General features: G+C 72.0%; 74 protein-coding genes (1 of these 74 only partly in view). 26 read left to right on the top strand and 48 right to left on the bottom strand.

What is annotated here, in order from left to right; all coding sequences use genetic code 11:
* Positions 1-129 precede the first annotated feature (129 nt).
* The gene (locus ACFVN3_RS00760; protein WP_378229554.1) at positions 130-1290 is read left to right on the top strand and encodes a Fic family protein; all 1161 of its coding nucleotides are present in this window, start codon (positions 130-132) and stop codon (positions 1288-1290) included.
* Positions 1291-1293: 3 nt separating this feature from the next.
* On the opposite strand, the gene ACFVN3_RS00765 is transcribed toward ACFVN3_RS00760, so the two are convergent.
* A complete protein-coding gene (locus ACFVN3_RS00765) occupies positions 1294-1983 on the bottom strand; it encodes a histidine phosphatase family protein (protein WP_378229556.1) in 690 nt (229 codons plus the stop codon).
* A 91-nt stretch (positions 1984-2074) separates the two neighbouring features.
* On the opposite strand from ACFVN3_RS00765, the gene ACFVN3_RS00770 reads away from it, so the two are divergent.
* Both ACFVN3_RS00770 and ACFVN3_RS00775 read left to right on the top strand, forming a co-directional pair.
* Positions 2075-3016 (top strand): ribonuclease Z, encoded by a 942-nt coding sequence (locus tag ACFVN3_RS00770; protein WP_378229558.1) that lies wholly within the window; start codon positions 2075-2077, stop codon positions 3014-3016.
* 108 nt (positions 3017-3124) lie between these two features.
* Positions 3125-3694, top strand: coding sequence for a dihydrofolate reductase family protein (locus tag ACFVN3_RS00775; protein ID WP_378229560.1), 570 nt, complete (start codon positions 3125-3127; stop codon positions 3692-3694).
* Between the two features lie 56 nt (positions 3695-3750).
* Here the strand turns inward: ACFVN3_RS00775 and ACFVN3_RS00780 are convergent, their stop codons facing one another.
* From ACFVN3_RS00780 to ACFVN3_RS00805, 6 genes are all read right to left on the bottom strand, one after another.
* Positions 3751-4536 (bottom strand): glycerophosphodiester phosphodiesterase, encoded by a 786-nt coding sequence (locus tag ACFVN3_RS00780; RefSeq protein ID WP_378229562.1) that lies wholly within the window; start codon positions 4534-4536, stop codon positions 3751-3753.
* Positions 4533-5921 carry an ABC transporter substrate-binding protein gene (locus ACFVN3_RS00785; protein ID WP_378229564.1) on the bottom strand — a complete coding sequence of 463 codons (1389 nt, stop codon included), beginning with the start codon at positions 5919-5921 and terminating at the stop codon, positions 4533-4535. The genes ACFVN3_RS00780 and ACFVN3_RS00785 overlap by 4 nt, the downstream gene beginning before the upstream one ends.
* 158 nt (positions 5922-6079) lie before the next feature.
* Positions 6080-6988 carry a carbohydrate ABC transporter permease gene (locus tag ACFVN3_RS00790; RefSeq protein WP_378229566.1) on the bottom strand — a complete coding sequence of 303 codons (909 nt, stop codon included), beginning with the start codon at positions 6986-6988 and terminating at the stop codon, positions 6080-6082.
* Positions 6985-7884, bottom strand: a complete 900-nt coding sequence (locus tag ACFVN3_RS00795; protein ID WP_378230308.1) for a carbohydrate ABC transporter permease — start codon at positions 7882-7884, stop codon at positions 6985-6987. Before ACFVN3_RS00795 ends, ACFVN3_RS00790 begins: the two co-directional genes overlap by 4 nt.
* Before the next feature lie 447 nt (positions 7885-8331).
* Entirely contained in the window at positions 8332-10509 is a 2178-nt protein-coding gene (locus ACFVN3_RS00800; protein WP_378229568.1) for a family 43 glycosylhydrolase, read from the bottom strand.
* 233 nt (positions 10510-10742) lie between these two features.
* On the bottom strand, positions 10743-11576 hold the full coding sequence (locus ACFVN3_RS00805; protein WP_378229570.1) for a DUF4352 domain-containing protein: 834 nt from the start codon (positions 11574-11576) through the stop codon (positions 10743-10745).
* 198 nt (positions 11577-11774) lie between these two features.
* Here ACFVN3_RS00805 and ACFVN3_RS00810 point away from each other — a divergent pair, with 198 nt between their 5' ends.
* From ACFVN3_RS00810 to ACFVN3_RS00825, 4 genes are all read left to right on the top strand, one after another.
* Entirely contained in the window at positions 11775-13334 is a 1560-nt protein-coding gene (locus ACFVN3_RS00810) for a sensor histidine kinase (protein WP_378229572.1), read from the top strand.
* Positions 13335-13376: 42 nt separating this feature from the next.
* Entirely contained in the window at positions 13377-14021 is a 645-nt protein-coding gene (locus tag ACFVN3_RS00815; RefSeq protein WP_378229574.1) for a response regulator, read from the top strand.
* A 97-nt stretch (positions 14022-14118) separates the two neighbouring features.
* Entirely contained in the window at positions 14119-15471 is a 1353-nt protein-coding gene (locus ACFVN3_RS00820; protein ID WP_378229576.1) for an FAD-dependent monooxygenase, read from the top strand.
* Positions 15472-15785: 314 nt separating this feature from the next.
* Positions 15786-15965, top strand: coding sequence for a hypothetical protein (locus ACFVN3_RS00825; protein WP_378229578.1), 180 nt, complete (start codon positions 15786-15788; stop codon positions 15963-15965).
* 381 nt (positions 15966-16346) lie between these two features.
* On the opposite strand, the gene ACFVN3_RS00830 is transcribed toward ACFVN3_RS00825, so the two are convergent.
* The 5 genes from ACFVN3_RS00830 to ACFVN3_RS00850 all read right to left on the bottom strand — a co-directional run bounded on the left by ACFVN3_RS00830 (position 16347) and on the right by ACFVN3_RS00850 (position 33401).
* Positions 16347-17654, bottom strand: coding sequence for an exonuclease domain-containing protein (locus tag ACFVN3_RS00830; protein WP_378229580.1), 1308 nt, complete (start codon positions 17652-17654; stop codon positions 16347-16349).
* 57 nt (positions 17655-17711) lie between these two features.
* Positions 17712-24314: a DUF4011 domain-containing protein gene (locus ACFVN3_RS00835; protein WP_378229582.1), complete on the bottom strand. Its 6603-nt coding sequence runs from the start codon at positions 24312-24314 to the stop codon at positions 17712-17714.
* Positions 24315-24465: 151 nt separating this feature from the next.
* Positions 24466-24672, bottom strand: a complete 207-nt coding sequence (locus tag ACFVN3_RS00840; RefSeq protein ID WP_378229584.1) for a hypothetical protein — start codon at positions 24670-24672, stop codon at positions 24466-24468.
* Between the two features lie 9 nt (positions 24673-24681).
* The gene (locus ACFVN3_RS00845; protein WP_378229586.1) at positions 24682-26931 is read right to left on the bottom strand and encodes a 3'-5' exonuclease; all 2250 of its coding nucleotides are present in this window, start codon (positions 26929-26931) and stop codon (positions 24682-24684) included.
* Positions 26931-33401, bottom strand: a complete 6471-nt coding sequence (locus ACFVN3_RS00850) for a DEAD/DEAH box helicase (protein WP_378229588.1) — start codon at positions 33399-33401, stop codon at positions 26931-26933. The genes ACFVN3_RS00845 and ACFVN3_RS00850 overlap by 1 nt, the downstream gene beginning before the upstream one ends.
* 213 nt (positions 33402-33614) lie before the next feature.
* Between ACFVN3_RS00850 and ACFVN3_RS00855 the strand changes: the two genes are divergently transcribed.
* From ACFVN3_RS00855 to ACFVN3_RS00870, 4 genes are all read left to right on the top strand, one after another.
* On the top strand, positions 33615-33989 hold the full coding sequence (locus ACFVN3_RS00855) for a hypothetical protein (protein ID WP_378229590.1): 375 nt from the start codon (positions 33615-33617) through the stop codon (positions 33987-33989).
* Positions 33990-34358: 369 nt separating this feature from the next.
* The gene (locus tag ACFVN3_RS00860; protein ID WP_378229592.1) at positions 34359-35504 is read left to right on the top strand and encodes a DUF697 domain-containing protein; all 1146 of its coding nucleotides are present in this window, start codon (positions 34359-34361) and stop codon (positions 35502-35504) included.
* Positions 35505-35542: 38 nt separating this feature from the next.
* Positions 35543-36031 (top strand): hypothetical protein, encoded by a 489-nt coding sequence (locus ACFVN3_RS00865; protein WP_378229594.1) that lies wholly within the window; start codon positions 35543-35545, stop codon positions 36029-36031.
* Between the two features lie 47 nt (positions 36032-36078).
* Positions 36079-36324: a hypothetical protein gene (locus tag ACFVN3_RS00870; RefSeq protein WP_378229596.1), complete on the top strand. Its 246-nt coding sequence runs from the start codon at positions 36079-36081 to the stop codon at positions 36322-36324.
* A 27-nt stretch (positions 36325-36351) separates the two neighbouring features.
* Here ACFVN3_RS00870 and ACFVN3_RS00875 read toward each other — a convergent pair whose 3' ends face one another.
* From ACFVN3_RS00875 to ACFVN3_RS00900, 6 genes are all read right to left on the bottom strand, one after another.
* Complete coding sequence (locus ACFVN3_RS00875; RefSeq protein ID WP_378229598.1) at positions 36352-36894, bottom strand: hypothetical protein; 543 nt, start codon at positions 36892-36894, stop codon at positions 36352-36354.
* Positions 36895-36969: 75 nt separating this feature from the next.
* Positions 36970-41874 (bottom strand): class I SAM-dependent DNA methyltransferase, encoded by a 4905-nt coding sequence (locus ACFVN3_RS00880; protein WP_378229600.1) that lies wholly within the window; start codon positions 41872-41874, stop codon positions 36970-36972.
* Positions 41874-44831, bottom strand: coding sequence for a helicase-related protein (locus ACFVN3_RS00885; protein ID WP_378229602.1), 2958 nt, complete (start codon positions 44829-44831; stop codon positions 41874-41876). The genes ACFVN3_RS00880 and ACFVN3_RS00885 overlap by 1 nt, the downstream gene beginning before the upstream one ends.
* Before the next feature lie 159 nt (positions 44832-44990).
* Positions 44991-45230: a hypothetical protein gene (locus ACFVN3_RS00890; protein WP_378229604.1), complete on the bottom strand. Its 240-nt coding sequence runs from the start codon at positions 45228-45230 to the stop codon at positions 44991-44993.
* 27 nt (positions 45231-45257) lie between these two features.
* Positions 45258-50495: a DEAD/DEAH box helicase gene (locus ACFVN3_RS00895; RefSeq protein ID WP_378229606.1), complete on the bottom strand. Its 5238-nt coding sequence runs from the start codon at positions 50493-50495 to the stop codon at positions 45258-45260.
* A 6-nt stretch (positions 50496-50501) separates the two neighbouring features.
* On the bottom strand, positions 50502-53576 hold the full coding sequence (locus ACFVN3_RS00900) for a hypothetical protein (protein WP_378229608.1): 3075 nt from the start codon (positions 53574-53576) through the stop codon (positions 50502-50504).
* A 143-nt stretch (positions 53577-53719) separates the two neighbouring features.
* Between ACFVN3_RS00900 and ACFVN3_RS00905 the strand changes: the two genes are divergently transcribed.
* Positions 53720-55594, top strand: coding sequence for a DUF262 domain-containing protein (locus ACFVN3_RS00905; RefSeq protein ID WP_378229610.1), 1875 nt, complete (start codon positions 53720-53722; stop codon positions 55592-55594).
* Here the strand turns inward: ACFVN3_RS00905 and ACFVN3_RS00910 are convergent.
* Positions 55575-56072 (bottom strand): very short patch repair endonuclease, encoded by a 498-nt coding sequence (locus ACFVN3_RS00910; RefSeq protein ID WP_378229612.1) that lies wholly within the window; start codon positions 56070-56072, stop codon positions 55575-55577. The genes ACFVN3_RS00905 and ACFVN3_RS00910 overlap by 20 nt on opposite strands.
* The gene (locus tag ACFVN3_RS00915; protein WP_378229614.1) at positions 56047-57639 is read right to left on the bottom strand and encodes a DNA cytosine methyltransferase; all 1593 of its coding nucleotides are present in this window, start codon (positions 57637-57639) and stop codon (positions 56047-56049) included. The genes ACFVN3_RS00910 and ACFVN3_RS00915 overlap by 26 nt, the downstream gene beginning before the upstream one ends.
* 267 nt (positions 57640-57906) lie before the next feature.
* Here ACFVN3_RS00915 and ACFVN3_RS00920 point away from each other — a divergent pair, with 267 nt between their 5' ends.
* Genes ACFVN3_RS00920 through ACFVN3_RS00930 form a run of 3 tightly spaced genes read left to right on the top strand, consistent with a single transcriptional unit; the run spans position 57907 to position 64341 of the window.
* Positions 57907-59184, top strand: coding sequence for a DUF6361 family protein (locus tag ACFVN3_RS00920; RefSeq protein ID WP_378229616.1), 1278 nt, complete (start codon positions 57907-57909; stop codon positions 59182-59184).
* Positions 59184-61064, top strand: a complete 1881-nt coding sequence (locus ACFVN3_RS00925; RefSeq protein ID WP_378229618.1) for a phospholipase D-like domain-containing protein — start codon at positions 59184-59186, stop codon at positions 61062-61064. The genes ACFVN3_RS00920 and ACFVN3_RS00925 overlap by 1 nt, the downstream gene beginning before the upstream one ends.
* The gene (locus ACFVN3_RS00930) at positions 61054-64341 is read left to right on the top strand and encodes a helicase-related protein (protein ID WP_378229620.1); all 3288 of its coding nucleotides are present in this window, start codon (positions 61054-61056) and stop codon (positions 64339-64341) included. The genes ACFVN3_RS00925 and ACFVN3_RS00930 overlap by 11 nt, the downstream gene beginning before the upstream one ends.
* Here the strand turns inward: ACFVN3_RS00930 and ACFVN3_RS00935 are convergent.
* Positions 64322-66730 (bottom strand): DUF262 domain-containing protein, encoded by a 2409-nt coding sequence (locus tag ACFVN3_RS00935; RefSeq protein WP_378229622.1) that lies wholly within the window; start codon positions 66728-66730, stop codon positions 64322-64324. The two genes, ACFVN3_RS00930 and ACFVN3_RS00935, sit on opposite strands and share 20 nt — an antisense overlap.
* A 223-nt stretch (positions 66731-66953) precedes the next feature.
* Here ACFVN3_RS00935 and ACFVN3_RS00940 point away from each other — a divergent pair, with 223 nt between their 5' ends.
* Positions 66954-67580, top strand: coding sequence for a DUF6308 family protein (locus ACFVN3_RS00940; RefSeq protein ID WP_378229624.1), 627 nt, complete (start codon positions 66954-66956; stop codon positions 67578-67580).
* A 37-nt stretch (positions 67581-67617) separates the two neighbouring features.
* Entirely contained in the window at positions 67618-69288 is a 1671-nt protein-coding gene (locus tag ACFVN3_RS00945) for an SIR2 family protein (RefSeq protein WP_378229626.1), read from the top strand.
* A gap of 475 nt (positions 69289-69763) precedes the next feature.
* On the opposite strand, the gene ACFVN3_RS00950 is transcribed toward ACFVN3_RS00945, so the two are convergent.
* The 6 genes from ACFVN3_RS00950 to ACFVN3_RS00975 all read right to left on the bottom strand — a co-directional run bounded on the left by ACFVN3_RS00950 (position 69764) and on the right by ACFVN3_RS00975 (position 73474).
* The gene (locus tag ACFVN3_RS00950; RefSeq protein WP_378229628.1) at positions 69764-70309 is read right to left on the bottom strand and encodes a hypothetical protein; all 546 of its coding nucleotides are present in this window, start codon (positions 70307-70309) and stop codon (positions 69764-69766) included.
* 71 nt (positions 70310-70380) lie between these two features.
* Positions 70381-71496 (bottom strand): hypothetical protein, encoded by a 1116-nt coding sequence (locus ACFVN3_RS00955; RefSeq protein WP_378229630.1) that lies wholly within the window; start codon positions 71494-71496, stop codon positions 70381-70383.
* Between the two features lie 46 nt (positions 71497-71542).
* Positions 71543-71929, bottom strand: a complete 387-nt coding sequence (locus tag ACFVN3_RS00960) for a hypothetical protein (RefSeq protein ID WP_378229632.1) — start codon at positions 71927-71929, stop codon at positions 71543-71545.
* 123 nt (positions 71930-72052) lie between these two features.
* Positions 72053-72379 carry a DUF86 domain-containing protein gene (locus ACFVN3_RS00965; protein WP_378229634.1) on the bottom strand — a complete coding sequence of 109 codons (327 nt, stop codon included), beginning with the start codon at positions 72377-72379 and terminating at the stop codon, positions 72053-72055.
* Positions 72376-72909, bottom strand: coding sequence for a nucleotidyltransferase family protein (locus tag ACFVN3_RS00970; RefSeq protein WP_378229636.1), 534 nt, complete (start codon positions 72907-72909; stop codon positions 72376-72378). Before ACFVN3_RS00970 ends, ACFVN3_RS00965 begins: the two co-directional genes overlap by 4 nt.
* Before the next feature lie 46 nt (positions 72910-72955).
* Complete coding sequence (locus ACFVN3_RS00975; RefSeq protein WP_378229638.1) at positions 72956-73474, bottom strand: hypothetical protein; 519 nt, start codon at positions 73472-73474, stop codon at positions 72956-72958.
* Positions 73475-73660: 186 nt separating this feature from the next.
* Between ACFVN3_RS00975 and ACFVN3_RS00980 the strand changes: the two genes are divergently transcribed.
* The gene (locus ACFVN3_RS00980) at positions 73661-74293 is read left to right on the top strand and encodes a hypothetical protein (protein ID WP_378229640.1); all 633 of its coding nucleotides are present in this window, start codon (positions 73661-73663) and stop codon (positions 74291-74293) included.
* Between the two features lie 248 nt (positions 74294-74541).
* Here ACFVN3_RS00980 and ACFVN3_RS00985 read toward each other — a convergent pair whose 3' ends face one another.
* The 4 genes from ACFVN3_RS00985 to ACFVN3_RS01000 all read right to left on the bottom strand — a co-directional run bounded on the left by ACFVN3_RS00985 (position 74542) and on the right by ACFVN3_RS01000 (position 83905).
* Entirely contained in the window at positions 74542-77013 is a 2472-nt protein-coding gene (locus tag ACFVN3_RS00985; RefSeq protein ID WP_378229642.1) for an OmpL47-type beta-barrel domain-containing protein, read from the bottom strand.
* Between the two features lie 169 nt (positions 77014-77182).
* The gene (locus ACFVN3_RS00990) at positions 77183-81115 is read right to left on the bottom strand and encodes a ThuA domain-containing protein (RefSeq protein WP_378229644.1); all 3933 of its coding nucleotides are present in this window, start codon (positions 81113-81115) and stop codon (positions 77183-77185) included.
* Positions 81116-81299: 184 nt separating this feature from the next.
* The gene (locus ACFVN3_RS00995; RefSeq protein WP_378229646.1) at positions 81300-82463 is read right to left on the bottom strand and encodes a multicopper oxidase domain-containing protein; all 1164 of its coding nucleotides are present in this window, start codon (positions 82461-82463) and stop codon (positions 81300-81302) included.
* A gap of 575 nt (positions 82464-83038) precedes the next feature.
* Complete coding sequence (locus ACFVN3_RS01000) at positions 83039-83905, bottom strand: alpha/beta fold hydrolase (protein ID WP_378229648.1); 867 nt, start codon at positions 83903-83905, stop codon at positions 83039-83041.
* A gap of 164 nt (positions 83906-84069) precedes the next feature.
* Between ACFVN3_RS01000 and ACFVN3_RS01005 the strand changes: the two genes are divergently transcribed.
* Together ACFVN3_RS01005 and ACFVN3_RS01010 are read left to right on the top strand one after the other, a co-directional pair.
* Complete coding sequence (locus ACFVN3_RS01005; RefSeq protein ID WP_378229650.1) at positions 84070-85290, top strand: hypothetical protein; 1221 nt, start codon at positions 84070-84072, stop codon at positions 85288-85290.
* A gap of 191 nt (positions 85291-85481) precedes the next feature.
* Positions 85482-86174: a histidine phosphatase family protein gene (locus ACFVN3_RS01010; protein ID WP_378229653.1), complete on the top strand. Its 693-nt coding sequence runs from the start codon at positions 85482-85484 to the stop codon at positions 86172-86174.
* 115 nt (positions 86175-86289) lie between these two features.
* On the opposite strand, the gene ACFVN3_RS01015 is transcribed toward ACFVN3_RS01010, so the two are convergent.
* The gene (locus ACFVN3_RS01015; RefSeq protein WP_378229655.1) at positions 86290-86748 is read right to left on the bottom strand and encodes a DUF6194 family protein; all 459 of its coding nucleotides are present in this window, start codon (positions 86746-86748) and stop codon (positions 86290-86292) included.
* A gap of 39 nt (positions 86749-86787) precedes the next feature.
* Here ACFVN3_RS01015 and ACFVN3_RS01020 point away from each other — a divergent pair, with 39 nt between their 5' ends.
* Positions 86788-87597, top strand: coding sequence for a MerR family transcriptional regulator (locus ACFVN3_RS01020; RefSeq protein ID WP_378229657.1), 810 nt, complete (start codon positions 86788-86790; stop codon positions 87595-87597).
* A gap of 192 nt (positions 87598-87789) precedes the next feature.
* The gene (locus ACFVN3_RS01025; protein WP_378229659.1) at positions 87790-89679 is read left to right on the top strand and encodes a glycerophosphodiester phosphodiesterase family protein; all 1890 of its coding nucleotides are present in this window, start codon (positions 87790-87792) and stop codon (positions 89677-89679) included.
* A 69-nt stretch (positions 89680-89748) separates the two neighbouring features.
* Here the strand turns inward: ACFVN3_RS01025 and ACFVN3_RS01030 are convergent, their stop codons facing one another.
* The 3 genes from ACFVN3_RS01030 to ACFVN3_RS01040 form a co-directional block, all read right to left on the bottom strand.
* Positions 89749-91122 carry a hypothetical protein gene (locus tag ACFVN3_RS01030; protein WP_378229661.1) on the bottom strand — a complete coding sequence of 458 codons (1374 nt, stop codon included), beginning with the start codon at positions 91120-91122 and terminating at the stop codon, positions 89749-89751.
* Positions 91123-91187: 65 nt separating this feature from the next.
* Positions 91188-91787: a dihydrofolate reductase family protein gene (locus ACFVN3_RS01035; RefSeq protein WP_378229663.1), complete on the bottom strand. Its 600-nt coding sequence runs from the start codon at positions 91785-91787 to the stop codon at positions 91188-91190.
* Between the two features lie 48 nt (positions 91788-91835).
* Complete coding sequence (locus tag ACFVN3_RS01040; RefSeq protein ID WP_378229665.1) at positions 91836-92669, bottom strand: VOC family protein; 834 nt, start codon at positions 92667-92669, stop codon at positions 91836-91838.
* Positions 92670-92899: 230 nt separating this feature from the next.
* On the opposite strand from ACFVN3_RS01040, the gene ACFVN3_RS01045 reads away from it, so the two are divergent.
* Positions 92900-94150 carry an endonuclease/exonuclease/phosphatase family protein gene (locus tag ACFVN3_RS01045; RefSeq protein WP_378230311.1) on the top strand — a complete coding sequence of 417 codons (1251 nt, stop codon included), beginning with the start codon at positions 92900-92902 and terminating at the stop codon, positions 94148-94150.
* A gap of 289 nt (positions 94151-94439) precedes the next feature.
* Positions 94440-95585 (top strand): ScyD/ScyE family protein, encoded by a 1146-nt coding sequence (locus tag ACFVN3_RS01050; protein WP_378229667.1) that lies wholly within the window; start codon positions 94440-94442, stop codon positions 95583-95585.
* 106 nt (positions 95586-95691) lie between these two features.
* On the opposite strand, the gene ACFVN3_RS01055 is transcribed toward ACFVN3_RS01050, so the two are convergent.
* Both ACFVN3_RS01055 and ACFVN3_RS01060 read right to left on the bottom strand, forming a co-directional pair.
* Entirely contained in the window at positions 95692-96234 is a 543-nt protein-coding gene (locus ACFVN3_RS01055) for a hypothetical protein (RefSeq protein WP_378229669.1), read from the bottom strand.
* Between the two features lie 62 nt (positions 96235-96296).
* On the bottom strand, positions 96297-97685 hold the full coding sequence (locus tag ACFVN3_RS01060) for a pyridoxal phosphate-dependent decarboxylase family protein (protein WP_378229671.1): 1389 nt from the start codon (positions 97683-97685) through the stop codon (positions 96297-96299).
* Positions 97686-97897: 212 nt separating this feature from the next.
* Between ACFVN3_RS01060 and ACFVN3_RS01065 the strand changes: the two genes are divergently transcribed.
* Positions 97898-99517 (top strand): asparaginase, encoded by a 1620-nt coding sequence (locus tag ACFVN3_RS01065; RefSeq protein WP_378229673.1) that lies wholly within the window; start codon positions 97898-97900, stop codon positions 99515-99517.
* A 213-nt stretch (positions 99518-99730) separates the two neighbouring features.
* The gene (locus ACFVN3_RS01070; RefSeq protein ID WP_378229675.1) at positions 99731-100417 is read left to right on the top strand and encodes a chitinase; all 687 of its coding nucleotides are present in this window, start codon (positions 99731-99733) and stop codon (positions 100415-100417) included.
* A gap of 133 nt (positions 100418-100550) precedes the next feature.
* On the opposite strand, the gene ACFVN3_RS01075 is transcribed toward ACFVN3_RS01070, so the two are convergent.
* From ACFVN3_RS01075 to ACFVN3_RS01125, 11 genes are all read right to left on the bottom strand, one after another.
* Entirely contained in the window at positions 100551-103127 is a 2577-nt protein-coding gene (locus ACFVN3_RS01075) for an alpha/beta hydrolase-fold protein (protein ID WP_378229677.1), read from the bottom strand.
* 130 nt (positions 103128-103257) lie between these two features.
* Entirely contained in the window at positions 103258-104163 is a 906-nt protein-coding gene (locus ACFVN3_RS01080; RefSeq protein ID WP_378229679.1) for an HpcH/HpaI aldolase/citrate lyase family protein, read from the bottom strand.
* The gene (locus tag ACFVN3_RS01085; protein ID WP_378229681.1) at positions 104160-105380 is read right to left on the bottom strand and encodes a CaiB/BaiF CoA transferase family protein; all 1221 of its coding nucleotides are present in this window, start codon (positions 105378-105380) and stop codon (positions 104160-104162) included. The genes ACFVN3_RS01080 and ACFVN3_RS01085 overlap by 4 nt, the downstream gene beginning before the upstream one ends.
* Positions 105377-107455 carry a formylglycine-generating enzyme family protein gene (locus ACFVN3_RS01090; protein ID WP_378229683.1) on the bottom strand — a complete coding sequence of 693 codons (2079 nt, stop codon included), beginning with the start codon at positions 107453-107455 and terminating at the stop codon, positions 105377-105379. Before ACFVN3_RS01090 ends, ACFVN3_RS01085 begins: the two co-directional genes overlap by 4 nt.
* A gap of 61 nt (positions 107456-107516) precedes the next feature.
* Entirely contained in the window at positions 107517-108503 is a 987-nt protein-coding gene (locus ACFVN3_RS01095; protein ID WP_378229685.1) for a ribokinase, read from the bottom strand.
* Positions 108500-109975: an ADP-ribosylglycohydrolase family protein gene (locus tag ACFVN3_RS01100; RefSeq protein ID WP_378229687.1), complete on the bottom strand. Its 1476-nt coding sequence runs from the start codon at positions 109973-109975 to the stop codon at positions 108500-108502. Before ACFVN3_RS01100 ends, ACFVN3_RS01095 begins: the two co-directional genes overlap by 4 nt.
* Positions 109972-111201 carry an ADP-ribosylglycohydrolase family protein gene (locus ACFVN3_RS01105; RefSeq protein ID WP_378229689.1) on the bottom strand — a complete coding sequence of 410 codons (1230 nt, stop codon included), beginning with the start codon at positions 111199-111201 and terminating at the stop codon, positions 109972-109974. Before ACFVN3_RS01105 ends, ACFVN3_RS01100 begins: the two co-directional genes overlap by 4 nt.
* Before the next feature lie 172 nt (positions 111202-111373).
* On the bottom strand, positions 111374-112663 hold the full coding sequence (locus ACFVN3_RS01110) for an ABC transporter substrate-binding protein (RefSeq protein WP_378229691.1): 1290 nt from the start codon (positions 112661-112663) through the stop codon (positions 111374-111376).
* A 65-nt stretch (positions 112664-112728) separates the two neighbouring features.
* Positions 112729-113556: a carbohydrate ABC transporter permease gene (locus ACFVN3_RS01115; RefSeq protein WP_378229693.1), complete on the bottom strand. Its 828-nt coding sequence runs from the start codon at positions 113554-113556 to the stop codon at positions 112729-112731.
* A 3-nt stretch (positions 113557-113559) separates the two neighbouring features.
* Positions 113560-114522 carry a carbohydrate ABC transporter permease gene (locus ACFVN3_RS01120; protein WP_378229695.1) on the bottom strand — a complete coding sequence of 321 codons (963 nt, stop codon included), beginning with the start codon at positions 114520-114522 and terminating at the stop codon, positions 113560-113562.
* Positions 114519-115343, bottom strand: the 3' portion of a protein-coding gene (locus ACFVN3_RS01125; RefSeq protein WP_378229696.1) for a LacI family DNA-binding transcriptional regulator. Its footprint extends 285 nt past the window's final position; the window shows 825 of its 1110 coding nt (coding positions 286-1110); its start codon lies off the right edge, out of view — the gene reads right to left on this strand; its stop codon occupies positions 114519-114521. Before ACFVN3_RS01125 ends, ACFVN3_RS01120 begins: the two co-directional genes overlap by 4 nt.

The following is a 115343-nucleotide window of genomic DNA, read 5'->3' on the forward strand; positions in this document are numbered from 1 at the left end:
GTATGTCACGAACGTGACGACCGCTAGATGCGTGCAATGCCCTGCGATGAGACAATGATCAAATCATTACGACATCCTGCTAGGGTGTGATGCAATGATTTGATCATTGCGACACTGGAGACCAGCCCGATGCTCCCGCCGATCTACCGTGCCCCCGACACCGATCTCGAGGACCTGGCCGTCATCGACGACGTCCGCTCGCTGCGGGAGTCCCTCGCGGACGTGCTGCGTGTTCCCCGCCGATGGTCGAACGGCATGCGCCGGACCACCCAGGCGCGAGCGATCCAGGGCTCGAACACGATCGAGGGTTACACCGTGTCTGACCAGGATGCCGTCGCGGCCGTCGACGACGAACCCCCGCTGACTGCGGACCAGCAGACCTGGGCCGAGATCATGGGGTACCGCCGGATGATGACCTACATCCTGCGCATGACTCCCGACCCGGAGTTCGTGCTCACGACCCAGACACTGCGCTCCCTGCACTTCATGCTGCTGGAGCACGACCTCGGAGCGGACCCGGGCCGCTTCCGCCCGGGCGCCGTGTACGTCCGGGACGAGGCGGCTGACCAGACGGTCTACGAGGGACCGCCCGCCGAGGAGGTTCCCGGGCTCGTGGAGTCCCTCGTCGCGACGATCCGGAACGACGGTGCCGACGCGATGGTGGACGCGGCGATGGCGCACCTCAACCTCGTGATGGTCCACCCTTTCAGGGACGGCAACGGGCGCATGGCACGGGCGCTCCAGACCATGGTGCTGGGACAGGACCGCGTGCTCGAGCCCACCTTCTCGAGCATCGAGGAATGGTTGGGGAGCAACACGGAGGACTACTACCGTGTCCTGGCCATCACCGGCGAGGGCGCCTGGAGGCCTCAGAACGACGCGACTCTCTGGATCAAGTTCACTCTTCGAGCGCACCACATGCAGGCACAGACCCTCCGGCGCCGCTTCCGGGAGGCGGAGACGACGTGGCGTGCGCTGGACGCGATCGTCACCGAGCACGGGGTCCCCGAACGGACCGCCGATGCGCTCTTCGACGCCGCGCTCGGCTACCGGGTCACGCGTCCGTCGTACGCCAAGCACGCTGCGGTCGAGGACCAGACCGCCACGCGTGACCTTCGGCGCCTCGTCCAGTCCGGGCTGCTCGACGCCGTCGGCAACACTCGTGGACGCTTCTACGTCGCGAGCGGCATCCTGCACTCCCTCCGTGACGACGTGCGCGCGGGGCGCGAGGCGCTCGTCGACCCGTACCCGTGGATGTCCGCGGAGCTGCGGCGACGGGCAGGTCGGTAGAGGTCAGTCGTCCGCCGCGGCGCGGCGCTCCTCCTCGGCGACGGACTCGCCCGTCGGGTCCTCGGCGACGAGGTCGTCCAGCGCGGTCCCGCCCAGCGGGCCGTCGCTCAGGCCCACGAGCCGCCAGCCCGACGACGGGTCGCCCTCGACCTCGACGAGCCCGGTGTTCGCGAGCGGGGTGCGGGCGAGCAGGTCGAGGTCGACCCCCGCGACGCGCGCGCACGCCCACGCGCGGATCGCCGCCCCGTGCGACACGACGACGGCGGTCCGCCATCCCGTGCGCACGACGCTCGCAACGGCGTCGTCGTAGCGCGCGAGGAACTCCGCGCCGTCCGGGCCCCCGGGCATGCGTCGGCCCGGCTCGCCACGCCCCCACGCGAACACCGTCTCGAGGTACGTCATGTGATCGTCGTGCTCGGCCGACATCTCCAGGTGGCCCGCGTCGACCTCACGGAACCCGTCGAGCTCGAGCGGGTCGTAGCCGTGCCGCTCGGCCAGCGGCGAGGCCGTGAGGTGTGTGCGCACGAGCGTCGACACCGCGACGCCCTCGACGACGCGGTCGGCGAGCGCGTCCGGGATCGCCGCCGCCTGGCGCGCGCCGAGCGCGGTGAGGCCCGGGCCGGGCAGGGCGGTGTCGAGCAGGCCGGCGACGTTGGACGGTGTCTGTCCGTGACGGACGAGGAGCAGGCGCATGGTTCTCCGGTTCTCGGGGTGGTCTCCTGCCACCCTACGAGCCCCCCGCCGAGCCACCCGCCGAGCAGCGGCGCCGTGGCAGGCTGGGGCCATGTCCCGCCGCGAGCTCGTCGTCCTCGGGACGGCCAGCATGGTCCCGACCCGCACGCGCAACCACAACGGCTACGTCCTCTTCTGGGACGACGAGGCGATCCTCTTCGACCCGGGCGAGGGCACGCAGCGGCAGATGTCGTTCGCGGGCGTGTCCGCGACCGACCTCACGCGCATCGCGATCACGCACCTGCACGGCGACCACAGCCTCGGCCTCGCGGGCGTCTCCCAGCGCATCAGCGGCGACGGCGTGCGGCACACGATCGGGGTGACCTACCCGGCGTCGGGCCAGCGGTGGGTGGACCACCTGCTCGACGCGAGCGCCCACTTCCGCCGCGGCCACCTGGAGCTGCAGCCCCTGACGACGGACGGCGTCGTCCCGCCCGTCACGGGCCGCCCCGAGCCGGGGTTCACGCTGCGCGCGGAACGCCTCGACCACACGCTCGAGGCCATGGGCTACCGCCTGGACGAGCCCGACGGCCGGTCGCTCGACCCCGCCCTGCTCGCGCGACACGGGCTGGCCGGGCCGGCGGTCGGCGAGCTGCAGCGGACCGGCGTCGTCACCGCCCCCGACGGCCGGACCGTCACCCTCGACGAGGTGAGCGCGCCGCGCCCCGGCCAGTCGTTCGCGTTCGTCATGGACACGCGCCTGTGCGACGCGGTGCACCGGCTCGCTGACGGCGTCGACCTGCTCGTCATCGAGTCGACGTTCCTCGACCGCGACCGGGACCAGGCCGAGCGCTGGGGCCACCTCACGGCGCGGCAGGCGGCGACCGTCGCCGCCGAGGCGGGCGTCCGGTCGCTCGTGCTCACGCACTTCTCGCAGCGCTACCCCGACCCGAGGGAGTTCTGGCGTGAGGCGCGCGAGGTGTTCGACGGCGAGCTCACGGTCGCGCAGGACCTCGACCGTGTCCGCGTCCCCCACCGGCGACGGCCCGGCTGACCGTGTCGCCGCCGTCGCCGCCGTCGCCGATGAGAAACGGCGCCCGTGGCCGTCTGACTACGGACGGCTGAACGCGGGCGCCCCGGGGCGCCTCACGAGAGGAACGAGATGAGACCGCTGCGGTACTCGATCAACGTCACGCTCGACGGCTGCTGCCACCACGAGGCGGGGCTCCCGCCGGACGAGGAGTCGATGCGCTACTGGACCGCCGAGATGGAGCGTGCCGACGCCCTCCTGTTCGGCCGGGTCACCTACGAGATGATGGAGTCGGCCTGGCGGCGGCCGGCTACGGGGGTCTGGCCCGACTGGATGGACGAGTGGGAGGTCCCGTTCGCCGAGGCCATCGACACGGCGCCGAAGCACGTCGTGTCGAGCACGTTGAGCAGTCCCGACTGGAACGCCGAGCTCGTACAGGGTGATCTGGGGCCCGCGGTCGAGCGACTCAAGCAGGAGCCGGGCGAGGGCCTGTGGGTGGGGGGCGTGACGCTCCCCCTGGCGCTGGCCGACCTGGGGCTGATCGACGAGTACGAGTTCGTCGTGCAGCCGGTCCTCGCCGGGCACGGACCGACCTTGCTCGCCGGGCTGCGCGAGCGCATCCAGCTCGAGCTCGTGGAACGCCGCGAGTTCCGCTCGGGGGCGGTCGCCGTGCGCTACCGGCCCGCAACCCCTGAGCAGTGAGACCGGGGCGGTGAGGCGGAGCCGTCCGGCTCCGCCCCACCGGCACCCGGGCCGACCTAGACGACCCGCGCCGAGAGCCAGCCCGCGAGGCGGTCCGGCCGGTCGGTGATGATCGCGTCGACCCCGAGCTCGACAGCGGCCGCCCAGTGCGCGGGCTCGTTGAGCGTCCACACCGCGACGTCGAGACCGGCGTCGTGCAGGCGCTGCACGAGGCCTGGCTCCTCCAGGAGGAGCAGCCCCATCGGGTTGCACGCCGCGACGTCGAGCTCGGCGCACCGCGCGAGCACGTCGTCGTCGAGCGACGCGACGAGCAGCCCGCGGCGCAGACCCGGGTCAGCCTCGCGCAGCGCCGCGACGGTCTCCGGCCAGAAGCTCTGCGCGACGACCCGGTCGGCGATGCCCGCGAACCGGATCGGCCCGGTGACGCGCCGCACCTGCTCGGCCGTCCACGCGCCCTTGAGCTCGAGCAGCAGGTCGGTGCCCGGCCGGCGCACGAGGAGGTCGACCACCTCCGCGAACGTCGGCACGCGCTGGCCCCCGAACGCCGGGGAGAACCACGACCCGGCGTCGAGCGCGCGGACCGCCGCGCGGTCGAGCCGCGCGACCGTGCCGCTGCCGGACGTCGTCGCGTCCACGGTGTCGTCGTGGATGACGACGGGCTCGCCGTCGGCCGTGAGCTGCACGTCGATCTCGATGCTGTGCGCTCCGGCCCGCCACGCCGCCTCGAACGCGGCGAGCGTGTTCTGCGGGGCGACCGAGCTGTTGCCGCGGTGCGCGACCACGCGCGGTAGCGCGGACCGCTCCGACCCGGCGCCCGTGGGCGCGAGCGCGGTGGCCGTCACAGGTACGGCTCCACGTTCTCGGTGTACGCGGTCTCGATGCGCGGCGTCACGGACTCGAACGCGGTCGCCGGGTCGACGCCCTCGATGACGATCTGCTCGATCGCCTCGTTGAGCAGCGCGTCGGCGCCGGGCACGAACACGCGGACGTCGTCCTGGATGCGCGCCTTGTCGGCGAGCTGGTCGACGGCCGTGCGGAACTGCGGCGTCGTCTCGTAGATGGCCTTCATCGTGTCGGACTCGACGGCCGACGTGCGCACCGGCATGTAGCCCGTGTTCTGCGAGAAGTACGCGGTGTTCTCGGTGTTCGTGAGGAACGCGAGGAACATCGCCGCGGCGAGCTGTTGCTCGGGCGACTTCGACGACGGGATCGCGAGGCCCGTGCCGCCGGTCGGGGTGCCGCCGCCGGCCGGGCCGTCGGGCAGGTAGGCCGTGCCGACCTCGAACGACGCCGCGTCGAGCGCGCCCTTGAGCGAGCCCGTCGAGCCGATGGTCGAGGCGATGAGACCCGACGAGAAATCGACCATCGCGTCGTCCGCGGAGAGCGTCGCGACGCCCTTCTCGTGGAACAGCTCGTGCAGGAACTGGCCGCCCGCGACCGACTCTTCCGAGTCGAGCGTGAGGTCGAACCCGTCGGAGTACGCGCCCCCCTGGCCCCAGATCATGTTCTCGAACCACCACGCGCCCCACGACGGGCCAGTCGACAGACCGAGCGTCGAGCCGCCGGCCGGGACGAGCGGCTTGAGGGACGCGTCCCAGGCCTCGAGCTCCTCCCACGTCTCGGGGCCGCGGTCGGGCAGGCCGGCAGCCGTCCACAGGTCCTTGTTGTAGTAGAACAGCGGCGTCGAGCGCGCGTAGGGCACGGCCCAGTGCTGGTCGTCGTACTCGTAGTCCGCGTAGAGCGCGGGCTGGAAGTCGGCGGCGTCGGCCTCGACGAACTCGAGCACGTCGTCGAGCGGCAGGATCTGGTCGTTGAGGTGGTAGCGGAACCACCAGACGTCGGACGCGATGACGACGTCGGGCAGCTCGTCGGTCTGCGAGGCGGCCTGGAAGCGCTGGGCGACCTCGTCGTAGTTCGCGCCCGCGGTGACGAGCTCGACCGAGATCCCGGACTCCTCCTCGAACCGGTCGATGAGCTCCTGCTCGATCTCCTGCGACGTGCCGGGGTGGTTGCTCCACCACGTGATCTCGGACGCGGGCTCGACGGCGGACCAGTCGACGGCCTCGGCCGTCGACTGGTCGCCCGCGGTGGCGGCGCCGTCGGCCCCGGCCACGCTCGGCCCGGCGCACGCGGTGAGCGCGAGGGCGGTGACCGCCGTGACGGCGGTGGCGGCGGCGCGGGCCCGACGGCGGCGCGCGGGCCGGCCGGGTGCGGTGCGGTGGGACACAGGTGCTCCTTCAGGTCGTGCACCGGGTCTCGGTGCGCTTCGGGGAACCCGGTCCGCTGCGGGCGGGCCGGGGAGCTCGGTGGTGGTGGGCGGGCACGCGGGTGCGCCGGTCCGCCCGGGGTGGGCGCCGTCGTCGGGCACGACGGCACGGGGGTGGGTCAGCCGGTGACCGCGCCCGCCGTGAGGCCCGCGACGAGGCGGCGCTGGAGGACGAGGAAGACGACGAGGATCGGCAGCGTCACGACGACGGTCGCGGCGAGCAGCACGCCCCAGTTCGTCATGCCGTCGGTGTTCTGCAGCAGCGTGAGGCCGACGGGGAGGGTCATCTTGTCGGGGCGGTCGATGACGAGGAACGGCCACAGGTAGTCGTTCCACTCCGTCACGACGGACACGAGCGCGACCGCGGCGAGCGTCGGCGTGCTCATCGGCACGACGAACCGCCAGAGCTTGCGCCAGTGGCCCGCGCCGTCGAGCTCGGCGGCCTCGAGGATCGAGCGGGGCAGCGTGAGGAAGTGCTGCCGGAACAGGAACGTCCCGAACGCGCTCGCCAGGCCCGGCACGAGGATGCCCTGGTAGGTGTTGAGCCACCCGAGGCTCGCGACGAGCGTGTAGTTGGGGATGATCGTGATCTGCGGCGGGATCATGAGCGTCGCGATGACGAGCCCGAACACCACCTTCTTGAACGGGAAGTCGAGGAACACGAGCGCGTACGCGCACGTGAGGCCCAGCGCGACCTTGAGCCCCGCGCCCACGACCGTGATCCCGACGCTGTTCGCGAGCAGTCGCCCGAGCGGGATCGAGTCCGCCGCCTGCGCGTAGTTGTCGAGGTTGAGGCTGCCCGGGAGCCACTGCAGCGGGACGGTGTACAGCTCGGCGGGCGTCTTCATGCTCGCGAGGACCATCCACACCAGCGGCGCGCCGAGCACGACGGTCGCGAGGACCAGGGAGAGGTAGCCGCCCGGCTGGAGGGCCCGGCGTCGGGCACGGGGTGCGCCCGGCGAGCGGGGTTCGAGGGCGGCCGGCGTGGCGGGCGCCGTCTCGGGGCGGGCGGGCGCGACGGCGCTCATGCGTAGTGGACCTTCCGCTGGACGAACCGCATCTGCACCGCGGTCACCGCGAGCAGCACGAGGAAGAGGACCGTGGCGACCGCCGACGCGTACCCGGCGCGCCCGTTGACGAAGCTCTCCTCGTAGATCGAGTACATGAGCGTCGTCGTCGAGCCGAGCGGGCCGCCCTGCGTCATCGCCTTGATGATGTCGAAGGACTGGAGCGACGCGAGGAGCATCGTCACGACGAGGAAGAACGTCGTCGGGGTGAGCAGCGGCAGCACGATCGAGCGCAGCGTCCGCGCCGACGAGGCGCCGTCGAGCGCGGCGGCGTCCCTCAGGTCCTGCGGCACCGACTGGAGGCCTGCCAGGTAGATGAGCGCGACGTACCCGAGGTTCTTCCACAGGTAGACGACGACGATCATCACGAGCGGCCACGGTCGCTGCGTGTACCACTGGGGCGACGCGACGCCGACCCAGCCGAGCACCTCCTGGACCAGCCCGTAGCGCGGGTCGAACATGAACAGCCACAGGATCCCGACCGCGAAGCCCGACAGCACGTACGGCGCGAACGCGACGGTCCGGGCGACCCCGCGGCCGCGGAGCTTCCGGTTGAGCAGCAGCGCCAGGCCCAGGCCGAGGACCATCGCCCCACCGACCGTCGCGAGCGTGAACACGAGCGTCGTCGTGACGATGCGGCCCGTCGTCGGCGCGGTGAACCACTCGACGTAGTTGCCCAGCCCGACCGGCCGCGCGACCGGCGACCCGAGGTTCCACTGGAGCGTCGAGAGGTAGAAGCTCTGCAGCAGCGGCCGGTAGACGAACACCAGCAGGAGCACGAGGTTCGGCCCCGCGAGCAGCAGCGCCCACAGCAGGTTCCGCCGACGGCGTCGCGCGCCCAGGCGGCTGCGGCGCAGCGCCTGGACCTCGCGGTCGGCGGGGCCCGCCGGCGGGCGGCCGGCGGGTGCGCCGGAGCCGTCGGGTCGTGCGGCAGCGGGGTCGGCCGCGGCGGCCGACGACGACGCGCGGGGCGCGCCGGAGGAACCCGGGGAGTCCGGGGTGAGGACGGTGGTCACAGCAAGGATCCGCTCGGACGAGGGACGTGGTCGTGGCCGGCGCAGCACCCGTCCCGCGGGTGGGCGGCCACGGCGAGCATAGGAACCTGGTGCGCCGGTTTGATCCGGGAATGTCCGAGTGCGGAGGGAGCCTTCGGGCAACGTTCACCACCCCGTGCCCGGCGTGCCATCTGACCCTGTGGAGCGGCCACGTCGTGGACACCCTGAGCCCTCTTCTACCTCGCCGCACGACGACGCCCGCGGCGCCGCTCATCGGCCGAGCGGCGCCGCGGGCGCGGCTGGGGTGCGCTACGCGCAGGTGAGCGCGTCGTACGCGACCGTCACCTCCGTCGTCGCGCCCGAGACGTCCGTGACGACGACGAGCGCCTCACCGGCGTCGAGGGCGCCACGGGCCTTGAACGACTGGTAGGCGTTCTTGCCCGGGTCGACCTGGGCGAACGACCGCTCGCCGTGCTCCGTCCGCAGGGCGATCGCGACGGTCTCGTCGCCGTCGTTCGTCGCACGGACGGCGAGATACGGGGTGCCGCCGAGGCAGCGGGGCTGCGCGGTGACGGTGACCTGCGGGTCGACGGGCTGCACCTCGGCCGGGAAGACGTCGAGCGCGTCGAGCTCGGTGTACCAGGTGAGCTTGGTCAGGGCGACGGTGTTCCAGCCCTGCTGGAGCTCGACCTCGTGCGTGACCGACTGCCAGTTGCCCCACGTGGTGTGCGGGAACGTGACGACGCCCGCGTCCGCGCCGTTCACCGTGACCGTGCTGGTCGAGGCGAGCGTGTAACCGCCGCGCTCGGAGCCGTTCGCGAACCGGACGCCCAGCGTGTAGGGCCCGGCCTCCTCGGCGTGGACCTGGAGCGCGACGGAGCTGTCGAGGAAGTCGAGCCCGCCGACCTTCTGGCCGCCGGACGCACCCGACGCGCTCCCGACCGAGCCGCGCGTGATGACGCCGTCCTCGAACTCGTACCGCGTCGCGTCGGACGGGATGACGGGCGGGGCCGACGGGCGCGGGTCGCGCGTCGCCGGGTAGACGTCGAACGCGTCGAGCTCGGTGTAGAACGTCGCGCGGGTCAGCGTGATCGTGTTGGTGCCCGCGGCCAGGTCCACGAGGTGCTCGGACGTCTGCCAGTTGCCCCACGTCGTGTGCGGGAAGACGACGGTCTTCGCGACCTCGCCGTTGACGGCCAGCATCCCGGTCGACGGGACGCGCGTCGAGCCGTCGAGCGACCCGTTGGCGAACCGGATGCCGAGCAGGGCCGGGCCGGCCTCGTCGGCGTGCACCTCGACCGTCACGGACGAGTCGGCGAAGTCCAGGCCGCCGACCTTCGCCCCGCCCGACGCCCCGCCGTCGGCCACGACGCGCGCGTTCGTGATGACGCCGTCCTCCGCCTGGTAGCGGTCGGACGCCTGCGGGACGAACGGGACGCCGTCGGCGGTCCACTCGAGGTCCGCGACGTACATCGCGCGGTAGGTGAACGCCGCGTTCCAGCCGTGGAAGACGATCGCGTCGGAGCCGTCCGGCGCGGTGACGACGTCCTGCCCGCCCGGGCCGCGCACGTCGCCCTGGAAGCGGTCGCTCGTCAGGAGCTCGGTCGTCGCCTTGGTCCACGGGCCAGCCAGGCTCGAGGCCGTCGCGTACGACGTGCGGTAGCCGCCCCCGCCGAAGTCGTTCGCCGAGTAGAAGAGGTAGTACGTGCCGTCGCGCTCGAGGAGCGTCGGGCCCTCGACCACGCGGCCCTCGTAGGCCTTGTCCACGCGGATGAGCTCGACGGGCGGGCCGGTGAGCGTCGCGCCGTCGGGCGAGAGCGGCTGGGCGAAGATGATCGCCGTCTTGCCCGTGCAGCAGTTCCCGTCGGCCTTCCACAGCAGGTACAGCTGGTCGCCGTCGACGAACGTCGCGGCGTCGATCGCACCGCCGAGGTCCTCCGTGCCGGCCTCGCCGTTGGGGCAGACGATCGGGTCGTCGCCGACTGGGACGAACGGGCCGTCCGGCGTGTCGGACAACGCCACGCCGAGGCACTGGCGCGGCGACGTCGCGTCGCGCGCCGTGTAGTACAGGGCGTAGCCGCCCTCGACCGCGGACACCTCCGGGGCCCACACGCAGCGGTCGGTCGCGCCGCCCGGCGCGAACGTGCACGACTCGCTGACCCAGGCGCCGAGGTCGGGCGCGACGTCGGACGGCGCGCTCCACGTGACGAGGTCCGTGGACGTGCGGTGCTGCACGTTCTGGCCCTGGTGGTTCGTCGCGTAGGCGTGGTAGACGCCGTCGACGAGCAGGATGTCGGGGTCGGGGAAGTTGGCGTCGACGACCGGGGAGATCGTCGGCTCGGCCACGGCGGTTGCCGCAGCCGGAACGCTCGCCGGGGCCGGCGCCGCCGTGGCGGCGGCCGCGCCCGACACCGCCAGCCCGAGCGCGACCAGCGCACTCGTGACAGCGGTGGCACGCGAGCGCGCGCGGGACAGGGAGAACTTCATGGGGTGTCCTCTCGACGGTGAGGGGGCAAGAACCCGGGACGGCGTCGACCTCGGGGTTTCGAGTGTCCCGGGCGGGCTCTCACAAGTCAACAACTTCTCGCACAATCCAACATGCCTTCGCTCCTGCGACGCCGTGACCTGGCGCCACAGTCACGCCCTCGAAGCAATCGAGGACGTGGCCGCGGCGCCCGGTGAGGACCGACCTGCTTCCATGGGACAGTTGCGAGGGGCGATCAGCCCAGCGAGACCTCGACGCCCCCGGAGAACATCGAGTCGTGCAGGGACAGCGTCGCGGGGACGGCGTCGGCCGGGATGTCGAACACGACGACTCCGTCGACCGCGTTGCCCGGGTTGATGTCCGTGAGGAAGCTGTTCGTGTCGCCGAGGTAGATCGCCGCCGTGCTGTCGCTCTCGTGCGTGCGGCCCTCGGTGTCGGTGAGCTGCTGGTTGCCGCCCGTGAACATCTGCGCCTCGTCGCCGATGTTCTTCACCGTCATGTGGACGAGCACGTACTGGCCCTGCGCCTCCTGGCTGAGGTACTGGTCACCGACGCTCGGGACGCCGGGCTCCACCGAGGTCACCGTGAACTCGAACTTCCCGTCACGGACGGGCGTCCCGATGCCGGGCGCGGCGGGCTGCTCGGGCGCGGGCTCCTCGGCGGGCGGTTCCTCGGGCTGCTCCTCCACGGGTGCCTCCGCGTCCGTACCGGTGTCCGCGGTCTCGTCAGCGCCGGCCCCTGCGACGGCTGCGGGTGCGGTCGGCTCATCGCCTCCACCACCCCCGAGGCTCGCGCCCACGATGACGAGCAGCACGACGACGCCCAGGCCCGTGAGGATCTTGTGGCGGGCGAACCACGACTTCCGGGGGGCCGGCGGAACCCCCGGCTGCCCGCCCGGAGCGGGGTACCCGGGGGTCGGGAAGCCCTGCGCGGGCTGCTGCCCGGCGTAGGGCGGCGGGCCGGGGTGGCCGCCCGGCCCCGGCTGCGGGAAGCCGCCGGGCGGCGGTGCGAACGACGACTGCCCGGTCGGCTGAGGGTGGTGGTGCGGGTTCGGGGTGGGTGCGGACATCGTCGCCTCCTGCGTCGTGGTCGACGGCGCCCGGTCGGCGACGTCGTGCTGGTCTCGACGACGAGAGTGCGGGTCGCGGTCGCCCCGGGGGATCCCCCGACCGGATCGACTCGGCCCCCCGACCGGTGGACCCCGTCCCGCCGGTCCCGGCCGAACGGTGGAGCCCCGCCGTCGGCGGGTGCCCGTAGGCTCGCGCCCATGCATCCGCCACCGCAGCAGCCCGGACCGCCTCCGGCCGGTCCGTACGGCGCCGGTGGTCCCCGCGGTGCCGGCGTCCCACCGCCACGACACCCCGTCCCGCACGCGGGCCAGCCGACCCGCCCCGCGACCTGGGCAGGCCCGCCCCCGGGCGGCACAGAATCGCCGTCGGGCCCGCCGCTCGCCGCGCACCCGTACCCGCCGCCGTACCACCGCGCCGCCGGGCCCTACCCGATCCCGTCCGCCACCGGGCCGTCGCCACTCGCCCGGGCGTGGTCCGTCCTGGCCACCGTCGCGGCGGCGACCGCGACGTTCGGCGTCGGGATCGTCAGCGCGACGTACGACAACATCGGGCTCGGCCCGGATCCCGCCGGGTGGCGTGTCGGCCTCACGCTGCTCTGGTGGGTGCTCGCGGCCGGGCTCGCGGCGGCCGTCGTCTGGCGCGACCGGCACGCCGTCGTCGTGTGCCTGGCCGCCGCCGCCGCGGGCGTCCTGACTCCCGTCGGCGCGATGGCCCCGCTCGTCGCGCTGCCTTTCGTGATCGCGCGGGAGCGGCGGTGGAAGGTCGTCGCGCTGTGCGCCGCCGCGACGACGCTCGCCGTCGGGGTCTCGTTCTGGCGCGACGCGGCACGCGACGGCGCTGCGGTGATCTTCTCCACGACACCGGTGGGGACCACCGCGACGTCCTACCTCGACCCGGTGGGGTACGTCGTGCTGACCCTGCTGTGCCTCGCCCTGTCCGTGGGGGCCGGGTTCCTGCGCCGGGCGCTCGGGCGTGCCGACGCCGCGCAGCAGGTCGCCGTCGCGGAGAACCGGCGCGCGGAGGCGCTCAGCACGCAGGCGTACGAGCTGCGCACCGAGCTGTCGCGCCAGGACGAGCGCGAGCTCATCGCGCGCGAGATGCACGACACGGTCGCGCACAACCTCTCCGTCGTCTCCCTCCAGGCGTCCGCGCTCGAGGTGACCACGAACGACCCCGGGGTGGTCGACGCCGCCCGCACCATGCGGTCCTCGGCACACCGCGCGCTCGACGAGATGCGCGCCCTCATCACGTCCCTGCGCGCCGGGTCGGAGCAGTACACCGGGTCCGCTCCCGCCCTGGGAGACCTCGCGACCCTGCTCGACGACGCCCGGACCGCGGGCGTCGACCTCGCGGCGACCGTGTTCGTCGCCGACGCCGACACCGCACCGCCCGCGCTCACGCGGGCCGTGTACCGGGTGGTGCAGGAGTCCCTGACCAACGTCATGAAGCACGCGCCGGGGGCCAGGGCCGAGGTCAACGTCCGGGCGCGGCCCGGCGACGGCGTCACCATCACCGTGCGCAACGCGCTGACGCGCGACCTCGACCCGTACACCGCCCCGCTGGTCGGTCAGCCCGGCGCCACCGTCGGCGGCACCGGCGTGCCGGGCGGCGGTGCCGGGGTCGTGGGGATGCGCGAGCGGTGCGAGGCCGTGGGCGGCACGTTCGACGCCGGTGCGGATGGCGGCCACTTCGTCGTGCGGGCCCGCCTGCCCTGGGACCCGCCGACGGAGCGGCCCGGCACCGGTCGGGGCCGCTGACCGTCGCTGCCCCGCGTGGGCGGTCACCGCTACTCTCGCGTCGTGATCCGGGTGATGGTCGTCGACGACGACGCGATGGTACGCCGACTGCTGCGCACCATCCTGCAGGCGAGCGGGCTCGACGTCGTGGCCGAGGCCGCCGACGGCGACCAGGTCGTCACCGCGGTCCAGGCCCACCACCCGGACGTCGTCCTCATGGACCTGCGGATGCCACGCGTCGACGGGGTCGTCGCGACCCGCGCGGTCCGGGCGCTCCCCGACCCGCCCGGCGTGATCGCCATGACCTCGTTCGACACCGAGCAGGTCATCCTCGACGCCGTCCGCGCCGGAGCCGACGGGTTCCTCGCCAAGGACGCCGAACCCGCGGAGATCGTCGCCGCGGTCCGCGCCGTCGCCGGGGGCGGCGGCGCGCTGTCGCCCCGCGCGGCGAAGACGATGATCACCCAGGTCGGGGCCGACACCGGTGCGGCCACCCGTCGCGTGGCCGGGGAGCGCCTGGCCGCGCTCACCGAGCGCGAGCTGGACGTCGCGCGCCTCCTCGTCGACGGGCTGTCCAACGGCGAGATCGCCGGTCGCCTCTACCTCGGCGAGGCGACCGTCAAGACGCACCTCTCCAGCGCCTGCGCCAAGGTCGGGGTGGCGAACCGCACCCAGCTCGCGATCGTCGTCGCCCAGGCCGCGGGGTAGCGGCGCAACCCGCCGGCGCTCCCCCGCGCGGGGGACGCGGCACCACCCGCTGCGCCGGTAGCGTCACGACCGTGATCCTCTGCGGTGAGATCGAGTGGTGAGCGCGCAGGTCGTCGTCATCGGTGGCGGGATCGGCGGGCTTGCGTCCGGCGTCGCGCTCGCCCGCGCCGGGTGGGACGTCACCGTCCTGGAGCGCGCGGGCGCGCTCGAACCCGTCGGGGCCGGGATCGCCGTCGCCCCCAACGCCGTCCGCGCGCTCGGTGCGCTCGGCCTCGGCGACCGGCTGCGCGACCTCGCCGCACTCCAGGGCGAGGTCGGGCTGCGCCGGCCCGACGGGCGCTGGCTCGTCCGCGCGAACGCGTCCGCCGCCAGCGCCCGGTTCGGCGACCAGACGCTCGTGCTCCACCGCGCCCAGCTCGTCGGCATGCTCGCGGACGCCCTGCCCGACGGCGCGCTCCGGCTCGGCGTCGACGCCGCCGTCGTGGACCCCGGCGACGCGGGGCGGCCCGCGCGCGTGCGGGTGCGCGACGCCGTCGGGCAGGGCCGTGACGTCAGACGGGACGGTGCCATCGGGCGGCGCGGCGCGCCGCGGCAGGGTGACGGGCGTTCGGACGGGGAGCCGTCGCCGGACCGGCTGGGCGTCGACGACCGGTCACCTGGCGATACCGAGGAGATCGAGGCGGCGCTCGTCGTCGCGGCCGACGGCATCGACTCACCGTCCCGGCGGCGCTGGTGGCCCGATGCGCTGGGGCCTGTCTCGGGCGGGTCGACGGCGTGGCGGCTCGTCGCCGAGGCGCCGCCCGGCGAGTCGGGCGGTGGGGTCGGGAGCGAGACGTGGGGTCGCGGCATCGTCGTCGGGATCGTGCCGCTCGCCGACGGGCGCGTGTACTCGTACGTGTCCGTCGCCGACGCCGCCGGGGTCCCGGCGTCGTTCGCGGAGCTCCGCGACCTGCTCGCCGACTGGCACGCGCCGATCCCCTCGCTGCTGGCCTCCGTCGATCCCGCCGCGGTGCTGTGCCACGAGCTGCGGCACCTCCCCGCTCCTCCCGCCTCGCTGGTCACCGGCCGCGTCGCGCTCGTCGGCGACGCCGCGCACGCGATGCTGCCGAACGTCGGGCAGGGCGGATGCCAGGCGCTCGAGGACGCTGTGGTGCTGGGAGTGCGGACGGGTGGGGTCGAGGGGACGGGCCGTGCCGGTGGTGGCGGGGAAGACGGTGGCGGTGTGGACGCCGCGGAGTTGCCGGAGGCGCTGCGGCGGTGGTCCGACGAGCGGCGTCCGCGCGTCGAGAAGGTCATGCGGATGTCGGCGCGGATGGCCGGGATGTCGCGCACCATCTCCCCCGTCATGACGGCGGCGCGCGACCTCGGCGCGCGCCTCGCCGGACCGTGGAGCGCCGTGCTCGGTGCGTGGACGCTGCGCGGGGTGCTCGGCTGGCGGCCACCGACCTGAGGGACGGAGCGGTCTCCACCGCGACCAGGGCGGCTCCCCCCGGGCGAGCGAGAAGCCTCGCGGGCAACCATCGGTAGGGTCGCACCGTGACCAGGGTGCGGGTCGTCGACGACGACCCAGCGCTGCGACGACTGCTGCGGACAGTCCTGCGGCCGGACGACGGTGAGGTCGTCGCTTAGCATCGGACGGCGACAAGGCGGTGACGGCTGTGCAGGCGCACCCGCCCGACGTCGTGCTCATGGACCTGCGGATGCCGCGCGTCGACGGGGTCGCGACGACGCGGTCCGTGCGGGCGCTGCCGGGACCCTCCCGGGGTGATCGCCATGACATCGTTCGACACCGAGGCCGTCACCCTCGACGCCGTCAACGCCGGTGCGCCGGCCTTCCTCGCCCAGGACTCGTCGCCGGACGAGATTGTGTCAGCGATCCGCGCTGTTGCTGCTGGAGAGGATGCACTTTCACCGCGCGCCGCGCGGACGGTCATGGCTCGGTGAGGGCGACACCCCGCGCTGCGGGACGTCGCGAGGCGGCACGAAGAGTCGCCGCGCTCACCGAACGCGAGCTCGACGACGCGCGGTTCGTCTCGGAAAGTCTGCCCAACGCTCGAATCGCGCAACGCCTGTTCCTCGGCGAAGCGACCATCAAGACCACCTCGCCGCCGCGTCGGCGAAGCTCGGATCATCAACCGCGTGCAGCTCGCGGTGGTCGTGACACAGTCGTCACCCGGTGGTGCGTGACCGCGGCCCAACCCTCGACGTGGCCGCCCAGCTCGACCACGATGTCTGTCAACGTGGCAACGTTTCCGCTGTCTTTCTGCCAGCGCACCAGAACTCAGCGCGTTGTGCATGGCCGAGCTTGGCGCGACACGGTGCCGTTCAACCGAGGGAGTCCAGCATCTTGGCGAACGCTTGCTCCGTCACGATGGGGATGCCATAGTCGACCGCCTTGCGAGCCTTGCCCGAGAGCGAGTCAGGATCGGCCGCCACGAGCAGACGGACCTTCTTCGTCACGTTCCCGTTCGGGACGACCCCGACGGCGCGCGCTCGGGCCTCCCATTCCGAGCGTGGGATGGTCATCTCCCCGGTGAGAACGACGAGGTCGCCAGGTTCGAGCCGGAACGCACCAGTGCCGGGTCGCGGATCCTCGATCGAGCTCTCGACGCCGCGGCCTGGCAGGCGCCCAGTCTCGTCGCCCGAGCCTGACTCGATGCGAGGTCGTGCTGCGTCCAGCAGTGTGACGAGCTCTGCGACCGCGATGTCGAGCAGCCCGGCGACGGCGGCCAGGTCAGCGCGCTCGTCGTCCGTCACGACGCCGTCGGCCCAGGCCGCGGTGGTCAGCTCGGAGAGATAGGAACGATGGAGCTCGTACGCAGTGCCTGCGTCGATACCCAGCTCCACCGCGGTGTCAGCAAGAGCATCGTGCTCGCGGGCAGACAGGTACCGATCGAGGAGGGCGCGGTCAAGGAGCGCCAGGTACTGCTCTCGCTCCCACGACCCAAGTGAGCTGGGCAGGCTCGACGAGAGACGCTCGAGGAAGGGCACATCACGACCGGCCGCTACACCTCGCACGACGGGCGCAACGTCGAGCACCGGGATCGAGGGCCACCGGGCGGTCTCAGCTAGCTCGTGCGCCAAGTCCCACCATGGCAGCGCCGGAGCACGTTCGCCGTCCAGCCTGTCGCGCGCCGCGATGAGTAGGTCAAGGACACCGGCGGCCGCGCGGGCGTCGGCAAGCGCCTCGTGCGCTCCGGCGTGCTCGATGCCGAGGTGCGCGCAGCAGCCCGCGAGCGAGCGCGGCGCACCCGGCAGCAGCGCCGCCGCCGTACGCATCGTGCACAGCGTCGTCGGCCACACGAGGGGGACGTCGTGGCCGCAGCTCTGGAAGGAGTGCTGAAGGAATCCCAGGTCGAACGCCGCATTGTGCGCGACGAGGACACGTCCTTCGAGCAGGCCAGCGAGCGTACCCGCGACGTCGGCGAACCGAGGCGCGTGGCGAACGTCCGCCGCGGTGATGCCGTGGACCACCTGCGGCCCCAGATCACGCTCCGGGTTGACCAGCGTCGACCACGTGCGCTCGACGCGCCCTGCTGCGTCGACGTGCACGACCGCGACCTCGACGATCCGATCGTGCCGCGACGGTCGTAGGCCCGTAGTCTCCACGTCGACGACGGCGTATCCAGCCATGGATGTCTCGTTCCTTTCGCAGTGAGCTGCCGCAAGATGCGGTCGTGCCCCGAGCCGCTATGGCACAGTGACGAAACCAGCGTGAGTCGCGAGGCGACCTTCGTTCACTGCTGCGGTCAACGCGCGTTCGAGGCGTTCGCGTACCTTCGCACCCAGGCGCAGGATGCCGAACACCCGTGCTGTCTCGCGCAGGGCGTCGTCCGTCGTCATCCCGTGCGCACCGCGCACCGTCTCGACCATCGCGTTGCGAAGCTCGTGGTACGGGATATCTGCGATCTCACGCTTCTCGCCCGGGCCCGGCACCCGATAGGTGTCGTACGAGGTTGGATCAGATCCCGGCCAAGCGATCAGGTCGCCGTTGGGAGCTCTCTTCGCGAGGCCGCGCGGCAGGCGCTGAAGGATCTGCTCACGCCGACCCTCACGCACGCGGGCCAGATCGAACCGCGCCGCCACGACACGGGCCAGCCGCTCGACGAGCACAGGGCCCTCGACTCGCACCACCTCGACGAGCTCGTCGCGCAGCTTGGCACGAGAGGCACCGGAAGCATCGTCCAACATCCACGACGCGTGCCGCACCGTCGTCGCCGCCGGCGTGAACACGGGTCGTGACGGCGCGGCCGTCGACGGAGCCGGCGCCACGATGGCGGTGCTGCGCACGGGGACGGCGTCCCCCCTGGAACGCAGGTCTTCGATCGGAGCCTCCGGGCGTTCGAGCTCGAGCTCGACCACGCGCTCGCTCGGGATGCTCGATCCGAGGGCCGGCGGAGACCCCGCTGCCGCCGCTAGCGAGGGAGCATCCGGGTGCTGCTCCCGGGCGCTCTCCGCGGCCCCGACGATCGACGCGACCACTGGTCCGGGGTCGCGCACCCAGGTAGGTAGCCAGATCCTCTCGACGCGCGACCATCCCATCCGACCCGTGAGGACGGAAGTCGGAAGACCTTCGCGGTCACCCACGCTCGTGCGCTCCGCCCAGACCGGACCGTCGAGCATGACCGCGATCCAAGCGCGGTCGTCCCCGGCACGCACTGCGAGGTCGACGGTGAAGTCAGAAAGGCCGACACCCGTGCGCACCTCGAGCCCAGCCACCCGCAGTGCGTTCCCAACGTCCTCGAGGTGACGATCACGGGCATCGGCGCGTCGGAGCCCAGCGGACTCCACGCCGTTGCGAGCAGCGAGCAGGTAGTCCTTGAGATCGGCAAGACCCTTTGCCGTCGAGTTGGTCAGGTCGAGATCGTGAGGCTCGAACGAGCAGAACACGGCGACCTTCTCCTTGGCGCGTGTCACCGCGACGTTGAGGCGACGCTCGCCACCGGCTCTGCTCAGCGGTCCCCAGTTCAGCGGGACCTTGCCGCGGGCATCCTTCGCAAAGGCGAGCGTGAAGAGGATGATGTCGCGCTCGTCACCCTGCACGTTCTCGAGATTCTTGACGAAGAGCTTCTCCTCCTCACGAGTCAGGGCGTTCTCGACGAGGGAGTCGTGCTGTCTGACCTCCTCGAGGAGGTTGAGGATCAGCTCGCGTTGTTGGGTGTTGAAGGTGACGACCCCGATGCTCCGTCCGGCGTCCTCGACGAGGAGACGCTGCACCTCGGCAACGACGGCGGCCGCCTCGGCCCGGTTGACGCGTGCGGCGCCACGGCCGCCACCCTCCCAGTCGCCAGCGACGCGGTGGAGCTCGAGCGCTGGCGGACGGCCCGCGGTCACCGGCGGCGTGGGAAAGCTCGAGAGCCGACCCTCGTAGTAGTGGCTGTTGGAGAACGCGATGAGCGTCTCGTCCTTGGAGCGGTAGTGCCAGCTCAGCAGCAGTCGCGGCAGCCGTGACTCCACACCTTCAGAGAGGATCGACTCCAGGTCAGCGGGAACCGGCAGCGCGTCGTCGACCGGCCCGTCGTCGTCCTCCATGGCGCTCGCCGGACCGAACATCGAGGTCGGGGGCATCTGCTTCGAGTCCCCGACGATGACGACCGATCGACCGCGGCCCATCGCACCGATCGCCTCGGGTACTCGAATCTGGGACGCCTCGTCGAACACGACGACGTCGAAGTCGACCGCGTCGGCCGGCAGGAACCGCGCGACCGATGTCGGGCTCATGAGGAAGCACGGCGCCACCTGCGTGACGAGGGACCCGAAGCGGTGCAGCAGCTGGCGCACGGAGAGGCCACCGCGCCTGCGGCCGAGCTGCTGACGCAGCTCGGCGACCATGCCCGTGCGCGCCGCCGGGTCGAAGGTGCGGGCACGGACGATCCGTGCGGCGAGCTCCGCGGTCATGCGCTGGCGGACGTCGTCTCCCGTGCGGACGAACCGCTCGACCAGACGCTCCCGTTCAGCGTGGTCGAACCCAGACAGGCCGGTCGAGTCGAGTCGCTCGTCGAGCACCGCACGCGCGACACCCAGCCGGACCTGGTTCTCGACGTCGGCCCCTCGGAGTGCACCCGATCGGACCGACTCTGCGATGGCTCCGAGGCCTAGGGCGTCGAGGCGCGCGAGCGCCGAGCTCACGCGGAACCACCGCTGGAGCCGGATGAACGCTCCACCCGCCGCGTCCGCCGTCCAGCTCGGGACATCGTCGGCCATCGCACGACCGCGCGTACGCCCCTCGAGCCACCGGACGATGTCAGCGTCCGCGCTGCCCAGGACACGCGTGAACCCGGCCCACGCAGCGCCGAGCCGTCGGACCGGCTCCCCGGGCAGGAGCACGTCCTGCTGAGTGGTGCGGAGCAGCTCGTCAGTCACCTGATCGACGGTCTGGCGCGCGGCCTCCGCGTTCGACCGCCCGGCACCTAGCCTCGCGCGCAGATCTGCGGCCACCTCGAGGCCGTAGACGGCTCGATCGAGGACTGCGGCCTGCGCGTCGTCCAGCGGGTTCCACCCGTAGGGCACGCTGACGCCGGGAAGCGTCGAGACGTGCTGCACGAGGCCACGAGTCGCGTCACGCACGCCCACGAGGTCCCTTAGCACCGGCGTCAGCTGCTTGAGCGGGAAAGACGCTGGACTTCGCATGACGTTCTGCAGCTCTGCGAGGATCGCGAGCCGCCGCTTCTTCTTGCCGAAGATCTTCCCGTCGGCCTCGGTCGCACGTGCCACGTACACGTCAAGATCGACGTCGATCACCGCGGGTAGGAAGGCCCCGATGCGGGGGGCGTACGTCGCGCGGAGGTGTCCGACGGCGTCGCGCGCCTGATGTGCCTGTGTCCGCCAGGCAGGGGTGACGATCCGCGAAGCCTCAGCCGTACCGCGGCCCATGCCGCCTCTGGCCGCGTCGAGCCAGGTGGCGACGGCATCAGCCTCAGTCGGTGACTGCACGAACGCGGTTGCGGCCCGGAGGACGGGCCCCACGACATCCGCATCTGCGGTGACGAACTCCTGGAGCGCGTGCGCGATCGATCCACGGTCGAGGCGCGACGGGTCGAGCGCTCCCGCAAGGCGCCACGGCGCGTCGTCTGGTCGCACCCCGAGATCCAGCAGTGCGTTGCCCAGGTCACGGGCAACGTCGTAGACCTGCGTGAGCGGCGTCTGACCCATGACAACCTCGCGCGGCACCTCGACCGTCGGGACGTCGCTCCCACCGACGGCCTCCTCGAGCTCGAGGAGAACCTGGCGCGCGTCCCAGGCGGACAGGTCGGCTGGCCCGGCCTCGTGCACCTGCTCCGGATAGCGTGCGAGCGACTCGACGAGCGTCCGGTAGCTCGACCGCAGCGCCTCCCATGTCGAAGAGGAGCCTGCCTGAACCTCGAACGCGTCGCTGATCTGCTGCCGGACGGCCGTGGCCGTCTGGTTCTTCCCGTGCAGGTCGAGGCTCAGCGATCCGAGCCCGACGCTGTCGAGACGCTTCTTCACGACGTCGAGCGCCGCCTGCTTCTCGGCGACGAACAGGACCTTCTTGCCCTCGGCGAGGCAGTGCGCGACAAGGTTGGTGATGGTCTGCGACTTCCCCGTCCCGGGAGGCCCCTCCAAGATGAACGACTTGCCGGCGGCCGCCCAGCGGACGGCCTCGATCTGCGAACCGTCGGCGGGGATCGGCAGGTACGTAGTCGCCTCCGCTGCGGACTCTGGCGCGGGAGGTTCGATGTCGTCCACGTAGGGACGTCCCGGCGTCTCGATCAGATGCTTGACCGCGGGACGTTCCATGAACCGCGGCCAGCTGTCCCGAAGGTCGCGCCACATCTCGAGCGTCGAGAACTGCAGCAGGGCGAGGCGCGAGGTCTCCTCGACCCGGAACGTCATCGCCTTGGCGCGGAGCAACGTCGTTCGTACGGCTGCGAGAGCACCCGCGACGTCGATCCCGGACTCGTCCTCGCCGGGGTCGGTGAGCTCGGGGATCTCCAGGCCCCACGCGACGCGCAGCTTCTCGACGAGGCAGAAGTTCGGCTCCAGCGTGCGGGTGTCGTCGAGCTCGAGGGTGAACGCTGTACCACCTCGCCCGCCCGTGAGCCGTACGGGCATGAGGAAGAGCGGTGCTCTGCCCTCCTTGCTGCCGGTGGGTTCCCTCCACTCGAGAGTGCCGAGGGTGAGATAGAGGCTGTCCGTCCCGGTCTCTTCGAGGCTGGCCCTCGCCTTGCGCTGCAAGCCGCGCAGCTGGGTCGTGTACTGCCGCTCACCAACTGCGACGAAGAGCGCGTCCTCCTCGTCCATGATCCGTCGCAGTGCCTCAGGATCCACGTCCGCGGCCGTCCGAGCCCCCTGAGCACGGTGGATCTGCGCCAGCTCGTCATGCGGGGCAAGGACGATCCGGTGGTTCGCCGAGACCTTGTCCTCCAGCCGTGCGAGTCCCCCGGCGGGAACGTGCACGGGAAGGCTGGACGAGTCCTTCATCTTGAGGAGCGGGTTGACATACGTCATGTCGAGCAGCGCACGCTGCCATCGTTCGACCCGCGCGGGGATCGCCGGTGCGCCCGCGGCACCGGGAACCACCTGCGGGGTCGGCGTCCGACGGAGCGGCGTGGCCACCGCCTCACGGACGACCTCGACGACCCGCACGCCGCCTTCTGTGCGGATCGACGGCAGCGGCCTGACGCGGCGGTGCGCCGCGTGGACGTCGAGAAGGCTCTCGACCTTCGCAAGATCCTCGCGCCACCAGTGGCGCACGGCCCCGCGTGCGTCGTCGAAGGAGACACGCTCGTCACGGGCGCACAGAAGGGTGGTCTCGACGGCGTCGAACAGGTCGGAGTCCGCAACCGTGACGATCCCGCTGGGCTCGCTCACCGCGACCGACGGCAGCTCGCTGTCGTCGGTGAGGTAGCCGGCGAAGGCGTGCCCGTCGACGAGGGCGAGCACGGGGTGCACGCCCGCCTGCTCGAGCGCAGCTGCGAACGTACAGGCAAGGTCGAGGCAGGTACCCCGTCGCTCCTCGAGCACCTGGGCGTGCGTGCGGATGCGCTGACCGGTTCCTTCGAACGACGACGGCGCCTCCACGTAGGTGATCCGCCGCGCTGCCATCGCGTCGTAGATCGCCTCAGCGATCTGGTGCACCCGCTCTGAGCCTGACTGGTAGCCCTCGAGCGACGGTGACCCCGTGCGTTCCGCGAGCAGCGCGCTCGCTTCCGTGAGCAGCGTGACGACAGCAGGGTCGTTGGGACGGACAAAGGCCGCGAGGCTCTCGGGGATACCGACCGCCCACCACTCCTCGGCGGTGAGCAGCCGCACGTCAGCGGAGTCGCGGACCTGGGCCGCCGGGCGCGAGGGGATGCTCGCAGCAGACCCGCCGATCGAGACCGTGAGATGGATGCCCGTGAGGACCGCCTCGTCGAGAGTCACGAACGGAGCAGGGCTCAGCCGCCAGGCGCGCTGGTGTGCGGGGATCTCGGCCTCTGCGCCAGACTCGACCGTACCCACGTCGATCGTCAGCGGCGCGGCCACAGGTGTTTCGACGAGCGAGGGCGGGGTGTCGAGCTCGAAGGCAAGGACGACCTCGTCCACCGGGTGGTCACCGCGGTTCACCACGAGGACCCCGGCGATCGCCGACACCCGGTTGTGGACGAGTGCGTAGTTGATCGCCTCGCGGAAGTAGACGACGACGTCCAGCTCGTCCACCCGGGCCGAAAGCCGCCCCATGCCGTTGGGCACGTCACCGCTGAGGGGAACCTGGACGGCGCGCCCCGGCGTAGTCGCCGAGTCAGGAGCCTCGGCCTCGGTGACTACGGTGGGGCCTTCCGCAGGGCTGAGGGTCCCTGAATGGGCACCGGCGTCCTCGCGAACTTCTGAGGCCGCCTCCGCGGTCTCCCCTGGACGATCGCCGAGAGCCTGCAGCGCCGTGAGCTGCTCCACCACCGCGTCCAGCTCCAGCGACTCCGCAAGGAGTGTCATGGTGTCAAGAGCGCGGTCCGCCTGCGGCCGCGAGACGCTCGTCGAGTGCGCCGCCCTGTTGGACGCCTGGACGAGCTCGTCGATCCACGCGCGCTGAGACGCATCGATGTCGGTGAAGACACCGCGCTCGAAACGCAGGACTCGTAGCAGCAGACGCGGGTCGGCAGCGTCAGCCCGATGCGGTCGGCCGAGGCGGACGGTCTCCTTCGCCTCGTAGAGAGGTACCCACGGCTTGCCGTGCGCCGCACGCGTCATCCGCTCGTCGATGAACGGCCGGAGCGCACGGCCGAGCTCGTCGAGCCCTCTGACCTGCCGTTCCTTGTCAGTCAGCTTGGTCGCAAGCGTGTCCACCCGGTCCATCCTGCGTTCTCCCTCGTGCCAACGGGCACCAGGGCGGCCGTTCCACCCCCTGGGTGCCCGGGCGAAGCATCCCAGAGTGCACCAGCACAGCGACACCAGGGACCGGGTGAAATCCGTATCGCTCGACCCGCCCGGGCTACGGTCCTGGTCCTCAGAGAGGCATACGTCCGGCGAGGTCGTCGAGCCGATCGAGAACCTGCTTCGCGAAAGCCAGATCCCCCACCCAGTTGAGCTCGTCGTTGGTGCTCGATACCGATGAGCTCACCGCCGACAGCTCGCTGTCGATCGATTCGAGCAGCGTGATGATGCGCTCGTTCTGGTCCAGGAGCTCTCTCAAGAGACTCTCGACCTCGCTCATCACTCCCCCTCAACCCTGCATCGTGGGAAGAAGCTCGCTGCGCTCCCCGCTCCACAGCACCGCCAGCTCGTCCCGGGCGCGCGTCGACGCCACGTACAGCAGCGACCGCTCCCGTAGGAGTGCGTCCTGCTTCTCCGCCTCCGGCAGCTTCTCGAGGTGGTGCATCCCCGGGACAGAGTCGGCGCTCAGACCGAAGAGCAGGACGCGCTTGAACTCCATGCCCTTCGACCGGTGCATCGTCATGATGACCGGCTTGCCCTTCTCGGCCGGCGCGTCGTTCGCGACGAACCGCGTCTCGACGCCGCGCTCGAGGAGTGCCCGCTGCAGCTTCTCGGCGTCCCACTTGGTGTAGACGAGGATGCCGGTCGTCTCGGGTGCACCGTCATCTGCCGTCCACCCCCTGATGATCTGCGCCGCCTTCTCGTACTCGTCGACCAGGGAGGACGCCGCTACGGCGACAGGGACTGGCCCGCTGCGCGCGGACCGATAGCCCGCGCTCGTCGCGGCCTCGGCGTCCATGTCCACGAACTCGGCATTCTGCAGCACCCCGACAGCGAACTGCAGCACCTGCGCAGTGGTGCGGTAGTTGAGGGTCAAGCGGCGAGACCGTCCTCGCACGTTGATGTCGTACTTGCTGAGGACGATCCGCTGCCCGTAGATCCGTTGCTGCGAGTCTTCGGCGAGGAACAGGTCGTTCCTGCCCGGAGCGACGAGCGCTCGGAGGAACTTCAGGCGCGTCGGACCGAGGTCCTGGCCCTCGTCGACCAGGACGTGGTCTGCGAGCCGACCTTCGCCGGAGTCAGCGCGTTCGTCCAGGTACGTCGCGGCGATCATCGCCTTCTCGTCGAAGTGCGTCGATCCCGCCGCGGCGGCGGCCGAGCGGAAGGCCTCGACGACGTCCCAGATCGCGTTGCGGCGCGCGCGGTCGAGCGCGACGCCGCGTCCCGGGCGACGGACTCGCAGGTATGCCTCACGGGTCGTCACGCGGTTGGGGAGGATCACCGTCTCGTACTCGGTCGCGAGGAACGCCTCGGTGCGCAGCTCCGCGGGCAGAGCGCTCTGGGCCGCTCCCGCCGCGGTGTCCCACGCCGCCTTCGCCGTCGGTTCGAGGACGTGCGGACTACGCTCGCCGAGCACCTTCGCCACGGCGCCCGGGCCTTGCTCCGAGCTGCCGATGCGGCTCTCGGCGGAAGCCAGCACGCGGCGCGCGAGAGCGTCGACGTTGGCGACGACGATCCCGGGCTCACCGAGCTTCTGCGCGATCGTCAGCTCAGGATCGAGCAGTCGAAGGTTCTCCTCGAGGGAAGCCGCAAGAGTCTTGTTGAACGTGGTGAGGATGATGCGGGACGTCGGGTCCTGCTTCGCGAGATGACGCGCTCGGTGGAGCAGCACGACCGTCTTCCCGGTCCCTGCACCACCGGAGAGCCGGTACGGGCCGTTCCAGTCACCGACGGCGTAGCGCCGCTGCTCGGGGTGCAGGAAGACCCGCCACCTGCCGAAGTCGGTGCTCTCGATGGCGGCTCGCAGGTCAGCGTCGTCCTCGATGAAGGCGAACTCGAGGCGTGCTGCGGGATGCTGGAGCGCCGCGAGCAGATCGTCGTCGTCCTCGCCGCTGGTCTCGGTGGTGGCACCGATCCCCAGCTTCGCACGCACCTCGTCGAGCGGCGTGCCGGTGGCGAGGTCGAGCAGCGCGAGTCCTTGCCACTCCGCGGGCGCGTGCTCGACGAGCGCCATCACCTCGTCCTCGGTGCGTGCGGTGACAGCACGACGGGCGATCCGCGGCTCGATGCCGAGGGACTCGAGCGTCTCTGCCGTGATGTCCCAGGCGGAGAGCAACGGGAACCGCTCTGCCGGTGTCTCGTCGACAGCCTTCTCCACCGACGCCGACACCTGCTCGGTCTCGACGACCGCAGGCGCCGACTGCTCGTCCGCGAGGATCAGCTCGGCGATGCCGTTCCGTGGGTTGATCTCCAGGGTGACCTTCTTGGCGAAGGCGATCGCGTCGTCGTGCGGGTACGTACCGAGGTAGACGTAGTGCGCCTCGCTCTGTTGTCCCTGGACCTTGACGAGGACGGCACGCCAGAAGTCGCTGACCCGCCCGGTACGGACGCGCGGGTCCTTGGTGCCGTTGATCGGCTCGATGTGCAGGCCCGGGACGGTGTCGTCCTGCTGAAGCTTGGCGAGGAAGGCGTAGGCCGCCTTCTGCGCTGCCCCGTCGAGCTTGGCCTGCGGCTGCGGTCCGAAGACGATCTGCGGCATCAGTCGTTACCCCTCGTCAGTGCGGTGCGGAGCGCGCCGGCGTCGGCTGCGACGACGACCCACCCCTCGGTCTCGATGTCGGCGACATCGCCATCGGTCAGATCATCGTGCATGGCGGTGACGTGCAGCTCCGGCCAGGCCAGGGACAGCGGGACGCCGTCAGCGGTCTCGTGCCCGAGCGACGGTGTGCCGACCCCGTCGCCGGCCAGGTCGGCGAGAGCGGCGAGCAGCTCTCTCTCGTGGTCGAGCGCCTCGACGTAGACCTCGTGCCACGGGTGCCCGGAGGGCACCGCGGCATGCAGGTCGGCGACCGGCACGACAGCGTCCGTCGGAGAGGGCTCAGGGCGGCCCTCGACGAGCGCGGTGCGCGACGTGATGACTGTCGCGTCGAGACGGGGTCCCAGGAGGTTCGACAGGCGGAGCCACTCGCGCCAAGCGGCCTTGTGGCTCTCGTCGGCGACAGCGTCGTCCGAGTCGTCCAGGACCACGGCGACCTCGAACGTCGACGTGGCCAGCTCGACCATGCGGACAGCCAACGCCACGGCACCGGAACGCCAGACACCACCGACGGCCGTCGTGGACGGCGAGGGCAGGCCGTCCAGGACGTCGCGCGCCGCCATGGAGAGCTGTCCGGTTGCTGGGACTGGACGATGCTGCGCGGAGGGAAGCGCAAGCATCGGCAGCCACTTGCCGAGCCGTTCCCGCGCGGTCGGCTGCGGACCCTGGAGCCAGTCGAGCAGCATCTCGAGCGGACCTGTCTCGACGAGGGCGAGCGCGGCTGGCGAGAGCTGGTCCTTGGCCTGTGCCAGCACCATCTCGCGTGCCCCGGGCATGAGCCATGGTGGCCTCGGCGACGACGCCTGCGACGAGTCCGCGGCGCCGAGGTCGGTCCACGTGAGCGCGAGCACCTGCAACCCGTGGTCGCGCAGGTTCCGCCGCTTCTGCGCGTCGTCGGCGATGCGGTTGACGGCGGGGCTCGCGTGGTAGAGCCAGCCGTCGAGAAAGATCGCCGTGTCCGGCACGTCCGGGCGCTCGCTCGTCAGGACGAAGTCTGGCTTCGCCCCGGCGACGTACTGCTGCGGTTCGAGGCGCCAACGTGCACCCCCGCCCAGGGTGATACGCCACGCGCTCCCGAGGTGCGTCGGCTGCTCGACGACGGTTGCGCCCATCGTCTTCAGGCGTTCACGCAGCACCTCGCGAAACTTCTGCTCCAGCTGAGACTCGGGATCAGGCGCAGGTGGCTCGTCGGTGGTGACGGACCAGGCGACGTCGTCGGGGATGCTCACCTGTTGCGGATCGACCGCTCCTCCCGCGCCATGGTTCCCGCTGTCACCGCTGAGGAGGATCGTCCTCAGGTGCCGCTCCGCTGCGGCCCGCGAGGTCCGCTGCACCTCGTTCCCCGACGCGAACGGCAGCAGGCAACGGTCGCACGCGAGCTTGTTCTCCTGCTGGCACGAGCAGTCTCGCAGGATCTCCCACGCGCGCCGCAGCATGTGCCACACGATCGTCGGGTCTGCGAGCTCGGTGAGGTAGCCGGTACCGCCTGGGACCCGGTCGTGGAGCAGGAGGGCGTAGTGGTTGTCGCCGCCGTCGCTGAGAGTAGGGTCGACGACGGTCGTGACGTCGAGGTGGTCCGGGGCCCCGCCGATCCGCTCCCGGAGCGCGAGCAGCAGCGCTGCGCTGAGGCTCGGCAGCGCGAAGTCGTCACCGAGCGTCACGGATGTGGGCAGGCGCATCACGAGGCCCTCTGTCCGCAGCGTCCGTGACAGCGCGATGCTCGTCGTACGCTCGGTGTCGGCCTTGCGCTGCGGGCACCAGGGGCGGTGCTCGCTCGCGCGGTTCGCCCCCGTGGCGGTGTCGAGCTTGCCGCAGACGGCGCACACGCGGAACAGCGCGGCGTCGACCGCCTCGCCGCCGATCACGTGGGTGCTCCCCCGCGCCGCGGCGCGGCCGAGGTTGAGCCACCGGATCGAGACGTCGCGCAGGTGCTTGGCTCCGAACCCGTAGCCATCGACGAACCACTGTCGCGTCACCCGGGTCGGGTCGATGTCGGCGAGCGTGAGGACGGTGAAGCGCTCACGGTTGCGCTCGTCGCGCCGGTCGTCGATCGCGGCCTCCTCGCGGCGCAGCATGGACGACACGGCCCGCAGCTCGACGACCTCGAGGCGCTGGTCCACGTCCGTGATGGCGATGCTCCCGCACCGGGGGCACGGCGGCACCGCGGCGGCCTGGACGCCGGTCTCGCCGACGTCGAGCACGTAGCCGCAGTCGTGGCAGCAGGCCCAGGTCCGCACAGCCTCGTCGTCGCGCCCCAGCTCGACGGCGTCGATCTCGATCGCGTACCCCCGCGCGTAGAACGTGGCACCGGGGGCGAAGTCGCGCAGCGCGAGGGACGAGCCGCGCTCGATGACGAGCGGCTCGTTGTGGAACTCCTGCGTGTCCGGGTCCACCCACGACAGGGCGACCTCGAGGGACACCGAGTCGTCGAGCAGGGTGTAGTTGGGGAACAGCCCGAACTCCTCCAGCACGCTCACCCAGTACTCCCCGCGCAAGTCGGAGAGCTGACGACGCGCGAGGCCCAGTGCCGCCCGGGCAGTGCGGTGCTCCCGTTCGTCGTCCTTGGTCGCGGCGGTCGAGCGGGCCTTCTGCTCGAGCTCCGGCATCACCTTCTGGATGTCCGCCACCCGGTGGTTCAGCGACTCGACCCGGCCGAGCCACGTGGCCGACGCCGCGTGGCAGCGTCGCGCGAGCCAGCTCGTCCCCGGCAGGTCGCCGTCGCGCGTCGCCCAAGCGCGCAGGCGCTCGGCAACCTGCGCTCGCAGGTTCGGGAACGCGCCGAGGAACGCGGCCAGGTGGGCGCCGGAGCTCTCCTCCGCCTCGGCGATGATCTCGCCGAGGTACGATCCCGGCTCCGTCGTGCCCAGCGCCTCTGCGGCAGTCTTCGGGTGCGGGCCCCCCGGGCGACGTGCGAGGACGTCGGCCACCGAGGCAAGGTACTGGCGCTGCAGGATCTCCTCGGCGTCCAGGTACGTCGCGGGTGGGCGCACCTGGCCGTTGACGATGCTCAGCGGCTCCGCGAAGCGCGGCAGCTGGTCGCCGCGACCGGCGACGAATGCGAGAGCGAGGGCGTTGCCCGTCAGGCGCCCTGCTCGTCCCACGCGCTGCAGGTACGACGACACGCTGCGCGGCAAGGACGCCAGCATGACGGCCGAGAGGTCACCGATGTCGATGCCCATCTCCAACGTGGGCGTGGCGACGAGGACGTTGGGGGCGTCCGCAGCCGGCTCGCTCGCCTTGAACTGCTGCTCGTAGTGCAGCCGGACGTCGTCCGGCAACAGGCTGGTGTGCTCACGTGCGACGACGCGCCGGATGTCGCTCGCCTCGTACATCCGCCGGTAGAAGTTGTCCTCCACGGCGCGACGCCGCAGCCGCCCGGTGCACCTCGCCACGAGGCACGGACAGCCCTCGAGCTGGTCGACCACCTGGACGGTTCCCGGGGTCTCGGACCGGCACACGTCGCACGCGAGGCGCAGCCGGCCAGTCTGCAGGTCGGCGAGCTCGGCGGGCTCGACGACGACCGAGGTCGGTGCGAGGTGGTACGTCGTCGCACCCGAGGACGAGATCAACGTACCGACGACGTCACGGCTCGCCAGCTTCTGGAAGAGCAGGCGCGCGAGCGTCGGCGCGTCGGCACGCTCGACCCCGAGGCACTTGGTGGCCCACCGCGCGTACCAGCCCTGCGCCGCGCCGATCGGGTCGAGGTCCGAGTCCTTGGCCGCCGGCCCGCCCCCGATCCGGGGGAAGCCGGGCGCGCTGCTGCCGCGGCCGAAGCCCGGCATGCCCTCGGCGCGCAACCGCCCGCCGGTGATCGACCAGCGGTTGCCGTCCTCCTGCCGGAACCTCGTGAACCATCCGTGGTCGATCGCGCCTCGCGTCCGCATGCGCTCGACCACTCCACGCGCCCAGGCGACGAGCTCGCGGTCCGTGGGAGCGAACACCTCGAGCACGTCCTGCACGTTGCCCTCGGCAAGCACGTCCCTGGCCGCCTGGAGCAGGATCTCCGGGGCGACCTCGACCTCGGCGACGACGCTGCCGGTGAGCTCGAGCGTGCGCCCGACGCCGGAGCGGAGGCCGAGCTCGAGCTCGATGTCGAGCAGCAGCCGCTTGGTGACACGCTTGCGCACGGCGGAGGTAGCCGGGGGAAGCGTGGCCTTCTGCCAGAACGGCGCGAACTTCTCCCGATCGGCGAGCGCCGGCGCGAGGATGCGGTAGCGCTTGTCCTGCTCGTCCCCGGCGAGCTCGACGACGGTGCGCGCGAGGCTGTCGAGGTCGGTGCGTCCGTGCCCGATCGCCTCGCGCAGCACAGCGCGGAGCGTCAGGGCGTGGGATCGCGCCTGGACGAAACCCGCGCGGTGGGCCGCGTCCTGCACGCTGTCGGTGAAGACGAGCGCCTTCTTCTCGGTCGGGCTCAGCCCTTCGGTGCCGAAGAGGCCGGAGAGCGTCACGGAGAGAAGGGTCGCGATGGCCGACCCGAGGAACCGGATGCCGTCGGGCTGCTGGCACGACGGGCAGACGTCGTCGGCAGACGCCTTGCCGGCGTCCTCGCCGCGGTGCGTGAGGACCGGAAGGACGCCGCCCTGCTCCATGCTTACGTCGTCCGGACGCTGGTGCACGAGCCGCCGCTCCTGGACGACGAGCCACGCGAGGTCGTCGACCTGCTCGCCGGCCGCAGCCCGCTGGTCCTCCTCGAGCGCGTGCACGAGAGGGCGGAACCGCTCGTCGCGGCGCAGGTGCCGCTCGCGGATCCCGCTGTCCTCGGTGTCGAGGTCGGCGCCCGTCGGCGCGAGAGCGACGCCCCAGCCGGACCGGCCGCAGTGGCGGCAGTAGATCGCGGGGAACGTCGGCGTCGCGGCGCCGTCGCCCTCGGCGCCGGCGTCGAGCACGACGCCGTCGTCGCCCCAGCGAAAGCTCGCCGTGTTCGATGCCGCGCGGTCGATCCGCGTCAGCTCGCGCACCCACAGGTGGACGTCTACCGACAGGGCGCGTCGACCGTTCACGACCCGCAGGTGGCTGAGTGCGGACAAGACCGCGGAGAGGAACGGCTCGCCGTCGTCGTCTCCCTCCACGCCGACACCGCGATCGAGGACCTCGCGCGCCAGGTCGGAGAGCGGGACGGCGTCCCGGGCGGCGTCGGCCAGGCGCTGGACGAGCGGGTGCGCCTTCGCAAGGTCGAGGAGCAACGCTCCGTCGGCCTCGCCGAGCTCGGGAAGGGGCCAGTCGGACAGCACGACGTCGGTGTCGTACGCCCCCGCCGGCGGCACCCGGTACAGGTGCCTCAGGACCTCCCTGGTGAGGTGGTCAGGATCAACGGCTCCAACCGCCTCGTCGTCGAGCGCTTCGAGGACCTGCCGCGCGACGACGTGGTCGACGGCGATCGGACGCAGGTCGCGCAGGCGGACGATCTCTGCGGCTTCCCCGACCCACTCGTCGAGCGCGAGCCGGGACTCCGTGACCACGGCGTCGGGCCCGAAGGGGACGCCGAAGACCGTCTCTGCGAAGGAGAGCATCGCTCCCGGGTCGCCCTTGTCGCCGAGGGTGGCCGAGGTCGCGACGGGAGTGACACGGCCGAGCGGACGCTCACGCTCCTCCGCGGTGAAGGGTTCGTCGTCGGACCAGTGGCTCTTGAGGGTAAGGCCGAGGCGGCGCAGGAGCATCGCGACGTCGGTTCCCTGCGCGCCGTCGTAGGTGTGGAACTCGTCGAGGACGAGGTACTGGAGACTGCGCGCGCTCTGCTGCCAGATCTTTGCGTCCTTCTCTCGCAGGAGCATCTGGTCGAGCATCTTGTAGTTGGTGAGCAGGACGTCCGGCGCGGTGTCGCGGATGGCATCGCGCGAGGTGATCAAGCCCTCGTCGTTCACCATGCTGCGCTCGGGTCCGTCCTGCCCCGTGAAGAGCGCCGCAGTCACGCCTCCGAGCGCCGGGTAGCGAGTGATGAGCCCTGCGAGGCGCTTCGCCTGGTCGTTGGCGAGGGCATTCATCGGGTAGAGGATGATCGCCTTGGTCCCACCGGCGCCCGCGCGCTTCGCGCGCAGCACGTGGTCGAGGATCGGGTAGAGGAACGCCTCCGTCTTGCCGGAGCCGGTGCCCGTAGTCACTATCGTCGGTTCCGGGCCGCGGTGGCCCGGGCCCAGGTCGAGGCTGCTGAGGCGGCGGAACGCCGCTGCCTGGTGCCCGTAGGGCGGGAAGCCCTCGTGCCACTCGAGACTGTCGCGCCAGCCGTCGTCGGCCGCGCGGAACGGCAGGCGGAGCCGGACGAACGGGCCACGGAACATCCCCGTGCTCGGCGCTGTGAGGAACTCCTCGAGGACGTCCCGCGTGTCCGGGTCCGCGAGCGAGAACGTCGTCCCGAGGTACTCGACGAGGCTGGACCGCAACGACGCGGCCTGAGACACGGGGAGGAGCTCGCTCACAGGGGACATCGTGGCAGACGACGCACCCGCCGCGGCGGGTCGGCTCACCAGGATCCCTCGACCGTGGGGCGAGATTCACCCCAGGCCGAGCGCCACGCACGGTAGTTCTGTCGGTACCCTGACCGCGCCGATCGCGCTCACGCGGAGGCCTCCGCGTGAGTCGCATCAGACAGGTGGTAGAACGTCTTGAGGAAGCTCAACACCGTTGTCCTCGTGGCGACGCTGGCGGCGGCGATGAGCAGTTGCTCGACCGGCTACGACATCGGCGACGACACGCGCCCCGAGGTCGAGCATGTCGGGCCGGACACGGGTCCCGAGGACCCCTGCGCCACCGGCGAGAACGTCCCTGAGCACTGCTACAGCGACACCGAGGGCGACGCCCCGTGGGGCGAGGCTGTCGTCGCCCCGGATCCTCGCTGGTCTTGCGGCTTCTCCGTGACCTACAACGACGACTGGCACGACGACGTCGTGTGCAGCAACGGTGTCGAGTCGGTTCGCCCCTACCTGCGGGAGTGGGACGACTTCGTGACCGAGGACGAGATCATGGAATCGGCACTCGAGTACGAGGCGTACCTCAACGGGAGCTGATCAGGTCCGAAGGTAGTCACCGACCGCCAGCTCGCCTGGCCTCATGATCACAGCCCACACGGCGGGCGGATTGGCGCTTTTCGCGTGCTCGCTGTGCCTCGAATAGCCGCAGTCTCGGTGGCGGCCGAGCGTTGCTGCGGCGAAAGCCCGCGCCCTGGACGTAGCGACGGGGGACGAGTCCGGGTGAAATACCGGTTGCCTTGTCGCGCTCAGCCCCGTATTCGACGATCGGCCCCGAAGTCCGCGGCTAGTGTGGCCACGCTCAACTTCGAAGGAGTCGGTGTGAGATCTGGCAAGGACCAAGACCAGGAAGCGACGCATTCCGGCACGAAGGGCCGCCGGAAGAGTGGGGTGGCTGAGGACCCCACGATGGATCCCACGCCCCTGCTCGACGCGGCGAGAACGGAACGGGAGCGGATCGGCCGTTTCAACCTCGCGATCGTCGGTGGAACCGGCGTCGGGAAGTCCTCCCTGCTGAATGCGATCTTTGGCGAGGACCGCGCGGAGACGGGCGTCGGCATGCCGGTCACCAAGGGCATCACCTATCACGTCGACGAAGCGCATGCCCTCGGCATCTGGGACTTCGAGGGATTCGAGATCGGCTCGCAGGTCGACCCGGCTCAGCGCATCCGGCAGAACCTGCAGACCATCGCGGCCGGACCGCCCGAGCAGCAGATCGCGGTCGTCTGGTACTGCGTGCTGTCGACGTCCAGCAGGCTCACGCAGCCCGACATCGACATGATCCGGGCGTTCGCCGCGGACGGCCTGCACGTCATCGTCGTGCTGACCAAGGTGGCGCGCGTCAAGAACCACCTGACCAACAAGTGGACGGTGTCCGACGACGCGGCGAAGATGCTCGCGTTCCTCGCCGACCCGGATGGAGCGGACGGACGAGGCGAGCCTCTCGACCTTCCCGTGGCGGCGACCGTCCTCACGGCGGCAGTCGACCAGGGCAAGTTCGGCGGACCGCAGCACGGGCTCGCTGAGCTTCTGACCACGACGCTCGACCTGTCACGGGACAGCGCGCAGGACGCCTTCAGGGTGGCGCAACAGCTCTCGCTCCCGATGAAGCGCGAGCTCGCGCGACGGGCGATCAGGACCGCGGTGGCCAGCTCTGTCACGGCTGCGATGGTGCCGATCCCTTTCGCCGACGCCGTCGCCCTGGCACCGATCCAGCTCGGCATGATGGGCAAGATCTCGGCGGTGTACGGCATTGATCTCAAGGTCGTGTTCTCCGCGCAAGCGCTCGCGCAGCTCGCGACCCAGTTCGCCGGCAGAGCCCTGGTCCGGAGTGCGCTCAAGGTCATCCCGGGGATCGGCTCGGTCATCAACGCATCGGTCGCAGGTGCGCTGACTGGGGCCTCCGGCGAGGCCTGGATGCGCCTGTGCGAGGCGATCCACACGGGCGCCATCCAGCTCGACAACATCGAGAGACTCTGGCGTGAGTACGAGCCCAGCGCCATGCAGATCCTCACGGAGTTCCTGAAGACGAAGGGCCGGTCGGCAAGCCGGTAGAGACTGCCCCGCAGATTCACGGACGACAGGACCGAAGGATGATCGCTCCTCCTCGATGGATAGTGCACGAGACGGCGGACACCCACCTCAGTGCGGCGCTCAGCCCTTTCTTCGACGACCTAGGCGACAGCGAGCTCGAGCGTTCTGGGTCGGATCAGATCGTGCGGGTTCCGCGGATCAGGTTGCGCCCGCTCCTTCCTACCTCCTTCGCCTCCGACGCGCGCGGGAGCTGGTTCGCCCATGGATCACCGGTCCAGGTCGTGCTGGGCCTCGACGACGGCGTGGTGACGGTCGCGCCGGCAGGGCGGGACGTCTGCTACTTCGACCCGGCCGATGCGGAGCTCACGGTCCAGATCAGCGCGGCGACCGGCACCCTCGAGGACGTCGCTCGTGCCATCGAGCAGATGCTCGCCGTCGAGCGCTCCCGCAGACTCTGGTGCACGGACTGCGGCAGCTTCGGAAGAGCGTCGGGCACGGTGGGGCTCTGCACGGAGTGCGAGGACGTGGCGCGCGGAGTGCTCGGGTGACGCGGCGAGCTTCGCGCCGCGGTCGCGCACGACGTGGCAGCGCCGAGGTGCTCCTTCACTCGATCGACGACGTTCGCGCTGCCGTCGGACGCGAAGACCTGCCTGGGCTCGAGGACGCGCTGCAGAGCTCGGCGGAATGGGACATCGCCATCGACATCGCAGATGACGGGCTCGTCGTCAGGATCGGACGGATCGGTACCTGGCTCGAGTACCCGTTCTCGCTGGACGATCTCTGGGCCGCGGTCACCGACGGCGACAAGTGCGCCGACTCGACGACCTCCGACGACCGCTGAGCTGCTCGGTCCGAAGCGCGGGTCCGTTCAGCAGTCGTCGAACCGCCACTGGTCGTCCTCGTGCACCCACGGTTGCAACGCGATCTCGCCGCTCATCGCACCCTCGCCGAAGCCATACGACACCACGGCTAGCGTGCCGTCGATCCGATCGACGACGACGTCCTTCGCCGTGGGACGAAGGCTCCCCTCCGGGAAGTTGATGTCCTGCGCCATAAGAGTGCCCAGGAATCCGTTGCGCGCGTCGTCGTTCGCCTTGCACCGCTCGGACCACAGCTTGGTGTAGGCAACGTCCCAGTCGCCTGCGAAGTATGCGTCCGTGTACTCGGTGACCGCTTGCACCAGCTCTACTTGAGCGTTGTCGCTCGGGGCGGGCTGGGTAGTGTCCTCCGTCGGTTCCGACTCGGCCGCCGGTTCGGCGGAAGCGGTCGTCGTCGATTGTTCGGCTGGCGCTTCGGCCCCGGACGACGGCCCCTCCTCTTCCCCGACGACGATGTTCGGAACGCAGGCGGTCAGGAACGCGAGGGAGACGACGGCGAGCGCGGGCAGTGCTGCAACGCGAGAGGGGTGCATGGAGTGCTTTCAGGCTGGAACTGATCGGAGGGGAACTGGGCAGTGGTTCCGCTGCCGGGGCGCAGCGGTGCTGACTCAGCCGACGTCGCCCGCCCTGACCGCGAGGCGGCGCTCGAACCCGGCGTACGCCTGGCGCATGTGGACCTCGCGGTCGAGAGTCTGGAACGGGAGCTCGTAGGTGTAGGCGACGCCGCTGCCCGGGTGGACGGCGGTGAGATCGTCTTCTGAGAAGCGGCCGTCGTTGCCACCCTTCTTGCGCCAGGTGGCCAGAACGCTGTTCGGGACGAGTCGGCCGTCGTCGTCGTAGTGGTCGCGGTTGCGGTCGTAGCCGTACAGAACCGGGAACTGGGTCCGGTAGATCGTGCACAGCTCGTCCGCGGTCATACCCAGCGACAGAGCCACCAGGGCGTCGATCTCCAGCAGCGCCTGGCGACGGTCCTCCGCCCGGCGCACCGGCGTCTCCGGCGTCCACTCCGGGTCAACGTCGCCGAGATCCACCCAGCCCGTGCGCTCCGGCACTCCGGTCCACGAGTCGTCTCGGAACGCCTCGTCGTAGCACTCCGACCACAGGTCGGCGTAGGCGTCGGTGACGCAGTTCAGGCGAAGGGTTCGCAACATGAGCTCGCGACCGTAGGCGTCGCCTCCGTAGGGAAGGCGCTGCACCGTGGAAAAGAGGATGTCCGACTTAGGGGTGGAACGAACGGTGAAGTCCGCGATGAGGGACTGTAAATATGACGCCGCGAGCACCGTCTTGCGGGTGTCTTTCGGTGACCCAACCGTATAGACGGTCTGGATCTCCGTGCCGTATCGCGGGATGATTGCAGGTATGAGCGTCCGCTCGCCGGTGTTGGCCGCCATACGGCGCCAGGCCAGGCGGTAGAAGGCGCGGGCGGAGACGGTCTCGGTACGGACGGTGGTGCCGTCGGCGCGCGTGGCGGTCTCGACGTGGCGGACGTACTTCGGGTCGACCGTGGGGGAGTCGTCGATGGCCTTGCCGTCCGGGCCGACGACGACGTCGCGGGTCCAATGCGTGTACGCCGCGTCGTAGGCCTTGCGGTCGCCGCGCGGCTTGTACGACGTCGCCGGGATTGCTCCTGCATCGAGTGCTTCAACATCGATCGAGGTCCAGTCGGTGTTGTGGAGCATAGTCTCGTTTGGGCGCTTGTACTGAGGCGTCGCCACACCAATATGCGAGCCCTGGAGAATCGCGACTTCCCATGACTGGGGCACGCCCCATGCAGCATCGAAGCGGCCCTTCGTCCTGTCGTTCTTCTCGTGCCAGCCCGCGGAGAACTGCAGTTCCAGGGAATCGACGCGTGGTCCCGAAGATAGCGCATCGAGCACGTCCGCCGCCGATCGGTTGACTGCATAGATCATCCGGCTTTGCCGCACCGGAACGCCACTGCTCTCGAGCACCTGCTTCCACGTGCCGAGCACTTCGTCATTGACGCTGACGATCCGAGCAGCATGCGGCCTGACGTCCCAGCGGCCCTCTAGGTCCTTAATTCCCGGCTCAGGGCCGTTGCCATCGTGAGCAAGCGACCTCTCGACTGTGTCCGGATGGTACAGCGACGCGGCTTGGATGAAACGGGGTGCGCCGGAGGGGCCGTAGATGTTGATCCCATATCGCTTTTGGTGCTGAATCTCGAAAAGTTGGTGTTCGTTAATGAATTGCCAGTGTCGGCGCAGGCGCTCGTAGGTTGCGGCGCGGAGCGCTCCGGCCCTCTCGTCTGTGAAGTGAGATTCGAGATGGATAAGGGCCGTCATCCCGAGTGGAGATTGATGACGCCAACTCTGCTCCATGAAGCAGCGGTAGAGGTCGGGCTGAAGGCCTGCCAGGAGTGGGTAGTCCTGGACCGAACTCAGGAACCGCTTGGTGACCTCGACGTCGCCGATCGCTCCGGCGACGAAGTCGACCATGTCTTCGGTGGCGAGGGCCGACTCTCGGTGCGCGGCTAGTTCCGAATGGGTCGCCTTGTTCTTGAGTTGCCACCAGGGGTCGGCCTCGGCGAGTAGCGCTTCGAGATCGACCACGGGGCGGACCCACGGCGGATTCCCGACCTGCAAGTCGAACCCGCCCCGCTCTGCGAACACCGACGAGAAGTCGAGCTCCCAGTGGAAGAATGCCTGTTGCCGGGCGACCCGTTGGCACACGACGAGCCACGGGTGCTCGCGTAGCACCCGTTCCGGCGATGCGACACCGGCGAACGAGAGCTCGAACTCCTCGGCCTCGTTGAGCTCGTCCCAGTCGGCAGTCGACCCAAGGGTCTGGTCGCCACCGGTCCACTTCCGTCCACGCCCCGAGGCTCCGGTCTCGGCGTGGACGCCGAGCACGGCTCGCAGCCCAGCGATCCATTCGTCTAGGGTCGGCGGCTCGAGGCTCTCCTCGGAACCGTCGTCCGACTTAACCCGGGTTAACCCGTCAGTCAGCGGCCAGAACCACATTGCCGACCACGCGTCCATGACGAGCCGGAGCCGCTGGTAGGCACCCTTCGCATCGGCGAGTGCCTCCTCGATCTGCTCGCGCGTGACGTCCCCGCCGACAGGCAGGTCTTCGGCGCCCCACACGTCGATGGACCGCCGGATTTGGTCTTCGGCGATACGGAGCCGCTGGTGCGCGAGGTCCCACAGCGCCTCGACGCGGTGGGCGAGGTTGACCAGCTCATTCGCCTGCTTCTTCGACGGAGCGACGAGCACCGTCTTCCGCCACGCCTTGAGGCGGGCGAGCGCCTCAGGCGCGAGCTCCTTGGCCTCCTTCGCCTCGACGGCGCTGCCCCAGCCGGCGGCGGGCAGCAGGAAGTGGTGGATCCTCCCGCCCACGTCGCCGAGCGAGCTCGACCGCCCGGCGGCGCGATCGGCGTCGGACGGCGTGAGTGGCACGTCCGCCGGCACCGCGGTGAGCCAGGCCTTCTTGGCGAGCTCGTCGCGGCGATACACCGCGCGTCGTGCGCCGATGAGGGAGTTGCCGCGCTTGAGGTGCAGACCGAACCATGGCGCTTGCAGCCCCTTGCCCATGGTGTCGAGCCACAGGGAAATCTCGGCGAGCTCGACGGCAGTGCCGTTGAGGTCCACCCCGTACACGTTGTGCAGGGCGATGTACGCCTTGACCTTCTGCAACTCTGCCGCGTACGCGTCGGGGTCGATGCGCTTGCCCGTCTCCTCCTGCTTGCGCCGCAGGTATGCGGCGGCGAGCTGGCGCACCGCCTCGATGGCGAACGCACCGGAGCCGAGCGCCGGCTCGCACACCGTGAGGTCGAGGATCTCGCGTGCTGACATCTTGCGGGGGACCTCGCGGCCCTCCCACTCGACGGAGCCTTCCTTGACCTCGTCCGGGCCGATGAGCTCGACGAGGGCCTGCGACACGGTGAATCGGGTCAGCACCTCGGGCGTGTAGTAGGAGGCCGACTGCTGCCGTTCCCGCCCCGCGAGCCGGTAGACGAACGTCCCCCGCTCGTGGACCACGGGCTTGAGCTCCTTGGTCACCGGGTCCTCGGCGCGGACGAAGTCCTTGGCAGCGATCCCCTCGGCGCGGGTCGTCGGCACGACCCACGAGCCCTTCTCCGCGTTGCCGTCTCTCGCGACCTCGTAGAGGTCCTCCTCGGCGAAGAAGCCCGTGTAGCTCATCAGGCCCTCGTACACCGCACCGAGCTGGTTGATGCCCAGCTCCGCGTAGGAGATGAACCCGCGGTCCTTTCCCTTGACCTCCTTGCTGAGCAGGAGGTGACGGAGCACCTCCTGCACCGTGCCGTTCCCCAGGTGAACCTCGTCCACCAGGGCCGTCGCCGCGGGCGCGAAGAGGTCGGCCTTGAGGGACCGGAAGGTCAGGCCCTCGGTCTCGCCGCCGCCGTCGGGCGCGGTGCCGCCCTCGTGCCCGCGGTCGACGAGTCGGCACAGGACGTGCAACGACTCGTACAGGTGCGTGCCTCGTTCGGCCGACGCGCTCGCCAGCTCGACGAGAGTCAGCTCGCGCATACGGTCGAGGCTGTACCCGCGCTCGTACGCCGGGTCGCCGACGGGTAGCACGCCGAGCTCGGGCGACGCCTCCGCGTAGAGGAGGAAGAGGATGCGGTAGAGGAACCGCAAGGACTGCTTCGCCAGCGTCTGCGCCTCAGACTGCGGGAGCGGGTCGAGGCCCTGCGCCCGGCGCCGCTCCACGACCTCGTTGGCGATGAGCTCGATCGACAGGCGCACTCCTTCGCGCAGGTCCTTCGAGACGCCGACCGTGTGCTTCACGGAGTCCTCGAGGACGCCTGACCACCAGACGTTGCCCTCAGCGTCGGGCGCGAGGGACTGCGCGGCCAGGCACGTCAGTGCGCGGTCGATCTCTCCCCCGCGCTTCGCGTCCGCGCGCTCGGCCACGAGCTGGAGGTCGACGGCGAGGTACCGGCCCTCCGCCCAGCGCGCCCTCTCCGCGACGAGCGCCGTGCCCCCGGCGAGGACGAGCGCGAAGTCGGGCGCGTCGTCGGACACGAACAGGTACGACAGGAGGCGAGCGACCGAGTGGACCTGGGTGGACTCGTCCACGTCGAACGGAACGAGCAGCGTGCGGTCCGCCGGCGACGGCTTGTGCGCATCGCCCTTGGCGAGGAGCGACTCGACGTCCTTGACGGCGACGGCCTCGACGATCGCCAGCGGGGCCGCGCCCTTCAGGCCTGTGGCGTGCACACGCAGGACCGGGCCGGAGCGCTCGGCGACGAGGCCCGCACCCTCGAACCCGAGCACCCGGCGCAACCGCTCGTACAACATGGGCAGCTCAGGGCTACGACCGCCCTCCTCGCCGAACGACGCGAAGACCGACAACAGCTCGCCGCGCGACTCCGTGAAGCGCGACCGCGTCGTCGCACGACCCTCCGCGGTCTCGGCGTCCCACTCCTTGCGGCGGTCCAGCACGCGCGCCTGGAACGACTGCTTGCCGTCCGTCGCGAAGTAGTGCTCGCTGATCCAGTCCTCGCCGACGACGATCGCGTCGCTCACCGCCATCAGTGCTGGTCCTCCTCGATCGGTGAAACCCAGGTTTCAGGACCGGCGACCTGGGGAGGGGCGCCCGACCACGTCGCCGGCACCACGACGAGGAGCGGGCGCACGAGAGTCCGGTCGGGGAGCATCGACTCCGCGAGGCGCGTCTCTTCGTCCACGCGCTCCTTGCGGCTGCGCAGCTCGTCGCGCTGCACGAGCACCTGCGACTCGAGGCGCCACTTCCGGCTGCGCTCCTGCCAGCTGCTCACCCGGCGCTCCGTCTCGGCCCGGATGGCGGCCACCTGGTCGGCGATCGGGGCGTCCGAGGCACGCACCGCCTCAGCCACGAACGGCTGCAGCTGCTCGGCGGCACGGAGTGCGCCCGTGTTGACCGCCTCGAGAGCCAGCGCCGCGATCGCCTCGGAGGCCGACGGGAACACCTGGGCGAGCGCGAACTGCGGATCGCTCTCGTCGGGGAAGATCGCATGGATGTACGACGTCGCGACGACCTGTCCCCGCTTGTTCGTCAGCGTGCCCTGCAGCAGCACGGTGACCTGGTCGACCGCGCCGCGCACCGCGAACACCTGGTCGCGACCGAGCACGGCGAGCGCCCTGTCGGCGGCCCAGTCGACGACCGGGTGCAGCGGGGCGAGGTAGTGCGCCTCGGGCCAGGTCGACGTCGACTCGCTGGTCCGCGCCTGGACCAGCTCCGCCTTGCCACGCGCCGAGGTGGTCGCCAGCTTGAGGGTCTGCGTCACGTCGCGAGCGTCCAGGTACGACTGTGGGAGGACCTCCAGCCGCTGTCGCAGGTCGCGCGGCGGGCGGAGGCTCGCCACGCCGTGGGCCGACGGCGGCGTCCACCCCACCCCGTTCGGCGGCGCCATACCCGGCGTCGGGCTGATCTCGTGCACCGCATCCGTGAGGAACGCGAGCTCGCCGTCGTACAGGCCCGACGTGCCCACGGCGGCCGGCGACCCGTTCGTCGGGACCACGGGGGCGGCGTCGGGCACCTCCGTGCCCGAACCGAGGCTGAGGAGGCGCGCGAGGAAGCCGTCGATGCCGTCGGCCGCCGCGACGTCCTCCGGGCTGCGGACCACGTCGTCCAGGTCCTTCTGCCCCCGGATGACCTCCTCGATGGCCTTCTCCTCCGCCGCGACGTCGTACGTGCCCATGAGGGACGCGGAGTCGCCGAGGGCCTTGTGGGCCTCGTGCTCGCGCTCGACGAGCCGCGTGAGCACGCGGATGTCCCCGCCGAAGCGGTCCGTCGTCGTCGGCTGCAGGAGGAGCGTGACGATCTGCGGGGCGAGCTTCTGCCCGTAGCGGTCGATGCGGCCGTTGCGCTGCTCGATCCGGATGAGGCTCCACGGGATGTCGTAGTGGATGAGGTGGTGGCATTGGCTGTGCAGGTTCACGCCCTCGGAGGCGACATCTCCCGTGACCAGCACGCGGATCGGCGACGACGCAAGCTTGAACGAGTCCACGACGTCCTGCTGCTCGACGTCGCTCAGACCCCCGTGCAGCACCTGCACCTGGTCCTTCGTCATGCCGAGATCCCGGACGAGCTTCTCCTGGAGCCAGCCGAGGGTGGCGACGCGCTCGGCGAAGACGACGGCACGAGCCGTGCTCGTGCGGGCGACGCCGATGCTGCGGAGCTCGGCGAGCAGGGCGTCGTACTTGCCTGAGCGCTGGGTCAGCGCGGCATCGGCTAGGTGCTGGAGGCGTTCCAGCGCGGAAACCTCGGCGCCGACGCCCACCTCCTGGCGCTCCCGGAGCGTGCGCAGGCGGTTGTGGACCGAGTCCGCGAGTGCCGCCGGCGAGGAGAGGAACGCCTTGGCGAGCGTCCACGGGAAGAGGGTCAAGGCCTTGCCCGAGTACGGGCTGCGGCCGGACGCCGGCCACAGCCACACCTGCTCCAGCTCGCGCGCGATCTCCTCCTCGACCGGCGAGGCCGGCACGAGCTCGTTGCGTGGCGGGAGGCGTTCCGCCCAGTCGGAACCGACGACGCTCGCGACGTCGGGCGAGTGGCGGTGCCTGCGGATGATGAGGCGCCGAACCTCTTCCTCCACGAGCGTCCCGTCCGGGCGGACGGCACTCGGCTCGAGCATGCGGACCAGCTCCGCGAACGACTCGGCGCGTCCGTTGTGGGGGGTCGCGCTCGCGAGGACCAGAGCGTCCGTGCGCTCGGCAAGGAGGTTCGCGAGGCGGTTGTTCTGCGTCGAGGTGTTCGTGACGTTGTGCGACTCGTCGATCACGACGGCGTCCCAGCGCTGCTTGCGCAGGTGCGCCACGTACTTGTCGCTCTTCAGCGTGTCGATCGAGATGATCACGCGCTTGAAGAACGCGAACGGGTTGCGGTTCGCCGGCAGCTTCTGGCGGATCCTCTGGATGCCCGTGCTGTCCAGGCGGACGAACGGCAGGGCGAAGCGCGTCCAGAGCTCGAACTGCATCTGCTCCAGGACATGCTTGGGCGTGACGACGAGGATGCGTTCCCCTCGGCCTCGGCGCGCGAGCTCGGAGAGGATCATGCCGATCTCGAGCGTCTTGCCCAGGCCGACCGCATCCGCCAGAAGGATGCGGGGGCGCAGGTTGTCCGGGTCGAGCGCCTGGCGCACCGCTGCGAGCTGGTAGTCGAGCGGGTCCGCGAGGGCACGGTGCGCCGTCGTGAGGCTCGGGTCCGCGACGGGGACCGGCGTCTTGCGGAGCATCGCCTCCAGCCACAGACGAGTTCGGCGGTACTTCGGCGACTCGTCGGCGACGACGCGGGTCGCCGAAGGGTCCACCTCCTGGACGTCGTCGATCGCTGTGCTGAACACGGCCTCCGTGTCGCGAACCAGCTCCGACAGGCCGAGGACATGGACGAAATGACCGTCTGTCGTCGGCTCGATCGACGTGACGAGCCAGGACTCGTCACGGACGATGACGGTGGAGCCTGGGGCTCCGGTGAACGTCGGCCGGGTGGACTGGTCGGTCGCCGTCGTCACGTGCTGGTACTCCTCTGCGGTGCTGCGGCAGGGAGCACCCCTGCCTGGTGGATCCTATCGGCGAGACCGGGCGCCCTCGGGGCCTTTCGGGAGTCCTCCGGGAGGACATCGCGCACCCGCCGGAGCAGTCTCATGACCGCCGCCGAACGGGCATCCTTGTCAACGCACCCCGGGGAAGACCGACTTGATGACCGCGACGAGCTCGGCAGCGCGTTCTTCGTCCAGCTGGATCGACTGGCTGATCGTGCCGACGTCCTTGCGCTCCGGCGAGCCGTAGGTGTCGAGCTGGAGGACCTGCTCTCCGTCGCGAGACGAGACCCGCCACGTGCAGTCTGACCTCGAGTGTGGTCGCCGACCCTCCAGCGGGTCCAACGGCGAGAGCGAGACGATGTAGGCCATTGCGGTAGTTCCTTCTCGGGTTCCTGGTCACGCGACGAACTGGCTGAAGACCTTGTCGGGGCGGTTGCGGAGAGTCCGCGCGTCGCTCCAACGGACGGAGAAGCTGTCGGCGCTGAGCGACTCCGCAACTCGACGCTGCACCTCCTCGAGGTGGTCGACGTCGCGTGACCACAACGGGTGACCGACAGGGACCGCGATCTTCCCTGCCGTCAGGACGGTCACGCCGTCACGCTCCTCGATCGCGATCCGTCCCGGACCGTCCTCGACCGCCTCCCCGAATCCTCGGACGAAGCCTCGCGCGGCACGCTCGGTCACCTCGCGCCAGCGGTCGGTGTCAAGAGCACGCCCGAGGGCCAGGTCTGCGACATCGAGCGCGAGGCGCCAGTCGAGCGCGCCATGCAGGTGGCGGTTGTCCCAGGAGCGCAAGCAGTCCGGGCACGAGGTGTCACACCTCGTGTGCGAAGCATCGGCCCAGGAGGTGGCGATCTGGCCGTGGAGTCGGTCCAAGACGGAACCCACGCGTCTGCGGGCCAGCTCGAGCGCATAGCCGGCGCCGTTGTCCAGCGTGTCCGCCAGATAGACGGCCGCCGTTCGGACCCCTTCGATCGTGCGTGGCTGGATGCCCACCGTGAGCTCGGCCGGGTCGATGTCGAGCTCCGACTGGCAGCCGCGACGCAACGCCTCCGCGAAGGAGAGCATCGCAGCGTTGCCGGACGGGCAGTCGCCCCGGGCCGTCGCGACTACACCGCTCTCGAGGCTGGCTCCTCGGATCAGGAGCAGTGCGGCGTCTGTCGTGCGCACCTCGCCGATCGCTGCCTCACCCACCTTGGGCATCGTCGGCGCGGAGCTGCTCTCGAGCGGGACGATGACCGACTTGTCTGAGTGCTGGTACATCGTGAAGAGCTGACCGTTGCTGTCGTTGATGGTGAGGAGCTTCGCCTGCTCCAGCATCCAGACGTCGAGCGCGCCGACTCTCTCTGCCGGCTGCCCCGGGTTCAACCACCCCAGGACCGGACGGGACGCTCCAGCAGCGCGACGATCCTCGATCTTGCCGTCCGTGCGCTCCGGGTGCGTCCTGAACCCGCTGGGCTCGTACATCGCGACCTCGCGCACGGACGAACCGCAGACGGGGCAGCTCGACCACTTCTCCGACACCGTCGAGGCAGAGCACTCCTGACACCGTGTCACCGTGAGGCGGGCCGAGAGGGGGTTGACGGAGTACGGCTTGTTGTCGAAACCTCGGCGCCACGCAACAAAGCCGTTCGCCGTGTACACCCAGCCGTCGCGCACGACCTGCGCTCCGGGTGCGAAGAGCGAGACGGCCTGGCCCAACGGGCGGTCGCTCAGCTCGTCCGCCGTCACCTTGCCGCCAGCGTCGGTGCGGTACAGGTAGCGCACCCGAGTCGGGAACCCGAACATCGGCAGCACGCCTGCGTTGGCGAGGCGTTCGCTCAGCGACGTCTGCGTGTGAGCCTCGTTCTCGACAGCGTCATCGATCTCGAGCACCAGGGTGTCCCGAACCCAGTGCGCGACGTCATCGAGGTCCGCCGCACCGACACCTGTCAGGGCACTCAGCCGACCGATGACCGGCTGAACGTCGTCACTGGTCATCAACCACTTCTCGACGCCCTCCCGGTGAGCCTCCCACTCCTTCACGTCGCCGAAGGCGCCGTGGACGTTGTCACCCCGCGGGGCGGGCGGTGTCGGGAGAGAGGCGAACGCACGCCGCAACAGCTCCGCCGCCACGACGCGGCGCAGGATGCGCACGCGGCTGGTGTCGAGGAACGGCTGTGGCGGAGCGTCACCGGTGATCCGGTGGGAGTTGGCGAAGTAGTAGTCGTCGTGCGAACGGTCCCGGCAGAGCGTCGCTGCGAACGAGAAGGCCTGGCCCGCGCGACCCGCACGACCGACACGCTGCTGGTAGTTGAACCGTTGCGGCGGCATGTTGCCCATGACCGTCGAGCGCAACGACCCGATGTCGACGCCGACCTCCATCGTGGTGGTCACGCTGAGTACGTCGAGCGGGGTCGCGCGACTGTTCTCCTTGGGTGCAGGAAGAAGTGCTCCTCGGAAGACGCGCTGCCGTCTGCGCTGCTCCTCCGGCGGTCGGGTCTGGCCTGTCAGCTCCGCGACAGCGAGCCGTTGCGGCTTCTGACCGGTGAGCCAGGCGTAGTAGTCCGACTCGCCCAGCGACGACACCGCTACGACCTCGAGCTCTCCGGCGCACCCTTCTCGTGTGCATGTACCTGCGGACGGATGCAGATGACGACGACTGCACAGGTCGCACACCCAGACGTCGTCTCCGGCGGGGACGAGATCGAGCGGAAGGTCGAGGCGGTCGAGATGGACCAGTCCGGAGTCGAGGAGCCCCGCCAGACGAGCGTCGATGCTGCCCTGCAGCTCGTCGGCATCGATGCCCGCTCGCAGGGCGACACGCTTCACGTAGTCGACCGCCGCCTTCACGCGTCCCTTGGCGTCGGACGCGCGGTCCTGAGGAAGCCAACGGTCCGCGGCGAGGATGATCCGCAGGCTCGAGCGGACCGCCTGTGCGATGACGTCCTCGTCTCCCCCGACACTGCGAGGAACGAGAGATGCGACCAGCGTCTCCTCCGAGTCCCTCTCGGCGGACCCGAGCAGCACGTCGCCCAGCGACGACGCCAGGTGGTTGCGGAAGTTCCTCTGCAGGTCCGCGCGAAGCGCGGCCGGTGCGATCGGCTCCCACTCGCCCGGCACCGGGGGCTCGAAGGCGCGGTACCACGGGCTGCCGTCGTCCAGCTTCAGCAAGGACGCTCTCGGTCCGCCAGGCGGCACGCCGAGCTCGACGAGTCGTCTGCTCACCTGGTTGACCAGGTTCGGCCACTCCCACGCCACCGCAGCGGCTTGCTCGGCCTCGAACGAGCTGATGAGCTCGCGATGAGCGTCCTGGGCCACGCCCAGGTGATCGAGCATGTAGGCCTGGTTGACCTGGGAGTGCTTGGCGACGAGCTCACCGTACCGGGCCTGCAGCGCACCCTCGAGCGTTCCTCTCACCCCAGCCCTGAGGATTGCCGCGACATCCTCCGACGGGGCCGCGAGCACCTGCTGCACCTGTTGCCGGACGAGATCGGCATAGTGGTTCATCGAGAGACCTACGGCCATGCGCGCTGCATCGTCTCGAGAGTCGGTGAACACGATCGTCCGGCTCGACTCCCTGTCGTCGCCCAGCTCGCGGAAGATCTCGGAGACCAGGAGCTGGGCGGCCTGGGTCGCACCCTGCGTGTGAGCGCGCAGCGCCGACGAGACACGGCCCGTCTCAAAGCCCCGCTGTCGCCGGTGGTGCCCGCAGCGCGGACAGTGCGAAGGCAGTGCCGGTGGCTCCCAGGAGGCGTCGGGGCCGGAGCTCGTGACCACGGTCCCCGTCGCCTCGTCAGGACCTGGCCGGAGGAATCCGGACCGAGGGTCGAACGACGCAGCGGTAAAGTTGAACTTCCACGGCTTCTTGCCGGGCCCCGTGTGCTGCCACGACATCCCGACTCCCTCTCGGCGGGGCAGGTACCAGCGGTACTCGTGCCGGCGCCGCTCGAACACGAGTCGCGCTCTCTCCGCGTCGCTCTCGCTCGGGTCGACGCCGAGGAAGGCCCCTCCGTCGTCCAGCGAGGAGAGGACATGGCCGCCGAGGCTCGCGTCGCCACAGTTCCCGCAGTAGAGCAGCTCGAGCACCCGAGAACCGCACGCGCACTGACGGGCCGGGCGGGCGAAGAGCCTTCCGACCCCGGGTACGGACCTACCTTCGCCGGGAACCTCGGTGCACTCCGGGTCGCTGCACGCCCACATGCCCCGCATCGTCCGCATGAAGTAGTGGGCCCTGAAGGGGATGGCGTTCGAGGACGGTGACTCCACGATCTTCTCGAGGGCACGGGTCACTCTCTCCAGCCCGCCCGTCCCCTCGCCGAACGCGCGCGTCTCGATGTCCTCGAGAGAGGTGGCGCGGGGAGGTGCGTCCCCGTCGCGGCACGCGCTCGCCAGGATCGCCTCGAGGCTTGCAGATGAACGGCCGGACAGGGCGTCGTCGAGACGGACAGGAAGCGTGACGTCGACTGTTCGGGGCGCGCCACTGATCTGCTCGAACGACGCTCTCGGAACGCCGAAGAACTGCTCGAGATACTCGCCCTTGTCCGCATCGAGGGAGGCGCTCGTCCCGATGACGCGCAGCTGCGGCGAGTCAGCGGCGAGCCCGATCCTGAGCAACAGGTTGCGGAGGATGAGGGCCACCTCTGAGCCCTGCGTACCCCGGTAGAGGTGCAGCTCGTCGACCACCAGGGTGAACTTTCGCGACCGGTCTGCCTCCAGCCACCGCCTCGTCGCCTCGAAGATCGGCTCCTCCATCTGCCGCATCAGCATGATGTTGAGCATCGAGTAGTTCGTCACCAGGATGTCGGGCGGTGTCCGGACCATGTCCCACCGCGTCAGGAGCTCGACGCGCCGCGGATCGGACAGGAAGTCCGTGATCGACGCATCGGCTGCCGCCAGCGAGTCGTACTCGTCGACCAGCTTGCGCATCTCCTCGGCGACTGTCGCCAGCCGCGAGTGGGTTCCCGTGGACGACGGCAGGGTCGTCCCGCCCGGAGCCGCGGAGGTGTACCGGCCGAACCACAGCGCCGGCCCTCCAGCGTCCTGGATACGACGGGCCGTCCGCCGCAGTCGCGACATCTGGTCCTCGACGAGCGCGTTCGTCGGGTACAGCACGAGCGTCCGGACCGCCGGATCTCTGGTCTCACCCGACCGCACGGCGGTCCAGCGCAGTGGCGCGCTGTCCCACCATCGAACTTCTGATCGAGGACCAGGAGCCCAGTCACGTGCCTCGATCAGCAGTCGAGCGAGGACCGGAAGGAGGAAGGACTCTGTCTTTCCCGAGCCCGTGCCCGACGTCACGACCGGGTTGGTCGTGACGACCTCACTCATCGCCACCGCTAGAGCGTCAGCCTGGTGCTGTCGCAGCATGAGGCCGTCAACGTTGTCGACGCCGAAGAGCCCCCCGAGGAGCCATCGCGCCTCGTGAGGGCGCAGGCCTGCGGCTGCGCACGCCTCGAGACCATCCTCCGTCCCGTCGTACGGGAGAACAGGCTCGAGCAGAGGGTGCGGAACGAGCGGTGTCTCCTCCGTGAGGAGCCGCCGGCGCTCGCGACGGAGCGACTCGTCACGGAGGTAGAACGCCGTGTCGATGTAGCGCAGGAGCGTCTCGCGAAGGTTGTCGCCGACGCTGACGGGGTTGGGCTGGGAGGCCATCGTTCCTCAGTTCTCGATCAGGTAGGTCAGTCGGTGCGCCACCTCACGAGACACACCGGGATAGACGAGATAGCCGCGACGTCGCTCTGGCGACCTTCCGGAGTCGAGGACGGCTGCTCGTTGGTACATCCCGGGAAGACTCGCTCCCAGTGGCACAGCGAGGTCGCCGGTCTCCTCCTGGTACGCCAGCAGAGGCTTGCCGCACAGGGCTACGGAGGCGGCGTGCTTCACGAGGTAGACGTCCGCGAGCGCCACGGTTCCGTTCGCGACGTCCGCCTCCGTGCGCAGGAGGTACAGGGAGGCGTACCTGCCGACCCGGTACGCGCCCACGCCGTCGATGCCGACGCCGTCGACCCAGGAGGAGCGCGCGGGGTCGAACGATTGGACGTCCAGGTGTCCCGCCGCTCGCGTCCGCGGGAGAGCGCCGATGACCGTGCTCAGCGCAGGAAGAAGACGAGCGAGCTCCGGTCCGGCGCGCCCGGCCACCAGGACTCCGTCGACGTCGAGCCACTCCAGCAGCTCATCGTCCGTCGCGGTGGTTGCCCAGCGGTCCGGGCCCTTGACCTGCCTGGTGGAGACGACCCGACCCCCGTTGTTCTCGATCGACGCGGTCGCGTCGTCCACCAGCGGCCTGCTCCAGAAGCCGGTGAGGACACGTTCGCTGCCCGTGTCCACGACTGTCGTCGGGCAGACCTCCCACGCGACGGGCGCGAGCGTCTCTGGCGACCGTCGCACCTCGATGTGTCCGAGCGCCTCGAGCGTGCTCGTGAACTCCTTGACGAACACGCGGCTCGGGTCGAGCTGCTGAGCGACACGCTCAAGAACGGCTATCGGGCCGCCGCCGGCGTAGCGCAACGCGTCGAGCGCGACCTCCCAGTCCTCGTCCAGGTCGCCGCCACGGTCCTCGGACGGGGGGAGCGCAGCGACATCGACACGTGCCGTCGCTGCACGAGCCTGCTGACGCTCGAACTTCTTCTTGTTCCGCCAGTAGCTCGAGGAGTATCGCTTCTGCAGTCCACAGCCCTCGCAGACACCCATCGTGGACGTGCTGAGCGGGCGGCCCTTCGAGTCGTACATCGCGGTCTCCAGCTCGAATCGGTGCATGCCCGAGTAGAAGCAGGAGTCCTGGCTCGGCCTCCGGAGGACGACCTTGGTCGCCCTCTCCCGGTCGCGTCCCGAGATCCACCAGGGCTTGCGAGGTGGCTGCGCCGTCGAAGCCTCCGGAGACGTTGGATCCGCGTCGATCACGACGCCTTGCACGACTGGCCCCCTCGCAGAAGGATCACCCGCACCGAGAAGGGAGAGGGGGGCGCTCATCGCATGCTCGATCGTCTCGGCGCGTTCCCAGAGAGAGGCCTCGGGTGTGGAAGACGACCGCAACGAGAACTGCTTGCGAGACAGCGCCGTCTCCCCGGTGCGAAGCTCGACCGCGTAGTCCCCGTCCTCGAGCTCCAGCCCGGCCAGGTCTTGGATGACCGAACCGGAGCCGCCGTCATCCCAGCGCCCAAGCTCCACCTCGTCGTCCCTGTCGTCACCCGGCGCGCCCAGATCGAGAAGACGCACCGAGAACGGCTCGCCGACATCGCTCACCGCGCGCAGCTCGGGAGGCCGTGCCGAGTGCCAACGGTTGCGGAGAGGGCCGGGAAGCGCGAGACCACCTGCGAGCTTGAGCTGGCTGCTGGTCAGCGGGACCAGGGCGCGGACGTCGGTGTGCGCCTGCTCGGCGTCCGACGGCCGCGAGAAGATCTCGACGCGCTGGAGCAAGGTCCAGCCCTCCGGCACCCCCGGCAGCTCCCGAGGCTCCCAACCCGGGCGCGACACCTCAGCCAGGATCCCCTCGACCCGCTGCCGGAGCCGATCAGCGACGAGAACGACCACGTCGTCGCCCATGAGCACCTGCTGCACCTCGACCCAGTCGCCAGTCAGGTCGTCCTTGCGGAAGACGACGAGCCCGCGAGGACGACGACGGATCGTACCGGCGAGCTCGTCCTCCACCTCGAGGACGCCCTCGAGCAGGCTCGCGGCGTCGATGATGCCCGGGTCCTGGAAGCTCATGGCTGCGGCTGAGCTTTGCACGAGAACTAACTTCTCGTCCCGCTCCCCATGGAGCACGACGCTGCGCGACTGCTCAGGGCGGGGCAGGAAGAACACAGGTCGAAGCCTCACCTGCTTACGAGGGAAGGCCGTGATGGACATCGCGAGCGACGCGCGCCCGCGCGGACCGAGACCCTCGGTCTCCGAGTCGATGCCGTCCCACTCGCTCAGCAGCGTCGCCGCGACCTCGGCTACGCGGTCCTGGAGTCCAGACCTGCTCCAGAGCGCTACGAGGTACTTCGTCGCCGGGCTCGGGTTCTGGTCGATCCACGAGCCGAGCAGCGGGGTCAGCTCTGCCGGCGGGAGCTCCGATCGGGGCGCGAGGTCGAAGTCCGAGAAGAACCGCTCGAGGCGCCGCCGATCGGCCTCCCGCACGAGCGCCTGGGAGACCGCGAGGCCGACGAACCGCATCCCCACCGAATACGCGGTCGGAAGCCCTCGTGCACCCCCCACGGTCGTGAGCCAGAGATTGAGGCTCCCCCAGAACGGTTCTGCGATCGTGCGATAGGCCTTGCCGAGAGTTTCGGCCTTACCGCCAAGAAGGGTCGCGAGGCGACCGTAGTAGTTGTTCGCCGACATACCCTCGCCGCTCGCCATGCGTTCGGCGGCAAGGCTGAAGACCGCGAGGAGCGCGATCAAGGGGTTGACGCGCTCGCGATCACCCGTCCTCCACACGGAAAGTCGCTGCCGGTGATGGTGAAAAGCGCGCGCGCTCTCGACCTCGACGGTACTCGCCACCGCGGCCGCCAGCGCCTGCACCACCCCATCTTCAGGTACCCCGATACGCGCAGCGACTCGCGAGAGAACGTCTGCCTCGAGATCCAGGTAGACCGGCGCCGGCTGCTCGGTCTCGGGGAACAGCTCGGCAGCCAGAAGATCGTTCCAACGGTCGTACCCTGCCCAGGCGTCCCTGTCTGGAATCATGCTGCTGCTCCCTGCCACGCTGCACATGTCGGTCGTCCCAACACGTGCACCGTAGTCCGTCATGTCCGTGATCTCGACCGTCGAGGGGGCGAAATCTCCCTGGCGGGTAAGCCAACGCCTCGAGCGGCTGCAGACTCCCCCTCCGTAAGTGGCTACGATCCTTGCGTCGGCGACGGAACCTGACGAGATGGCGAGACGGCGAGATCATGGATTACCTGGGTGGCGAGACTGACGCTGACGACCGTCGCGAGATCGAACGAGCGATCGCTGTAGGGCTTGCATCGTTGTCTGCGACGAGCCCGCACCCGACCGAGGTCGAGCAGTCCGAGGAGTTCACCGAGCACGACGTTCGTCTTGACGACGGCTCCTGGCTCGACCTGGTAGCAGCCGTGCAGGACTGGCTGCGTCTCGACAGCCGTCTCGATCCGATCGCGCCAACGGAGCGCCTCGCGAAGTCTCTGTTCGAGGGCCTCGGCTCCGGCACCCCGCACGAGATGTACACGGTGCACCAGGACATCGTGACGCTCACGCCGCACGGGCTCGACCTTCTCCGCACGCGGGTCGACCGAGCGCTCAACCTTCGTGACGTCTTCCTCGATGCCGTCGAGAGCGGCAGCCGTGCGAGTGCCACCACGACCTGGGTCGAGGCGTGGGACGACACCGTCGACACGACCGTCTCAGGCCCGATCCGGGCCAAGGCCGAAGTGTGGTCGATCCACGACTTCGCCTCCCGGGCAAAGTCGCGAAGGCTCGAGCTCAGTCCCTCCTACCAGCGCGGCGACGTGTGGCCCACCGGCGACTCGCAGCTCCTCATCGAGTCGATCCTCCGAGGGATCCCGCTGCCGTCCGTCATCATCCTGCGTCCAAAGTCGGCGGCGGAAGCGCCCTTCGAGGTTGTCGACGGCAAGCAGCGACTCACGTCGATCCTCCGTTTCATCGGCGCTCACCCAGCCGCGCTCGAGGTCGTCGAGTCAGCGACACGCGAGTACCCAGGGTTCGATCTCGCCCATCTCTTCCGGACCAACTATCCGCAGTTTCGAACGGCGTGGAAGAAGGCGACCGGCGAGGCCTTGACGGCCACTGCGGAGCGCTCCTACTACTTCCCCTTCAAGCTTGCTGCTGGGTCGGCAGGGCTGAGCGGCGATCTCGCCCCGTTGGCAGGCAAGTACTTTCACCAGATCGCCGACGAGTTCGTGCGGGTCGGCGGCGAGCACGTCGCGGTTCGCGACATCTTCGAGGCGACGACGGACTACAAGGTCCCCGTGATCGAGTACACAGAGGCGACGCCCCGCCAGATCCACGAGGTCTTCAGCCTCTACAACAAGCAGGGAAAGCACCTCAACGCGGAGGAGATCCGGAACGCGGTCTACCACGAACTCCTCCTGATGCGTGCCCTCGCGGTATCGGCTGGTGACGGGCCAGGAATCCGCGCCGCCGCATCGTTCCTCTCCCCGGTCTCCTCGCACGTGAGCGCGATCTCGACGTTCCTCTCCGACTCCGGGGTCCCCGACTCTCGTTACCGGCGGACGAAGGTCTTGTCCTGGCTCTTCTCCACGCTCTTCCTCGATTCTCTGAACGACGACGGCGAACCTCGCCGTCTGTCTACCGCGAACCAGATCAATGCGCTCCTGGACCGGGCTCAGCGCCCCGGCGACCCGCTCCGCGACGAAAGGGTCATCAGCGACGCGCTTCGGCTGGTCGCCACGGGCATGCGAGCCCACCGCGCCGCCGACGCGTGGTCGGACCACTTCAAGGACGGCAAGCACGGCGCGCGCTGGCACGACCTCCAGCTCGTGGCAAGTCTGGCTGGGGTCTGCCTCGCTGGCGCCGTTCTGGGCGATCAGGTCGGAGAGGAGCTGCGTCGGCACGAGGAAGAGCTGCGCGTCCGCTCGGCCGCCGAGTGGGGACGCCCCTCCAAGACGCAGACGTCCGTCCAGTGGTCACAGATCGCCAGAGTCGCGATCGGCGTGCTCGACACCTTGGGCATCGATCCTGAAGTGGCAGATCGCGCTGTCAGGGACGGGTACGGCCATTCGACGGCGCGTGCGCTCCAGCTTATCGTCAACGCTGCGGAGAGCTGACCTGCCTCTTGCGCACGCCCGAGAGGACACGCTCGATCTCGGCGGCCACGGCGGACGGCTCCTGATGCTCCCAGTAGCGGAGGACCAGCCATCCCTGCTGCTCGAGCAGCCTGTTCGTGTCCAGGTCTCGCGCGTGGTTCGCCGCGAGCTTGATCCGCCACCACTCGCTGTTCGAGCGCGGTGAGGTTCCGTGCTCCGGACAGCCGTGCCAGAAGCACCCATCGACGAACACCGCGACCCTTGGCCGCGTGAACGCGATGTCGATCGTCCGCCGACGCTGCCCCGGGACGGGAAACGCGACCCGGTACCTGAGCCCGTGCGCATGGAGCACCCTGCGCAGCGCAAGCTCAGGCTTCGTATCTCTCCTGCGCGCACGGCTCATCTTCTCCGAGACACGCGCCGAGGCTGAGCCTGGGTGTGCCGGGACACGCTGCGGACGCGCAGCGACCCCTTCAGGCAGCTCGCGGTTCGTCGTCATCGGTCGCGCCCCCGACGGGGAGCCCCTTCCTGCTGACAACGCCGTGCGCTTCGTCTCCGGCCTCCCATCGGTCGCGCCACGCGTGGCGAGCGCCCTGAAGCCGTGGATCGAGGCCCGCGATCTCTTCGAAGTGCCCGAGAAACTGGGCGAGTGCGAACGCCACCGCCCCGACGTGCACAGCATTGCCCAGCTGCTTGTAGGACGCGCTGTCGGGCTGACTCTTCGTCATGATCTGCGCGACACGATCGGGGAAGCCCTGAAGTCGAGCCGCCTCGAGCGGTGCGATCCGGCGACGCTCCTTACCCAGGATCGGGGTCTGGTTGATCGCGACGAGAGCCGGGGTGTACGTCGCCTTCTTGACCCGGATGCCCGACGGGCGGAGCTGGATCAGGCACTCGTCGAGCGACGAGGCGTCCTGCGCCTGCCACTCGAACTTCTGGCGGCTGCGCTCGAAGGAGAGGACGGTGTCGCCCAGGGTGGCATTGATCTCATGTCGGTAGTCGACGACAAAGCGCTCGTTGAGGTCCAGGAAGGCGTGCTTCCAACCGCGATCATCGGGGTCGTGCGTCGGCCGCCTGCCTTCAGCGTCAGCCCTTTCCTGGGCGAGCCAGCCCTCGTCGAGAACCCCGAGCCAGATGGGGTGCCCAGGGAGCCGCCGGCGGCCGTCGTCTCTCCTGAGCGTGCGACGCCTGACGACTTCACGGACGAAGCCGTCCCACGCCGCGATGGCCGGGCCCTCTTCGCCTACGGCGTACCGGCTGACGTCCCCTAGCCGAGCGTCGCCGACGAGAATCGGCTCACCTCCGTAGAGCGCCAGGGGTGTGGAGCGGATCCGCCACTGACCAGGGTCCCAACCGTCGTACTCGAAGGCCGCAAAGGGCGGCGCCGTCGCGAGGGATGCTCTGCTCTTCCTCGTCCACTCGATGCGCTCTGCTCCGGTCTGGAGATCGTCACCCAGCGCACTTCCGTGGATCGCCATGATGTAGATGCGTTCACGCATCTGCGGCGTACCGCCGAGCCGAGGAGAGATCCTGTGCGGTGAGATGACGGTCGGGTGGGCCGCGACGACGTACCCAAGCTCGTGAAGGGCCCGAATGATCGTCTTGAACGTGGTGTCGCGATGCTTGGGTCCAGCGAGATTCTTCACGTTCTCGAGGAAGACGACCCGAGGCCGCTTAGCGCGGACGATCCGAAGAATGTTGTAGAAGAGGGTTCCTCGGGTCTCGTCCAGCACCCCGTGCTGCTTCCCCGACTTGCTGAACGCTTGGCACGGAAATCCCGCAGCGAGCACATCGTGCTCGGGGAACTCCTTGAGGTCGTCCTGAGCCGCGGGGAGCGCGTCTTCCTCGACGTACGCCACGTCGTCATTGATGTCCTCTGCGAACGGATAGGAGTGACCCCTGCTCCGGTCCGGCTCGATCCACGCCTTCTCGTAGACCTTCCTCGCCCGAGGATCTGTCTCGCATGCGTACACGCAACGTCCACCGAGGTCAGCAAGTGCGGCGTGAAACCCCCCGATACCGGCGAACAGATCGACGAACGTGAACCCGTCCAGTGTCGAGACCAACCTTCCTCCTCCGCCCACGACGCTGCCCGGTCGCGCCGGTCCGGGCAGACCCGACGCTAGCGCGGCAAGCCCGCGGCGCATGCCCTGTCCACAACCGCCCGAGTCCTGGGCGATCACGCGCTCAAGCTACCACCGCCTGCCACACGGAGCTAGCGCACTCGCCATGCCGCGTCAGTACCGGACGCGGGTCCAACTTCACCCTTGCAAGCGTCCACAGACCGACACTTCACTCCTACGCTTCAGTAGCCAGCGTCAGAGGAGGACCACGTGGCGTCATCGTTCGGTTGGCTAGACACCGACCACGCCCAGCGTCGTCGCATGCTCGAGGTCGTCGACCTGTTCAAGGAGCAGGGCACGGTCGACGAGCTGGGGATCGGGTCGATCCGGGACACGTTCTCCGACGCGCTTTTCCCGGGGACGTCGACGCTGCTCACCCGGCTGCGGTACGTGCTGTTCGTCCCGTGGCTGGTGCAGCGTGCGGTCCGTGGCACCTCGACCGTCGACGACGCCGTGCGTCGCCTGCGCGCCGACGAGGTGCGGCTCATCGAGTCGCTGCTCGAGGGCTACCGGGACGAGGAGCGCGGCCGGAACCAGGGCATCCTCGGTCAGACCGCCCGCGCGAAGCTGAAGCGCATGCCGAGCGAGGTCTACTGGGGACCCCTCGGCCGCTGGCACCTGCGCACCTGGGACACGAGCGTCGTCGGGCATCTGCGCCGCGGCTCGGCTCTCCGTGGCGCGGGCCGTGGCCGGACCGAGACGGACGACCCGGGCGCCCGTGACAGGGCTCTGGACGCCGGCTTCGACCTCGCCGGCCTCGAACCTCCCGAGGACCTGCTGCGGTCGACGACCTTCGACCTGCGCCCCGAGGAGGCCGAGGTCCTCCTCGAACGGCTGCGCACGACGACCCACGGTTCGCTGCTCGGATGGCTCCTCGAGCACCGCGACGCCGTCGATCTCGACGCCGCCTCGGCCGCGGAGCTCTCGCTGGTCGGTGTGCCGAGCGACCTTCAATCAGTCGTCGACCACGCAACGCGGTTCAGCCTCGCGATGCACGGTGCCGCGCTCCTGTACAACCTCCTCGTCGCCGAGTCGGCTGCCATCCCGGACGTCGTCGACCACTACCGGGAGCGCCTCGACGACTGGCACGAGGAGCTCGTCGAGACGCGCGCCCTCGACGGCTGGGACCGCGGCGAGCTGTGGAGCGTCCTGACGGCACGCAACGAGCGGATCCCGCTGCCGACCCGCAGGTTCACCGACGCGTGGCTCGACGTCCTGCTCGACGGCGACCGCGTCGAGGACTCGTCGCGAGCACGCGACCTCGTCGCCCAGCGGGAGCGTGGCCTCAAGGGCGGACGCGCACGACTCACAAACAGATCGGCCCGCGAGGCGTGGAAGGGTGAGTCCGGCACCGGACTGCTCGACTACCGGTGGGGCGTGACCCGGCGGCTCCTCGACGACCTCCTGTCCGCTCTGCCCGACCCCCCGAGCACCATTCGACGTGGGCAGCCGACCGACGCGCTCCTCACTGCAAGGACCCCCGCCTGATGCTCACCCCGGATACCCGCGTCCTGCTCACCGACGCCCTCCGCCCGCCCGTCGGCCTGCGCGTCGACGCCGCGATCGCCACGACGTACTCGCTCGACCTCACCGCGCTACTGCTGGGTCCCGTGACGTTCGCGACGCTCGACGCGAGCGCCCAGGTCGATGGCGACGACCTCGCCGCGACCGATCCCATCGGCCTGCTCGAGGCCGTCCAGCGCTACAGCGAGCTCACCACGGTCTTCTGCCAGGCCGGCGGGATCAGCGTGCCGGCGTCGTACCGCTCGGTGCTCACCTTCGTCGAGGGGGCCGTGCACCAGGTCATGGCCCCGGCACCGGGTCGGTTGTTCCATCCCAAGTCGTGGACCCTGCGGTTCGTCGACGACGACGATGCGTACCGCCACCGGTTCGTCGTGCTCAGCCGCAACCTGACGTTCGACCTGTCCTGGGACACCGTGCTAGTCCTGGACGAGGACGAATCGGCCGCCGAGCCGGTCGCCCCCGCCCCGATCAGCGCTTTCCTGCGCGCTCTCCCCCACCTGGCGACGTCCCCGCTCCCCGAGGACCGCGCCGCGCAGGTGGAGTCCGTCGCCGCGTCGGTCGCGAACGCGCGGCTCGCCCCGCCCACACCGTTCCGGAGCGCCGAGGTCCTGCCCCTCGGGCTCGACGGTGTCCCGACGCCCTGGCCGTTCCCCGACGCCGCGGACCGCGTCCTCGCGGTGAGCCCGTTCCTCGACGCCGGATTGCTCCGCAGGCTCCCCGACGCGGACGACCGCACGCTCGTCTCCCGCGCGGAGACGTTCGACCGGCTGGGCACCATCCCGCTCGACTGCTGGGCGACCCGGACCCTGTCGTCAGCGGCCGAGCGCGACCCGTCCTCGGACGACGGCGCCGCCTCGTCGGGCGACCCCCGCTCGACCGCCGGTCCCGTCCGCGAGACGGATCGCGTCCGCGACGGTCTGCATGCCAAGACGGTCGTCGTGGACTCCGGTCGAGACAGCACGACGGTCACCGGAAGCGCGAACCTCACCACGGCGGCATGGGGCGGGAACGTCGAGCTGGCGGTCGCCCTGCAGGGCCGCACCGCCGACGTCGGCGTGCGCGCCACGCTCGACGGTGCGAAGGACGTCCCGGGCTTGGCGAAAGTGCTGGACGCGTTCGCGCCGCGCTCGCCCGAGCCGGTCGTCGACCCTGCCGAGTCCACCGCCCTCGACATCGACGACTTCCACCGGCGTCTCGCCGCGTCCCGACTGCGCGCAAGCCTCACCACGGACGACGCGGACGGCAGCGACGGCGATCCCACGGCGCGCCTCGTCGTCGGGACGCACGGCCTGCCCGAGCCGGTGCCCGGCGCCACCACGGTCACGTGGCCGGTGACCCTGCCGGCCGACCTGCACGCACGGCTGTTCCACGAGGGCGCGGACGTCGCGTGGGAGGGCCTGAGCCTTCGTGCCGTCACCCCGTTCCTCGCCGTGGAGACGACGGCCGGGACGGGTGACGAGCGTGCGACCCGGCGCTGCGTCGTCGTGCTCGGCCTGGACGGTGACGTCGCCGAGCGGCGGCACGCCGCGGTCCGCGACGCCCTGCGTAGCCGGGACGACGTCGCGCGCTATCTCGCCCTGCTCCTCGCCGACCCTGCGGCGGCGTCCCCGTTCGCCACCGGTCCGGTCGGCGACCCGGCCAGGGCTTCGTGGGTCGCGCCGGGCGGCCCGACGCCGGACCTGTTCGAGCCGCTCGTGCGCGCGGTCGCGCACGGCGACGAGGCTTTGGACCGCGTCGCGCAGCTCGTCGACCGGTTGACCGAGATGCCCGACGGCGACGACCTCGTCCCCGAGGGGTTCGCCGAGCTGTGGACCGTCGTCGAGGAGGCGCGCCGTGCCCGCTGACCGCCACCCGCACGAACGGCCGGACGTCGACGACGTCCTGCGCCACCTCAAGGACTTCCAGCGACGCACCGTCGACCACGTGCACGCGCGCCTGTGGGACGACACCGACCCGAGCCACCGCTTCCTCGTCGCCGACGAGGTGGGGCTCGGCAAGACGCTGGTCGCGAAGGGCGTCATCGCCAAGGCCGTCGACCAGCTGTGGGACGCGGTCGACCGGATCGACATCGTGTATATCTGCTCCAACCAGCAGATCGCCCGCCAGAACCTCGCCCGCCTCACCCTCCGCGGGCACGAGCCGCTCCACGCGGAGCGCCTCACCCTCATGCCGCTCGTCACTGGCGAGCTCGCGGGCAAGAAGCTCAACTTCGTCTCGTTCACCCCTGGGACGTCGCTCCAGGTGACGAGCGGCGGCGGGCGAACCCTCGAGCGCGTCGTCATGTACTGGATGCTCGCGCACGGGTCACAGGACCTCGACGTGCGGCCCCGACGCTGGCTCCAGTTCTTCCGCGACTCCTCCAGCCTCAAGAACTTCACCGCGGACGTCGAGCGCTTCCGACGCCACCGGATGCACGAGCTCGACCTGGACTTCGCTGCCGAGTTCGCCGAGCAGCTCTCGCGCGCCCCGGGGCCGCACGGCGGGAAGCTCCTCGACGAGCTGGTCGAGTGCGTCCAGGAGTTCAACTACCTGCGCGGGAACCCTGCGAAGGACCTCTCGCGCCGACGGTCGAGGATCATCGGCGCGATGCGCGCCACCGTCGCGCGGCTTGCGATCGAGCGGCTCGAGCCCGACCTCGTCGTCATGGACGAGTTCCAGCGCTTCAGCGAGCTCATGCGGTCAGACGCCGAGAGCGAAGCAGCAGAGCTGCTGCACTCCCTCGTCAGGTACGCGGGCACGGACGGCACCGCTGTGCGCACCCTCCTGCTGTCCGCGACGCCCTACAAGATGTACACGCTGCCCGACGAGCCCGACGGCGAGGACCACTACGGCGACTTTGTCAGCACGGTCGAGTTCCTCGCCGGTGCCGACCGCGCGGCGACGGTGCGGGCAGGGCTCGCGACGATGCGCGAGGGGATGCTCGCGCCGACCGACGAGTCCGCTGTCGCGCGGGCGGTCACGGCGCGCGACGCCGTCGAGCACGAGCTGCGGCGCGTGATCTGCAGGACGGAACGCCTGGCGGCGACGCGCGAGAAGGACGGCATGCTTCGCGAGGTCCCGCTCCCCGGCGTCGAGGTCACCGCGGGCGATCTCCTGGACCACGCGTCGCTCGACGACGTCGCCCGAGCCGTGCACGCGGCGTCGGGCGCGCAGCGCCAGGACATGCTCGAGTTCTGGCGCTCGACCCCGTACACGCTCAACCTCATGGACCGACGCGCGTACAAGGTGAAGACCCTGTTCGACGACGCCGTCGCCGCGCACGCGCCGGCCGTCACCTCGGCGCTCGCGAGCGCACGGGGACTGCTGCCGTACGACGTCGTCGAGGCGTACGAGCGCCTCGACCCGGGCAACGCCAAGATGCGCGGCCTGGTCACCGACGTGCTCGACCGCGGGGCATGGCGGCTCGCGTGGCTCCCGCCGTCGCTCCCGTACTACGAGCCCGCCGGCCCGTTCGCCGACCCGGCGCTCGCGCGGTTCACCAAGCGGCTCGCGTTCTCGGCCTGGAACGTCGCGCCCAAGGCGATCTCCGTCGTCGTGAGCTACGAGGCGGAGCGTCGTGCGGCCACCGCAGCGAGCGGCGGTCGGCGCCGGTACGGCGACCCAGCGCCCACGCCGCGCCTGCAGTACCGGATCTCCGAGGGCCGACTCGACGGCATGCCGACGTTCCTCCTCTCCTACCCGTCCGTCGCGCTCGCCGACGCGGGCGACCCGTTGCGGCACGCGCGGGCCGCAGGACGTCGACTGGCCCGCGGCGAGGTCGACGCGGCCGTGCGCGCCGAGGTGGAGTCGATGCTCGCGTCCCTGCCACCAGGTGACCCCTCGCTGCGTCCGGGTGCCGATCAGCGCTGGTACTGGGCGGCGCCGCTCCTGCTCGACGCCGCACGCGGGGCCGAGCAGGACGGCTTCTTCGACGTCCTCGGCCACGACGAGGACGCTGATGAGCCGGACGGCGCCGGGCACGCCCGGGCGTTCGAGCGGCACGTCGCGGCCGCCCGCGAGATCCGCGCGGACGAGCTCGGGGCGCGACCCCACGACCTCGTCGACGTGCTCACCGTCGCGGCGCTCGCCGCCCCTGGGACCTGCACGCTGCGCGCGCTCGGGCGCGCGGTCGGTTCCGCCTCGGACGCCACACCCGAGGGCTGGTGGGCGTCGGACGCCGACGTCCGGGAGATCGCCTTCGGGATCGGCGGCGGGTTCCGCTCGCTCTTCAACCGTCCCGAGACGCAGTCGCTCGTGGACGCGGAACGGGCCGACGCCACCCGGGACGACACCGCGTACTGGCGCTCCGTGCTGGACTACTGCGCGGACGGTGGACTCCAGGCCGTGCTCGACGAGTACGCCCACACCCTCGTGGAGTCCGAGGGGCTCGTGGACAAGACGGTGCACGAGCGCGCCGCGCGGATCGGGGAGGTGCTGCGCGGCGCACTGCAGCTGCGGACGCCGACGTCAGCCATCGACGACATCCGGGTCGCCGATGGGCAGGTCCACGTCGAGGACCGACGGGTGCGCACGCACTTCGCCGCGCGATTCGGACGCGGCACCACGGACGAGGGCGCCGAGGTCCGCGAGGAGCACGTCCGTACGGCCTTCAACTCACCGTTCTGGCCGTTCGTGCTGGCGTCCACGTCCGTCGGGCAGGAAGGGCTGGACTTCCACACGTACTCGCACGCCGTCGTGCACTGGAACCTGCCCGGCAACCCCGTCGACCTCGAGCAGCGCGAGGGACGGGTCCACCGGTACAAGGGGCACGCCGTGCGCAAGAACGTCGCGCAGCTGTACGGCTACGTCGCCTTCGCCTCGACCGACGCCGACCCCTGGGCCGCCGCGTTCGACGCGGCCTCACAAGACCGCCCCGACGGAGCGACGGAGATCTTCCCCTCGTGGGTGTGCGCCGCGCCGGGCGGAGCCGCGATCGAGCGCTACGTCCCCGCGCTGCCTCTGTCAAAGGAGGCGTCGCGCTACCGACGCCTCCGCCGGACGGTCGGGGCGTACCGCAGCGTCATCGGCCAGGCGCGCCAGGAGGACCTGCTCCGGCTCGCCGGCGACGCCGACCTGTCGTGGGCGCACATCGACCTGGCGCCGGATGCAGTGCTTCCGACGGTCAGTCGCCGCGACCCGTGAGCTCGTCACGGAGCACGCTCAACGGGACACGTCCAGTGCCACGGTCGATCCGCCAGTACGACCATCCGTTGATCGCATGCCCCGCGACGGCGATACCGGCCGCTGACAAGCTCTCATACTTCCGGTCACCCAGATCGATGAGGCCGTCGGCACCGACGCTTGCGACCACGACACCTCCTCGCGCGTACAGCCGGGCACCGGGCGCAATGAGCCCCGCGTCGAGGAGGTCGCCGAGAGTCGTCCGGCTCCCCCCACGCCGCCGGCGTGCGTCCGGGCGTCCCTCGACCGTCGCCGAGACGTTCTCAGCGTCTCCAGACCCGAGGAGATCGGGGCCGTCCGTGCCGGCGTCGTCGCTCCATCCCAGGGACATCGCGAGCTCCGCGGCACTGATGCGCTGCGCGGCGTCGGCGCGGCCGAGCGAGTCGAACCGGACGCCCTCCGTCTCCAGCAGAGCCCTGGGCGAGACGGTAGCGTCGCCGGATGGCCACCGGAAGCCCGGAGACACGGTGCCGCCTGCCTGGAGCACCCGGTAGGCGTACGGCTCGTCACCGGCCGCGAGTCGGGTGCCGAGGGGTACAGGCGCCGTACCAGCGAGGGCGGCGACGTCACCGTAGGTGGTCCACCGGCCCGCGGGAACCTCCGCGAGGATCTCGCCGAGGCGCCGCCAGATGCCGGCCGCCCGTTCCCGATCGTCCACGACGACGATGCCCTCGTCCGGTCCCGGCCAGAGCTCGATGATCTGAGCCGCCAGTGCCTCGGCCCGTCGGCGGATCTCGGTGAGGTTCCAGGCCGGTAGCGACGCGACAGCCCGGTTCATCGCAAGTCCGCTGTCGCTCAGGAGCGACCTCTTGTGCGCCCACGGACGGTTGCTGAGCTCCGAGTTGTAGCCGGTCAGCGTCAGGTTGCCGAGCGTGTGCAGAGCCGCCTCGACCTCCGGGTCGGTGCCCGAGAGCGGGATGTCCAGCGCTGTCCGCCACTCGGTGGTCAGCGATTGGGGAAGGAGGTGCTCGATCGTCAGACCCTTCGGGTCCACCATCTCCTTGCCGGCGAAGGACTCCTCGATCCAGAGCAGGACGAGCTTCTGCTGTGCCTTGCGCCCCTGCCAGTAGAAGGGCACGCTGTGGACGGCCTCCCGCACCTGGGCGTCGGTACCCCAGTGCTTGCGTCCGGTCGAGAGAGACGTCTTCAGGGCCGCGACGACATCCTCTCCCTGAGCGACGTCAGACACGGCACCGAGAAGGGCACGGTTGAGGTTTGCGGTGGCACGACCGATGACCACCCGCCGCACGAGGTAGCTCTCCACGAGTCGAAGTGCTTCCGCGACGTCGCTGCTGCTCGCCGTCGCGTCCGCGCGTCGGGCGAGGAGTTGGAGAACGACGGGGTAGACCGTCGTGGTCCCCCACGCTCGAAGTCGCTCCAGGCGTCTGCGGACGTCGCGATCCGCCTCTCGCGTCGGCTCCAGGGCGATCGCCAGCAGTGACCCCAGCCTCGCGATCCGCCGGATCTCCGCCTCGATCTCCGCTTCGCTCGTGAGGCGATCGAGACGCGTCTGCTGCCCGACATACGTATCGCTCTGTTTCGCGCTCTCGTCTCTCTGGACGAGGTCCAGCCAGAACAGGAACTCCAGTCGGTCAGGGGGCAGCGCGTCTTGCAGGGGTACCCAGACCGACTCGTAGACGGCTTCTGCCCGTGAGGGCAGGCGCATGAAGAGGTAGTTGCGCAACAGGTCGCCCTGGGTGAGCCGAAGTCCGGTGTTGTTGAGCGACTCGAAGATGCGGTGCGCGTTGTCGCCCGGCTGAGCCGTCACGACCACGAGCGCCAGGCCGCGCAACACCGCCTCTTCGATCCGGTCGAGGTCGACGGGATCCTCTGGGTCGGCGACGGTGCTGAGGCGTGAGCGGAAGAACCGGTACGCGGCACCGACGTTGTCCTCACCTCCCGCTGTGGGTGTCGCGCGGATCGCCGCGAGGTAGGCGGAACGGTCCTTCTGGGTCGGCAGGAGCTTCGTCGGTTGGTCTCTCTCGTACCGATTCACCAGGTACTGGTCGTCGATCCGCGCGCGGTGGTGGTCGCCCTCGACAGCGACGCGATGGTCACGGAGCGCCGCCAGGAGAAGCGTCAGAGTAGTCAGCCGCTGCTGTCCGTCGACGACGAGGTAGCGCTGCAATCCCACCGGCCCGGCGTCCGGGCTCGACGCGAGGACCAGCGACCCGACGAAGTGGGTCGCGGAGGGGTGCTGCGTCCGGTCCGCGGCGAGCTGCAGGATGTCGCGCCAGAGCTGATCGAGCTGGCGTTGACCCCACGAGTAGACCCGCTGGTAGAGCGGAACCTGGTACTGCCGCTTTCCCTCGAGCACGCCCTCGAGGTCGGTCTCCTTTGCGCTGACCACGTATCGCTCCGTTCAAGTGCCGGCACCGCTCGCAGCGGTCGACTGCTGCTTTGTCCAGGTGCACGCTATCGACTGGTCGAGACTCGTGGACCCACGGATGTCGACGTCGACCCGGCCATCCGCTCGTCAGCTCGGCGTGCCGGACGCCGGTCACGTCGGAGCCCCCACCGATTTCACCCGCCGGCACCCACGGAAGTGCTCACTCCGCCCCTACGCTCGCGGTGTGACGTCGACGCTCACCGTGCCAGAGATCCTGACCCCACCCTTCCGGGCTGATGCGGTCTCTCTTCTGCGCAGCTACTTCGGACCAATCTCCGGCGCCACAGGATGGACCGGGTCTCGTTTCGAACGGTTCGCCGGCGGTGGTGACGGCTCCGACGTCGCGGACAGGTTCACCGCTGCCGACCTCGTCGCCGTCACACTGCTCTCGGTCGACGTGCCGGCGCGGGGAGCGATCGATCTGCTGGAGACTCGGGCGGACGAGTTCTCTGCCCTCCTCACCGAGATACCCACGGACCTCGAGCTGGTCGACGTCGTCTCGATACCCGAGAGCTGGGCACCCACGCGCCTATGGACGGCGCTCCGCGACATCCGTGGCATCGGATGGGTTACCGCAGGAAAGCTCGTCGCGCGCAAGCGCCCGTTCCTGATCCCGGTGTACGACACCGTCGTCCAGGGTGCGGTCCGGCCCACGGGGTCGTTCTGGGAGGCGCTCCGGGTCGCGCTCCGCGCCCACGACCGCGCACTGCACCGATACCTCGTCGAGCTCCGCGACGAGGCGGAGATCGGAACGGACATCTCTCCCTTGCGCGTCTTCGACGTCGTGGTCTGGATGGCTTTCCGTCCCTGAACCTGAAGTGGACAACCCGCACCTCGAAGGGCGCACGATGCTGAGCTCGCCTGGCCACGTCTTCGTCGTCAACGGGCGGCTGGAGACTCTCGGGTGGGACGCGGTCGTCATCCCCACGGATGCGTCGTTCAGCGTCCGCGGCCAGTGGCGCCCGGCGGCAGGGCTCGACCGAACCGAGGACTGGCGCGCGCTGCGGCCCGACGGCTGGTCGCGCGGAGCTGCCGGTCCGGCTGCGCGGACGACCCTGCGGCAAGCCGACGTGTGGTTCGTCGACGTCGTCGCACACTCCCCGCACGACGCTGCACGCGCGGCGCGGCGTGCGGTGGAGGGCGTGGCGCGCCACGCATCGGAGCGGCTGCGCGCGAACGCGCACCATGCGGGACGTGACCTTCCGCTGGTCGCCGTGCCGGTCCTGGGGACCGGTGGCGGTGGGCACGGCGCCTCGCGCGGGGCCCTTCTGCACTCTCTCGTCACCGAGCTGGGCGTTGCCGCGGAGACCGAGGGTGTCGACGTCGCGATCGTCGCCGTCTCCCGGTCGGACTACTCGGCGCTGCAGCAGGTCCGCCGGGACGTCGGCGTCACCTCTGCGCTTCCCCGCGACCTGGTCGACCGAGCGCGACAGCTCGCAGTACCTGCCGCGCGCGGCGATCTGGCACTCTTCCTCGGCGCCGGGGTGAGCATGGGCGCCGGCCTTCCCTCGTGGGGTGGGCTCCTGACGAACCTGACCGCCATCCCGGAGGTGCGAGCGACCCTCGACGGCATCGACCCCACCGCGCTGTCCGCGCTGGAGCAGGCCGAGCTGCTCCAGGTCGTCCTCGACGAGCACCACGATCCGCGCGCCCTCGGTCGCCATGTCGCCGCGATCATCCAGGCGACCGACGCGCGACCGTCGCTCGCCCACGCGCTGCTCGCCGGTCTGCGGGTCCGCGAGGCGGTGACCACGAACTACGACCGCCTGTACGAGGACGCGGTCCGCGCATCGGAACCGGCACCGGAGAGCGGCGACCCGCACGACGTCCTGTCCGTCCTGCCGTGGGGTCGCGTCCACGGCGATCGGCCCTGGCTCCTCAAGATGCACGGCGACGTCCAGTACCCGGAGACCATCGTGCTGTCACGAAGCTCGTTCGTGGGCTACGACTCCCGCTGGAAGCCGGTCGGCGCGGTCCTCCAGTCGCTCATGATGACGCGGCACCTCCTCGTCGTTGGTGCGTCCATGACGGACGAGAACGTCCTGCGGTTCGCCTACGAGGTCGCCGGTCTGCGCGAGGACCTCGCACCCAAGGTGCCGGCCCACCGGCAGGCGGGGGTGCTCGGGACGGTGCTCTCGCTCGAGCACGCGCCGGCATTCGAGCGGTTGTGGCAGGGTCGCTTCACGGTCGTCCCGACTGCTCCTGACGAGGACCGACGCCCGCTCGGCACGGAGGCGACCGACGAGGAGAGGTCCGCCCGCCGCCGTCGGGCGGCCCGATCGCTCGCACTGTTCCTCGACACGCTCGCCCTGCACGCCGAGGGAGAGGCGGAGCACCTCCTCGACGGCCGCTACGCCCCTGCCCGCGGCGGAGACCAAGCCATCGTGGTCGACAGGCTGCGCGCTGCCGCCGCGGACGCACGACGACTCGCCGCCCATGACCCCGCGTGGCGGGCCGTGGCGGACTCGCTGGCACGATTCGGCGCATTCGAGGGACCTGCCGAGCACGGGCGCAGATGACACCGCCGTCCTTCCCTGAACGGCATCGAGGCAACTCCGGTCCGCGTCGATCCCGCCCGCTCGAGGTGTGCATCGAGCGGCCCGACGGGGCGGTGCCAGCAGGTATCGCTGACCGTCGCACCGCACTTCGACCTCGACGAGACCGAGGCGTCGAAGGCGATGCGGGGCGTCCTGGCGGCAACGGAGGGTTGGCGCAGCGTCGCCGCGCGTCACGGTGTGCCCGACGCCAAGGTCGACCGATTCGCGACATCCCTCGACACCGCTCGAGACCGGCTTCGCCGCATCGCCGAGTAGACATCGTCGAGCAGACACGAGCTGTCCCCTCCCCCGCCGGACGACCTCGGCGATCGGCGAGCTCGCGCTGACACGTCATCTGTGCGAGGCGCAGTCGACGTCGATATCGACGTCAAGGTGTCCGACGTCGATATCGACGTCGCACACCCCCTCGGGCACCTGGAAGCCCCGAGATCCGAGGTCAGTCGCAGCTGTCGCAGAGAAGAGTCGCCGGGAGCTGCATCGAGCAGGTCGGACACATGACGACCGGACGCTCCGCGCCGCCAGCGCGCACCGCACCGCCCGCTGCCTGCGCGAAGGTTGGCATCTCGTGGCGCCGGTAGCCGCCCTCGTCGAGGCGCACGTCGACGAACCCTCGGTTGAAGTAGGCGGAGGCCAGCCGTCCGTCCAGGTGCCCGACCCCGACGTACGACCGCGACTGCGGGGCCCAGACCTTGGTGAAGTCGACCGGACCGGCGATGTCTCGCATGAGCTGCCGGTTCTCGACGGGGAACTGCAAGGCCTCGAACGCCGCGTCGAGCGAGGCGTACTCCGTACGCCCGACACCGTGGATCTCCTTGTCGCACTCGCTGCAGAGCTCCAGATCGGCGCGGTCGCGGCCGTCCGCCTCGACGAGCTGCGACAGTTCCGTGGCCTGCAGATGGCTGCACCCGAGAACGTGCAGCTTCCCGCGGCTCTTCGTCCGGTACAGCTCCGCGCGTGCCACCAGCTCGTCCTGCTCGTTCATCGTTCTCCTCGATCGAAGTTCCGCGCGCCGGGCGAGCCGCACCCCGTGACCCACCCCGCGCCGTCGGGCACTCAGCGTGCGACGGTGAACCCGCCCAGCGGGCCGGCCACGGGCTGCACGTCGCTCGTGTAGCAGTAGAAGCCCTCGACGGGCGCGCCATCTGCGCGGAACGTCACCTTGTAGACCTTCCCGCTCTTGCTCGCGACGACCGTCCATGGCAGCGAGCCACGGGTCGTCGCGTCGACGAGCTGCTGGAGCGCGGCGCGTGTCGTGTCGGCGTTGAGCGACACCGGGACTCCGTGGACCGTCGCCCAGACCACGGCGCGTCCGCCGTAGGTTCCGACGTCAGCAAGCGTCTCCGCACCCGACGCCAGCACGGATCGCAGGTGCTGCAGCAGCGAGCGCTCGTCGAACGGGTCGTCCTTCGTGCCGCGCGGCTGCGGGACCACGGGCGGTGCGGTCGGGCCGGTCGGCGGCAGCGGAGCCGCCCCACGGGGAGCAGCGGTTCGACGTGCCGAACCTCGCGACGCGGAGCCACCGGCCGCCGCGCGGTCCGCCTCGGTGTACGCGGCGTGCTGGTCGCGCGCAGCGCCGGGTGCCGCGCCGGCCCACACGGCGCCGCGCATCGCCGCCATGCTGCGCGATGTCGCGGCGTACGCCTGGTCGACGTTGGCCGTGTCGTACGTGAGCGACCGCTCGCGCTTCACGCCGAGCGAGGCACCGACCTCGATGGCGTCCTGGTTGGCGCCCATGTAGAGGAACGTCCAGCCGAACTGCTCCTCGCGCTCGGTCACGAGCGCCTTGATCGCCGCGTGCGTGTACTCCTTGGACGCGTTCTCGAGGCCGTCGGTCATGATCCCGACGATCACGGCGCCGGGCCGCTGCTCCTCGGGGAGCTGCGCGATGCGGAGTGCGGTCGTCTGCACGAGGCGCCCGATGGAGTCGAGCAGCGCGGTCATGCCGCGCGGGCGCAGGTCGAGAGGCGGGACCTCGCGCACGTCGAGGTCGGTGTAGACCTCCTCGTACTCGTTGTCGAACTGCGCGAGCGTGACCGTGCAGCGGCCGGGCGCCTCACGCTGCTCGGTGAGGAACAGGTCGAAGCCCTGCTCGGTGGCCTGCTTGATCGACTGCATCGAGCCGGACCGGTCGAGCAGCATGGCGAGGTGGGTGAGGGTCTGGTCGGGCATGGCGGTTCCCTTCGTCGTGCTGCTGGACGGACGGCGTGGCAGGTGGTCAGGTGCGGCGGCGGAACCTCAGCGGTTCGACGGCGGTCGTCGGCTCGGGCGGCGGCGTCCCCCGCTCGCGGTCGTAGCGGGCGCGCGTGACGCCCTCGGCGGAGACGCGGCCGTCGGGGCCGGAGTAGCCCGCGAGCGCCGGGGTTCGCGCGAGGCGCGGAGGCACGGTGTTCGGCGCGACGCCGGCTGCCTCGGCGACGGACCGCATGGACGACCCGGCGAGCAGCGCCTCGGCCATCGCCTCGTCGAGCGCGACGTCGAGCAGCGCGCGTGCCCGCGACAGCGGCTCGACCGCCTCGCCCGGCGCGGCGGTCGACGCCTCGTCGAGCGCCGAGCGTGCGGCGTCGAGGCGAGGTCGAGCGTGTCGCGACGGGTCCGTGGTCATGGAGCGACGTTATGCGCAGTAACTGCACATGCGCAAGAGGTGCGCGCACATCGTGCTCGCACCCACCGCTGAAGACACAGCCCGGCGCCGGAGCACCATGCTCAGCCGGTGAGGATCGAGCGCTCAGCCCCCCGCCGCGACGCCCCTCAGGGCGGCGGCGTACCCGCCGAGATCGTTCTCGACGGTCGCGCGCACGATCTGCGGGTCGACCGTCGCATACCCGTGAGCGATCCTGTTCCGCGTCGCCCAGATCACCGGCCAGGTCGCACCGAACGCGACTGTCCGCGCTTCCTCGCTCAGGCGGGACGCCGCCTCGATCGACGCAGCAAGACGCAGACAGACCGCGTCGACGACGACCTGACGACCCCACCCGCCCTCGGCCACGTGGTGGCCGATCATCGCGAGGTGCTCGAGCGCGTCACGCGCATGGTCGGCGTCGGTCCGCCTCACAGGGGGATCGCCTGGACGGTGGCGCGCACCTCCGGCCGGAGCGATCGCTCCGGCACGACGTCCACCGCGCGACCCAGGATCTCTTCCAGCTCGAGCTGGAGGGCGGCCAATCCCATGAGACCCACCGTGTCGTCCACGTCGACGAGGAGGTCGACGTCCGACTCGGGCGTGTCGGTGCCCGTCGCGACCGACCCGAACACACGAACGTTCCCTGCTCCGTGCCGAGCAGCCGCAGAGACCACGGCGTCGCGCTTCCCTCGCAGCACGGTGTCGAGCACCGTCGTCGGCCCCGCGCTCGCCCCGGTCTTCGCCGTGGCACCGGGCTCGGCCGCCCGGTCGAGCAGTCGCTTGATCTCCGGCTGACTCCTCCCGAGGCCTGCGGCGATGCGCCGCTGGCTCCATCCGAGCTCAGCCGCCTGTCGCGCACCTCGCTCGAGCGTCGCGCTCGCCTCGTCGCGCAGGGCACGTGCCCTCGTGGCGAGCCCACCGAGATACGCCTCGAACGCAGCCTCGACCGACGACCCTTCCATCGTTCCCACCTCCGATAGCAGATGCTATCGGATCGTCGCCCGCTCGTCACCCGCTCGCGGCGTCCCGCAGGATCCGCAGGGCCCGGGGCCCGACCCCGTGCAGGGCGAGCAGGTCCGCGTCGCCCAGCCGGGCGACGTCGGACAGCGTGGCGATGCCCGCGCCGGCGAGCGCGCGCGTGGCGGGCCGACCGATGGCGGCGGGGAGGTCACCGACCGACCCCGGCTCCGCGCCGTCGGCCGCGAGGAGGGCCGCGGCCAGGCGCCGGGGCGCACGGGCGAGCCACGCGCACCGCACCCAGTGGTTGGCCTGCTGTCCGTCGAGGTCGGGGAGGGGCACGCCCGCACCGAGCACGTGGTCGCCTCGCGTCCACCGGCGCGCGGTCGGATGCTCGGCGAGGACGCACGCGACGTCGTCGTCCGTGAGGCGGAGCTGCACGACGTCGTCCCGCGTCACCGCCGCGAACCGTCGCCCGCGCACGGCGAACGTGACCGCCCCGGCGGGCGCGTCCTCCGCCGTCTCGGGCAGGGCGAGCGCGGCCGCACGGACCTGGGCGAGCGTCGTCATGGCGCCACCCTGCCACGCTTCCCCGACCCTCCGCCCGGGCGAGCATGCGGTCACGGACCTTCGACCATGGGGTTGTCGACCGGTTGCGCCACGAGACGGTCGCCAACCCCATGCTCGGCGGGAGCGTGGTGGGACGACGGCGGCGCCGTGCGCGGCACCGGTCCAAGGCCCGGCAGACTGTCCTCCGTGAGCAGCCGCCCGCCCCGTCCCCCGCACCGGCCGAGCATGGTGTGGACGGCCGTGCGCGGCGGGGTGCGCGGACGCGAGCGCCTGACGCCCGTCGTCGACTACCTCGCGGTGCTGCTCATCCTGATCGCGCTGTTCGGCGGGTCGGTGTGGTTCGCCGTGTGGCTCCTGCGGAACGACGAGGGGCTCGCGGCGGCCTTGATCGGCATCGTCGCCCTCGCCTTCGGCGGCGGGCTGGTGGCCTACGTGCGCGGACCGTCGAAGGCGGCGGTCGTGCTGCGGCCGCACGAGGTCGAGCTGCCCGTGGGCGGCGCGGAGGTGGTCCGCGTCGTCGTGCGGTGGGACGACGTCGCGGCCGTGCGGGTCGTGCCGGGCGAGCGGCGCCCGACGCTGCGAGTCGAGCTGCGCGACGGCGCGCGGGCCCGGCACGCCGAGGGCGAGGACCTGCTCCAGGTCCGCCCGGCGAACGGGCCGGACCCGGACACGGTCGACGTCGCGGACGCCGAGGCGGTCGCCCGGGTCCTCCGACACCTGCTGGACCACCCCGAGGACCGTGCGCGCCTCGCGCAGCGCGGCGGGGTGGGCATCGTCCTCGCGTTCGCGCGCCCGGTCTACGGCGACGCGCCCGCCTGACCCGGGCGCCGACGTCGGACCGCCCGCCGCCTGACGCCAGCCCGCCTAGCACGCCCTCACGCGCCGTCGAGCACGGCATGAAGGTCGCCAGACGCCCGATAACGACCTTCAGGTCGTGTTCGGCGCGGGGGGCGAGCGGTCGGCGGCACGGGTGGCCCGGGCACGACGACGGCCCGAGCCCGCACGTGGTGGGTGCGGAGTCGGGCCGTCGTCGATCGGACTGGTTCGGTCGGACCGTCAGGCGTCGGTCAGCGGCGACCGATGTCGGACAGCTCGGCCGCGGCGATAACGAGCTCGCGCTCGGCGTCGTCGAGGACGCCGTCGAGGACGAGGTCCTCGGTCACGAGGCTCACGTGCTCCACGAACTCGCGGTGCGTGGAGTACTCGTCGGTCTCGGCGACGTGGTCGTTGACCGTGCAGCCGGTGCCGTCGTCGTAGTTCTGCACCGTGCTGTCGTGGCCGTCGATGACCACGGTCGGACGGATGTCCGACCCGACGCATCGGTCGCGGACGAGCTGCAGGACCGTGAAGGTCACCTCGCCGTTCGTGACGTTGCCGACGCCGTCGACCGCGCGGTAGCGGACCACGTGCTGGCCGTCGGCCGCGAACGCGACCGGGGCCGCGTAGCGCTGCCACGCGCCGTCGTTCGCCTGGAACTCGATGCGGTCGACGCCCGACTCCTCGTCGACCGCCGTGAGCGTGACGCGCGCGCTCGCGACGAAGTCGCCGTCGCGGGTGCGGCTGCCGCTGACGCCCGCCGTGACGACGGGGCCGTCGGTGTCGCCCGGCTCCTCGCCGCCCGCGATGACGAACGAGACCGTCTGCGGGGCGGACACGTTGCCCGCGACGTCCGTCGCGCGGTAGGTCACGGTGTGCGCGCCCGGGGTCCGCACCGAGATCTGCTTCGAGTAAGGAGTCCACTCGCCGCCGTCGACCTGGTACTCGACCGAGGCGACGCCCGAGTCGGCGTCCTTCGCGAGCAGGCGGACGAAGACGGTCGAGAGGTACTCGCCGGCCTCGTTCTTCTCGCCGCCCATCACGCGGTGGTCGACCGTGGGGGCGACGGTGTCGCTCCCGTCGCCCTCGACCACGGAGAACGTGACGCTCGCGGCCTCGGAGACGTTGCCCGCCTCGTCGGTCGCGCGGTACGCGAGGGTGTGCTGGCCCGGCTCGTCGACCACGACGGCCTCGGTGTACGGGGCCCAGCCCGCGCCGTCGAGGTCGTACTCGACGGACGCGACGCCCGAGCCGTCGTCGGTCGCCGTGACGAGCACGGACGCGGAGCCCACGTAGGCACCGGACTCGTCCTGCGTGCCGCTCACCTCGTGGGCGACGGTCGGGGCCGTCGTGTCCTCGCCGGCGTCGGCGACGACGACGAACTCCGTGACGGTCTCCTCGGAGACGTTGCCCGCGGCGTCGGTAGCCCGGTAGACGAGCGTGTGCTCGCCGGGCTCCTCGACGACGATGGGCTCGGTGTACGGGGCCCAGCCGGCACCGTCGAGGTCGTACTCGACGCTCTCGACGCCGGACGCGTCGTCCGTCGCGGTGAGCGTCGCCGTGGCGGACCCGACGAACGCGCCGTTGTCGTCCTGCTCCCCCGTGACCTCGGCGGTCACGGTCGGGGCGGTCGTGTCCTCCTCGCCGCCCTCGACGACCGTGAAGGTCACCGAGCCGACCTCAGACACGTTGCCCGCGACGTCGGTCGCCCGGTAGGACACGGTGTGCTCGCCGAGGTCGGTGAACGGAACCGTCGTCGTGTAGGGCAGCCACGCGCCGCCGTCGACCTGGTACTCGACCGACGCGACGCCCGAGCCCTCGTCCGCGGCGTGGAGCATGAACGCGGCGGTGCCGACGTAGGCGCCGTTCTCGTCCTGCTGGCCCATGAGCATGGGCTCGACGGTCGGGGCGGTCGTGTCCTCCTCGACGTCGCCCTCGACGACGGTGAACGTCGCGGTCTGCGCCTCGGACGTGTTGCCCGCGACGTCGGTGGCCCGGAACTGCAGGGTGTGCGCACCGACCGCGTCGACGACGAACGGCTCGGTGTACGCCTGCCAGCCCGCGCCGTCGAGGTCGTACTCGACACCGGCCACGCCGGAGCCGTCGTCGGTGGCGGCGAGCGTCACCGTCGCGCCGCCGACGTAGGCGCCGTCGCCGTCCTGCTCGCCCGTGACCTGAGCGGTCACGGACGGGGCGGTCGTGTCCTCGCCCCCGCCGCCGTCGGTGACGACGAGCTCGCCCCACATCTCGCCGTGCCCGGGGATGGCGCAGAAGTAGCGGTACTTGCCGGGCGTGAGGTTCACCTGGACCTCGTGGCGGCCACCGTTCGCGTCGAACGGGCTCGCGAGGATGTTCACGTTGACGTCGTGGTTGTACCCGGGCGTCGAGGTGTCGAACGTGAGCGTGTGGCTCATGCCGAACGTGCTGCCGGTCGCGATGCTGTTCTCGAAGACGAACGTCGCGGGGCCGGCCTCGGCCGTGGCCGGGAAGGCCTTGTAGTCGGTCACGCTGTTGTCCGCGGTCCAGGTGAGGACCTGCGCGGCGGCGACGGTGGCGTCGGCGGCGGACACGACGGCGGACGACGCCGTCGCCGGTGCTGTGGGGGTCGCCGAGGCCGGGGCGACGGTGAGGACCGTCGTCGCGGTGAGTCCGGCGACGGTGGCGGCGAGGAACCGCCGCGCGCCGCGGCGGCGGGAGCCGCCGGGACTGGTACGTCGTTCCATGAGGGTGCACTCCTCCGGGGGTGTCTGGGGTTCTGTCGGGCTGGTCGGGCTGGTCGGGCGCGGGTCGGGCGGGCCGTGCGGCCCGCCCCGAGGGCCGCCGTCGTGCTGCACGACGGCGGCCCCGGGATGGGCGGGGACGGCCGGCTGGGCTCTCCCCGCCCGGGGCGTGCTACAGGTCCGCCACCCGGATGTCACGGAACTCGATGAGGTCCGAGTTGCCGTGGTTCTGCAGCCCGATGAACCCGCTGTCGAACTGGCGCAGGTCCGTGGGCGGGTCGCCGGCCCGGGACGACTGCTGTCCCGGCGAGTTCTCGAACTCGTTGATGACGACGCCGTTGCGGATCATCGTGTAGTGCTGCCCGACGACCCGGATCTCGTACTCGTTCCACTCGCCCTTGGGCTTCTCGCCACCGGTGTTCAGGCCGAGCGGGTCGAAGTTGTAGACCGAGCCGGTCTTCTGGGGCTCGCCCGTCGGGCCGTCGTAGATCTGGATCTCGTGACCGCAGGAGATCGCGACCCACGCGGGTGACTGGTTGTTCGCGCACTGCGCGTCACCCGGGTCGTTCGGGTTCGGGAACCGGGTGAACACGCCGCTGTTCGCGTAGTGGTCGCCCGCCGAGACGTCGCGGTACAGGAGCTTCACGGAGAAGTCCCCGAGCTCCTCGCCCGCGTACCAGAGCATCCCCAGGCCGCCGCTCGACTTGAGCGAGCCGCCCGGCTCGAGCGTGAACTTGCCGCCCGGTGCCTGGAACCAGTCGTACAGCGACGCCTCGGTGCCGTCGAAGATCGTGCGGTACCCACCGGGGTACGCGCCGATCTGGGACCGGGCCGCCGCGTCGACGAGGCGAGCACGCTCGCGGTCGCTGATGCGGCTGTCGTCGTACAGGCTCTTCGCCACCGACTCGACGTGCGACAGGAACCGGGCGTGGGTGCGCCACTCCTTCTCGTCCTGGAACAGGTCGGCGATGTTGCAGGCGCCCAGGTCGCGGTTCTCGACCGTGGAGTCCACGTCGCCGAAGAACACGGTCTCGCGCTCGTCCGGCAGGGTGCACGACGGCGAACCGTCGGTCGTGACCGTGGCCTTCGAGCCGTCGGCGTACGTGACGGTGAGCTTGGCCTCGTAGGTCCCGACGCGCGGGTACTTGTGCTTCGGGTTGGCCTGACGCGAGGTCGAGCCGTCGCCGAACTCCCAGAGGTAGGAGACGCCACCGGAACGCGCACCGGTGAACTGCACCGTCAGCGGGTCGCCCTGGATGCTCGTCGCGGACGCCGCCGGAGCCGGGGTCGGAGCCCCGCCCTGGTACGTGATCCGCATGAGCTTCTGGTTCGGGTCGAGGCTGAAGAAGCCGCCCGCGTAGTCGACCATGTACAGCGCGCCGTCCGGACCGAACTTCGCGTCCATCCAGCTCTGGAGCAGCCCGTCACCGCGGCCGCCCGGGATGATCTGGCGGAGGTCCTCCATGAACACGGGCGCGTCCAGGTTCTCCGGGTCGACCGTCACCGCGACGCGGTTGTTCGAGTTCGACTGGTCGCCGATGAACCACTTGCCCTCCCAGTACGACGGCCATGCGACGTCGGACTCGGGGTCGACCTGCGACTGGCGGAAGGTCGGGCCGGACATGACGGCCTGGCCGCCACCCCGCAGCCACGGGATCGTGTAGGTCGCCTCGCTGTCCACGTACGACGGGATGCCGTTCCCGCGGTCCGGGAACACCGGCCCGCCGCCCGAGGGCGAGTACCAGATCATGTTGTCCCGCACGGGCGGGATGTCGACGAGGCCCGTGTTGCGCGGCGACGTGTTCTTGAGGTTGTCGCAGTCGTACCAGCCGGTGAGGACGCTCGCGTCCTCGTTGCTCCGGTCACGGTACGGCTGCTTGTTGCCCATGCAGTACGGCCAGCCCTGGTTGCCCGCGGACGTGATGATCGTCGCGGTCTCGTACTTGGCCGGGCCGAGCTCGGGGTTCGGGCTGCCGGCGTCCGGGCCCACCCAGGCCGCGGTCAGCCAGTCCGTGTCGGGGTCGATCTGCAGGCGCGAGATGTTGCGCACGCCCATGACGTAGATCTCGGGACGCGTCTTGTCCGCGGGGTACTCGCCCACCGGGAACAGGTTGTCGTCCGGGATCGTGTAGGTGCCGTCGTCCTCGGGGTGGATCCGCAGGATCTTGCCGTTGAGGTCGTTCGTGTTGCCCGAGGTGCGGCGCGCGTCCTGGAAGCTGATGCCCGCGTACTCCTGCGTCCAGTTGTTGCCGGAGTACCCGCTCGAGCCGCCGGACGAGTTGTTGTCGCCCGAGCCGACGTAGAGGTTGCCCTCGCTGTCGAACGCCATGCCGCCGCCCGCGTGGCAGCAGCTGTGGATCTGCGTCTCCCACTCGAGCAGGTCGACCCGCGTGCTCTGGTCGATCGTCGGGGTCGCCGGGTCGTAGGTGAACCGCGAGACGGTCCGGTAGCCGACGCGACGCTCACGGTCGATGTTCTCGTGCGGCATCCAGTACACGTACAGCCAGTGGTTCGTCGCGAAGTCGGGGTCGGGCACGATGCCGAGCAGCCCCTCCTCGTTCTTCACGAGCTCGTCGCCGCTGCCGCGGTTGCCCATGACGTCGAGCGTCGTGAGCAGCTTCGCCTGACCCGTCTCCGGGTCCCACTGGTGGATCGTGCCGCAGCCGAGGCCCACGTTCGGGTCGCTCCACGGGACGATCGGGCCGGTCGCGCACGCGCCACGGCCGATGTAGAAGACCGTGCCGTCGGGCGCGATCGTCAGGCCGTGCTGCTCGCCGTTCTGGTCGAGCGTGCCGGCCGTGTTCACCTTGGACAGACGCTCGGCCTTGTAGTTCGACGCGATGGTCGCCTGGCAGTCGCCGCGCACCACGCCCGTCGTCCACTGGAGCGCACCGAGCAGGTGCTCGCGGAGCGTCTCGTCCTGCCAGCTCTCGGGCGTGCCGCCCATGCCGGTGAAGAACGAGCGGCCGCCGTCGTAGTCGCGGCACCAGGAGAGGGGCTGGAACGGGTTGGTCGTCGGGCCGGCGTCGGGGCCGGGCTCGAGCGTCGCGACCGTGTGCACGTCACCGGTCGGGTCGTCGGCCCAGTCGAGCCACCGGTCCTCGCGGTCCCACGTGAGCGGGAGGTCCGCCGTCGCGGGGTGCTGGCGGTCGACCAGGTCGACCGTGCGCTCCTCGACCGGGATCTCCGGGTCGGGCTGCTCGACGGAGTCGGGGCCGAAGATCGAGAGCTCCGCGAGCTGGATCTCGGCGTCGCCCGAGTTGGCGGTGACGTCCAGGCGGTACCAGCCGTACTCGGTCTCGTTCGCGACGTCGAACGTGCGCGGCTGGAAGCGCTGCGGGAAGTCCTCGTCGGTGCGCGTGTCGAGGTCGACCCACGTCTGGCCGTCGGTCGAGCCCTGGAACTTCCAGTTCTTCGGGTCGCGGCCCGCGGAGTCGTTCGCCGACGTGATGCCGTACTTCACGACCGCGACGGGCTGCTCCATGCGCAGCGTGAGCTGGCCCGTGCGGGCGAAGGTCAGCCACTTGGTGTTGGGGTCGCCGTCGACGGCCTTGGCCGGGGTCTCGGCGGCCGGGCTGCGGCCGGTGCCGGTCGCCTCGGCGACCTTCTCCGCCGTCATCGTCGCGCCCTTGATCCGGGCGCCGACGAGGCCCTCGAACCACTTCGACGCCTCCTGGGCGCGCGCGGCGTCGCGCACGCCGAGGAAGCCGCCGCCGGTGTTGATGTACGCCTGGAGCGCGGCCTCCTGCTCGCCGCTCAGCTCGATGCCCTCCGAGGAGAGCATGACGACGCCGCGGTACTCGCCGAGCGTCGCCGCGCTGATCATCGCGGGGTCGGACGTCGCCTCGACGTCGAACCCGTTGGCGGCACCCAGCTCGGTCAGCGCCGCGGTCGCGGCGACGACCGGGTCGGTCTGCTCGTCGGGCGCGCCGTGGAACACGAGCACGCGCACGGCCGTCGTGGCCGCGGCGGTGGCGGCCGGAGCCGCGGCGAGCGCCCCGCTCGAGGCGACCGCGCTGCTCGGCGCCGTGGCGGCGGGCTGGGCCGACGCCGGGATCACGGCGGCGCTCGCGACGAGCGCGACGCTCGTGAGGCCCACGGTCATGGCCAGTAGTGCTCCTGGTCGGGAGCGTCCCCTCGTGGGGGATGTCGATCGTCTGGACAGCACTCTCCAACTCCTTCGTCATCGGTGCGGCGCTCCCGGGCGGGCCGGGAGCGGGTCGTGCTGGTGAGGGTGGTGCTGGTGCGGGGCGAGCCCGCGGCCCGTCGGTCCTGGATCAGCCGACAGCTCAGTGGCCGGCGTGCCCCGTGAGGTCGACGACGGCCGGCCCGGTCCCTCCGGCCGCGGCGCCACCGGTGGTGGCCGCCGCGCCGTCGGTCGTGGCGCTCCCGCCGGACGGCGCCGACATGGTGTGGCTGCCGTGACCCTGGAACCGGTCGATGGAGTCCTGCGCACCCGGCGGCATGGAGCCGTCGGCGTTGCGCACGAGGAAGATGCCGGCCATCCCGCCGTCGGAGTGGAACTGGACGTGGCAGTGGTACATCCACGCCCCCGGCCCGACGCCCAGACCGGCGACGACCTGGAACCCGAACGCGTCGCCCGGGTTGAGGTCTCGGTTGTCCACGACCTGGCTCGGGTCGTACTGGTCCGCGAGCAGGCCGGTCCGGTTGTTCGCCCAGCGGTGCGCGTGCAGGTGGAAGGTGTGGAGCTGGTTCCCGTGCCCGATGCAGATGAACTCGACGCGCTCGCCGAGCTTCGCCTCGAACATCGGGGTGGCGGGGGCGACCTTGTTGTTGATCGTCATGTCGTTGAAGACCATCGTGAACTGCTTCTGCGGCAGCACGTCCCCGACCCGGCGCACGACGAGCGCGCCGTAGAGCCCGGCGGCGAGGCCCTGCGTGCCGTGGTCGCCCCACGCGTGGTCGTGGTAGTGCCAGTAGCCCGCGCTGCCCGGCATCCAGATGCCGCGGTCGCGCGCCATCTTCACGGTCGACCAGGTGTAGGTGCGCGTCTCGCCCGGCTCGTTGAACGAGTTGTTGAACGTGCTGCCGTCGCTGTTGACGTCGTAGTTCACGCCGTGCGGGTGGATCGACAGGCGCTTGTCCGTCGTGTTGACGAGCGTGATCTCGAGGGTCTCGCCCTCCCACATCTCGAGGATCGGGCCGGGGACCGTGGCCTTGCCGCGCTCGAGGCCGTAGCCGACGAGCGTGTCCGAGATCCGCTCGGCGTACATCGTGATCTTGCGGACGTCGCCCGCTGCGGTGGCGACCGCGCCGGTGGCCGCACCGGTCGTCGTCGCGGCGGCGGCCGGGGGCGCCGCCGCGACGCTGCCGCCGGCGCCCAGCAGCAGAGCGGCCGCAGGGCTCGCGGCGACGACGCCTGCCCCCGCGAGAAGCGCCCGTCGCGAGAGCGGCCTCGCGGGCGTCTCGGTCTCGGTCGTGGGGTCGGGCATGGGGGACTCCTTCCGGGCGTACGGGGTCGTCCGGGCAGCTCGCGGGCGCGCCGGACCGGCGTGCCGGCGCTCGCCGTCACGCTGACCGGCGCCACGTGGGCGCGCGGAGGTTCCCCGGGTGGTGCTGTGGGGGTGCACTGTGGGCAGGACTGGGTCGTGCGGGGGTGTCCCGCGTCGCAGAGGGTCGAGACGGGTGCTCGGTCGTGCGGGGCTCGACTCGCGACCGGTGGGAGACCGACCGTGGGGCGAGGTCCGGGACCGCCATGGTCCCGCCGGGGCACGCGTCGGTGCGCGCCGTCGGCTGTCGGTCCGGACGCAGAGCTCCCCTGCGCCGACGTCCGGTCCCCTGGTCGGTTCCAGGGGCAACGAGGTTTATGACACCGCAGTCAGGAGGCGATGTCAACAGGTAGGCGAAAGTTGTGTCGACAACAAGCAAAAGTCCCCGGTCAATCGACACTTCTCCCGCGACCTCGCCCGTGACGCACCACGAGCACGGGGCGGGCGCCCAGGTCTCGGGACCTCGGCGCCCACCCCGTGCTCAGGTGTCGTCCGGCGCGTGCGCGACGCGCGGCGGGTCAGGCGTCGAGCACCGCGCGCAGCGCCGTCGCGAAGGCCGCCGGGTCGTTGTCCGGCGACCACTCGTTGACCATGAAGCCCCCGTGGTCGCCGGGGAAGGTCACCGCCTCGACGCCCAGCAGCTCCGCGAGCGCCGCGCCCCCGCGCCAGGCCAGCGTGCCCTCGCCCTGCGCGCTCACCGCGGGCACGACCCGCGTCCCCGACGCCCGCAGCACCGCGCCGTCCGGGGCCCAGGCGGGCATGGTCGCGAGGTTCTTGCCGAGCAGGAGGTCGTCGCGCGACCCGTCGTCCGCGGTGGGGAAGCCGAACATCGCCGGGTCCGGGGCCGGGCGGTCGAGGTAGTCCGCGGGCAGCGGGCCCACGTGGCTCACGAGCGCGACGAACTTCGCCATGGCCGGGCCGAACCCCTCGCGGCGGTACGTGTCGACGATGTCCGCCTGCACCGTCGTCGCGAGCCCGGCGTCCTCGAGCAGCGGCGTGATCGGCGGCTCGTGCGACACGAAGGTCCGCACGTCGCCCGGGTGGCGCTCGATCCACGACAACCCGACCACGCCGCCCCCGCTCGACCCGAACACGTCCACCGGGCCCAGACCGAGCGCCGTCACGACCGCGTGCAGGTCGTCGGCGTGCGCCTCGACCGAGACCTGGCCGTCCGGCGCGAGCGTGCTGCGCTCGGTGCCGCGCGGGTCGTACGTGACGACCACGCGGTCGTCGAGCAGCCCGGCGAGCTGCTCGAACCCGGACGCCGCCATGGGCGAGCCCATGACGACGACGGGCAGCCGGTCGCCCGCCACCTCCGGCGTCCAGACGTCGTAGGCGATGACCGCGCCGGGCACGTCCAGGGTGTAGGTCTTGCGCTCGCTCATGGCATCCTCCGTGTCGTCGTGCCCGCGGCCGTCCACCGGGGCTCCCGAGCGTTCTGACGACGACGGCGAGGAGAACTCATCGGCGCCGAGCTCGGGTCCGTCGCCGCCGCCGAGTCGTCAGCCGGTCGGTGCGGCCGGGTGTGCCGTGCCACTACCCTCGCAGGATGCCGTCATCGAGGACCGTCCCCGCCGTCGTCGTCGCCGGAACGCTCACCGCGGTCCTCTGGATGGTCACGGGCCGCGTCGGGGACTGGCTCTCGGGGGCGTCGTCGACCGTGCCCGGCGCCCTCGTCCGCGCGCTCCTCCCCCACCCGACCGCGGGGGATGGGCCCGTCTCCGGCAGCACGCTGCTCACGGCGGCGCTCGCGGGGGCGGTCGTCGCCGCGGGCACGCAGCTCGTGCTGCGGAGCCTGCCGTCGGGCACCGGGCGCTGGGCGACGTTCCTCGGCGTCTGGTTCACCGTCGTCGCCGCGTCGGCCCTCGCCGCGACGGCCGCGTGGTTCGCGGGGGTCACGCTGCCGTGGCGTGCCGACACGATCACGGAGCTCGTGGCGACCGCGCTCGGCGGCTGGTGGGGGCTCGTGAACGGCCTGCTCGTCGGGCTCGCCGTCGTGGTGACGCGCGCACTGACCGACCGTCGCGACGACCCGGCGGGCACGCGGCACACCCGCGCACCCGTGACGGTGCGCGCCTGGCCGGCGGCCCTCGCGGCGGGCGCGGCGACGGGCGTGCTCTGGGCGGCGGCGGGCGTCGGGAGGACCCTGCTCCGCGGTGCGGTCGACCCGCAGTCGCCGTGGGGCGTCGCCCGGGACGTGGTGCTGCTGCCCTCCGCACGGCTCGCCGTCGACCGGGACGCGCTCCTGGCCGACCCGGTGCACCTCGCGCTGCCGCTCGGGGTGGGGCTGGCCGTGGGGCTGCTCACCGCGCTCGCCGCGCGCCGGCTGCCCCCGGCCGAGGGCCGCTGGACGCTCCTGCTCGCCACCTGGTTCGCGTGCGTCGCGGGCGCGGCCGTCGCCGCGGCGGTGCCCGTCGTCGTCTCGACCGTCACCGCCGGCGGCGTCGTGCCCGACGTCGGGCGCGCGCTCCCCGTGCTCCAGGCCGGTCTGGCGTGGGGCCTGGTGTGCGGGGTCCTCGTCGCGCCGCTCGCGGTCGTCGTGCACCGCGCGGCCGGGGCCGTTCCGGACACCGCCGGGGACGCCGAGGAGCCGTGGCCCGCGCCCGGCGCGGCGACGACCGTCGACCAGGACGAGCCGGGCACCTCGACGGAGGCGGACGGGTCGACGACGGAGACCGCGGACGGGGCCGAGCGCTCGGACGGCCCGGACGGCTCCGACCGCGAGCGACCAGCGAGCGCCGAGCGCGACGAGGTCTCCGCGGCCGTATGACGGTCCCGGGCAGCAGGCGGCTGGTCCTCCGGCCCGCCGGTCCTCAGGGTCGCTGTGCCGCTGCCGACTGGCCCACGGTGTTCCGGCGCTTGCCACGCGTTCGTCATCGGTGCGTCATCGCCACGACACCGGGACGACCTAGCGTCGGCCGTGACCAGCAGACCGGGACGACCGGAGAGGGCACAGCGACGATGACCCTGACGATCACGCTCGTACGACACGGGCAGACCTACCTCAACGCACGACGGCACCTCCAGGGGTCGTGCGACTCCCCCCTGACCCGCACGGGGCGCGCGGGCGTGCGCGTCACCGCGCAGCACCTCGCGCGGCACGACTTCGCGGCCGCGTACTCCTCCCCGCAGGGCCGCGCGGTCCTCACGGCGATGGAGATCCTGCGCCACCACCCCGACCTCCCGCTGACCGTCGACCACGACCTGCGCGAGCTGTCGTTCGGCTCGTACGAGCGGCGGCCCGAGTCACACCTCGACGCGGTCGAGCCGTGGGCCGAGCTCGTGCCGCGCATGCTCGCCGGCACGCACCCCGGTGTGGGTGGCGGGGAGCCCGGCAAGGACTTCATGGGCCGGGTGCGTGACGTCTTCGCCCGCGTCGTCGCCGCGCACGACGACGCCTCCCGCCCCGGCGCGGCGCTCGACCGCCACGTGCTCGTCGTCGGGCACGGGCTCACGCTCGGCGCCTGGCTCGCGACGCTCGACCCGTCGGGACTCGCGGCCCTGCCCAACGCCTCGGTGTCCACCGTCGAGGTGACCGACGGCGTCCCGCGCGTCCTCGCGGTCGGCGTCGACGTCGCCGGGCACGGCCACGTCGCCGCGCGCCCCGCACCCGCACCCGCACCCGCACCCGCGAGCGCCGCCGTCCCGGTCTGAGACCGTCCCCACCCGCCGAGCACGGGGTTGCTGTCGTCAACGACCGGAGAGCGACAGCAGGCCCGTGGTCGGCGCGGGGCAACCCCGTGGTCGACCGGCGCCCGGAGGGTCGTCGCTACCGCGCGGTGCGGCGGGCGGCGCGGGCGCGGGCGTCGTCGTGGGCGGCGCGCAGCAGGTCGAGGACGAGCCCGGCCGTGCGCTCGCCCGGGTTCACGACGCACACCCAGCCGAGCGCGCCGTAGACCGGGTGCGGCACGACGACGTCGGTCTCCCCCACCTCCGACGCCGCCCCGTCGCGGGGATCGGCACCGACGAGGTCGCGGAACCGGTCGCGCCCCACGTGCACGTTGACCCTCCAGCGGCCCTCCTCGCCGAGGCGGGAGGCCGCGTCGTCGGGGTAGTCCTTGGTGACGACCGTGCCGTACGGCTGCCCGTGCGGGATCTCGCCGTCGGGGGCGTAGTAGAAGAAGTGGTCGCCCCACGCCAGCTCGGGGAACTCGCTGCCGGGACCGGGCGAGAGCACGAGGACGCCGTCGAGCGACCGGACCGTTCCGAGGATCTGCTCCATACTCATGGTTCGAGTGTGCTCTTGAAGTGCTTGTGGAGGGTTGGCGTGACGATCTCGGGGCGCGGGGCGGCAGCCGGCGAGGCGTCGCGGCCGCTGCGCACAACCGACGTCGCGCGCGCGGCCGGGTGCTCGGTCCAGCAGGTGCGCGACCTGGAGGCCCTGGGCGTCCTTCCGCCCGCCGGTCGGTCCGCGAACGGGTACCGCGCGTTCGGCGACGAGCACGTCCTGGCCCTGCGTGCGTACCGCGGCCTCGCGGCCGCCGTCGGGCCGGTCGCCGCGCGGTGGGTGCTGCGCGACGCGCGCTCGCTGCCCCTCGACGAGGCGGCGAGCCTCGTCTCCGGGCTGCACGTGACGCTCGCGCGGGAACGCGAGGAGGCGCTCGCCGCGCGGCGCGCGCTCCTCGTGATCCGGTCCGAGGGCGACGGCGCGGCCGGCGCTGCCGGCGGGACGGCCACGGGAGCGGCCGAGCCCGACGGGTCCGTGCTCACGATCACGGAGCTCGCCGCCGCGCTGGGCGTCCGGGCGTCGACGCTGCGGTACTGGGAGCAGGAAGGGCTGCTCGCGCCGGAGCGCGTCGCGTCGCGCACGGGCGCGGTGTCGGCCCGCCGCTACCCGCCCGCGGCCGTCCGCGAGGCCCGGGTCGTCGCGGCCCTGCGGGCGGCCGGGTACCGGGTCCCGGAGGTCCGGCACGCGATCGACGCGCTCCGCGGGGCCACCGGTCCGGCGGACGTCGCCGACCCGCTCGCCGCGCTCGACACGCGGCTCGACGCGATCGCGCGCCGCACCCTCGCGCTGCTGGAGGCGGGGCACGACGTCGCACGGCTGCTGACGCGCGTGCCGGGGTCCTCCGACTGACGCTCGGGTGGCGCTCGAGGGAGAGCCCGGAGTGCACGTCGGGGGAGCTCCGGGCCCGTCGCCTGGAGGGTCAGCGCGGTGTGCGGTCCCCCGTCATCTCGCCGCCCCTCCGGCGTCGTCCGGAGTCCACCAGGCCGTCACGCGGCATTCCTAGCGTCGCCGGGGCAACCATCCCGACGCTCGGAGGACCCCATGACGACCACCCGACGCCGCGCCGTGCGCGGTACCGCTGCCGCGCTGGCGGGAACCCTGCTCGCGAGCACGCTCGTCGTGGCAGCGACCACGACCGCGACCGTCCCGTTCGCCGCCCCGGCCGCCGCCGAGCCCGGCGACGTCCTGCTCGCCGAGTCGTTCGACGGCGACGCCCTCCCCGAGGGCTGGACGCCCGTGCTGGGCGACTGGCAGGTCCGGGACGGACGGCTCGTCGGCGACGCGCCGGACGGGTCGTCGCCGGCGCGCATCGTCTTCGGGCAGTCGGCGGAGAACTACCGCCTCGAGGCGACGCTGCGCTTCGAGAGCGTGGACAACGCCTCGCGCTGGGCCGGGGCGATCCTCGACGTCGCGCCCGACGGCGCGGTCCCGTGGTGGCAGGCGGTCCTGCGCAGCACGACGACCGCGAGCAACGGCGTCGAGATCGCGCAGCGGACGCCCGCGAACGCGTGGAACGTCCCGTACACGGCGTCGGCCCCGGCGGACGCGGCGACGGGCCGCGACGTGCGCCTGTCGGTCGAGGTGCAGGGCGCCGCGGTCACCTACGCGCTCGACGGGAAGACCCTCCTGGAGGGGCGGATCGACCGGTCCCGCGACGGCGCTCTCGGCTTCGTCACGGCCGGGGCGACCGTGAGCGTCGACGACGTCACGGTCACCGAGATCGATCCCGCGTCCTGGGTGGGCGACGACGGGGAGCTCCCCGTCACGGTCGCTCACCGCGGCTACTCGTCGGTCGCGCCGGAGAACACGCTCGCGGCCGTGGCCGCGGGCATGCGCTCGGGCGCCGAGTACGTCGAGATCGACGTGCACACCACGGCGGACGGGCTCCCGGTCGTGCTCCACGACCAGACCGTGGACCGCACGACGGAGGGCTCCGGCGACGTCGCCGTGCTGCCCGGCGCGCAGGTCACCGCGCTCGACGCCGGGTCGTGGTTCTCCCCCGCGTTCGCCGGCCAGCAGCTGCCGACGTTCGCGCAGGTGCTGGACCTGCTGGAGACCGGCTCGTCGACCCTCCTGCTGGAGATCAAGGGCCCGGAGACGTCCGCCGAGGTCGAGCGCGTCGTGGACATGGTCGTCGAGGCCGGTCTCGAGGACCGCGTGGTCCTCCAGTCGTTCGACGTCGCCGCGCTGCGGTCCGCGCGCGAGCACGCGCCGCAGATCCCGCGCGGGCTGCTGCGCGGCTCGCTCGACGCCGACCCCGTCGCCGTGGCGCAGGACCTCGGGGCGGTCATGTACAACCCGTCCGCGACCGCGCTGCTCGCACGACCGAGCGTCGTCGCGGACCTCAACGAGGCCGGTATCGCCGTGATGCCGTACACCGTGAACTCGGCGGCCGACTGGGCCCGGCTCACCGAGATCGGGGTCGACGGCGTCATCACCGACCGTGCGGGTGCGTTCATCGGCTGGAAGCAGGCGCGCGAGCAGGAGGCGCCCGCCCCCGCCGCACCCACGGTGGAGGTCGTGAGCCCGGCCGAGGGCGCCGAGGTCGAGCGCGGCGGCACGCTCGTCGTCGCCGCGAGCGCCACGGACGCGGACGAGGTCGTCGTCTCGCTCGACGGCGAACCGGTCAAGAACGGCACGGCGGTCGCCGCCGCCGACCTCGCGCTCGGCGAGCACACCGTCTCCGCGACGGCCCGGGGCGCGGGCGGCGAGGCGACGGCGGAGCGCACCGTCGCCGTCACGGTCACGCCCGAGGGCCTGCGCACCCGCGTCGCGGTGCTGGACCTCCCGCCCGGCCAGCTCGTGGGCGCGCTCGCCGCGGTCGAGGCCGGACGCTGGGAGTCGGTGCGGCGGACCCTCCAGAAGTTCGTCGACGACACGGCGACGCGCGAGCGCCTGCTCGAGGAGATCGACCACCTCGACGGCCGCTGACTCCGACGCCCTGCGGAGCACCGCGGGAGGGCTCGTCCCCGGTCGTGCTGCGACCGGGGACGGGCCCGCTCACGTGTCGGCGAGGAAGCGGCGCCGGTCGGAGCGGGCCGACCCGAGACCTGCCCAGCCGGCGAGGGCGAGCACGCCGCCCGCGATCCAGACGACGACGTCCCACCCGGGCGGGCCGTCCGACCCGACGACGGCGCCGTCGGTCGCGAGGATCGCCGCCCCGAGCCCGAGCAGCACGACGCCCAGCACGAGCAGGACGACGTCCCGCACGGTCTTCCCCGCGCCGCGCCGGGGCGCGCGCGCCGCGAGCGCCGCGTTCTCGGCCGGGGTGAACGGCGACGTCGGGCCGAGGGGCTGGACCTGCTCGGCGCCGTGCCGGAACCGCGCCGGGTCGTCGACCGCCTCGACGACGGCCGACGGCAGGCCGAGGAGGTAGGCGAGGTCCGCGACCGGGTCGCCGGGCCACGTGGGCGCGGCGAGCAGCGCGCGCAGCCGGTTCGGGTCGCGCGGCTCGCCGAAGGTCTCGACGAGGACGTCGTACGCGCCCTCGGTCCCGGACGTGGACAGGTCCGTCCACGTGTCGTTCCAGCTCCCGAAGACCCACGGCCGCCCGGGCGTCGTGAGCGTCCACGACACCCCGGACCCCGCCCGCTCGAGGCTGATCATCGCCTCACCCGGCCGCAGGCCGCGCTCGATCGTCGAGCGCGCACGGAACTCCCCGGAGAGGGCCGCGGTGAACGCCTCCCGCACCTCGTCGTCGGGCGCACCCGGGACGGGCGCGGACGGGCGGGCGACCGTCCACACGGCGGTGCGCTCGTCCGTCGCGCGCACCCACGCCGCCCCGGCGCGACGCACCGCGGCGCGGACGAACGCGGCGTCGGCGCGCACGAGCTGGACGACGGCGTCGGGCGCCGCCGAGCCGGTCGCCGGCAGGTCGGCGACGGCGGCGAACGTGTCGAGCAGGTCGTCGGGGTGCTCGAGCTCGCGCAGACGGTCCGGCGCGGTCGACGCGTCCCGCAGCCCGACGAGCGCGGCGACGGCCGCGAGCACGTGGCCCGGGTCGCCGTCGAGGCGCATCGCGTGGTCGGTGCTCGTCCCGCTCGGGTTGACGGGCGCCCACGTGGCGACCGCCGGCGGAGCCACGGGGTCGGTGCGGGCTGCGAGGATCGCGCTCACGCCGTCGGGCAGCAGGTCCGACCCGCCGTCGAGCTGCACGACCCAGGGCGCCGGGACCAGCTCGTCGACGCGCGCGAGCGCCTGCGCGACCGACCCGGGCGGGCCGGGTTCACGGCCGGCCTCGACGTCGACCTCCGTGTCGACCTCGGCGAACGTCCAGCCGCGCTCGTCCGTCGGGCCGACGCGCCCGTACTCGAGGTCCGCGGCGCGCAGACGGGCGACAACCTGGTCGTGCGGGGTGCGGGTGACGACGTTCACGGCGTCATGATGCCGGAACGTGGCAGGCCCGGGGGCCGCGCCCCGCCAGGCGAGCGGTCGCGCGGTCAGCGCGCCCGGTCGTAGACCACGGCGAGCTCCCCTGTCGCGCCCGTCTCCTGGTACGCGACCGTCCACGAGGTGGTGGGCAGGCCGTCGTCGAAGAGCCGTGGCCCACCGCCCGCGACGACGGGGACGAGCAGGAGGTACAGGCGGTCGACCAGGTCGGCCGCCAGGAGTGCCTTGATGACGCTCGCGCTGCTGTTGACGAGGATGTCGCCCTCTCCCGTGCCGCGGAGCTCCGCGACGACGTCCGTGGCGGGGGCGTCCACGACACGCGCGCGGTCCCACGGCGCCTCGGCCAGCGTCGTCGAGAGCACGACCTTCTCCGTGCCGACGAGCCAGCGCGCGTACGCGCGGTCCCGGGGGTCCGCGGAGCTGTCGTCTGCGACCGGCGGCCAGTAGCCGAGGAACCCCTCGGCGTTGACCCGGCCGAGCACGGCCGTGGTCGCGTCCGCGCACATGCGGGTCATCTGGTCGCGCGCCGTGTCGGTGGCGACGTAGGGGGCGAACGCCGCGAAGTCCCTCGGGCCGCCGGGGCCGTGGTAGCGCCCGTCGAGCGTGAGGGCGAGGTTCGCGGTGACGAGGCGTCCGGTCGTGCGGGTCATGAGGTGCTCCCTGTCTGGTAGGCCAGGCGCTCCGCTCCACGCGGCCGGTCAGAAGCCCTCGGGCGGGGTGAACTGCGACAGCGTGAGGACCGCACCCTGCGGGTCGCGGAGCGTGACCTCGCGGGTCCACTCGCCGACCTCCGCGGCAAGGACGACGGCACCTGCGCGCTCGGCGGCCTCGGCGGCGGCGTCCCGGTCGGCGACGGAGAACACCACGGCGTGGTGGGCCGGCCCGTCGTCCTCGACCACGCCGGCCACGACGTCACGGAACCCGGGCGGCGCGCCCTCCTGGTTCGCGTCGATCTCCGGGTAGACGGTCCGGGCGAGGTGGTCGCCGTAGCCCGCCACGCGCGCCATGCCCGCGCCGAGCTCCGGGTCCACCTCCCACCCGAGGAGCGGACCGTAGAAGTGCAGCGCCCGTGCGACGTCGGGCGTGTGCAGGACGCTGAAGTTCCACGTGCCGGGCTCGTTGACGCGCTGCGCGCCCACTCGGGCCCCGGGCTCCCAGAGCCGGAACGTCGCGCCCTGGGGGTCGCGGACGGACGCCATGCGCCCGGGCGGCCCGATCGTCGTCGGACCGTCGAGGACCTCGCCGCCGAGGTCGGGGACGCCGCGCGACGAGGCGTCCACGTCGTCGACCGCGACGTACGTGATCCACTCCGGCACGCCGGTCCCCGACGCGACCGCCGCGACGTCCTGCCCGCCGAGCGACGCGACGACGTAGCGCTCCCCCGTGCCGGGCGGCAGCCTGTCCTCGAACTCCCACCCGAACAGGGCGCCGTAGAACGCGAGCGCGGCGTCGACGTCGGGCTGCTCGGTGTCCACCCAGCACGGCACGCCGTGGGGGTAGGTGCGGACGGGCGGGGACTGGGTGGTGTCCATGCCTCAGGGTCCCACCGCCCGCCCACGTCGGCAGGGCCTGCCGACGTTCACCCGCCGGTCACCTCGCCTCCCTTCCGCGCGGGGACGCGCCTGCGTACGGTGGCGGGGAACCTCTCGACGACCACCGTCCCCGACGACGAGGAGCCACCGTGTCCACGAGACCTGTTCACCGGGCCCAGCCCCGCACCGCACGCACCGTCCTGACCTCTGCCCTCGCCGTTCCCGTCGCCCTGGCCGTCGCCCTGACCGCCACCATTACCGGGGGAGTCGCCGGCGCCGCCGCGAGCCCCGCCGTCGCGCACGGCGGCCACGGGAACGGCCACGGGAGCGGCCACGGGAGCGGCCACGACCGCGGGACGCTGCGCGTCGCGACGTACAACGCGAGCCTCAACCGCGCCGCGGCGGGCGAGCTCGAGGCCGACCTCTCGACCCCCGACGACCCGCAGGCCGCGACGATCGCCGAGGTGCTGCAGCGCACGCGGCCCGACGTCGTGCTGCTCAACGAGTTCGACTACGTGCCCGACGGGCGCGCCGCCGACCTGTTCCGCGACAACTACCTCGAGGTCGCCCAGGGCGGCGCGACGCCGATCGACTACCGCTACGCGTACGTCGCGCCGTCGAACACGGGCGTGCCCAGCGGGTTCGACCTCAACAACGACGGCGCGGTCGGCGGGGGCGACGACGCGTTCGGCTTCGGGGTGTTCGAGGGCCAGTACGGCATGGTCGTGCTGTCGCGGTACCCGATCGACACGCGCGGCGTCCGCACCTTCCAGCACTTCCTGTGGAAGGACATGCCCGGCGCGCTGCTCCCCGACGACCCGGCGACCGCCGCGCCCGCGGACTGGTTCACGCCCGAGGAGCTCGAGGTCGTGCGGCTGTCGAGCAAGTCGCACTGGGACGTGCCCGTGCGGGTCGGCCGCGAGACGGTCCACGTGCTCGCGTCCCACCCGACGCCGCCCACGTTCGACGGCCCCGAGGACCGCAACGGGCGGCGCAACCACGACGAGATCCGGTTCTGGGCGGACTACGTGACGCCCGGCAAGGCGTCGCGGTACGTGTACGACGACGCCGGCCGCCGCGGGGGCCTGCACCCGGGCGAGAGCTTCGTGGTCCTGGGCGACCAGAACGCCGACCCGCTCGACGGCGACTCGGTCGACGCCGCGATCGACCAGCTCCTCGACCACCGGCGCGTCCAGGACCCGGCACCCCGCTCGGCCGGCGGCGTCGAGGCCGCCGCGCTCCAGGGCGGCGCGAACGCGACCCACCGGGGCGACCCCGCGCTCGACACCGCCGACTTCGCGGACACCGCGCCGGGCAACCTGCGCGCCGACTACGTGCTGCCGTCGCGCGACCTGCGCGTGCGCGACGCCGGGGTGTTCTGGCCCGTCCAGGCGGACCCGCTCTCGCGCCTGACGGGCGTCTTCCCGTTCCCGAGCAGCGACCACCGGCTCGTGTGGGTGGACCTGGCCGTCCGCCGCTGACCCACCGGTCCGCCGTCGCTCCGGGTGCTCGTCGCCCGGGGCGACGGTCCTGGACCGCGACCGCCGTCGGGTGCACACTCGGAGGTCTGTGCTCACCGCCGACGCACAGCAGACTCCCGGCCGGCGCCTCGCCGGTCGCACGGCACGCCCCGGCACACCCTGGCGCGCCACGTCGTCCGGCCCGACGACCACCTCACCCACGTCCCCGGCGCGACGCGCACGCGTGCTGCCCCGCAGCACGGCGACGACATCCCTGCCGCGCCCCGGGACCGCCGGACCTGGAGCACCCATGAGAAGACTCCGCACCGCCCTGCCCGCAGGCGTCGCCGCAGCGACCGCCGCCCTCGTGCTCGTCGCGAGCCCTGCCGTCGCGCACGGCGGCGGGCACGACCCGCGCCCGCCCACCGTGACCGACGTGGCGACCGGGCTCGTCACCCCGCTCAGCCTCGCGGTCGGTCCGCGCGGCACGACCTACGTCACCCAGAACTTCCCCGGCCTGCTCACGTCCGTGGGGAGCGACGGCACGCCGAGCGTGCTCTACGCGTCGCCCGACGGCGGCGAGGTGGGCGGCGTCTCCTACGCCGACCGCCGCATCACGTTCACCGAGACGCAGCTCGGCGAGCAGGGACCGGTCGCGTCGGAGGTCTCGACGCTGCGCACGGACCGCTGGGGGAACCCGACGGGCACGCCCCGGGTCCTCGCGGACACGTTCGCGTACGAGCAGGCGAACAACCCCGACGCACGCGTGACGTACGGCCTGCGCGAGACCGACCCGGCGTGCGTCGCCCAGGTGCCCCCGGTGCCGGTCCCGGGCCTGTACACGGGGATCGCGGACTCCCACCCGTACGCGACGACCTCGTCGCGCGGCACGACCTACGTCGCCGACGCGGGCGCGAACGCGATCCTGTCGATCAGCGACCGCGGGAAGATCCGCACGGTGGCCGTCCTCCCGGCCCAGCCCGCGGTGGTCACCGCGGAGGCCGCGGCCGCGATCGGGTGGCCCGACTGCGTCGTCGGCGAGACCTACTGGTTCGAGCCCGTCCCCACGGACGTCGAGGTGGGCCCGCGCGGCGTGCTCTACGTGACGACGCTCCCCGGCGGGCCCGAGGACGCGAGCCTCGGGGCGCGCGGCGCCGTCTACACGGTGGACCCGTGGAAGGGGAAGGTGCGCCAGCTCGGCTCCGGGTTCGTGGGCGCGACGAACCTCGCCGTGACGGACAAGGGCACGGTCTACGTGGCCGAGCTCTTCGGCGGCAAGATCTCGCAGGTCGGCAAGCGCGGCCCGAGCACGGTCGTCGAGGTCCCGATGCCCGCCGGGCTCGAGTGGGACGGCAGGGGCCTGCTCGCGACGACGAACGCGCTGCCCCCGGACGAGACGACGCCGCCCGACGGGCACCTCGTGCGCGTCGACCTCGGCAAGCACCGCGGTCGATGACGGCAGCGGGGGGCCGCTGACCGGCCCGCTGCTCGGCCCGGGCGCCCTCGCTTCGGCGGGGACGCCCGGGCCCGCCGCATCCGGGGTCGTCTCGTGGGTCGGGCCGTCAGCCCCGACCGACGGTGAGCGCGAGGACCACCACGCCGAGCGCGACGGCCAGACCGACGCCCGCCGCCACGAGGCCGACGATCGTCGCGGCGCGGCTCCCGGCCGACGCACCCACGCTCATGCCGAGGCCCTGGGCCGCGTCGGTGACGATCCGGCGCCCGGCCCCCGTGTCGAAGAGGACGCGCGTCCGCGCCCCCGACTCCTCGTCGGTGATCGACGCGGTGAACGTCGAACGGACGGTCCCGCGCGAGACGGAGCGCACCCAGCCCCGCTCGGGCTCGACGAACCGCCCGTCCGCGTCGAGAGCCCAGTGGGTGCGCCGCACGACGTCGGTGAGCTCGACCCGCAGCCCGTCCGGCAGGACGCGCACCTCGTGGGTGACGAGCGTCGCGTAGTAGCTGTGCGAGAAGATCCGCCACCACGCCGCGTCCGGGCGGTCGAGCCGCAGCTCGAACCCGTCCGGGCGCTCGTCGACGATCCGGTACGGCGTCCCCTCGGCACGCGCGCGGACGGCGGCGGCGAGGTCCTCGGCGGTCGGCACGGCAGCGAGTGTAGGCGCCGCGCCCCGCCCGCCGCCGGGCCCGGCGCAGGACGTGGACCGCCTCAGCCCGACGACGCGGCGCGGCGCAGGGCGTCGAGGCTCACCCGGACGTCGTCGTCCGTCGTCGCCCACGAGCTCACCGACACGCGCAGCACCGCGCGGTCGTGCCAGCGTGAGCCGGACATCCAGGCCGTGCCGTCGTCGAGCACGCGGCGCACGACGTCCTGCGTCCGCGCGTCGTCGCCGAACGCCGCGCAGACCTGGGTGAAGACGACGTCGTTGAGCACGACCGCGCCGTCGAGCGCGCGCATCCCCTCCGCGAAGGTCGTCGCGTGCCGGCAGAAGCCTTCGACGAGGTCCGCGACGCCCGCGCGCCCCAGCGCGCGAAGCACCGCCCACACGGGGAACGCGCGACCGCGGCGCGACAGCTCCGGCACCTTGTCGAGCGGGTCGCCCGTGTCGCTCTGGATGAGGTAGTCGCCGTGCATCCCCATCGCCGCGCGCAGCGGCGCCGGGTCGGCGACGATCGCGAGCCCGCAGTCGTACGGGACGTTGAGCGTCTTGTGCGCGTCGGTCGCCCACGAGTCCGCGCCCTCGTACCCCGCGACGAGGTGCCGGTACGACGGCGACGCGGCGGCGAAGAGCCCGAACGCGCCGTCGACGTGCACCCACGCACCGTGCCGGTGCGCGACCTCGACCGCGGCGGCGAACGGGTCGAACGCCCCGGAGTGCACGTTGCCCGCCTGGAGCACGACGATCGTCGGGCCCCCGGTCCCACCGGTCGAGGGAGAGGCGGGGTCGGTCAGGGCTTCCTCGAGCGCGACGACCGAGATCCGGCCCTGGTCGTCGGCGGCCACGACCTCGGGCGCGCCGAGCCCGAGGTAGGACAGCGCGAGGTCGACCGACTCGTGCCGCTCGGCACCCACGAGCACGCGGACGCGCGGGGCGCCCGTCAGGCCGTCGCGGCGCACGTCCCACCCGGCACGCCGCAGGACCTCGCCCCGTGCCGCGGCGAGCGCCGTGAAGTTCGCGGTCGTCGCGCCCGTGACGAACCCGACCGCGCCCGTGGCGGGCAGCCCGAGCAGGTCGAGCAGCCACGCGCTCGTCACGTCCTCGACGGCGGTGTGGGCGGGGGTCACCGTGCGCAGCGCGGAGTTCTGGTCCCACGCGCTCGTGAGCCAGTCGGCCGCGAGCGCCGCGGGGTGGCTCCCGCCGATGACCATGCCGTAGAAGCGGCCGGACGGCATCGCCGTGAGGCCGGGCCCGCACGCCGTGGCGAGGAGGTCGACGACGTCCGCGCCCCGCGTCGGACCGTCGGGCAGGTCGGTGCCGAGCGCCGAGACGACGTCGGCCACGGTCGCCCGCGGCGGGACGGGCCGCGTCGCGAGGGAGTCGAGCCACGCGGCGGCGTGCTCGTGCGCCCGCAGGAGGGCGGCGTCGCGATCGTCCATGACCGCTCCTGACCGGGCCGGACCGGCGCCGGCCCCTCCCGCCAGGCTGGACCCGCGGCGTGCGCGGGTCAACCGGCGCGACGCAGCGGGCCTCCGCGCGCGCCGGCGGACGATCCGGTACGCGAGTACTTCTTACGCACAGGCAACCATCAGGCAACACACGGTCCCTAGCGTCGGGCGGGCCAGATGTTCCCCCGACGGAAGGCCCCCTGTTGAGAACGTTCACCCTGACCCTGTCCGGCCGCGCCGTCGCGGCCGTCGTCGCGCTCGTCCTGGCGTGCGCGGCCCTCGCCGCGACGGTCGCGTACACCGTCGCCGACTCCCGGGCGTCCGCCGCCGCCGCACGCGCCGAGGGCGCCGCGGCACCGGTGCTCGCCGCCGGGACGGCCCCGGCCAACCCGCTCGGCATCACGTCCGCGCAGTACACGACCGCGACGGCGACCGCCGCCGCGGAGAAGCCGAAGGTCGTCGTCGTCGCGACCGGCGGCACCATGGCCGGCAAGGCGTCCGGCCGCGACACGTTCACGAGCTACCGCGCCGGCACGTACCTCATGGAGGACATGCTCGATACGCTGCGCCCGGAGCTCGACGCCGTCGCCGACGTCACGGCCGTCCAGTTCGGCAACGCCGGGTCGTCCGGCTACTCGATGGAGCAGTTCCACGCGCTCACGCTCGAGGTGGAGAAGCAGCTCGAGACGGCGGACGCCGTCGTCGTGACGACCGGGACCGACACGCAGGAGGAGTTCGCGTACTGGCTCGACCTCACGGTCCAGTCGCGCAAGCCCGTCGTCACGTCCGGCTCGATGCGCCCGTGGGGGTCGGGCGACGGGCCGGACTCGAGCCTCGTGTTCGGCACGGACGCGCCCGCGAACCTGTACAACGCGATCAAGGTCGCGGCGTCGCAGCAGACGTTCTGCTTCGGCACCGTGCTCATGCTCAACGACGAGATCCAGGCGGCCCGCGAGGTCACCAAGTCGAACTCGTACCGCACGGACACGTTCCAGACGCGCGAGTACGGCGTGCTCGGCTGGATCGACGGCGACAACATCACGCTGGGCCGCGCGCCGGCACGCGTGCTGGCGTGCGACACCGAGGAGTGGTTCACGCCGTTCGACGTCACGAAGGTCGACGCGAAGACCCTCCCGCGCGTCGAGATCGTCACGTCCTACCAGCAGGCAGGCGGAGAGGGTGTCGCGGCGTTCGCGAACGCGGGGGTCAAGGGCATCGTCACCGCGGGCACCGGCGCGGGCGGCATCTCGTCCGCGATGAGCCAGGCCCGCACCGCGGCGATCCGCGACAAGGGCGTGTGGTTCGTCTCGACGACGCGCACCGGGTCGGGGTCGTCGTACGGGGGCGGGACCGGCATCCTCCCGGGCGGCGACCTCACCGCCGTGAAGGCGCGGCTCCTGCTGCTCCTGTCGCGGGCCTTCACGGACGACTTCGCGACGGCGCAGGGCTGGTTCGCGACCTACGGCAACGCGTCGTTCGACCAGTCCGCGACGGCGGCCACGATCGGCGCCGAGCCGGGGTCCACGAGCGTCCTCTTCACGGGCACGGCGACGCCGTCGTGCAAGGCGGCGGGCAAGCAGCTCTGGCTGACCACCTCGGTGACGAACACCGACACGGTGCCGATCGACGTCCGGGTGACGACGGTCTCGGGCGAGCACAAGTTCACGAAGATCCCCGCCGGGGAGACGGTCGAGAAGACGTTCTCGGTCAAGGGCACGTCGCTCGACGCGGGCGGGGTGACGCTCGTCGCGTACAAGAACGTCGACGGCCTTGGCGTCCAGACGAAGGGCACGGCGGCCTACCCGGAGACCACGTGCGGCTGACGTCCTGACCGCCGGTCCCGCCGAGCACGACACGAGGGTCGTCATCGAGTCGATGGCGGCCCTCATGTCGTGCTCGAGGGCGGGTGATGTCGTGCTCGAACGAGCGGTGTGGCGCACCTCCTCCGCCGCCCGGATATTACGCAGGTCTCCTCACGAATCACGTAGGGTGGTCACGGCCGCGACGTCGCGGCCGCCGCCGACGAAGAGGACCCCATGGCCGACCCGACGCCCTCGCTCACCTCGACGACGCACGCCTCGCCGCCGGCGCCGGACAGCGCGCCGACGTTCGTCGTGACCGAGCAGCAGTTCGACGCGATGTTCCCCGAGCGGAACCCCTTCTACACGTACGCCGGGCTCGTCGCCGCGACGGCCGCGTACCCCGGGTTCGCGACGACCGGCGGCGACCGGGTGGCCCGCCGCGAGGCGGCGGCGTTCCTCGCGAACGTGAGCCACGAGACGCACGGGCTGGTGCACGTCGTCGAGGTGAACACCGCGAACTACCCGCACTACTGCGACCCCGCCCAGCCGTACGGGTGCCCGGCCGGGCAGGACGCCTACTACGGCCGCGGCCCGCTCCAGCTCTCCTGGAACTTCAACTACCGGGCGGCCGGCGAGGCGCTGGGGATCGACCTCCTCGCCGACCCGTGGTTGGTCGAGCAGGACCCGACCGTCGCGTGGCAGACCGCGCTCTGGTACTGGAACACGCAGCCCGGCACCGCGTCGATGACGTGCCACGACGCGATCGTCGGCGAGCACGGCTTCGCCGAGACCATCCGGTCCATCAACGGCCCCCTCGAGTGTGAGGGCGGCAACCCTCGCCAGATGAACAACCGTGTCCGCCTCTTCCGCCACTACGTGGAGATCGTCGGCACCACGACGGGCGACCACCTCACCTGCTGACCGCCCCGGCCGGTCGCGCCGCGCAGGCCGCGCCGCGCAGGCCGCGCCGCGCCGAGCACGACCTGGGGGTCGTTGTCTGGCCGACAACGACCCCCCGGTCGTGCTCGACAGCGCGCAGGGTCGTGCTCGGCGGTCAGCCGCAGGTGAGCGCGTCGTACGGGACGACGGCGGAGCGGCCCTCCGCGGTGACGGTCGCCTCGCCCGCGGGGACGGTCGCGGCGCGGACGGGGAACGACTGGTAGGCGCTCGCCCCCGGGGCGACGTCCGCGACCACCCGCGTGCCGTACGGCGTGGCGAGCTCGACGTCGACGGGCGCGGCCGCCGTGCTCGTGGCGCGCACCGCGACGTAGGCCTTCCCGGCCAGGCACCGCGTCTCGGCGGTCGCGGTCAGCGCCGGCTCGCCCGGTCCGGAGCCCGGCACGACGGCGTCCCACGGCACGCGCGCGACGAACACATCCGCCGCACCCGCGTTGGTCGTTCCCGCGGGGGCGCCGTACGTGAGCCCGGTGAGCAGCGCCGCTCCCTCGCCGGTCGTGCCGGCCGAGTCGGCCGAGTCGGCCGAGCCCGGCCCAAAGGCGGCCGGGGCCGGGGTCGCGAACAGGTTCGCGTCGTCCCACTCGTCGGCACCGTCGCGCTCGCGCGAGCCGGTCTGCGTCGCCTCGCCCGGGGTGCCGTCGGCCGCGACGGGGAACGTCACGACGTCCACCCCTCCGACGGCCGTGCCCAGGGCGCCGTACGTCGTGCCGACGACGAGCACGGCGTCGTCCGCGCCGAGGACGCCGGTCACGCCGCGGTCGTCGGTGGACGTGCCGACCTGCGTCGTCCACAGGACCTCGCCCGCGGGGTCGAACGCCCGCACCACGACGTCGTTGTCCCCGAGGTTTCCGTCCTCACCGAGCGCGCCGCGCGTGTGCCCGACCGCGACGACCGACCCGTCCGCGCGCGCCACGAGGCCGTTGACCTGGTCGTTCTCGCTCGTCGCCACGGCCCGCAGCCACTCCTGCCCGCCGTCGGCGTCGTAGCGCGCGACCCAGCCGTCGTTCGCGCCCGCGTGCTCGGCCCCGGGCATCCCGCCGCCCGACACCCCGCCCACGTACACCGCGCCGTCGGGCGACGCCGCGACCGCGAGCGCCTTGTCCTCGCCGGGCCCGCCCACCTGGCGCAGCCAGAGCAGCTCGCCGTCGGCGGAGACCCGGCCCAGGAGCGCGTCCTTGTCCCCCGCGCTCGGGACGTCACCGACCGCGCCGCTCGTGTACCCGGCCACGTACGCGCCCCCTGCGCCGTCGGACGCGATCGCGTAGAAGCGGTCGGCTGCTCCCGGGTCGCCGGTCTGCAGCGTCCACGCCCGCTCGCCGTCGGCGGTCACGGCCGCGACGAACCCGTCGTCGCGCGTCGCGCCCGCGTGCGCGCCGTCGAGGTCCCCCTTGGTGTACCCGGCGACGAGCACGCCGCCGTCGGCGCCCGGCACGACGCCGTACGCGCGGTCGTCCGCGCCCGTCGCGACCGCGTGCCGCCAGACCTCGGCGCCCGCGGCGTCGCGCCGCACGACCACCGTGTCCAGCCCGCCCGCGGGCTCGTACCCGTCCCACGCCCCGGCGAGGTTCAGCGCGACGGCGGTCCCGCCGTCGGGCAGTGCCGTGGCACCGCCCGCGCGGTCGTCGCCCGCCGACCCGAGGAGGTCCGCGTCCCACGGGGTCGCGGGCGTCGTGCGCAGCCGCGACGAGACGTCGACGATCCCCTCGCGGAACCCGGGCCGCCAGACGTCCCAGTCGTGGCCGCCGTCGAGCACGCGCAGCTCGGCCGTCACGCCCGGGACGCGGCGCGCCTGGTTGTAGAGGCGCGCGGACTCGAAGTCGATGTCGTGCGTGGCCTCCGCAGGGTCGGGGTTGGCCCACTCGTCGTCGCCGACGGCGACGAACAGGTGCACCGGCAGCGACGGGTCGAGCGCCGCGAGCGCGGCCGGGTAGGAGAGCTCGGTGTAGCGGTCGGCGTCGAAGAGCGCCGTGCCGACGCCGTAGGCGCCGTAGTCCCGCGCGGACGAGTCCGCGGGCGGCTGCGGCACGTAGACCGCGGGGCTCAGGACGATGCCCGCGGAGAAGGTGTCCTGGTGCGCGAGCGTGAACCGCAGCGCGCCCGCGCCACCCATGGAGTAGCCCCCCACGGCGCGCGCCTCGCGGTCCTCGACCGTCCGGTACGTGGCGTCGACGTGCGCGACGAGGTCGCGCGTGAACGCCGTCTCGACGGCGGTGCCGGCACCGGCGCCCGTCGCGTCCCCGGCATAGAGCGAGTCCGTGTACCAGGAGCCGCGGTCGTTCCACGGTGCGTCCGGCATGACGACGACCATCGGCTGGATCTCGCCCGACCCGATGAGCTCGTCCAGGTCCCCCGTGACCTGCTGCCACGCGGCCTGCGTGTCCCCGCGCCCGTGCAGCAGGTAGAGCGTCGGGTACTCCTGCTCGCCGTCGTCGTAGCCGGGCGGCAGGTAGACCGTGTAGTCGATCGGCCCGGCCGCCGAGTCGGCGACCCGCCCCGGCTCGACCGTGCCCTGCTCCGCGGCCGTCGCGGGCAGCGCGAGCCCCAGCCCGCCCAGCCCGACTGCGAGGGCCAGCGCGGTCCCGACCGCCGTCGTCCCGGGCCGTCGGCCCGGCCGTGGTGCCGCGTCGCGCGGTGCGGTACCTCGTGGTGCGACGTCTCGTGGTGCTGCGTCCATCGTGTCTCCTCGTCGAGATCCGTTGATGTGCTGCCCCCCGTCCGCCGAGCACGACCTGAGGGTCGTGATCGGGCCGACAGCGACCTTCAGGTCGTGCTCGACCGCGGGCAGGGTCGTGCTCTGCCGGGCGCTACCCGGCGGGGTGTTGCGCCGCGAGGGCGAGGACCGTGCGGGCTCGCTCGACCATCGCGACGTCGAGGAACGTGCCGTCCGCGAGCGCCACGACGCCCGTGCCCGACGCCGCGGCGTCGCCCACGCGCTCGACGACCTCTCGCGCGCGGTCCACCTCGCCGGTCGTCGGGAGGAACGCGTCGCGGATCGTGTCGAGCTGGCCCGGGTGGATCGCGGTGCGGCCGCAGAACCCGAGCGCGCGCCCGGCGCGGCACGACGCGACGAGCCCGTCGAGGTCGCGCACGTGCGTGTACGCGGACATCGCGGGCGACGGCAGCCCCGCCGCCCGGGCGGCCACGACGACCCGGCTCCGTGCCCACGCGAGCCCCGCCTCGTCGTCGACCCGCAGGTCGGAGCGGAGGTCCGCCTCGCCGAGCCCGAGCGACGCGACCTGCGGCGACGCCGTCGCGAGCTCGAACGCGCGCTCGACCCCGAGCGCCGACTCGACCAGCAGGTGCAGCGCCCGCCCGGGCAGCGCCGCCGCGAGCGCGCGCACCTCGTCGGCCGACTCGACCTTGGGCACACGGGCCCCGACCGCGAGCGGCAGCCCTCCGAGCGCCGCGACGTCGTCGGCGTGCCACGGCGTCGCAGGGTGGTTGACCCGCACCTGGACCCCTCGCGCCGCGGCGGCGTCGTCCAGCAGCCCGACGGCGTTCCCCCGCGCCTCGTCCTTGCGCACCGGCGCGACGGCGTCCTCCAGGTCCACGAGCACGACGTCGGCCGCGGACCCGAGCGCCTTGGCGACCCGGTCGGGCCGGTCCGCGGGCACGTACAGCAGCGTCAGCGGCGGCGCGCCGACCTGGGACGTGTGCCGGTCGCCCGACCCCGGCCCGCCTCCCGGACCCGACCGAGCACCCGCACTCATACGGCGCCCTCCGCCCGCAGCTCGGCGACGCGCTCGGGCGCGAACCCGAGCTCGCCGAGCACGGCGTCGGTGTCGGCGCCGTGCGCGCGGCCGGTGAAGCGGATGACGCCGTCGTTCTCGGACATCCGGAACAGCGGGCCCTGCATGAGCATCGGCCCGAGCTCGGGGTCCTCGATCTCGTGGATCGTGCCGAGCGCGCGGAACTGCGGGTCGTCGACGATGTCCTGGGCGTCGTAGATCGGCGCGACGGCGGCCTGCGCCTCCTCGAACGCGGCGACGACCTCGTCGCGCGTGCGCTGCGCGATCCAGCCGCCGACGGCCTCGTCGAGCAGGTCGGCGTGCTGCGCGCGCTCGACGCCGCTCGCGAACCACGGCTCGTCGACGATCTCGGGACGACCCACGAGCCGCATGACGCGCTCGGCGATGGACTGCGCCGACGTCGACACCGCGACCCACTGCCCGTCGCGCGTGCGGTAGGTGTTGCGCGGCGCGTTGTTCGCCGACCGGTTGCCGGTGCGCGGCTGCACGGTGCGGAGCTGGTCCCAGCGCGTGATCTGCGGCCCGAGCATCGCGAGGATCGGCTCGATGATCGCCGTGTCGACGACCTGCCCGTGGCCGGTGCGCTCGCGCGTGGACAGCGCGACCATGACGGCGAACGCGGTCGCGAGCGACGCGACGCCGTCGGCGAGGCCGAAGGGCGGGAGGGTCGGCGGGCCGTCGGGCTCGCCGGTCATCGCCGCGAACCCGCTCATCGCCTCGGCGAGCGTCCCGAACCCGGGGCGCGTGCGGTACGGCCCGACCTGCCCGAACCCGCTCACGCGCGCGAGCACGAGTCGCGGGTTGCGCGCGGACAGCTCGTCGTAGCCGAGCCCCCAGCGCTCGAGCGTGCCGGGCCGGAAGTTCTCGATGACGACGTCCGCGTCGGCGACGAGCGCGAGGAACACCTCGCGGCCGCCGTCGCTCCCGAGGTTCACCGTGACGGTGCGCTTGTTGCGCCCGAGCGTCTTCCACCACAGGTTCACGCCGTCCTTCGCGGCGCCGTGCGTGCGCGACGGGTCGGGCTTGGTCGGGTGCTCGACCTTGACGACGTCGGCGCCCAGGTCGCCGAGGTGCATCGCCGCCATGGGCCCGGCGAACAGCGTCGACGCGTCGATCACGCGCAGGCCCGCGAGCGCGCCCGCGGCGGGGTCGCGCGAGACGCGCGGTGCGTCCGTCATGCCGTCACCTCCTCGGCGGGCTGGTCGTCGGCGGGCTGGTCGTCGGCGAGGTCCCACGCGCAGCGGAACCCGACGGTCGCGCCGCGCGCGAGCCCCAGGCCGGGGACGAGGAGCTTGACCGCGTAGTCGGCCGCGTGGCGCCCGCCCTCGACGTACCAGTCGGAGCCCTCGGCGCGGTAGTCGCTGCCGCCCTTGAGCATGACGAACCGCGTGCGGCCGTCGGAGTGCTCGGATCCCGTCCAGCTCCACACGGCGGGCTCGCGGCGCGTCCAGCCGGGCTGCTCGGCCGCGAGCTGCCACTCGTCCTCGGTGGGCAGGCGCCCGCCGCGCCACGCGCAGTACGCACGTGCGTCGTCGAGGTCGACGAACGTCACGGGCTCGTCCTCCGTGCCGGGAGCGGGACGCCCGTCCGGCCAGTGCGCGAGGAAGCGGTGGGCGACCGCGGGCTCGTACCCGGTGGCCGCGAGGAACTCCGCGAACTCCGCGTTCGTCACGTCGTCTCCGACCGCGACCGGCGCGGCGAGCTCGCCGTCGCGCTGGAGGGTCCGCGCGTCGTGCAGGCGCGGCGGCAGCGGCTTCCACTCGTCGACGTACGGCGCGCCCTGGTACATGCCCGTCTCGCGCGCCCGGTGCCGCACCGTCAGCACGTACGGCCCCGCGGGGACGACGACGGCCCCCGCCCCGGGAGCTCCCGTCGCCCCGGTGCCGCCCGGCGCGAGGCGGCGCGCGACCCGGTGCGGGAACCGCGCGTCGGGGTCGTGCGGCGAGGACGTGTCGAGCGAGGCGACCACGTCGCGCAGGTGCGGCAGCCAGTCGGGCTCCCCGGCGCCGTCGACCACGTGCAGCACCGCGGCGACCCCCCGCCCCGGCACCCGCACGCCCCGCCGAGCCCGGGGCTCCTCCCCACCGACCGCCCTGGCTGAGGAGGGATCCAGGGTTCGGCGGGAGGGGTGGTCGGCCGGGAGGAGCGGGCCGTCGTATTCCTCGTCGCCGCGGTTCACCAGGGTCCACAGGGTCACGCCGTCGAGGTCCCAGCGCGACGCGTAGACCCCTGCCTCCTCCGCCTCCGGGGCGAGCTCGGCGAGCGGCGTCCACTCGCCGTCGAGCAGCAGCGGCCGCGCCGCGCGTTGAACCGTGACGAGGCGCTTCACCGTCGCGGCGTCGCGCGGCGACCAGCCGACCCACACGCCGAACACGACCTCCCACACCATGACGCCCACGCCGTTGAGCCACGCGGACTGGAGCTCCTCGGAGTGGTCGCGGTGCCAGCGGCGCACGTGGTGCTGCATGTGCCGGCGCTCGTACCAGTGCGCGCGCAGCACGCCGGGCACGGGCGAGTCGGCGAAGAACTGCGCCCACGACGACGAGTGGTCCTCGATGCGCTCGACCGGGAGCTTGGACTCGCCCTCCAGCACGATGCCGGGCCGCGCGGCCTCGAGCCGCGCGACGAGCTCCGGCTCGGCCTTCTTCAGGGTGTCGAGGAAGACGCCGTCGGCGCCGAGGTCGCGCACGACGGCCGCGAGCTCGGTGAGGTCGTCGTCGCCGCGACGGGTGCCGACGTCCCACGGGTTGTAGTCGACGAACACGTGGAGCCCCGCGTCGTGGAAGGTCCGCACGAGGTCGACGATCCCGGGCACGTCGCGGTAGAAGTCCCACTGGTTGCGGTCGTCGATCCCGATGACCGGGTACGCGTGCCACAGGACCACCGCGTCGAGGCCGCCGAACCGCTCGCGCGCGTCCGCGAGGAACCGCTCGGGCGTGAACCGGTGCTCCTCGAACGAGTAGAGCAGCTCGTCCCACAGCCACACCTGCGCGACCGTCGAGCACCCCGCGGCCCACGTCGCGTCCGGCCGGTCGTAGGCGGCGCCCGTGTAGCCGTGCCGGCGGCGGGCGTCGTCGCGCCACGCGGCGAGCCGCTCGCGCCAGGCCGGGCGGTCGGCGGGGTCGGCCGGGCCGACGAAGATCTTCGCCTCGTCGAGCGCGAGGGACTGCTCGGGCGTGAGCGGCCCGTCGAGCGCGACCTCGGTCGGCTTGTCGATCGGACGCGGGACGAGCGGGTCGAACGTGTACGTCATGGTGCCTTTCCCTCGGCGGGCGGGCCCGCGCTCGGTCGTGCTGCGAAGTGGCTCGGGTCGGTCAGGTGAGGCCGTCGGCCCGGCGCGCGAGCGCGACGACGTCCGCCGCGTCGGGCACGGCGTCCTGCGCCCCGGGTCGGGTCACCGCGAGCGCGCCCGCGGCGGCGGCGAGCCGGGCGGCGTCGGGCAGGTCCGCGCCGCGAGCGAGGGCCGCGGCGAGGACGCCGCAGAACGTGTCGCCCGCGCCGGTCGTGTCCACGGCGTCGACGGGGACCGCGGGGACGTCGGTGCCGAGCGTGCCGCCCGGGAGCCGCTCGTGCACGAGGCTGCCGCGGCCACCGAGCGTCACGACGACGGCCGGTACGCGGAGCAGCAGGAGGCTCGCAAGGCTGCTCGGGTCGGTCTCGCCCTCCGTCGGGCCCACCAGGTCCGCGGCCTCGTGCTCGTTGACGACGAGCACGTCGATCGTGTCCCAGAGGTCGTCGGGCAGGTCGCGCGACGGCGCCGCGTTGAGCACCAGGAGCGCACCCGGGCGGCGTGCGGCCGCGGCCGCGCGCACGACGTCGAGCGGGACCTCGAGCTGCGCGAGCACGACGTCCGCCGCGGCGATCCGCTCGGCCTGCGCCGCGCCGACCGTCACGTGCGAGTTCGCGCCGGGCGCGACGACGATCGCGTTCTCCCCGTCGGGCGAGACCGTGATGAGGGCCGTCCCGGTCGGGGCGTCGACCCGCTCCACGAGATCCGTCCGCACGCCGCCGCGCTCGAGCGACGCGCGCAGGAGGTCCGCCGCGTCGTCGTGCCCGAGCGCGCCGACGAACGTCGTGTCCGCGCCGCCCGCGCGCGCCGCTCCGACGGCCTGGTTCGCGCCTTTGCCGCCGGGGTTGCGGCGGAGGTCGCCACCGAGGATGGTCTCGCCGCCGCCGGGGTGGCGCGGCACGTCGACGACGAGGTCGACGTTCGCCGACCCGACCACCACGACCCGCCCCGACCCGCCCGGGACCGTTCCACCGTGCGTCGGGTCCTGCCCCGCGTCCGCCGTCGTGCTCATGCGCGCGCCCCCTCCGTGGCTCCCTGCACGGCTCCCCCGGCCACCACGACCGGCGTCGCCGCGAGCGCGACCGTCCGCGCCGCGAGGTCCACGATCCTCTGCTCGCCGCCGGGCAGCGAGGTCGCGATGTGGCCGTCGAGCGGGCGCGTCCACTGCGGGCCGATCCCGTCGACGCCCTGCAGCGCACCCACCACGCCGCCGACCGTCGCGCCCGCGGAGTCGGTGTCCCAGCCCGCGGTGACGGCGATCGCGACGCTCGCGCCGAAGTCGCCGCGCCCGTCCGCCCCGCGCCCCGCCGTGAGCGCGTAGGCGATCACCGCGGCGTTGTTGAGCACGTGCACCCAGTGCAGGTCGCCGTAGGCGGCGTGGATCGCGTCGAGGCCGGCACGCACGCCTGCCTCGGACGCGTCGCCGTCGCGGCCCGCGTCGCGGCCGAGCCGGATCGCCGCGGCGAGGCGGCTGCCCGGCGGCACGACGGCGTCCGCGGCGTCGAGCACGTCGTCCACCGTCTCGCAGACCATGGCCGCCGACGCGAGGGCGGCGGCCCACATCGCGCCGTACACGCCGTTGCGCGTGTGGCTCAGGCGCGCGTCCGTCCACGCGAGGCGCGCGGCCTCGCGCACGTCGCCGGGCGCGACCCAGCCGAGCACGTCCGTGCGGATGAGCGCGCCGATCCACTCCCGGAACGGGTTGTGGTGCGTCGCCGTCTCCGGCACCGGCCGCGCGTCGAGGACGTTGCGGTACGCGGCGCGCTCGGCCGTGAACACGCGGCCCGCGGGAAGCGCGTCGAGCCAGAGCTGCGCGACGTCGTCCGTCGTGAAGCCGCGCCCGTGCCGCTCCAGCAGGGCGAGCGCGAGGATCGGGTAGTTGAGGTCGTCGTCCTCCGGCATCCCGTCGATGTTCTCCTCGAGCGACGTCGGGGCGCTGCGCCGGTTCCACGGCCAGCGCGCGGCGACGTCGTCGGGCAGCCCGACGGCGGTGAACCAGCGGTCGAGCGGCCACCGGCCCGTCGCGCGCAGGATCTCCTCGATGCCCGCGCGCGGGATCTTCTCCACCGGCTTGCCGAGCAGGCAGCCCGCCGCGCGGCCCGTCCACGCGCCGAGCACGCGGTCGCCGTACGCGGCGTCGCGGCTCACGTCCGTCGAGGCCGTCCGACCGACGCCGCCCGGTCGGCGCGGCAGGACCGGCGCGGCCGGGAGCGTGGCGAGGATCGCGTCCCACTCGTCGGGCTCGTCCGGCGCGGGCGCCGGGGGCAGCGCGTCGAGCTCGACGAGCAGGTCCCGCGCGAGCGCGCGCAGCGCCGGGGTCGCGGGGACGGGACCGGCACCGCTCACCGCGGGGACGGGGTCGCCGCCCGCGGCGGCCCAGCGGTCGCGGACGTCCGCGAGCGCCGCGGCGTCCTTGCCCTCCGCCGCGGCCTGGACGAGCTCGTGCGCGAGCAGGTCCTCGGGCTGGGCCCAGGTGAGCCTCACGCCGGGTCACCCGCCCCCGCGGCCTGTGCCGCGCCGTCGTGCGCGCCGAGACCGGCGCCGTCCGCGGACGCGCCGCCGAGCTCGGCGAGCGCGCGCAGGCGCGACGTGGCGCGCTCCCGGTCGGAGCGGAGGATGTCCGCCGCGGCGGACGCCATGAGGCGGCCGGTCTCGCGGACGTCCATACGGCTCGCCTCCTCGATCGCGTCGAGCCACTCGTCCGGCACGACGGCGGTCCCGCCCAGCCCGGCGCAGACCGCGCCGGCCATGACGGCGATCGAGTCGGCGTCGCGCCCGTAGTTCACGGCGCCGAGCACGGCGCCGCGGAAGTCGCCGCGGTGCCCGAGCACGAAGCCGAGCGCCGCGGGCAGCTCCTCGATGGACTTGGTGCGCGACGGGCGGCGCGCGTCCATGGACATCTGCCGGTAGGCGGGACCGACGGAGTCGAACGGCGCGACCGTCTCCCGGACGAGCCGCGCGAGCGCGCGCTCCTCCTCGTCCGTCGTCGGGGCGGTCGTCCAGCCGTCGAAGGCGTCGACGACGGCCTGGAGCGCCGCGGCGGTGCCGTCGTGGGCGACGTCGAGCGCGGCGTGCACGACGTCGTCGACCGTCGCCCCCGGCGCGACGGACGCGGCGACCATGGCCGCGAAGACGCCCGCGGCCTCGCGGCCGTAGCTCGACTGGTGCGCGCCGGTGAGGTCGATCGCCTCGGCGTACGCGCCGCGCGGGTCGCCGGCGTTCGCGAGGCCGACGGGCGCGACGTACATCGCGGCGCCGCAGTTCACGACGTTCCCGACGCCCGCCTCGCGCGGGTCCACGTGCCCGTAGTGCAGGCGCGCGACGATCCACTTCTCGGCGAGGAACACGCGCTGCAGCAGCAGCGCGGTCGACTCGAGCTCGGGGATCCAGCGCGGCTCGCCGATCATGAGCGGCACGAGGTCCTCGGCCATCGCGTACGCGTCGAGGTGCTCGCGACGCTTCGCGTACACCTCGACGAGCGCGCGCGTCATGAGGGTGTCGTCCGTGATGTGCCCGTCACCCTTGTGGTAGGGCGCGATCGGACGCGCGTCCTGCCAGTTCGGGTACCAGGGCTCCACGATCCCCGTCACGCGCCCCCCGTGGCGCTCCTCGATCTGCTCGGGGGTCCAGCCCTCGGTGGCGCCCCCCAGCGCGTCCCCCACCGCCGCTCCGGTGATCACTGCCACCGCTCGGTCGTCCAGCCAGGTCACGGTCCACTCCCTGTCGATCTCTCCTCGGCGCACGTCGCGCCCGGTGCGACCCGTACGGGCCGCGGTTCCCGGCCGGGGCGGTCGCGGTCACGACCGCCCCGGCCGCTGCTGCTCGGTGCTCGTCGTGCCCGCGCCCGTGCTGGGCGCGGAGCCGTGGCGAGCCGCCGAGGCGCTACTTGGTGATCTCGTCCCAGCCGGCCTCGAGCTCGGTCGCGAGCTGGTCGGCGTCGATCTCCTGGGCGAGGAACTTCTGGTACGCGGGCGTCGCGACCGTGTCCTTCCACTGCGCGTACGCGTCGACGAACAGGTAGGGCGCGGACGTGAGGAACTGGCCGGACGAGAGGATCGTCGACCAGCCGTTCTCGTCGCCGAGCGAGGCCGCCATGGCCTCCTGCGCCGACGTCGTGGCCGGGATGAGCGCGTCCGCCTCGTTGAGCGCGGCGAGGTTCTCCGTGTCGGTGAAGAACTCGATGAACTCCGCGGACTCCTCGACGTGCTCGGAGTCGATGTTCACCGAGAGCGTCTGCGGGTTGGCGGCCTGCTCCGCGCCGTCGGGGCCCTCGAGCGGGGGCAGCACGACCCAGTCGAAGCCCTCGGGCGCGTCGTTGGCGATGTTCGCGGCCTGGAACGAGCCCTGGATCGTCATCGCGACCTGGCCCGCGTAGAACGACGCGAGCGTCTCCGAGCCGGACTGCGTGAGCGTCACCGGCAGCACCGTGTTGTCCGTGTGCGCCATCTCGTCGACGAGCTCCGGCAGGGCCATCTCGCCCTCGCCGATGCTGATGCTCGCGTCGGCACCGGTGCCCTCGAAGTACTGGCCGCCGAAGCCGGGAGCCATCGCCATGAACGCGGCCGTCGGGCTCGCGAGCCCCCACCCGAGCCCGTACGCGCCGTCCTTCGTGGTGGCCTTCGAGATCTCGCGCAGCTCGTCCCACGTCATGGTCTCGCCGGTCGGGATCTCGACGCCGGCGGCCTCGAGCATCGTCTTGTTGGCGAACACCATGTAGGACTGCAGCTCGGTCGGGTACGCGATGACCTGGTCGTCGACCGTCACGGAGTCGAGGATGCCCTCGGGGATGTCGGCGCGCCTCTCGTCCGACATGTACTCGGACAGGTCGGCCAGGTAGCCGTCCACGGCGAAGGGCACGATGCTCGCGGCCTCGTAGTGGATGATGTCCGGCGCGGCGCCGCCGTTGAACTGGGTGATGAGCTTGTCGTAGATCCCGTCCCAGCCCGCGGGCACGATCTCGACCTGGACGTCGGGGTTGGCCTCGTTCCAGTCCGCGACGATCTTCTCGGTCGCCTCGATGGCGGCCGGCTGGTCGGACAGCGACTGGAACTTCAGCGTGACCGGGCCGCCGTCGGCGCCGTCGTCCCCGCTACCGCCCCCGCTCGAGCAGGAGGCGACGAGCAGGGTCGTGATCGTGAGGCATGCGGCGATGGACGCACCACGAGTCTTCATGGTTCTACCTTTCGGGGTGGGGGTCGGTTCTGGGGGTCTGGGGGTGTTCGAGGAGGCCCAGCGGGTCAGCCCTTGACGGCGCCGGACAGCAGCCCGCCGGTGAGCTTCTTCTGCATGATCGAGAAGAAGACGATGCTGGGGATGGCCGCGAGCACGGAGCCTGCGGCGAGCGGGCCGAGCGCCACCTTGCCCTCGCCGCCGATGAACATCTTCAGCGTGATGGGCAGCGTGTAGTTCTCGGGCGACTGGAGCAGGACGAGCGCGAAGAAGAACTCGTTCCACGAGGAGACGAAGCTGAACATCGCCGTCGCGACGATGCCCGGCATGAGGAGCGGGAAGACGATGGTGCGCAGCACGGTCAACCGGCTCGCTCCGTCCATCGAGCCCGCCTCCTCGAGGTCCACGGGGATCGCGGAGACGTAGCCCTGCATCATCCACAGCGCGAACGGCAGGGTGTACGTGGTGTGGACGAGGGTGAGCCCGACGAGCGAGTCCGTGAGCCCGATGGTCCGCAGGATGAGGAACAGCGGCAGGATGATGAGGATCACCGGGAACACCTGGCTCACGAGGATCCAGCCGACGCCCGCCGCGCGGATCTTGCCGCGCAGGCGCGCGAGCACGTAGGACGCCGGGAGCGCGATGACGACGACGAGCGCCGTCGAGACCACCGCGACGATCGCGCTGTTCCACGCCGAGCGCACGAGGCCCTGCCGCGAGAGCGCCTCGGAGTAGTTCTCCCAGTGGAAGTCCTGCGGGATCAGGCTCACCGTCAGCGAGTTGAGCTCGCCCGACGACTTGAGCGACGCCGAGATGAGCCACAGCAGCGGGAAGCCGAGGAAGAGGATGTAGAACGCGAGGGCCACGTACTGGGCCGGCCGGACGAGTGCGCGCACGGGTCAGCTCTCCTTCTCGGAGCGGAACTGCGACCGCAGGTAGATCGCGAGCAGGAGGACGACGACGACCACGAGCACGACCCCCATCGCGGCGGCGTAGCCGATGTTCCGGTTCTTGAACGCCTCGAGGTACGTGAAGAGCATCGGCAGCATGGTCCGGCCGCCCGGCCCGCCCTCGGTGAGCACGTAGACCAGCGAGAACGAGTTGAAGTTCCAGATGAAGTTCAGCGACGTGATCGACGTGATGATCGGCCGCAGGCTCGGGAGCGTCACCGCGGTGAAGCGACGCCAGGCGCCCGCGCCGTCCATCGCGGCGGCCTCGTGCAGCTCGTCCGGGATCTGCTGGAGCCCGGCGAGCAGCGTCACCGTGGTCTGCGGCATGCCCACCCACACCCCGACGACGATCACCGCGGGCAGCGCGGTCGAGAAGTCGGCGAGCCAGTTGATGTCGTCCGGCAGGCCCAGGGCGCCGAGGAAGGCGTTGAGCGGCCCGGCGTTGGGCGAGTAGATCATCTGCCACATGATCGCCACGACGACGGGCGGCATGGCCCACGGGATGAGCGCGAGGACGCGCGTCAGCCCCTGGAGCCGCAGCCCCGAGTTGAGCAGGAGCGCGAGGCCCATCGCCGCGACGAGCTGGAGCAGCGTCACCGAGACGGCCCAGATCATGCCGATGCGGAACGAGTCCCAGAAGAACGAGTTGTCCGCGAGGCGCACGAAGTTGTCGACGCCCACGAACTGGTAGTCCGGGTGGCGCACGAGCCGCGCGTCCGTGAACGCGAGCGCGACGCCCATGACGAGCGGCGCGACGCTCAGCACGAGGATCGGCAGGAGCGACGGCATGACGAGCGCGATCGCCTCGCGCCGCTTGGCGCGGGCCATCCCGCCGGTGCGGCGCGGGGTGCCCCGGTCCGGTCGACGGGCGGCAGCGGCGTGCGGGTCGCCCGCGAGGGTCGGCGCGCTCATCGGGTCCCCCCTCCCGCGGCGTCGACGCTCGCCCCGTGCACGACGGCGTCGCTCGCCTCGTGCTGCCCGGACGTCTCGGGCGTCGCGGCCGGCGCAGCGGTCGACTCGCGCACGACGAGGCGCGGACCGACCGCGGTGTGGCGCCCGGCCTGCGCGTCGCCGTCCACGAGGTCGACGACGAGCTGCGCGGCGATGCGCCCGCGCTCGGTCGAGCCGAGCGACACGCTCGTGAGGCTGGGCTGGAACACGCGGCCGATCTCGGTGTCGTCCATGCCGGTCACCGCGACGTCCTCGGGGACCGACAGGCCGCGCTCGCGCACGGCCCGGATCGCCCCGATGGCGAGCAGGTCGTTGGCCGCGACGATCGCGTCCGGGCGGGCGTCGCCGTCGGGCGCGTCGAGGAGCGCGCGCGTGGCCGCGAGACCCGCCGCGACGGTGAAGTCCGCCGCGACGACGGCGTCGGCGCGCTCCCCCGCGAACCCGTCCGCGCGCGTCGCGGCGTCGAAGCCGCGCTGGCGCGCCTCACCGGGCGTGGTGTCGAGCGGTCCGTTGAGGAACGCGAGCCGGCGGCGGCCGAGGCCGAGCAGGTGGTGCACGGCCTCGCCGATGCCGCCCGCCGAGTCGGTGGAGACGGAGTCGATGCCGCGGTCGGCCAGGGTGCGGCCGATGACGACGACCGGGACGGGCGCCTGCCGGATCTCCTCGACGAGCTCGTCGTCGGTGCGCAGCGGGCTGAGGATCATCGCGTCGACGAACCCGCTCGACAGGCTGCGCACGAGCTCGACGGTCGAGGTCGTCGTGTCCCCCGTCGTCATGACGAC

The sequence above is a fragment of the Cellulosimicrobium sp. NPDC057862 genome (assembly GCF_042797035.1).
Taxonomy (GTDB): domain Bacteria; phylum Actinomycetota; class Actinomycetes; order Actinomycetales; family Cellulomonadaceae; genus Cellulosimicrobium.

Bases quoted from the DNA above. Each gene is read 5' to 3' on its own strand.
- ACFVN3_RS00760 (WP_378229554.1), top strand. From the start codon at position 130: ATGCTCCCGCCGATCTACCGTGCCCCCGACACCGATCTCGAGGACCTG.
- ACFVN3_RS00765 (WP_378229556.1), bottom strand. From the start codon at position 1,983: ATGCGCCTGCTCCTCGTCCGTCACGGACAGACACCGTCCAACGTCGCC.
- ACFVN3_RS00770 (WP_378229558.1), top strand. From the start codon at position 2,075: ATGTCCCGCCGCGAGCTCGTCGTCCTCGGGACGGCCAGCATGGTCCCG.
- ACFVN3_RS00775 (WP_378229560.1), top strand. From the start codon at position 3,125: ATGAGACCGCTGCGGTACTCGATCAACGTCACGCTCGACGGCTGCTGC.
- ACFVN3_RS00790 (WP_378229566.1), bottom strand. From the start codon at position 6,988: ATGAGCGCCGTCGCGCCCGCCCGCCCCGAGACGGCGCCCGCCACGCCG.
- ACFVN3_RS00800 (WP_378229568.1), bottom strand. From the start codon at position 10,509: ATGAAGTTCTCCCTGTCCCGCGCGCGCTCGCGTGCCACCGCTGTCACG.
- ACFVN3_RS00805 (WP_378229570.1), bottom strand. From the start codon at position 11,576: ATGTCCGCACCCACCCCGAACCCGCACCACCACCCTCAGCCGACCGGG.
- ACFVN3_RS00810 (WP_378229572.1), top strand. From the start codon at position 11,775: ATGCATCCGCCACCGCAGCAGCCCGGACCGCCTCCGGCCGGTCCGTAC.
- ACFVN3_RS00830 (WP_378229580.1), bottom strand. From the start codon at position 17,654: ATGGCTGGATACGCCGTCGTCGACGTGGAGACTACGGGCCTACGACCG.
- ACFVN3_RS00835 (WP_378229582.1), bottom strand. From the start codon at position 24,314: ATGGACCGGGTGGACACGCTTGCGACCAAGCTGACTGACAAGGAACGG.
- ACFVN3_RS00840 (WP_378229584.1), bottom strand. From the start codon at position 24,672: ATGAGCGAGGTCGAGAGTCTCTTGAGAGAGCTCCTGGACCAGAACGAG.
- ACFVN3_RS00845 (WP_378229586.1), bottom strand. From the start codon at position 26,931: ATGCCGCAGATCGTCTTCGGACCGCAGCCGCAGGCCAAGCTCGACGGG.
- ACFVN3_RS00860 (WP_378229592.1), top strand. From the start codon at position 34,359: ATGGATCCCACGCCCCTGCTCGACGCGGCGAGAACGGAACGGGAGCGG.
- ACFVN3_RS00865 (WP_378229594.1), top strand. From the start codon at position 35,543: ATGATCGCTCCTCCTCGATGGATAGTGCACGAGACGGCGGACACCCAC.
- ACFVN3_RS00875 (WP_378229598.1), bottom strand. From the start codon at position 36,894: ATGCACCCCTCTCGCGTTGCAGCACTGCCCGCGCTCGCCGTCGTCTCC.
- ACFVN3_RS00880 (WP_378229600.1), bottom strand. From the start codon at position 41,874: ATGGCGGTGAGCGACGCGATCGTCGTCGGCGAGGACTGGATCAGCGAG.
- ACFVN3_RS00890 (WP_378229604.1), bottom strand. From the start codon at position 45,230: ATGGCCTACATCGTCTCGCTCTCGCCGTTGGACCCGCTGGAGGGTCGG.
- ACFVN3_RS00895 (WP_378229606.1), bottom strand. From the start codon at position 50,495: ATGGCCTCCCAGCCCAACCCCGTCAGCGTCGGCGACAACCTTCGCGAG.
- ACFVN3_RS00900 (WP_378229608.1), bottom strand. From the start codon at position 53,576: ATGACGGACTACGGTGCACGTGTTGGGACGACCGACATGTGCAGCGTG.
- ACFVN3_RS00905 (WP_378229610.1), top strand. From the start codon at position 53,720: ATGGATTACCTGGGTGGCGAGACTGACGCTGACGACCGTCGCGAGATC.
- ACFVN3_RS00910 (WP_378229612.1), bottom strand. From the start codon at position 56,072: ATGACGACGAACCGCGAGCTGCCTGAAGGGGTCGCTGCGCGTCCGCAG.
- ACFVN3_RS00925 (WP_378229618.1), top strand. From the start codon at position 59,184: ATGCTCACCCCGGATACCCGCGTCCTGCTCACCGACGCCCTCCGCCCG.
- ACFVN3_RS00945 (WP_378229626.1), top strand. From the start codon at position 67,618: ATGCTGAGCTCGCCTGGCCACGTCTTCGTCGTCAACGGGCGGCTGGAG.
- ACFVN3_RS00950 (WP_378229628.1), bottom strand. From the start codon at position 70,309: ATGAACGAGCAGGACGAGCTGGTGGCACGCGCGGAGCTGTACCGGACG.
- ACFVN3_RS00955 (WP_378229630.1), bottom strand. From the start codon at position 71,496: ATGCCCGACCAGACCCTCACCCACCTCGCCATGCTGCTCGACCGGTCC.
- ACFVN3_RS00960 (WP_378229632.1), bottom strand. From the start codon at position 71,929: ATGACCACGGACCCGTCGCGACACGCTCGACCTCGCCTCGACGCCGCA.
- ACFVN3_RS00970 (WP_378229636.1), bottom strand. From the start codon at position 72,909: ATGGAAGGGTCGTCGGTCGAGGCTGCGTTCGAGGCGTATCTCGGTGGG.
- ACFVN3_RS00975 (WP_378229638.1), bottom strand. From the start codon at position 73,474: ATGACGACGCTCGCCCAGGTCCGTGCGGCCGCGCTCGCCCTGCCCGAG.
- ACFVN3_RS00985 (WP_378229642.1), bottom strand. From the start codon at position 77,013: ATGGAACGACGTACCAGTCCCGGCGGCTCCCGCCGCCGCGGCGCGCGG.
- ACFVN3_RS00990 (WP_378229644.1), bottom strand. From the start codon at position 81,115: ATGACCGTGGGCCTCACGAGCGTCGCGCTCGTCGCGAGCGCCGCCGTG.
- ACFVN3_RS00995 (WP_378229646.1), bottom strand. From the start codon at position 82,463: ATGCCCGACCCCACGACCGAGACCGAGACGCCCGCGAGGCCGCTCTCG.
- ACFVN3_RS01000 (WP_378229648.1), bottom strand. From the start codon at position 83,905: ATGAGCGAGCGCAAGACCTACACCCTGGACGTGCCCGGCGCGGTCATC.
- ACFVN3_RS01005 (WP_378229650.1), top strand. From the start codon at position 84,070: ATGCCGTCATCGAGGACCGTCCCCGCCGTCGTCGTCGCCGGAACGCTC.
- ACFVN3_RS01010 (WP_378229653.1), top strand. From the start codon at position 85,482: ATGACCCTGACGATCACGCTCGTACGACACGGGCAGACCTACCTCAAC.
- ACFVN3_RS01015 (WP_378229655.1), bottom strand. From the start codon at position 86,748: ATGAGTATGGAGCAGATCCTCGGAACGGTCCGGTCGCTCGACGGCGTC.
- ACFVN3_RS01025 (WP_378229659.1), top strand. From the start codon at position 87,790: ATGACGACCACCCGACGCCGCGCCGTGCGCGGTACCGCTGCCGCGCTG.
- ACFVN3_RS01035 (WP_378229663.1), bottom strand. From the start codon at position 91,787: ATGACCCGCACGACCGGACGCCTCGTCACCGCGAACCTCGCCCTCACG.
- ACFVN3_RS01040 (WP_378229665.1), bottom strand. From the start codon at position 92,669: ATGGACACCACCCAGTCCCCGCCCGTCCGCACCTACCCCCACGGCGTG.
- ACFVN3_RS01050 (WP_378229667.1), top strand. From the start codon at position 94,440: ATGAGAAGACTCCGCACCGCCCTGCCCGCAGGCGTCGCCGCAGCGACC.
- ACFVN3_RS01060 (WP_378229671.1), bottom strand. From the start codon at position 97,685: ATGGACGATCGCGACGCCGCCCTCCTGCGGGCGCACGAGCACGCCGCC.
- ACFVN3_RS01070 (WP_378229675.1), top strand. From the start codon at position 99,731: ATGGCCGACCCGACGCCCTCGCTCACCTCGACGACGCACGCCTCGCCG.
- ACFVN3_RS01075 (WP_378229677.1), bottom strand. From the start codon at position 103,127: ATGGACGCAGCACCACGAGACGTCGCACCACGAGGTACCGCACCGCGC.
- ACFVN3_RS01080 (WP_378229679.1), bottom strand. From the start codon at position 104,163: ATGAGTGCGGGTGCTCGGTCGGGTCCGGGAGGCGGGCCGGGGTCGGGC.
- ACFVN3_RS01085 (WP_378229681.1), bottom strand. From the start codon at position 105,380: ATGACGGACGCACCGCGCGTCTCGCGCGACCCCGCCGCGGGCGCGCTC.
- ACFVN3_RS01090 (WP_378229683.1), bottom strand. From the start codon at position 107,455: ATGACGTACACGTTCGACCCGCTCGTCCCGCGTCCGATCGACAAGCCG.
- ACFVN3_RS01095 (WP_378229685.1), bottom strand. From the start codon at position 108,503: ATGAGCACGACGGCGGACGCGGGGCAGGACCCGACGCACGGTGGAACG.
- ACFVN3_RS01110 (WP_378229691.1), bottom strand. From the start codon at position 112,663: ATGAAGACTCGTGGTGCGTCCATCGCCGCATGCCTCACGATCACGACC.
- ACFVN3_RS01120 (WP_378229695.1), bottom strand. From the start codon at position 114,522: ATGAGCGCGCCGACCCTCGCGGGCGACCCGCACGCCGCTGCCGCCCGT.